Genomic DNA, 89,795 nt, shown 5'->3' with positions numbered 1-89,795 from the left:
TATTATTTCTGGAAGTATATATATCCCTATCGTTGTACTTGCTCCAATAACAATTTTACCTTTTTTATTATCTGTAAATTCTCTTAAGCTTTTTATTCCTTCATCATATAAATTAAGCATTCTCCTTGTGTAATTTAAAAAAACTTCTCCTTCATGAGTTAAAAATAGTTTTTTACCTATTCTATCAAATAACTTTACACCAAGTTCAGCTTCCAATTCATTTATACTTTGACTAATTGAAGGCTGGCTGATATACATTTCCTTTGCCACTTTTGTCATATTTAAATGTCTAGCAGTTTCATAAAATATCTTAAGCTTTCTAAAATTCACAGTCTGTCCCCACCCTTACTTATAAATATAAGAACTCAGCAATCGCTGAGTTCCATAATTAATTATTTATTTAAATCTTCATATTCTACATCAATTACTTCTCCAACAGAATCATCAATACTATTTGAATAATCATTATTAAAGTTCGATTTAGTTTCGTAGCTATAACTATCACTAGTTGTGCTCTTACCTCTTTTACTATCAAAGTATCCTTTTACCTTAAATACAATATATAAAATTACTATAAAAGGTAATATCCATACTAAAAGTTGAATAGCTAAAGCTGCAACTAATCCAATTATTAACACTCCACCCACTAAGTATAATCCTGTTTTTAATCCACTGCTCATAATAAACCTACCTTTTTATTTTATATTGTTAGTTTCTGCTACAATAAAGGTATTATACCATAAGAAAAAAAATTTTTCAATAAAAGATATTTTTTATTTCTTTAAAAGGTTTATAATAACTCTTATTATTATTTTGATGTAGATTTATCTTTCTTTGCAATTTTTGGTAAAATAACTCCTAGCCCTAATAATACAACTATTGTAATTATAGTAAGAGATATTTGGAACCACCATTCACCTGAATATGTTTCAACACCTTTTGGGAACATACCCATTAAACAAGCAAAAGCAGTGAATATAAAGCACCAAATCCCAAAGCCTAAAGCTACTTTATTATTCTTTACAAATTTATAATCTGAATTAAACTTATCTGATAGTTTCTTAAGCATTATAAATGCTAAGAATACCCATAAATATCTTAATGGCATTACTACTGAATTTAGTTTTAATAACCAATCAAATAATGCGTTCATATCCCCAATTCCTAAAGCTGGAACCATAATTAATATACCAACTAATATTGCAGTCATAGCATATCCATTTATAGGAGCACCGTATTTATTAGTTTTAGTTAATTTTCTTGGTATATAATTTTCATCAGCATCACCAATTAAAACCTTAAGTGGTGCATCTATTGAAAATACTAATGCTGATATTTGTGCAAGCATATTTGCTATTGCATAAATTATTAAGAATAAATTACCTAATCCATAATATTCACCTAACATCTTAAATGCATAGTATTGACCATTCATCATAAGATCTTTAGGAATATTATTAGCATCAAACATCATACCCATAGCCATTGATCCAAGTAAAGCTGAAATAGCAACCATAGCAGCTAGTGCTATCATTCCTCTTGGAAATTCCTTACTAGGCTTACTCATATTATTTACATATGGAGATATTTTTTCTGCACCTCCAACTGCAAACACTAGCATTGATAATGTTGTAAAATATGTAAAATCAAAATTAGGTATAATTGACTTTAATGTTATATTTGTAGTAGCAATTTCTACTCCTCTTATAGCTGGTGCTGCTACCATTAATAATATGTATAGCATAGACATAACAAACACTGAAGTACCTGCAATAGTACCAATTTTCTTTAGAGATGTAATTCCTCTAGATGCTACCCATAAGAATACTAAAAATACAACTAATGTTAGACTTTGTGCTAAAAGCGTGTTCATATTGCTTATAAAAGTCCCATCTTGTTTTACAGCCCATCCAAGTGCTATTAAAACAGCCTGAGGCTTTTGAGCTAAGTAAGGTACATGTACTACCCAATAAGTCCATCCTGCAAAATATGCTAAGGTTGGTCCCATAGTTTTTCTAATCCATGTACTTACTCCTCCTTTCCCATCTTTAAAAGTTGATCCTAATTCACCAACCATTAAGGCATAAGGAACAAAATATAAACCTATTATTAAAATCCATGATACAACTACAGTTAATCCTTGATTTGCAAAGTTATTTACTACATTTCCAAATCCCCAAACTGATACAAATGCCATTAATGCCAGGTTGTACCACCTAATTTTTTTAGCGTCTTCTCCCATAACGCGCCTCCTTAAACTCTTAAGTATTAAATAATTAATTCATATTTATTTTATCAACACCAATATATTCCGACAATAATAAATATTTTATTAATTTACATATTTTTATTATATTAGTATTTTTTTAATATTTTATTGATAATATTAAATATTTTGTTAATCATTCATAATATACTCTTATATTTCCCTAAAAATTCTTATTATATTAAAAAATACATAAATAGAAGTTTAATATTAATATTAAACTTCTATTTATTATGTTACTAATTAATATTTCTTTATACCTATAATAAAATTAATAAAAACTATGATTCTCACTCATAGGTCTTTCTATATGCTTCAAAGCCATTAGTTTGCTCTTGTGTATTTACTTCTTTTTAAGGATAAGGATTCCATGGCTCAACTGATGCTTTATTAGTTTTCAGAAACCCTAGTTCACCAAAGAAAATTGGTTTATTCCACTTATCATAAAAGTTTTTAACTTACTCCTTAATTTCTTGCTTTCTATTATATCTTTGAGAGGAAACTAAAGCTTTCGTAATATTATCAACAGTATTTATATCATTATCGGTTAATTCAAAATATGAAGCAAGATTTGCTGATTTTATTTTTTCACTAAATTTACTATTTAATATCTTTCTTTCTCTTTCTTTTTTAAAACCTTTCTTTCTCTACATGATTCTCTCCCACAATATATGTGTTTAATTTAATTATTAAATAATACACCATTATTTTATTAACTTACAATTTTTATCAATTTAATTTTAACTAATAAAAAGCTTAGAAATACATTAATTATTCCTAAGCTTCTTCTATATCCTTCTATTAATTATAATATAAATTTATATTATAAATTTTAAAACAAATACAATCCCTACTATTATTGTTGATATAGTAATATCCTTATATTTTCCAGTAAATAATTTAATTATTATGTAAGATAAAACACCAAATACCATTCCATCTGAAATACTATAAGCTAGTGGCATCATTATAATAGTTAAAAATGCAGGTAATGCTTCTGTCCAGTCTTCTAAATCTATTTCTTTTATTGGTTCTAACATAAATAAACCTACTAAAACTAAAGCACAACATGTTACAGCTGGTGTAATAACTCCAAATAACGGTGCAAAGAACAATGCTAATGTAAACATTATCGCCGTTGAAACTGCTGTTAATCCAGTTCTTCCACCTTCAGCAACTCCTGATGCACTTTCAACAAATGTACTTACAGTACTAGTTCCTAAGCAAGCTCCTAATGTAGTTCCAACTGCATCTGCAAAAAGTGCTTTTTTGATATTTGGAACTTTTCCTTCACTATCTAACATTTTTGCTTTTGTAGCAACTCCAACTAATGTACCGATTGTATCGAACATATCCATAAATAATAATGTAAATAATACTATTAACATATCTATAGAAAATACATTGTGCCACTCAAAGTTCATAAACACAGAGCTAATTGAAGGAGGTGCACTTATTATTGCATCTGGTAAATTTGTAATTCCCATTGGAATTCCTATAATTGCTGTTATTATCATACCTATAAATAAAGCACCTTTACCACTTCTAGCCATTAATATACCTGTTATAACTATACCTATAATTGCTAATAAAGCTGGTCCTTTTGTTATATCTCCAAGTGCAACTAATGTACCTTCAGTATTAACAATAACACCTGCTCCTTCTAAACCTATAAGTGCTATAAATAATCCTATTCCTACTGAAATTGCTTTTTTAATATTTGTTGGTATAGAATCAACTATAGCTTCACGAACATTGAATGCAGTAAGTAAAATAAATATTAACCCTTCTAAAAATACAGCTGTTAAAGCAAATTGAAATGAATACCCCATTCCAATAACTACTGTAAATGCAAAGAATGCATTTAGTCCCATACCTGGAGCCTGAGCAAATGGAAGCTTTGCATATATTCCCATTATTAAAGTTGAAACAATAGCTGAAACTGCAGTTGCTGTGAATACAGCTCCACTATCCATTCCCGCTTGTGAAAGTATAGAAGGGTTAACAATTAATATATATGCCATTGTCATAAATGTAGTTATTCCTGCTAACATTTCTCTTTTAATATTAGATCCACTTTCAGTTATACCAAAATAACTATCTATAAATCTATTAGTTCTTGTTTCTTTCTTCATTTTATCCCTCTTTCGTATTATTTTATAAATCCATGAATTATAATACATCATTTTTAGACAAATTCCAAGTATTAAACGAATATTATTTTATTTTTTATAATTATTTTTTGTGATAATATTTACATCTCTATACTTTTATTACTTTTCTAGTGTTATAATTCGTAAATTAATAATACTATTTCATTAACAAGCTTATATAAACAAAAAAGAGCAACTAATAAAATAGTCACTCTCTTATCATTTGTCAACATGATGTCAACGTATATAAAATTCCGTTGACAATTCATTGACAAAATTAAACTTTTAGTTATTTTCAATAAATTTTAATATACGCTTTTATTTATTAAAAAACCATAAAACCCTTTATTTTGCTTTATTTCATTGCTTCTTCTATAGCAACAGCAACTGCAACAGTAGCTCCAACCATTGGGTTGTTACCCATTCCGATAAGTCCCATCATTTCAACGTGTGCTGGAACTGAAGAAGATCCTGCAAATTGAGCATCTGAGTGCATTCTTCCCATTGTATCTGTCATACCATATGAAGCTGGACCTGCTGCCATATTATCTGGGTGAAGAGTTCTTCCTGTACCACCACCTGATGCTACTGAGAAGTATTTCTTTCCTTGATCAACACATTCCTTTTTGTATGTTCCAGCAACTGGATGTTGGAATCTTGTAGGGTTAGTTGAATTACCAGTGATTGATACGTCAACTCCCTCATGATGCATTATAGCAACACCTTCTCTAACATCATTTGCTCCATAACATTTAACTTTAGCTCTTGGTCCATTTGAATATGGAACTTCTCTAACTATTTCTAACTTACCTGTGTAGAAATCAAAGTTTGTTTCAACATAAGTAAATCCATTGATTCTTGATATAATATATGCAGCGTCTTTTCCTAAACCATTTAATATAACTCTTAATGGTTCTTTTCTTACTTTATTAGCTTTTTCAGCTATTTTTATAGCACCTTCTGCTGCTGCAAAGCTTTCGTGTCCTGCTAAGAAAGCAAAGCACTTAGTTTCTTCTCTTAAAAGCATAGCTCCTAAGTTACCATGTCCTAACCCAACTTTTCTATCATCTGCAACTGAACCTGGAATACAAAAAGCTTGTAAGCCTTCTCCGATAGCTTCAGCAGCATCTGCAGCTTTTACACATCCTTTTTTAATAGCTATTGCAGCACCTAGAGTATAAGCCCACATAGCATTCTCAAAAGCGATTGGCTGAGTAGATTTTACGATATCATAAACATCTATACCCTTTTCGTCGCAAACTGTTTTAGCATCTTCTATTTTAGTCATTCCGTATTTTTCTAATACAGGAGTGATTTGATTAATTCTTCTTTCATAACTTTCAAATAATGGCATAATACTTTTCCCCCTTCAAACTATTCGTGTCTTGGATCAATAACTTTTACAGCTTCGTCAAATCTACCATATTGTCCTGTAGCTTTTTCCATAGCTTCATTAGCATCCATTCCCTTAGCAACCATTTCCATCATCTTTCCTAAGTGAACGAATCTATATCCAATAATCTCATTGTTTGCATCTAAAGCAATCTTAGTTACATAACCTTCTGCCATTTCTAGGTATCTTGATCCCTTTGCAACTGTTCCGTACATAGTACCAACTTGTGATCTAAGCCCCTTTCCTAAATCTTCAAGTCCAGCTCCTATAGGTAGTCCACCTTCTGAAAAAGCAGTTTGGCTTCTTCCATAAACTATTTGAAGGAATAATTCTCTCATTGCTGTATTAATAGCATCACAAACTAAATCTGTATTTAATGCCTCTAATATAGTCTTTCCTGGTAATATTTCTGAAGCCATAGCAGCTGAATGAGTCATACCTGAACATCCAATTGTTTCAACTAATGCTTCTTCAATTATTCCATCTTTAACATTTAAAGTTAATTTACAAGCTCCTTGTTGAGGTGCACACCAACCCACTCCGTGAGTTAATCCTGAAATGTCTTTAACCTCTTTAGCTTGTACCCATCTTCCTTCAACAGGAATTGGTGCAGGTCCGTGATTTGGTCCCTTAGCAACAACGCACATTTCTTCCACTTCTCTTGAATACATCATATTATATCTCCTCCCTAATTATAGATTGCTATAGTCCTTTTGGCTTATTAATACCTTTTAAATATGTAGACTACAAGTAATCGGGACAAATCCCATCCCACCATGGGCAAATTTATCCTACATCTATAATAACAGATGTCCAAATCTCAAACAACATAATCTTACAAAAATTTTCCCTTTTGTTCCATAAAATTTTACTACTTGCTATTTTAATCCTATTCTGATATAATAGTTTTTGCAACCAGTCGGCATGGCGGAACTGGCAGACGCACATGACTCAAAATCATGCGGTTTTACCGTGAGGGTTCGATTCCCTCTGCCGGCACCAATAATTATAAGAAATGGCTTTATCACTAGGTTTAAATATCTTTTGATAAAGTCATTTTTATTTTTTGTTACACTATTTGTTACAACTAAAAAGAGAACTCTATTTCTAGAATTCTCTTTAATACTTAATATAACTATTCATATTTATATAATTCCATTACTAAGTATATTTTTGTGAGTTATTTAATATCTTGCAAAGTAATTTACTATCTTCGCTATACCTAGCTTCAATTCTACTTATATTAGCGACTTTTATAAATGCTAAATTATTCACCTTACATTTAATATCTAATGTACTATCATAAATAGTACTCTTATCATATTTATAAACTTCATATTGGTTTATAATTATATATCCATCTTCATATTTTTCTTTTACATCAAAGCCTACAATAGCACCATAATAAACTAATTTATCATCTTTCAAGTATATCTTAACCCATAATCCTTTTTTATCATTGAAATATTCTTCAAAAATATTATTATTGATTGTTCTAGTTATATTTAATTTATTTAATATTTTCCCAGAAAACCAATCTGATAAAATTAATCTACTTCCTACGTATCCCAATATACCACTTAATAATAATATACTTACGATAACTTCTGGTAACTCAATAACTACTTCATTAAAAAATAAGCCAAGTATAAATCTTACTATAGCCATTATTACATAACTACAAATTATGTATTCTACTATATTTTGAGTAAGTTTTTCATTCTTTTTATTTAGTACAAAATTAAAAACCCTAAAAAACAAATATCCTGGAACTATATATAAAAATAGCATTGGGATAATTTCAATGTATCCTTTTATATTATCTGGACTCATTATTATTCTCCGTTATTCTTTTCTTGGTGGTTTTGCGTAAGATGGCTGGCTTACTAATTTAGTTCCCTCATTAATACTTCTTTTTTCAAAATAACCAGTTGACTGTCTGTTGTTATTAGTAGATTGGTTATTAGAGCTTGTACTATTATTTTTAGGCGTAATTGGCATAATATCACCTCCTTATATTTACAATTTTATATTTATTTTTCCTATTAGTAAAGATTGATTATTTTATCCCTTTAAAATTACATTCTATTACTCTATACTAGTTCTTTAATCTTATGAGGAATCCTATCTATAAAGTTGTAAATCATATTTTTCAATAGTATTTCGTATAATCACTATTTAGCGAAATTACTTTAAAGCACCTATTTAAGCTATTCCTTTAAAATCAAACTTTCTAATTTTAGTTTAATATTAGTAAACTTTAATAAATAAAAATACTATTTCGCTATACTAACTACGAAATAGTATAATTTCGATATCTTATTATTAAATTCTAATATTATACTTTTATATAATAGAATTATTAAATATACTTTTTATTCCTTTTATTTAATACATACTATCACTTCTTTATTTACCAATACCTAGCATCTGGATAAAATGCTTCTATTAACTTAATTATAGGACTCCTTTTTAAATACTTTTTTAAATTCTCTATAGCAATTACCCCCATACTTATAAATATAGGGAGTGTCATAAATAATATCCCTATATTTAAATATAAATAGTATGTACAGTATATTAAAATTAACCATCCTCCTACTACTATTCCATAAGATGAATATGAGTATATTAATCTATAGTCTCCTAACACTGGGATTAATCGTATAAATGCAAAACATATTCCACAAATAATCATAGCTATTGCAAAGAATATAACAAAACTACTCCATGATGAAAAATATTCTTTAATTAAGTTATTATAAGTTTCAATCTCTTTTGGTAGATAAATAGTAGCAATATTAAAATCTTTATTTATTTTCGGATTTTCAACTAAAAACTCATAAATTGCATTTGTTCCCAAATAGTACAATTCTATCATCCACATTACTTGCAGTATTGTGTATAAATTTAATTTCTTAGTTCCATTCTTAAAATATTTTTTCATACTATTATTTACTGTTTCTTCTATAGTATCTCTAATATCATTTTCTTCCATTCATTCTCCCCCCTCCATACCATAATTATACAATAATAGACACCTATATTTCTATAAGTGTCTATCAATAAAATGTAACTCTATTATTTTAAATTTCCCATCTATTACTTTCAAACAGCTCCTTAGAATTATTAAAAAGCTTCTATATGATTGTTCTTGATAACCTTTATAAATACTATTTATTCTCATATAAAGCTATCCAACGATACAATGTTGCTCTTCCAACTCCTAATAACTTAGCCATTTCAACCTTAGTTATTTCTTTATTGGTCATTTTATCATAATACTTTTTGAAGTCTTTCGGTAGATCACTAACTTTCTTTTCTTCTCTACCAAACCATTTACCACTCTTAGTCGCAACTTCACCAGTATTGGATTTTATTTCTTTTAATCTTTCTATACTCTGTAATGTTCTTTCTTGGATAGTTTCTCTTTCCATTTCTGCTATTGCTCCAAATATACCTATCAATAACTTATAAGTTGTTGTACTGGTGTCGATACCTTCTTTTACTAAAATAACTCTAACACCTTTATTAATTAATTGTTCTACTATCTCAATTAAGTCTTTTAGATTCCTTCCTAATCTGCTGATACTTTCACAATAAAGAATATCCCCCTCTTTTAATTCATTAATCATTTTAATTAATTGTGGTCTTTCTTTATTCTTTCCAGTGCATTTATCTATATATTCCTTATCAAACTTAATATTTAATTTATCTAATTGATATTCTTGTCTTCCTACTTCTTGATTTAATGTACTTACTCTTAAATAACTTACTATCATTTTTAACCCTCGCTCTAATAATATTATAAGTTAATTATAATATGTATCATCAAACTATACAATCCTAATGATACATATTTATTAACGGTTTTAAGCCATTTATGAGGTGTTTTCTCTTTATTTCTTTAGGTATTGTTAAACGTTCGTTTTTTGATACATTTAATTGTTTATTTTTTACATTTTATTTCCCAAAGCTATAATAAAAGTTTTTGTCTAAATTTTCTCTGTCTAGCCCTGTATTTACTTGTGTTCCCGATTTTAGTTGAGTTAAACCGAAAAAAATTTGTATAAATTTCTTTCTAATTGATAATGCACTAAAATTATTACTTTTTATAAATTAAAATCTTTTTGCCAGCTAGCCTTGCATTTATAAGGGTTTCCTCTTACTTTTTTAATGTAAGTTTTATATAAACTATTGCATTCATTTTTATGCTTATAAATCCTTTATTTATCTTGCCTAATTAATATTTTATTTTCTACTCTGACACTCAATGCAAAATCTTGCATTAAAAAATTACATTCATTTATATTTTTAATCAAATTTTATATTCATTGTGGCTCTATTTATTTCCTCATCTGTAACACCAATATATTTCAATGTAGTTAATTGATTATCGTGGTTTAATGCTCCTTGTACTATACTTAAATCGTTATTTTCATATAAAGCATAAGCATATGTTTTTCTTAGTGAATGTGTTCCATAATTACCTTTTATCCTAGCTTTCTTTATAGCTGATTTTATTATTCTATATGCCTGTGTATAGCTTAAAGGTTTATTACTTCCATTTCTGCTTTTTATAATATATTCTTCTTCATTCTTGCCTTTTATATAAGCTTTTAGGCTTTTTCTAAGGTCATCATTTAACTGTATCCTCTTATATTTCTTAGTCTTTCCTTGCTGAATCTCTAAGGTATTACCATTTATATTTTTTACTTTTAATCTTAAAATATCTTCTATTCTTAATCCTGTATATATTCCTATTTTAAATAATATTACATTCCTTTCCTCTCCTTTTTTAAGTTCATTTATAACTTTTATTACATTATTTCTATTCTTAATTGGATCTACTCTCACCATAACCCCCTACCTTATATTATTGATAATGGAGTAACCAAATAAGTTACTCCATTATCGTTATAAATTATTAAATACTTTCTTATTTATTATTTACTTCAATTAAATTGATTAAATTTTCTCTTAACTGCTCTTTATCTTCTGATTCAGATTTCTCTATTATAAACTTTTCATATAAATATCCTAATTCGTAAGCCTCTACTCTCATTTTTCCTCTAGTGCTTGTTATATACTTAATTCTTTCTTCAATATATTGTTTTAGTTCATCCATAAATTTTCCCCTTTAAATAAAATCTTTTAAACTTACTTTTGTTATCTCATGCATATTTCTCTTTTCTACGTTAGCAAAAACAGTATTCCAAGGAATAAGTTTTGGCACCGGTGTTCCTGTTGAATCTATTTCCCCTACAAAGCTACACATATTGCTTGCGACTTGTCTTAATCCTACTACTTTCTTTATTTGAGTATCTAAGTTAATTGTTATATCATCTTTAACATCATAGTCTGGTAAATCTATTATTATCCTATTCCCATTTATAAGTCCCTTTCTACCCCTATATTCAATCTTTACAAGTCTAGTAATATTTTTATCTAAATAATTTTCCTTATAATAATCTAAAAGTTCTGAATCACTCATTACTTTTAATTCTTTCTCTATAAAATTCAATTCTAAAGGATCTGTTGTTGCTATTTGTGGAGCTATTTCATTAATATAATTTTCTTTTATCTCTTTCAAGTCTGATATTACCTTGTCCAATGTTGATACATTAAGGTTTTTTATTTCTACTTTAAGTGCTTCCTTCTGTTCTGAAGCAAATTGTAGTGAATATTTATTTTGAGTTTGATTGTAATGTATAACTCCATATCTAAATAACATTTTATCTGTTTCGGTAATCATATCATTGTAATTATTCAATGTAGAAATTACCTTGTTTTCAAAATAATTTTTTCTTTCTTCTGTTACTTCTCTTAATTTCATATTAAACTCCCTTATTATTTAATTTTGTATATAATTCTTTTAAATTATAAAAATCCATTTTCTCTAATTTATTAATATCTATTTTTTTCTTATTGGATATTTCTCTTATATAAAATCCTTTTATCTCTTCTAGCGCTCCCTTTGAATCAGAAGAATCCATTTCCTCCCACAGTAAATTTTCTAAAGTGGAGATATTAACTTTTTCATGATACTTTATTAATATTTTAATTTCTTCTTCATCATAGCTTTCTTGCTTTAAATATTTAATTCCAAACTCTTTACTTTTATCTATTTTTCTATTTTTATCTAAGAATCTAAGTAATATTAACTCTATTAACTCCTCTGGGGAATCTGCCCCATATTCTTCTGCCATTTCTTCAAGTTCTTTGTACATTTCTTTACCTATTGATATATTTTCATCATTCATCAAACTATCCGGATATGGATTAATGTATCTTTCATAATATCTATTTTCTGATAAATATTGAATTTCTTCCTCAATATCACAGTTTTTAAATATATATATGGATTCTTTATGTGACTCTTTGTGATACCACTTCTTTAGTTGCTTATCATACTTGTAACCATGTCGATATAATACTTCTCTTATTGTTTTCTCGTTTGAAAGGTATTCTTTTGATATGCTTGATATTTTACTTCCTTGTAACGCCTTTGAAATTATTTCAATTTCTTCTATCTCTTCAAATTTCTTAGCTCTTTTATTCATTATTTTTCTCACCTTCCATTATTAAATTTTTAGATTTATTTCCCCAATATCTTCGCCTATACTCTTTAATTTTTTCTTTATTTCTCTTCCGCCATTCCCTTTGATAAGCGTTTAATTTTTCTCTATTTTTCTCTCTATAATTTTTATAATACTCTTTCTCTGTCATCTTTTCCTCACATATAATTCATTTGGATATATCCTATATACCATTATAATATTTATTTTCTTTATTTTCTTTTTTTACCGTTCTGTACCCAACGGATATTTATATTTAATAAAAAACCACAAGATAATATTCAGCTTTTAGGCTTATATATTTTCTTGTGGTATTATATCCTTATATTTTTAAATGTTTTTCCTATATATTTTTTCTATCATTTTATTATCTTTATCAACTATACAATATACATTATTTTCAAGCCTTTTAACTCTATATGTTTTATTATCAAATATATTGTCTTTTTTTAATTCACTTATAAATTTACCTTGATAATCTATCACTAATTCTTTTATGCTTAATTCTTGTATTACCTTCTCTGTCGCAATAATATTCCCATTTGAATCAATAGTTACATTCACCATAGAATCTTGGAACATTTCTTCAAACTTATTGTCCATTTCTGCTCTTGTTTTAGGATTGTCATTAATAGCTTTCCACATATAGTCACTCATACAATTAAATAAAGGCATTTCCCAATTAGGACAATCTATAAAGTCTTTACTTCTTCCCTTTCTCCATCTATATTCCCCATGATGAATAATATAAGAATCTGTAATTGACCTTGTTCCTGTTTCTCTTTTTTTATACCACTCATCAATCTTTTTTATTTGCTCATATGATCCACCTATAAGTTGAACTATCTCTTTTTTATTAAAATATTTATCTAACATAGGTACATATAAATTAACTAATACATATCCTAATGAATTTAATTGATTATTATAATTTTCTATAAGATTATCTAGCTTGTTAATATATTCTTTGTATTGTCTTTCAGTATTTTTATCTATAAATTCTAATTCTAATACTTTACTTGCCTTTTTCTTTTCCTTGCGATAATTATCTAAATCCTTATATATATTCACAAGTTTAAATTTTAACTTTAAGAAATTATTACTAATAGCAATTCTATCATTTCCTTCTGCTACATTCTTATTTATTCTAACCCAACGATTAAAATCTTTTTTTGAAAAAAACTCTCTTAAACTCTCCATCTTTTCATCTATTATTTGCTCTTTACTTTTATATTTAACTATCATAATATTTCTCCTTCCACTTACAAAACTATACTAATCTTTTTATCTATTACTCTATTTCTACATAAACCCTATAATATCTACCAATTTTAATAGTCTCACTTATCTTCTTTATTTTAATTCCCTTAGATAAAACCTCTAATATCTTAAGCTTTTCTATTTCATTCTCATATCTAATTTGTATCTTTGCCATAGTCTACCCCCTAGTTAAATGCTTGTCTTTAATTAAATTATGTAGTGTTCTTCTCTTTTTCATTGGACTTAAATTAGAATTTATAAGACAATACTTAATACCTTCTCTCTTCTGATAGCAACCAGTAAAGCCTTTAATATCTTCTTTTATTTCTGAAACTATATGAACTACACCTTTATATTTAAATATTTTTTTATTATTTATTGAAACCTTCACTTGCCTAATTCCTCCTATTTACATTTAGGAGCTTATAGGATACACTTAAATTGCTGAATGAAAGGTATCCTATTGGATAGCTCCTTGCTTATAGATATTGGTAGTATCTATAAGCATTTTTTCTTTTTATACCTCTTTTTTTAACTCTTCTATTACTGGTCATAAGCTTACCAACTTCAATTTTAGTAGGCTTATCAGCTTGTACATACTTCTCGCCTATTATTAAGGCTTTATATATTAATTCTTCTGTCTTACCTATATTTATCACCTCTTAATTATCATCTTTCTTTATTCTAATAGCTTTTTCTTCATCTAATATTTGAGTGCCTTTATAATACCTAAACATTATTCCTATATTATTCTCTCCACTTCTATTTTTTCTTATAGTTGCTCTTATATAATCTTCTCTAGGCTCTCCTTCTTTTAAAGGTCTTATATCATCTTTTTGTTCTAAGAACATTACAACATTAGCGTCCTGCTCTAAATTAGCAGTTTCTTTCAAATCATTTAATTGTAAATCTCTCTTTTCATCTGCCTTTCTATTGCATTGAGCCAATAAAATTATATTTATTTTTAATTTCTTAGATAACATTCTTAGTTCTTCACTAATATAGTTATATAAAAGCCTATTATCCCTAAATGATTTATAGCTTTTTAATAAAGTAAAATAATCTACTATTATTCCATCTAGCCCATTTTTTCGTTTATATGATGTGCATATACTTACTAGATCTTCTATCTTTAAATTTTCTTTCTCTATTACATAACATTTGTTATTTGATAACTTACTAGGTCCATATAAAAGTCTATTAAAGGTTTCTCCTGTAACTCTTCCATTTTTTATATTTTTAAGTGGAACACTTGTTGTATTTGCTAATAATCTTTGCCCTAATTGCTCAAATGGCATTTCTAAAGAGAAATACAATATATTATTTCTTTCCGATAATCTCTTTGCTAATTCTAAAGAAAATGCAGTTTTCCCTACTCCCGGTCTAGCTCCTATAACTATATAACTCGGCTTTTCAAATCCATTTAATACGGCATCTAAATGCTTATATCCACTTTCCATACCTGTTATTTTTCCATTAGAGTTATAAGCCTCCTCTGTTATCTCTATGGCTTTCTCAACACATTCTGTAATAGATATAATAGGTATATCATCACTTGATTTAGTTTCTATATTTTTTATTAAGTCAGCCTTTACAATATCAAAGTTCTCTTCCTCTTCTAATCTAATTAAAGACTTTTGTATTAGCTCTTTAAAATTTCTTTTTTCATATAGTGAAATTATTTCTCTTTCAATACTTTCTATGGCTGACCTATACATACTATGTTCTAATAAATCACTAATATCAGAAGGTAACCATTTACTATTCTTGTTTTTAGATAACTCTTTAGTTACAGTTATGATATTTATATCTTTATTTTGACTTTTCAATCTCATCATAGTTTCAAACATTATTCCATTTTGGGTATTATGAAAATAATCTGTCTTTAATCTACTTTCATATAGCAAATTAGGGTTACTTATATAAATTCCTAAAGATTTTTCCTCTAAATCCTTGTCATAATAAGATTTCATTCTACACTCTTCCTCCTAAAAACTCCTCTATTTCTATACTTTTACTATCATTACTTTGTTCCACTTTCTTTGTCTTCATTTCATTGACTTTTAAGTAATTTAAATACTTGCTACCATCATTTAAAAACAATCCTATTTGTCTTATACCATCTTTATCCTTTCTTACTAGAAATTCATTTAATCCCCATTGATAGTTACACCATTGATAATTAAGGTCATTATACATATCGCCATAGTTATTAATAGCCTCCAATATTTCATCTTTAGAGTATTCCTTTAATGCTTTATCTATAGCTTTTTTCATTTCATTAGTTAATGCTCTATGCTTTCTAACATTTTTACTTATCCAAAAATCAAAAATAGTATTATATATATTTTCTTTTCTTTTATTTTTATTTTTAGATGTGTTATCTACTGTGTTATTATATGTGTTTTTACTGTGTTCTTTATTATCTTCAAGTCCTTTTGTTCTCTCACTTTTACTGTGTTCTAACTGTGTTACTACTATGTTTTCTACTGTGTTGTTTTCAACCTGTACTAAATACTCATAAATCGACCCTTGTTTTGGATTTTTTGAACTCGCTACAAGTCTTATAATATCTAACTTTGTAAACTGTTTTATTAACCTTCTAGCAATCATTTCAGTAATTTCTATATCCTTAGCAACAACTCTAACACTCATAAAAAATTGTCCTTTAGGTAATGGATTATTATTATTTAACCTTTGCCCAAATTCTTTTTTTGTAATCCACATACCAAACTTAAACTCTATACTATCTATTTCATATTCAAGTATTCTTGAATCTATTTTATGATAAGGAATATTCAAGTTCTCACCTACTTAAATGCCATTTTAAAATTATGAAGTCCACTCCATGTAATAGGCTTGTCCCATTCCTTACATAACTTCACATATGCTCTAAATATTTTTATATCCATGCCTACACCTCCTATAATACTTCTCCGATATGTTCTGATAACCATTCATCTAATTTGCTTAAAATAATCCTTATATCTCTCCCCATACGTATACAAGGAAATCCTTCTATATGTGTTAATCTTCTTGCTTTATCTACAGATATATCTAACATTTCTGCAAGTTCTGGAATTTTACAAGTTAATTTATCTACTTTCTTTCTATACTCTTGTATTGTTATTGGTTGTTGTTCTAATTCTTCCATTCTTTATCCCTCCATAATTTTATTAAACAAATTTAAGTATTAATGCTTTTAGGCTCCTATTTCAGCTTTTGAATATTTAAATATAGTTTTATACCTAAATACGCTCTAAAATTTAAATTTAACTCTTTATTCGCTTATTCTCTCCCTAAATTTTTCAAGAGATTTTCTAGCTTGTTCTTTTCTCTCTTCTGAAATTTCTTTTATTAGTCCTTTTTCAAGATAATACTGTTTATTTTCATTGAACCATTCAAATAATTTTAAATTCCTCTTGCTAGCTGATTTTATATTTGCCCCTAATGTTCTTGCTCCAAAAATATCAGCTATTTTATGTATATCTTTTTCATAGAACTTAAACATTAAGTCTTCATCTGTTGAATTATTATTTATTATTTCAATTCCTTGCGACTTTAAGCTATTTACTGTTAAATTTGCTTTATTTCTACCTTCTTTATAGTAAACTAAGGTTTCATCATCAAAACGGTAAATTTGACCTCCATTCTTGCAATAGATATAATTATCCTCTTTACAAGGTTTTAACGTTTCTCTACAAAATTCACATACCACCCGATATCGACCTACATACATATTCATTCCATTTTTTGTATATGCCATAATATCAATCCTTTCATTTCTCTATTTAATATCTATAAAGCATTGCACTTTATTTTTGTCTTACTCTGTAGTGTCATTTAGATATGATTTATTTTCGCCACTTGTTGCGAAAGATTTTTGATATGTTTATTGCCATAAGTAGCAACAATTATTCTTCTTCACTGAAAAAAAGTTCAGTAACTGATGTGTCAAGTACTTTTGCTATTTTTTTCATAACTTCTAATTTAGGACTTTTTATCTTATCTCTTTCCAGTGCTGATAATGAATATCTAGAAATTCCTACTCTTTCTGCTAACTCGCATTGTTTAATACCTTTTTCTATTCTTTTAATCTTTAATTTTAATCCCATTTACTCACCACCTTTACACACTTTTGTGCTTGTTAATTTTATATTATCACGCACAAAAGTGTATGTCAAGCACAAAAGTGTGTACTTTCTATATTTTTGTTGCTATAATTGAAGTAAGGAGGTTTTAACCATGGATAATACTATCGGTAATAATATAAGAAAGTTACGTACTGAAAGAAACTTAACGCAACGAGAATTGTCTGATAAAAGTAAAATTTCCCTATCTGCTATAAATAAGTATGAAAGAGGAGATAGAATTCCCAAATTTGAAACTATTGAAAAATTATCTGACGCCCTAAATGTTCAAACAGATTATATTTTAGGTAGAAGTGATTATCGAAAATTCAATAGTGTTATATTACACAATGATTTTCAAGCACTTTCAAAAATAATTGAGTTATCTGATAACCCTAAAGTTTCTAAATTAATTACAAATATTGTCGATACAATGTTTTTAACAATTTTCTCTGATTCAAAAGAAGGTAATTTAGATAAACTCAACCTAATACATGATTTATATCGCAATATTTATAATTTGGGAATTTCAATAAAATTTGAAGGTAGAGAGGATTCTCCTGTCCCTTCTGCTAATGAATTGATTAAAAACCAAACTAATCTTATTAATGATTTAGCTGAATTAACTAAAAGATAACCCCCAAACTAATATGTAGATACTATAAAAAAAATCAAAGGTAACTACATTTTATACTTAGTCCGAAATTAAGACGAAGATATTAAATATAAGAAAGGAGATTTTATTATGTTAGCAAAGGAAAATAAAACTTATACTTATAAAGATTACCTTACTTATGATGAAAATGAGCGTATAGAGATTATTGAAGGAAAAATATATAATATGAGCCCTGCTCCTTCAAGAATACATCAAAAAATAATTATGAAGGTATCTAACCAACTAGAAAACTATACTAAAGCCAATAATGGCTCCTGTGAAGTCTATCCTGCTCCATTTGATGTAATTCTTATTGATGATAATGAGGGTATTAATAGTAGCAAGAATATAGTTCAACCCGATATATCTGTTATATGTGATAAGTCTAAATTAACTGATAAAGGTTGCACAGGCTCACCAAATATGATTGTAGAAGTTGTATCGCCTTTTAATCCTAGCAATGACTATATAAGAAAAGCTGGTTTATATGAAAAGTATAAAGTACAAGAATACTGGATTATTAACCCTATGAAAAAGAATATATTAGTTTATAACCTAACTGATACTGGCTATGATACACCTAATATCTATTCATTTGATGATGTGGTACCAGTATCTATATTTAAAGACCTTAATATTGATTTTTCATCTTTAGACTTAACTTAATTTATTAAGGTTGCCTAATTATATTCGGTAACCTTTTTCCGAATCTTTCCCCACTTGTGTGGAATTATCGCCAACATAATGGGGAAATGTAGTGTCAATACCACTACATCATAAAATATAAGAAAGGAGATGTATATAATGGCTAAAAGGTCTAATGGTGAAGGCTCTGCCGGGTGGGTAACTAGAAATGGTATAAAATACTGGCGTATTGCTATATTTAAAGGATATGACCCTCTAACTGGAAAACCTAAAAGAAAAGTCATATATGGTAAAACTCAAAAGGAAGCTAAAGCCAAATTAAAAGAATACCAAGAAACACATACGATAAATAGCGATAATTCCACTTTAGGAAACTTCTTTTATGATTGGATATGGAATATTAAAAAACAAGAATTAAAGCCGTCTACCTTTGAAAGAATTGAAGGTATATATAGATTATATATAAAACCTACTAAAGGATTAAATGATGTTAAATTAATTGATGTAGATACTTTATATCTTCAAAAAATAACTAATAAATTATTAGAAAAACATACTTTATCACAAATTAAAAATCTTAATCGTGCTATTGGTAAATGCTTTGATTACGCTATTACTATAAATAAAGTTAAGAATAATCCTACTAGAGGTATAGTTTATCCTAAAAATCATGATGTTATAGAAGAAAAAGAAAACTATATTTCAGAAGATGAGCAAAAAGCCTTAATAAAAGCTCTACAAGGAGATAAACTCGAGGGAATAATATTATTAGGCTTAATGTGTGGACTTCGTCTAGGTGAGGCTATGGCTCTACAAGAAAAGGATATAGACTTTGATAATAGAGTTATAAGAATAAATAAATCTGTTAAATATGTATGGACTGGAGAACGTACTAAGGAAGGTAAGAAGATCTATGAAAATAGAGTTACTATTCCTAAGACTAAAAAGAGTATAAGAGAAGTTCCTTTTCCATCTTTACTTACTCCTATACTCAAATCTCTTATCAAAAATAATAAAGAAAATAAACTTAGGCTTGGAGAGTTATATTTTGATAATAAATTAATCTTCTGTAAGGAAAATGGTGATTATTTAGATAATAAACAACCTAATAGGCGTTTAAAAGCAGCTCTTAAGAAGGCTGAAATAAAAACTGATATACATTTCCATAGTTTAAGACATATATTTATTACTAACTGTATAAGTAACGATATTAATTTAAAAACTATAATGAACTGGGTAGGCCATACTGATATATCTGTTACTATGGGAGTTTATGCAGAAGTCAATAAACATAAAGATATTAAAGAATATGATAAGATAAATAATATGTTTGCATAGGTTGGTATATTTATATCAGCCTATTTTTTTGTTACACTTTTTGTTACAACTAGTGTAACAATTAATAAAAATATTATAATTTGCGAAATGGTATAAACCCTTTAAATATCAAAATTACAGAGTTATTTAATACTTGTACCAAAATTGATATTTTGATTCCCTCTGCCGGCACCAAAAACACTTAAACTCTTGTAACTTCAAGATTTAAGTGTTTTTTCTTTATTTAATCATAAAATAAATTTAGAAATTATCTATATCCAAGTATATACATGTGGTTACTACATAAATATATTTAGTAACTACTATATCCCCCATTCTACTTTTAATTTATTAACTATTTTCATCATTTCCCCATCATCTTTCGCTATATCTGGGTGATATGTTTTTGCTAAGGTTTTATATATTTTCTTATACTTGTCCTTATCTTCTTTATTGTAGTTACTATGTTTATTTTTCTGGTAACTACTATCTGAATTATAGCTTTTGTAGTTACTTTTAAAATCTTCATAGTAACTACGCTGCTGTTCTTTAGCTGATTCATACTGTCTTTTTATTTGTTCTAGCATTTCCTTATTTCTAAGTATTCCAAAAACATCATAACATTTATCATAAGAGCCTCTTCCATATATTTCTTCAAAGTTTATTTTATCTTTTATATACTTATTTATTATTTTTTCATGTTTCTTATGAGTTTCGTATTCTTTCGTTTTTCTATATTCCTTCCCTATTTTTTCAACTAATGGATTAAGTTTTTTATATATCATTTTACAAAGTTGTTCTTCTCTTATCCCGATTAATTCACATTTATTATTTAAATTGCAATAATCACCTATCCATGTATCAGAATTAGTAGCAATTTCATAATATTCAATTGTACCTATACTCCATTGTTTCTTTTTAACTTTACCATTTTCCCTATAACTCTTATGAATACTTATTTTATAAGCCTTCTTTATAGATCTTTTAAATCTACCTCCTGTATATTCATACCCATAATATCCACAATTAACACCATATTTAACTGATGATGTATAATATGCCTCAAGTTCTTTGTATTCTCCATAAGTATTTTCTTTTTTAAGTTTTATTTCTTGTATTACACAATACACTTTATATCCCCTTCCTCGTAGTTACTTCAATATAATTTTTAGTAACTACTTTATACTATATAAATATGCAATAAAACTTCTTATTTAATTTAATTATCTTATTTTTCCTAAATAATTTTTAACTAATATATAAGCTTTCTTCATAAACAAACATTTTCAAATTGTCTATTTCTATATTATTATGCATAAAAAAGGACTCTTTCTAGAATCCCTTTTATCAATCTATTATCAAAAGTTATTATTCTTGTTCTCTATTATACTTATCCTTAATAAGCTTAATAATTAAAGGAGCTAACTTAATCATAGAGTCTCTGTAACCTAATTCAATGTTGTCATTTAACTTACTTTTATTTATCATTACACTTCCAGCTCCATTAACTAATTCTATCTTTTTAGATGGATATATCTCTATAATTTTATTTTTATCGAATCCATCTTTATTTAACCTATCCTTATTAGATAAACCTACAACAATTATTAAATCACAATCATATTTCTTTAATGGTGCTATTGGAATATTGTCTATATTATTTTTAGAGTACTCTGGTGACTTAATTCCTCCATCTGCATATCTATTATTTCCTATTTTTATAGGACTAAAGATTATTGGTATAGCACAAGATGCTAAAACTATATTCAATATTTCTTCATTGCTATATTCATTTAACTTAAAGTACTCTGGACTTTTTTTATCTACATTATATGCACATGCATATATATCTCTATTATGCATATTTATAGTTTCTATATTTACATACTCCTTTATAAAATTTTCTATACCTATTTGTGATAAAAGCCCTATATCATTATTTTTTATTTGCTCTATTATGCTATTCTCATAATTACCATGAGCAATAGTCTTTATAAATTCAGGTATTTTTATATTTCTAGTTCTTTCTTGTAATCTTATGAATCTAGAATATGTTATACTACTCCAACTATCTTTTATAATTTTTCTATCATTCATAGCAAATAGCAAAGCATTCACAGATCCTACAGAAGTTCCTGATATAACTTTTACATTATCTATTAAATCTAATTCCCATAATGTTTTAAAAACTCCAGCCTCATATGCTCCCTTAGCTCCACCTCCGGAAAGTACAAGGCCAATTTTAAAATCTTCTAACATCCTACTCATCTTAACCTCTCTTAGTAAAATCATCACTATATATTGTAAATATGTAAAGTATCTTTAATTAATTGAATTATATAATACTGATATTACCTCAGTAAATATATATTATTTATATTTTTATTTAGTATTATAAATTTATTTTATAATACTAAAGGGGCTGTATAAAAACGCCCCTTATTTTAAAATGTATAATATATTGTTCAAAATTCTCTTATTCTTCCTAACTTAACTAGGAATTAATCTTATAATTTTATCATCTCCGACATTAATATTACCTCTTCCATCCCTATTACTTGTTGTAATATAAATAGATCCATCTTTACTATGAACAACTTCACGTAATCGTCCATACTTATTTTTAAACAATGAGTCTATGTTATTTACAGATGTTCCATTTGATTCTAATGATACTACAAGTAACTGTTCTCCACGTAAAGTAGCTACTAGTAATTTACCTGCCCATGGACCTTTATTTATAAAAGTCATTCCTGATGGTGCCCATGTAATATTTCCACTTTGAATCAATGGTAATTGTGATTTTATTACATTAGAATTTTCATCTCCCTGAACTAAAGGCCACCCATAATTGGCTCCTGGCCTTATAATATTTATCTCGTCATGCGCTGTTTGTCCATGCTCTGATCCATACAGAACATTATTTGAACTCCATGCTAATCCTTGTGGATTTCTATGACCTAAACTATAAACTGGTGAATTTTTAATTGGATTATCTTTGGGAATACTTCCATCTAACTCTATTCTTAATATCTTTCCTGCTAAACTTCTAACATCTTGTGATAAATTAGGATTTCCTGCATCCCCCGTTGTTATATATATCTTCTTATCTTCTCCTATCTTTATACGTCCTCCATTATGAATTTCTCCACCTGGAATTTTATCTAGAATAATTTTATCAATAAATGCCTTGTTATTTCTTTCAATTAATCTAATTACTCGATTATAGATTTTATTTTCTTCTAAATATGAATGCATTACATAAATATAATTATTCTCTAAATGACTTGGGTCTAGTGCAATTCCCATCAAGCCACCTTCCCCTCTACTTATGAAAGGTGAAGTAAACCTAATTAATGGCTCTTCCTTAAGTTTACCATTTTCAATTATCCTAACTATACCTGATCTTTCTGTAAAATATATTTTACCATCACTGCTTATGTCTATAGCCCAAGGAACAAATAAATTTTCTGCTATAATTTCTATTTTATATGGAAATTCCTTTAATGAAGATAATTCAGCTTTTGTATTCTTCATATTTTCACTACGAGATAACATATTAGATAAAGCACTATATATTATTCTTTTCATAGCAATATCCTCCATATCATAATTAACACTTTCTTTATAATATGAATATATAACTATATTGCACCATTTATTTTTATTATAAATATGTATTTTTTATATTTATATTAACCCTATACGCAAACCTAAATGATATAATTTCTTCCAAAATAATAACTTTTTCATCAACTTTCTCATAAATATTATACATAAAATTGAATTTATGGTAAAATATTATATAAACTAGTCATTTTGTGGAGGTTGTGTTAATGGAAATTGTCAACAAAGAAATAATAACTAATTCTAATAATTTTTATATAGATATAATAAAGAATTTACTTTTCACCCCAAATATATTTATAAATAGAACTTATCTTAATGATTTAACTGAAGATATGGAAAATAGATTAATTAATGATAGTATTGATAAAAATGAACAGTTTATAATAAAACTTATAATTGGAATTTGTAATGAAAAATTAGAAGAATACTTTTATGCTATAAGCATATTTAATGAATTGATTCAAAGTAAAGACCTTATAAAAGATTCATTCTTTATAGGAGTCTTATATATTTATTTGTCTATTATTAATTTAAAAATTAATAATATTGATTCACACAAGAAATATTTTAATTTAGGTAAATTATTTTTAGAAGATAATAATCAATTTGAACTTCTTCTTTTTCTTCATATAAATACTTCTGCCATAAACTTAAAAATCTATAAATTTGATATTTCCTTATATAATAATATTGATAGTTCATTTAAAATTTTAGCAGAACATGAATATCAATATGCGCCTCAAGCATATTTAATACTTGGAATTATATATTATAAATATCTAAATTTAAATAGTATATCAATAAAGCTTTTAAATAAAGCTATATCTATTTCAAAATTTAATGTTCAAAATGAAATAGAAATTTTAGCAAACTATCATATAGCTTCAGTTTATATGCAATTATATAAATTTAAAGATAGTACAAAGTTATATAAAAGTATTTTAAAAAATTATGAGTATTCATTACCTATTAATATTAAAATTGATATCTATATTAAGTTATTAAAAATATATATGAAATCTAATACAAAGTTAACTGAGATAGATGAATTATTAAATATTATTGAAAAAAGTATTTATAAGTTAGATCTTTATTATATTGATTTTTATCTTATAAAGTATAATCTACTACTAGTCCAATGTAAAATATCTCAAAACTATGATTTCATAATTGATTCATCATTAAATGACTTATTTTATTACTTAGACAATGCATACTATATATATAAAAGTAATATTTCAAAGTTTAAATTTATGGAATTTGATTATTGGATAGAAATAGAATATGGAAATTTATTTTTTAAATTAAATGATTATGATAACGCTTTATTCCATCATAAAAAGTCATTACTTTATTCTGAAAAATACAAAAATAAAAACACAATATATTCATATGAATTGATCTATAAAGATTTTGAAGCTATTGAAAATTATAAGGAAGCTCTTAATTATCTTAAGGCTTCAAAAGAAACTCTTGAAAATTATAATAGAAGTAAAAAATCTGATATTTATATTCAATTATTTGATGATTATGAAAATCTAAAATGTTACCATTCAATTAAGGACGACTTCTTTTCTAATCTCAGTCACGAACTTAGAACTCCTGTTAATATAATTTATTCTTCTGTGCAGCTTATGAGTTCTTTAAAGGATAGAGATCCTGATTCACTAAAAGAATGTTTTTTAAAATATGAAAAGAGCGTAAGACAAAATTGCTTAAGAATGTTGAAACTAATAAATAATTTAATAGATATAACTAAAATTGATTCTGGTTCGGCTAAATTAAATCTTGTACATTTCGATATAGTATCTTTTCTTGAAGACTTAACCTTATCTATAATTCCCTATACAAGATATAAGAAGCTTAATGTCGTTTTTGATACGAATGTTGAAAAATTATATATGAATTTAGATACTTATGCATTAGAAAAAATATTGCTAAATCTTCTATCTAATGCAATAAAATTTACTAATCCTAATGGAAATATTTTAGTTAAAGTTAACACTGATAAAGATTTCGCTAAAATAATTGTAAGAGATGATGGTATAGGAATACCAAGCAACTTAAGAAATCTTATCTTTGATAAATTTTTTAAAGTAGATGATACTCTCTCTAGAAAAACTGAAGGCAGTGGTATTGGTTTATCAATAACAAAAGCGCTAGTTGAGATGCATGGAGGATCTATTATTGTTAATGATGAATATACTGATGGCACTGAATTTATAGTTAATTTACCAATCCTATCTGAAAAGGAGCCTTTAGAAAATACTGATTTTAAATACTTCATAGATGATGAAAAAATTATAAGAGAATTATCTGATATTTATGAGTTATTTTAAATATATAGAAAGTTATACTAAGTTTTATTTTTTAATACTTAGTATAACTTTTTCATTTATTAATTATAATCTCCATTATTATTAAAATAAGCTTTCCCCACCTCTTCCTCCCCCAAGAATTTAGTATACATATATTCTTAAATATTATAATTTACTTTAATTCAATATTAGCATCTACTATGATTTAATATTAAAATATTTCTTTTTATTAATTATGTATTTTTTACGATATTTAGTAAATACTAGTATTATATTTTAGATTATTATCTAAATTTATTTTAAGGAGGATTCAAAATGAAAAAGTTTGTTTGTACTGTTTGTGGCTATATCCATGAAGGAAATACACCACCAGAATTTTGTCCTGTCTGTAAGGTAGGTCCTGAAAAATTCCAGGAGATCACTGATGAAATGAATTGGGCAGATCAACATAAAATTGGTACTGGAAGTAATCTTGACCCTGAAATTTTAGAAGCACTTAGAGCTAACTTTACAGGTGAGTGTACTGAAGTTGGAATGTACTTAGCTATGTCACGCCAAGCAGATCGTGAAGGATATCCAGAAGTTGCCGAGGCATATAAAAGAATTGCTTATGAAGAAGCTGAGCACGCTTCCAAATTTGCAGAAATTTTAGGTGAAGTTGTTGTTGCTGATACAAAAGCAAATTTACAAGCTAGAGTCGAAGCTGAATATGGTGCTTGTGATGGTAAAAAGAAGCTCGCTGATTTAGCTAAGCAACAAAACCTTGATGCTATTCATGATACAGTTCATGAAATGTGTAAGGATGAAGCTAGACATGGCTGTGCATTCAAAGGCTTATTAGATAGATATTTTAATTAATTATTGGTTAAGAAGGAGAGATTTCAATGCAAAAAATTTATTGTAGCGCAAATAATTGTTCCCATAACAAAGAAAATATTTGTTTTGCTAACCGTATCAACGTTGTTGGAAAAAATTCAGATGTTGAATCTGATACATGTTGTGGATCATTCTTAGATAGATATACCTATGGGAATTTAACTAATAATGTTTATGATGAAGGAGATCCTTGTAGTTGTTTAGTATGTAAGGTTAATAGTTGTAAATATAACGAAAATCAATTATGTTCATTAAATTCTATAAATGTTTCAGGAAATGACGCTAAATTATATAGCCAAACTAATTGTGAAAGCTTTTGTAGGGAATGATATAATAAAAAAATGATATCCATGGTGGGATATCATTTTTTTATTAAGGGGATAAATTATTAATTGCTAAGCTGCGCTAACAACTATATACATATAATACTATGTTTTTATGTCAGTACTGTTACAAAAACTATAAGAAAATATTTCTTTTCCCTTAAGAATATTAATTTTTAATAAATTTATCTAACTTTTTTTGAAGACTATATATCCTTACATTAGACTTTAACTTTGCTATGAATAACTCCTCATCTATTGGCTTAGTTATAAAGTCATCCGCACCACAATCTAAAATCTTAGACAATGCTTTATTATTATCTAAGGCAGTTACAGCTATTATTGATGAGTCAATATTACTTCTTCTTATTTTTCTAATTATATCTTTACCAAATTCATTTTTTAAAATAATATCTATTAAATATATATCATACTTTTTCCCACTATCTATTAATGACTTCCCATCTTTATAGTAATCTACATTATATATTTTTCTACTTCTTAATATTTCTTTTTCTAACTCTAAAAAAAATTCATTATCTTCAACTATTGCTATATTAGCTTCTTGAAGATCTCTCATATACTCATCAGTTCTAAATATAATATCTAAATAATTTCTAACTTCTTCTTCTAAATCTTTCTTTAGTATATACTCACTTATTCCCAGATTAACTAAATCTTTTCTTTTATCATCCATATCTTCACTAGTTACTACAAAGATGGGAATATCAAATCTTTTGTTTATCACTTCTACAAATTCCTCAATCTCTCCACCATTAGCATATAAGGATGATATTATAAGACTAATCTTTTGTGAACTTAAAACGTCTCTTGCCTCATTAAAATCCCTTACATTAATATACTTATGTCCCTTTTCTTTAACAATTTTTTCTAATAACTTAGAGAAAAACCCACTTTGCTCTATATGTAATATATTGTACATTACCTTCCCACCTTTAGTATCATTTTAAATTACTTGTTTCAATCAATTATACATTAAAATTAAGTCTTCTTATTCATATTTATCGTACGATTTTTAAGCTTATGAATCTTTTATAATAAAAAAATGAAAATATATAATTTCATCTATTCCACACTTTGTTATAAGTCAAAGCAAATTAATATATGTCTATTTCGAAACTGAAGGTAATAAACACAAAAAAATCTTTGAATATTACTTCAAAGATTTTAAACTTAAATTTATATTTCAATTAATAAATTACATAATTAAAACTAGTTGTATATTAAATATAAATATTATCCTTTAAAATACATCTTACCAAACACGTTTATATACATATAAAAATAATAAAATTATCGCAACTCCTAAAAGTACCCACAATACTGAATAAATTATATTTTCTATCTTCTTACTCATTTCTATCACCTATACTATAATATTCTATTGCATTTTTTAAGAACTTAACAGTTTGTATTGGTGCTTTTCCTATAGATGTTTCGCCAGCTAATAAAAATCCATTAATTCCATATTTAATAAATTTATGAATGCTTTCTATTTCTGGTAAAGTTGCAGGATGTCCATTCTTCATGCTATTTAATACATGTGTAGCTATAATAACCTTTTTATCATTTCTCTTTATAATATCAATAGCTTGTTCTTGAAGATTCACAGCATTTAATATCCCTGACTCTGGTACTAAATCTCCCCTCCCTATAACAATAGATTCAACTACTTCCAAAATTTCTTTAATATTATTTATTCCATTAGGTGTTTCTATTTTAGCCCATAGCTTGCAATTATTATCTGGATATTTTTCTTTTATTAATTTCTTTATTATATTTATATCTTCTTTTCTTTCAACGAAAGATTGGCAAATTATATCTACGTCATTATCTAATGCCCATAATATATTTTCTTTATCTTTTTCACTTAAAAAAGCTTTATCATCATATATATTAGATAAATTACATCCCTTTCCCCCTCTTACAATTCCACCTCTAAGAACTTTAGCCTTTATTACTCCCTTATCTATTTCTATAATTTCAAAATTCATAGTATTATCCTTCATAGATATAGATTTTATATCACTCTTTATTATTTCTTCAGTTCCTATCGTTAGCGGAATAAGCTTCATTTCATTAAGTTTTGAAGTATCTATATTCCTATAAAAATCTTCTCCACAAAAATACACTTCTTGTCCATTATAAATCTTATATATATATTCTAAATCTTTAGATACCCTTATTTTTTTTCCACATAAATCAACTAGTATATGTACATTTCTTTTTATCTCTCTAGAAAATTTTATCACATATTCAAATTCTTCTTTATTAAAATGAGAACAATTTAACCTTAATATGTCTACCCCATTTTCTATAAGTTCTTTAATAATCCATTTATCTGTAGATTTTGGTCCTATAGTAGCTATTATCTGCATAATACTCTCCCCATTATTACTGATACTTATTTCTACTACAAAAACTATATTTTTATTACTAAAATCTTTTTATATAATTTCATAAAAATATGGTATGAAATTATAGTTTTCAAAAAATTTCACACCATATTAAGACTATTATTTTTATTATCACGCATTATAAATTAAAATTAGCTAATATATTAACTATTCCTTCTATATTTAATTTTTCTATTATCTCTTCATCTTCTAGTGGTACCTTTATATATAATCCAGGTGCATTTATATTTTTAAGTAAATAAAGATGCTCACCTTTTTCACAAATCGTCTTTTTAAGGTTATCTTTAAAAAGATTTTCTACCATTTCACAACAAACTTTTGAATTTTTATCATAGAATATTTTGCACATAGAAATATCATTTTTAAATTCTATTCCAATATAAAAATCTATATTAGTTATATTGGCAATCAAGACTTTTTCTAATAAGTTTTTCCCCATATTCTTATTCTGATTTTCAGATAAATCTACAATAAAATTGCCTCTTTCTTTTAATCCTTGTGAAATGGCATTTAAAATTCTAATATTATTTATATCTATTCCGTACTTCACCCTGCCTCCAAGGAAAATTATTATTAGTTCATTCTATTCTCTTTTATGTGAAAATGTTCTAAAGTCTTTTTTATAGGAATAAGTTTATATATAGCTTATTATTTGAGGAGGTATATCGTGAAGAAATATTTTTTTGCTTTTAGTTCTGTATTAATTATATTTTTATTTACTGGTTGTAATTTTAATAAGTCACAATACATAAGACCAAAGTCTAAACCTAGTAATAATTACTATACGAATGAAATTCAAGAAAAACTAAATAATAAAGAATCCTATACAATTAAGATTTTTGATTTAAATGTATATAAGTATTATAATGTTAATGAGGACGAACACAGCATTCTACCTGAATTTGTTGAATCATTAAGTGATGAAAACTATGGAGCTGAAATAGAAAAAGACCTTAATCCTGAATATAAGTTAATTATAGAGTTTTCAGATTCAAAATATATAATAAATGCATATAATGACAAATTAATATCAGTTCATCCTTGGGATGGTGTCTATGAAGAAGATCTGATTTCTATGGAAGGTGTTTCTGATTATTATAATTTATATAAATTTTGTGAGTATATAAAGAAAGTTTCAAGTGGATTTGAGGGATAGTCTTATAATATTTTAAAAGACAGTAGATAAATCCTTGTTTTTATTCAAGCCTATCTACTGTCCAATTTTAATCAACTTATGTTCTTTCATAAAACTATTTTGATTATTATTTTGTTTACTATTTTATTTTTTTATTTCTTCTAACATTCTAAATACTCTTTTTTTATTTAAAGGGTGTATCATATTAGGAGCTATTTCATTTAATGGAGCTAATACGAATTCTCTTTCTTCCATCCTAGGATGTGGTATTGTTACAAAATCATCACTGGTTACTAAATCATCGTAAAAAATTATATCTAAATCTATTACCCTTGGTCCCCACCTAATTATTCTTTCTCTTTTCATATCTTTTTCAATATCTAGAAGTAAAGTCATTAGTTCTCTTGGATTTAATATAGTACCTACTTCTATTACAGCATTTTTGAAACTATCTTGATTTTCATATCCCCAAGGTTCTGTTTCTATTATAGTAGACTCTTTTATCACCTTTATTTCTTTATTGCTTTTAATTTTTTCTATAGCAATATTTATATTTTCTTCCTTTTCTCCAATATTGCTACCTAATGCAATATAGGCTTTATGCCAACCTCTATTTATTTCTACTGCTGCTGTATCTAAATGTCTTCCTATTGGAGCCCATGGTTTTTTTAATAATACTTTTATATTTTTAACTAAATCATAATTATATAATACATATTCTGCTGTCTTTTCTGCCGCAGTTTCTATTAAATCATAACTTTCTTTTTGAAACTCTTTTTCTATGTTATGACAAAGCTCCCCATAATGAACAGACTTTGTTAAGTCTCCTGTCTTAGATGCTAAGCTTAAATCTACATCCAATTCTAAAGATAATATAAACTTTTGCCCAAGAGATTTTTCTTCATCAAACACGCCATGGTTTGCAAATATTTCAACATCTTTTAAATATAACTTATCCATAGTCTTCCCTCTATTTCATTTTTAATATTTTATCAGTCATTATGCAAGCTCTTTTATTTTCTAGCACATCATGTACTCTAACAATTTTACAGCCTTTCATTATCCCCATAACAGTAGTTGCTATTGTTCCTTCTACTCTCTCATCTACTGGTAAGTCTAAAGCTAATCCAATCATTGATTTTCTAGAAGTTGCAAGTAAAACAGGAAATCCTATATTTACAATCTGCTCTAAGTTGTTCATTACAATTAAATTTTCTTCGTAATTTTTAGCAAATCCTATACCTGGATCCAATATAATATTTTCTCTTTTTACTCCAGCGTTTAAAGCTATATTTATACTTTCTATTAAATCTTCCAATACATTCTTCATTAAATTTGTATAAGGTTTATTTTCTCTATTATGCATTAATATGCATGGAACATTATATTCTGCTGCTACTTTAGCTATATTTTCATCTTTTTTAAATCCCCATACATCATTTATAATATCAGCTCCTGCTTTTATAGCTTCTTCTGCAGTTTTACTTTTATAAGTATCTATTGATATTAAAACATCTAATTCACTTCTTATAGCTTTAATTATTGGAACTACTCTTTTTATTTCTTCTTCTTCAGATACATATTCTGCTCCTGGTCTTGTTGATTCTCCACCTATATCTATTATATCGGCTCCATCTTCTAACATTTGTTTTGCTCTTTTTAAAGCTTCGTGAACTTCATTATATTTACCACCATCAGAAAAAGAATCTGGCGTTACATTTAGTATTCCCATAACATAAGTTCTTTCATCTAAATTTATTATTTTTCTTCCTATCTTCATATTTCCCTGCCCCTATATTATATTTTTATAATATTATAATTTTATTTTTCTTATTTTCATCCCAATAGCAATCATTATAAGCCTTACAATTAAAACAATTTCTTGAAAGCTTATCACTTTTATATATTATTTTTGAAAGCTCATCATCACTTTCTTTTCTATGCTCTTTTATGCATTTAATAATTAATGCTTTATCTTCATCAGAAAAATTTGTATCTTTTAATATTTCTCCTGCTATTATAGCACTACCTTTATGATGATCTATGCCTTCATTATATTGCAAAACTCTTCCTATATCATGTAATAATGCTATTGAGTATATTACTTCTTTATTATATCTTAATCCTTTTTCTAATACAGTTATATAAGCAATTCTTGCAACATCTAAAAAATGTTCAAGGGTATGATTACAAAATTCTCTATTTATTTCTAATTCATTTAATTCATTTAATAAGCTTTTATATTTAGGATTATTTAGAATTTTATTAACATTTTCCAAAAATCTACCTCCTATTTTAATAAACTCATTACTTCTTTTCTTAATTCGTAATCTTCTTTGAAACATCCTCTATATGTTGTAGTAATAGTTTTTGTTCCTGGCTTTTTCACACCTCTCATAGTCATGCACATATGTTCACCTTCAATTACTACCATAACACCTTCTGCATTTAAATATTTCATTATTGCATCAGCAACTTCTGTTGTTAATCTTTCTTGTAATTGTGGTTTTTTCGCATAAACTTCTACGCATCTTGCAAGTTTTGAAAGTCCTGCAACCCTTCCTTTTGGTATATATGCAATATGAGCTTTGCCATAAAAAGGTACAAGATGATGCTCACACATTGAATAAAATGTTATATCTTTTTCAAGTACTAAATCATTACCTTCAACAGTAAAAGTTTTTGACAATTCATCTTTTGCTTCTTTTCCTATGCCTGAAAATATTTCTTCATACATTCTCGCTATTCTATCTGGAGTATCTAAAAGCCCTTCTCTATTTGGATCTTCTCCAATACCCTCCAGTATTAGTTTTACTCCTTCTAATACCTTTTCTCTATCTATCATTAAGAGCACCTCCTATTTTCAATTTTTGATTCATACTCTTCTCTAATCTTAATTGTGATTTTATTTTCTGTCAAAATTCTATTTTCAAATTTACTTACACCCATTATACCTAATAAACTATTTGTTATAAATATTTCATCAGCATTCATCACTTCATCTAAGTTTATTTCTTTTTCTACTACTTGAAAATTTTTAATTACATAATCTCTAACTACTCCTGGAAGTAATCCACTTTTAACTTCTGGAGTCACTATTATGCCATCTTTCACAATAAATATGTTAGATAAACTACCCTCACATACATATCCTTTTTCATTTAAGAATATAACCTCATTATATCCTTCTTTTAAAGCCTCTTCTCGTTCTAAAAGATTTTCTAAATAATTCATAGATTTTATATATGTTAATTTCGATGTAGAATTTTTTATTGTATCTGCTAACTTTAATGAAAATCCCCTTAAATAATCTCCACTTTTATATAGTAGCTCTCTAGTTTCTAATACTATATTTTTTTCAGTGACAACTATCTTTAAAGCACAATGTCTTATATCATAGTCTTTTATTATATTATTAATATCTTCTACTTCAACTAATTCTCCAATTTGTAGCGTATTAATACCATTATTAAGTCTATTTATATGTTCCTCTAAAAATATTGGCTTATCTTTTACTAATATTGTTTCAAATACACCTCTAGCAAAAAAATATCCACTATCTATAGTTATCTTATCTTTTCCTACTATTATATTTCTCATTATAATACCCTCATTAAAGCTTTAGCTTTATCTAGTGTTTCATTATACTCATCTTCTTCTATAGAGTCATAAGTTATCCCACCACCAACTCCAAAGTAAGCTTTATTTTCTTTTTTAATAATTGTTCTTATAGCTATATTAAAATCTGCATTTCCTCTAAAATCAAAATAGCCTATAGAACCTGTATAAAGGTTTCTTTTTAATCCTTCTAATTCCTCTATTATTTCCATAGCTCTAATTTTAGGTGTTCCTGTTATAGATCCTCCAGGGAAGCATTCTCTTATGCACTTTACTGCTGATACATCATCCTTTAATACTCCCTCTACAGTTGAAACTAAATGAAATACAGTTGCATATTTTTCAAGTTTAAACAGTTCAGTTACTTTTACAGTGTGAGGTTTGCACACCTTACTTAAATCATTTCTTTCAAGGTCTACCACCATTAATAGCTCAGCTCTATCTTTCTCACTATTTATAAGCTCTAAACTATTTTTTATATCTTCCTCTTCATTTTCTCCTCTAGGTCTTGTCCCTTTTATTGGCCTTGTAACTACTTTCCCTTTATTTATTTCTATAAATCTTTCAGGTGAAGAACTTATCACTTGAAAATCTTCAAAATTCATATAAGCAGAAAAAGGCGCCTTATTTATAGTTCTTAGCTTTTTATATATTTCAAAAGACTCTTCTTCATTTTCTGTATAAAATCTTTGAGTCATATTTGCAATATAAACATCACCATTTACAATATAGTTTTTTAATTTAGTAATTGCATTTTTGTAATCTTCTTTTTCAAAGTTAGATTTAAAATTACTATTTAATGATTCAAAATTTTTCTCTTTTATTATAGTTGCTAAACCTATCTTTTCTTCTAAGTAATCTAACTCTTCATTATAACCATAATCATTTATTGATGTTATGTATTGTTTATTATTTTCTAAATCAAAAACTATTATATTCCTATAAAAAATAAACTTCATATCACTTATATTAAAATCTTCATCACTTGTATCTGGAAGACTCTCCAATATTCTTCCTGTATCATATGATATATATCCTATTGTTCCTGAAATAAGAGGAATATTGTTATAATCATGATTATAACATCTGTATTTTTCTATAAGTCTTTCTAAAACTATAAAAGGTTCACCTTGAACTTTTACTTTGTTAATAAATGCCTCTTGTCCCTTTGATTCAAAAATCATAAAAGGATTTATTCCTATAAATGAAAATTTAGATAGAACTTTATCTTCTTTAGATGAATCTAATAGTATTGTATTTATTTCATCCTTGAAAACATTATACACCTCAAGAGGATTAGAATTTATTTTAACTTCTCTTACTTTAACCATTCATATCCTCCTTAAAGTTCTTTGATATTTCAATAAAATTCTTTATTATTTTATGTCCATCTTCTGTCATTTCAGCTTCAGGATGAAATTGAACTCCAAAGATAGGATATTTTTTATGTTTTACTCCCATAACTACATTATCTTCAGTATAGCTAGTTACTTCTAAATCATTGCTAAGATTTTTATCATCTATTATAAGTGAATGATATCTTGTTACCCTTAATGGATTTTTTACATCTTTAAATATGTCTTTATTTGAATGATTAATATAACTTATTTTTCCGTGCACAGGCTCTTTTCCTTTAATTATATTACTAGAAAAATAATGACCTATACACTGATGACCTAAACATATTCCAAGTATAGGCTTAATTCCTTTGAAATTATGTAAAATCTCTAATGATATCCCTGCTTCAATTGGTGTCTTTGGTCCTGGAGAAATTATTATTCCATCTATATCTAATTTTTCTATTTCTTCAATTGTTATCTTATCATTTCTATATATTAAAACTTCTTCTCCTAGCTCTTCTATATACCTAACTAAATTAAATACAAAAGAATCATAATTATCTATCATTAAAAGCATAAATATCCTCCATGTTTTGTATTAAAAGTAAATCTATTGTGTTAAAATATTTTTAATGAATAGATTATATCATAATAATATATAACTTTAAAATTTTAAGTTATATATTATTAATTTGAAAGGAGAAGATATATGTTTAAATGCGATTTGCATATTCATTCTATTTGCTCTGATGGTAGATTTACTCCTAGCGATATAGTAAAAATGGCAAAAGAAAGAAACTTAGACTATGTTTCATTAACAGATCACGATACATTAACTGGTATAAAAGAAGCTTTAAAAGAAGCAGAAGCTATTAATGTTAAATTAATTCCTGGAATAGAACTATCTACAGAATATAATGGAGAATCAATTCACATTTTAGGCTTTTTTAATAAAGATAATTATGATAATCCAAAACTTAATAATATATTAAATGAATTTAAAGAAAGAAGAATTTCCAGAGCATATAAGATAGTTGATAACTTAAAAAAATATCATAATATTGAAATTGATATAAATAAGGTTTTATCAAATGGAAAAGATACTATTGCTAGACCTCATATAGCAAAAGCTATAATAGATGCTGGTTATTCTTATGACCATGATTATATATTTGATAATTTCATAGGCAATAATTGTCCTGCTTATATTCCATCAACTAAACTTTCTACTAAGGAAGGTATTGAATTATTAAAGAAATATAATGCTTTAGTTTTTTTAGCACATCCTGTATTAGTTAAGAAGACTCCAGTTGAAGATATATTAAATCTAGGATTCGATGGACTTGAAGCAATCTATTATAAAAATACCGAAAAAGATACAGAGAAATTTTTAAAACTAGCTAAAGATAAGAATTTATTTATTTCAAGCGGATCTGATTGTCATGGAATTCCTAATGATAAAGGCCATGGAAATGTAGGAGATGTTAATATTCCTCAAGATGGTTCTATAATTTCAATGCTAAATTGGGTGCTATCTTACAACTAAGGAGCTGTCTATAACAGCCCCTTGATACTATATATTCAAATATTTTAGTGTAAAATACTATTATAATTTTACAGTCTAAATGAAGAGGTGTATAAGACATCTCTTTATTTATTTGTTATATATTTATAAAATATTGTACTTACTATCAATACTGAAATTCCCCCAAATAAAACTACTACATAAGCTTCTATACTTTGAAGTAAAACTCCTGATATTAAATATGATATAGGCACAACTACTTTTACTATACTTATTGTTAAGCTTAAAGACCTCGCTCTAAATTCTTCTTCTATATTAGTTTGCATAGTATATGAAAATGGAATATCAACTAAAGATATACATATACCCATAAAAATCATTATAACCAAATAGTAAATAACATATATATGTTTATTATTTATACTATTAATAAGAAGTGGAATAGAAAGTAATATTATATTAACAGACATAATTATTCCTATTACTGAAAATATACTATTTAATTTATATTTAGCTATAATCTTTTTTACCATAAAAGCACCTATTATCATCCCTACTGGAATTGCTCCTTGAATTAATCCAAAGCTTTTAGCTGGAATTTCTAATATATTATTTAATATAATGGGTATTGGAATTGTAACTGAGAAAGATATAAAGAAGTTAAATATTATAAATATAGCTAAAATATCAACAATATATCTTTTATTTACTAAATATCTAAAACCTTCTGCTATTTCTTTAAAATAATTTAATTTTCCTATAGTAATATTTTCTTCGTTTTTTTCTTCTAATTCACTATCAATATTATATTTAAAATCAATTAAAATATCTAAAATAGCTGAAACTAAAAATGAAATAGAATTTATTAATATAAAATACTCTATACTAAATACGGCAAAAGCAATTCCCCCAAGCACAGGACCAAGTACAGAGGATATTGAATCTATTATTCTATTTCCTGCATTGATATTAACTATTTTTTCTTTTGAAACAATATTAGGTATTGCTGAATCTATGCTAACATCAAATATAATATTTATACTAGTAATAACAAAAGTACTTAAATAAATAATTCCGATGCTTAATCCTTTCCAATCACTTATTAAATATATTACAAATAGAAATATACTATTTAATAGATTCGCTGTAACTACTAATTTCTTCTTATTAAATTTGTCAGCTATAACTCCTACAATTGGATTTAATATAATTATAGGTAGTATACTCAAAATCAAAGTCGTAGAAAAACTAATACTTGACCCAGTTATTTTTAAAGTATATAAACTTATTGCAAAAGTATATATAGCTGTCCCAAATATTGATATTAAGCTTCCTAGATAAAATAAGATAATATTTTTATCCTCTTTATTTTTTATAAATTTCATTCTTATCACCTCTAGAAAATTCTATAATATCTTCTTAACACCATATCAAGTACTTATTATATATATTTTTATTGGATTTATAAAAAAAGATAGGGTTAACCCTACCTTTTTCCAAAATATAAATATGAGTAAACTTCTTCACTACTTGAAAAGTAATCTTCATATATACTAGGCTTATTTAAATAATCTGATTTTTGATCGGATATCATAGTAAAATTATATTTCCTTAGTTCTTCTTTAATATAATTAATATTAAAATTCTTTCTATTTTCTTCTTTTATAGAGTTATTTAATGCAAATTTTTTAAATAAAATATATGATAATCCAACATATGAATCTTCCTTTAAATACTTTAATATATCTTTAATAGAAAAATCATTTTCTTCAAACCAATAATTACTACTACCTCCATAGTCTAGAAATATATCAATAGATTTTTTCTTTATCGGTATATATTTAAAATCTGTGCAAATAAACATTATATTCTTTTTTAAATTACTTCTTTCAATTAATGATTTTAAGTAATTATGCTTTTCAATATTATTATCTATAGCAATATATAAACTGCTATCATTTAAATTATCATATAAATTTCTTAGTAAAAATCCTAATCCAGTTCCTATTTCTAAGATTACTTTATCATTAAAATCAATTTTACAAAGGTTATTACATGCCCAATCTAATCCTTTTCTTACGCTTAAAATATAATTTTTATCCGTTTCTTTTATATATTCTTTAATTACATTGTTATATACTTTACTTCCATCCTTCTCAGAATATTCATCAACAATTAATATTCCAGACTTTATACTATATCCCATACCACAAGCACATTTTAATTTTCCATCTAATATTTGATTGTTTTTTATATTTCCCTCTTCTAAGTATAAATCTTGTCCACAAATAACACATGATAGTAAATTTAAATTTTTAATATCTATTCCTAATTTAAAATTTCTTTTTACCTTTACTGTATTTATACTTTCTATTTTCTTTATCAATTTACCTTCTATTTCTACCAATTTATTTATTTTTTTATTTATTTCCCTTTGCTTTAAAGTAAATATATCATGTAAGATATTATTTTTTTCAGCAGCGCTAAGTTTTCCTAATGTTTCATAAATAAAAATAGATTTTATTTCATTTAATGTGAAACCTAAAGATTTTAGTTCTAAAATATTTTCAATCTCATTTTGACATTTTTCATTAAATTCATATTGAGCACCATTTTTATATGGTATTATAATCCCTAAATCTATATAATGCCTTACAGTTTCTATGCTTATTTTGTTTACCTTACTAAATTCCCCAATTTTCATATATACTCTCACTTTTCAATATTATAATAATTTAATTTTATATTAATTTATTAAGGCTTTCAAATATCTTTAATAATAAAAAAGAGATACTACCAAAAAATAATATCTCTTTAAATAATTACATTTAAATCTATTTATTTACCTATTCTTTTATCATCATTAAACCACTTAGTTTGAGTTGTTGGATTACTAACTATTCCTAATGCTACTAATATAGATAGTATCGTGTTAGTTATAGCTTGATACTCTTCTGGTACTACATCTATACCAAAAGCACTTAAAATCATTGGTATTAATGCAAGAATAGAAACCCATAAACCATAGTTCTTAAATCTTGACCAATCAAAGTTCATAATAAATCCCCTCCTTGCCTATGATATATTTTATTCACATAATTAAAATATGTGAATAAAATAGTGTAGAATTAAAATTCTAAATTCCTTATGTAATAATATCTTAAAATTTTAAATACTTATACCTATTTATAGTAAAAATAAAACTGTATCAATACAAGTTAAATAAGACTCATATTGATACAGCTTTATTTTTTAAATTAATTTAATTCCTCTTCTAAGAAAGCTTTATATCCTCTCATAGTTTCATAGATATCTAGCTTACTTGAAACTTCCCAAGGAGCATGCATATTTTGAAGTGCTACTCCACAATCAATAACTTCCATATTATATTCTGCTAAGATATATGCGATTGTTCCACCGCCGCCTTGATCTACTTTACCAAGTTCAGCTGTTTGGAATAAAACATCATTTTTATCCATAACATTTCTAAGCCATGCCATAAACTCTGGATTTGCATCATTACATCCTGATTTTCCTCTAGCTCCTGTATATTTACTAAATACAAGACCCTTACCAAAATATGCAGAGTTTTTCTTCTCCATTACAGAAGGATAATTAGGATCATAAGCCGCTGTAACATCTGCTGATAACATCTTTGAATTTGCTAATGCTCTTCTTAACTTTAAACTTGAATATTCTCCTAGTCTATCCATTACTTCAGCAACAACATTTTCAAAGAATTTTGAGTGCATACCAGTTGCTCCGTTACTTCCTACTTCTTCTTTATCTACTAATAATACTACTGAAGTGTATTTACTCTTATCTAAATCTAAAAGAGCCATTAATGAAGTATAAGCACAAACTCTATCATCTTGACCATATGCCATTATCATACTTCTATCTAATCCATATTCTCTAGCTCTTCCTGCTGGAACTACTTCTATTTCTGCTGATAAAAAATCTTCTTCTTCAAAATTATACTTTTCTTTTAAAATATTAAGAATATTTGCTTTAACAGCATCCTTTTCACACCCTTCTAAAGGCATGTTTCCAACTAATAAATTTAAATCTTCACCTTCAATAACTACATTAGCCTTCTTTTGAAGTTGATCTGCAGATAAATGTATTAAAAGGTCAGATATTCCTACAACAGGATCATTATTATCTTCACCAATTACTACATCAATTTTTGTACCATCTTTCTTAACAACAACTCCATGTAATGCTAAAGGTAATGTAACCCATTGATATTTTTTTACTCCACCATAATAATGTGTTTCCATCATAGCAAGGTTAGAATCTTCATATAGAGGATTTTGCTTTAAATCTAATCTTGGAGAATCTACATGAGATCCTATTATTCTCATACCTTTTTCAATTGGCTCTTCACCAATAAGAAATAGTGCTAATGCTTTATCTTTATTATTGATAAATATCTTATCACCTGATTTTAAAGTTTCTCCATTTTCTATAACTTCTTCTAAATCTCTATATCCTAGAGCAATAGCCATATCTACACTTGTTAATACACATTCTCTTTCTGTCTTGCATAAAGACATATAATCTATATATCCTTTACAAAAATCAAATAATTCCTCTTTCTTATCTCCTGTATATTTTAACCAAGGATTTTTTTTATCTTCCTTTTTGTCCATATTAGCCCTCCTAATTTTATTTATTGTAATTATTATTTAAATCTATACTATATTAATATAAGTATTATTCTATTATCTTATCCATTCTACTTTCAATTATATCTACTGGAGTAACATCAGACATAAGTGAATGTCTATAATTTACAGCAGCAGCTTCTATTATCACAGCAATATTTCTTCCTGGCCTTACAGGAACTCTAAGCTTTCTAACTTTAACCCCCAATATATCTTGACGATCATCATTTAATCCTAGTCTATCGTAATCCCCATCATCTTTCCAATGTTCAAAATGCATAAGCAATTGTATATCCTTTTCAGGTAATATTGAACTTAATCCATATAATGATGCTACATCTATTATTCCAATTCCTCTTACTTCAAGCATACCTATAGTAATTCTTGGAGATCTACCAATTAACTCACCATCAATTTCTTTTATATCTACTGCATCATCAGTTACTAATCTATGACCTCTTTTTATAAGTTCTAAAGCAGTTTCACTTTTGCCAATTCCACTTTCACCTGTTATTAATATTCCTATTCCATATACATCAACTAATACTCCATGTAGTCTAGTTTCTGGTGCTAATTGTCCTGTAAGATAAATTGTTAACTTACTAATCAGTTTTGTAGTAACTAATCTCGTTCTTATAAGCCAAATTTTATTTTTCTTAGCTGCTTTTAATAATTCCTCGTGAGGCTCTAAGTCCCTTGTAATTACTAAACATTTTAAATTAAAGCTGAAGTATTTATCTATTCTTTTCTTACGAAGTTCTAACCCCATAGCATCTAAAAAACTCCATTCAGCTTTTCCTATTACCTGTATTCTTTCAGGAGCAAAGTAATTATAAAACCCTGATAATTGTAATCCTGGTCTATTTATATCATTAACAAATACTTCTACATTTTTCTCTCCTTCAACTAATACTTCCATGTCAAAATCTTTTATTATCTTTTCAACTGTAACTGACAAATTTATCACCCTTTAATTTCTTTTTTTTGGTTCTACTGTTTCTAGTTGAGCTCTAAAATTACTTTTTACACTATCTATATATCTTCTTCTTAAAATTTGTTGCTCTTCTTTTTCTGAATCGTTTAATCCCTCTTCTTTACTTTTCTTGTAAAGTTCATTAATTCTTTTTATTACATCATCCATCTTCATGTTTTGGTAATCCATCTTTAGTTCTCCTTCTTAACTTAATTTAAATTTAACCCTTTCTTATATTTTACCCTCTATTTTAATCAATATCAACTTATATAATTTCGACAAACTCTTTTCCCTTTATTTTTTATATTAAATAAATATCATTACATAATTTTCATTATATTCTTTAATATTACAAATTATGATAAAATTTACAGAAAAAATTTAGACAAATTTGTTGTTATTTGTTTTATGATTTCATTTTACATTTTTACACTTTTTGGTATAATATTGTTATAACAAGATGTATTTTGTAAATAGATGGAGGTGCTACTAAAAATGATAAAGAAATGTAGAAGACAAATAATACTAAAGAAAGCTATACTAAACTTCTTATTAGGATACCTTTCTCCAAGCAACAAATTAATAATTTATCTTTCACAAGATTTGGACAAGCTAATAAGTAAATCACAAAAGAATATCTATAAAAGATATATTAGAAAACACTTTGGTAGCAACCCTTTGAAAAAGGTTGCTTAAATAGTCTACTCAATATTTATTATGTGTGAATTTGATGATTACTTTATTTATAAATTAGTTAAATATAATTCCTTATAAAAAAATATAGAAACTTTTTTAGCTATTAACTTAAAAAGTTTCTATATTCTTTAAATAAAAAACACCTTATTATATAAGGTGTTATTAGCAAATATACTCCCAACATGCCGGTCACTTAAATATTCATACCTGCGGCTCGCAGGTGGGTTAAGCTCACTAATCCGCTGCCTTCTCCTGCCACTTAAAGTGAATTACTGAAGCCTGACATTGTTTTAGCTATTGCAAATCCCGTATCAATAATGTAGGTTGAATATTATAAGCTTAGCGCACATCTCAGGATTTATTTTATGATTTTATTATATCATAGATTATTTCATATGCAATAGAATTTTTTTCATGTGTACCTATCAATTAGCAAATAAACTCTTTTGCAACATCCTCAATAGATAAATCACTATCTTCTTCTGTAAATAAGGCCATGAATTGAATGCTTTCACAGTTTACTGAATCAATTTGAAAAGCCATAACCTCTCCTGAAATTTCTAACTCTTCAACTATTTCTTCAATTATATCAACAACTTCATCATTTCCATATTCATAAAGATACGGAATGAAGTATTCTTTATACCATTGACTACTTTCTTCTTCATAATCGCTTTCTTCATTTGAATAACTTCTTGCTGCTTTTAAAACATCTTCATCAAAGTCTAAAAAGAATTTTACTAAGAATAGACCATCTCCTTTTTTTAATTCTTCAATTTCAGTTAAACAATTTTCATCTAATATTTCTATAATCTTACTACAATTCATAATTTCCTCCAATTAATATAACAATTTTTTATATTCCTTTTTAACAGCTAAAAACTCCTTATCATCTTCTACTAAGTTTAACTCCTCTTTTCCATCTACGTTATCTACTCTAAAGACATATACATCTTCACTCTTTTCATCGATTGGAGCTAATAATAAATATTCTATTTCTTCTAAATAAATTCTTGCTATAGCCTCAAAATCTACTTTATTACCATCTTCATCTAAAAAGCTCATTATCTTCTTTTCATTATCATCTAAGTTTAATTCTTTATTATTCATTTTGTTCTCCTTTAATTTAATTATCAAATAATATTTTATATTTAAAAAAGATTTTTTACCACTATTTTTTTACTTCACTATATTTATGTGTAATCAAATTTTGTAACTATATGCATATTTTTTTCATATTATGAAGTAATAATAATTTCAGAGGACAAATTTATGCTAGAGACAATATTATTAGTTTTATCAGTATCAATAGATTCATTCCTAGCAAGTATTGCATATGGCACTAGTAAAATTAAAATCCCACTTACCTCTGCGTTGATAGTGGATATAATTTCAGCTAGTATGCTCGGATTTTCACTTCTAGTTGGTGGATTCCTTCAAAATTATATATCTGCTAATGTTGCAAGAATTATAAGTTTTCTTGTACTTTTTCTTTTAGGAGTATATAGACTTTTTGAAAGTTTATTGAAATCTTATATAAAAAATAAATCAAATGATTTATCACCATTGACTTTTAAATTATTCGATTTTAATATCGTTTTACAAGTATATGCTGATGAAATAAAGGCTGATTTTGATAAATCTAAAATACTTACATCAAAAGAGGCCTTCTATCTTGCTATGGCTCTATCATTAGATAGTTTAGCAGTTGGATTTGGTAGCAGCCTTATATCTATTAACTATATTCAAGTTCTTATAGTTGCCTTATTAATTGGCATAATAGCAATTTTATTCGGAGCATTTATAGGGAGAAAATTAGTCGAAAATACAAATATAAATCTCTCTTGGTTATCAGGCGCAATGCTAATCATTTTAGCTTTTTTAAGAGCATTTTAAAGGCTGCTAAAAATAACTTAGCAGCCTCATTTTTTAATATCCCTTATTCATTTGCTTCTTTTTTCTTTTTATTGAATAACATAAATGCACCGAATCCAACTATAATTAACCCTATAATTATTAAATAAATAGGATTATTTCCACCAGTAGCTGGTAAAGTCACTCCATTTTCATTATTAGTTTTTTCTGCAATTATAAATTTACTAAAATGTGATGTTTTAAATGTTACTTCATTTCCGTTTATAGTTGTTTCTAATTGTTCAAAAGTCTTGGTTTCTTCATTATAGTAGAATACAGCTAAGTTTTGTTTATTTAATCCCCTAAAATCCTCATCTGTCAAATTTAATGTAATAGTTGCAAATCCATCTTTAAAGTTATGAATATAAACTATTTCATCGACGGTCTTAACATATAGATTAAATTCAAATACTTTCTTAACTCCTTTAATTCCAGCTGTAACGCTTGCATCTTCATTAACCTTCATTTCAAAAATTATACTTGAACCTTCTTTTAATAAAGCTTTATCAATTAAACTAAATGGTAGTATTATTGTATGATATCCATTTTTAATTTCAAAAGATCCATTTCCAGTCTTTATAGCTTCCATATCTTTTATTTCAAGTCTAATTTCATTTGATGGATTTTTTATAATTACTTCGTTCTTTCCATTAGGATTTTCTACTTTTTCTACTATATTTTCTATAGGATTAGTTGTTCCATTATCATCTTTTACAATAACTTCACATGTAGCTTTAAAGCCTCCATCCTTTGTTGTTACCGTTATTGTTACTTTTCCTGCTCCTACTGCTATTACTTTTCCATTTGCATCAACCTTTGCAATCTTTTCATCACTTGATGTCCATGTTACATCTTTATTTGTTGCATCTGCTGGTGAAATGCTAGCTTTTAATCCTAAGCTTTCATTTATCTTTAATTCTAATGATGTCTTATCTAAGCTTACTCCTGTTACTTTTATTACTGGTACTTCTTCATTTTTCACAGTGATATCACATGTAGCTTTAAAGTTTCCATCCTTTGTTGTTACTGTTATTGTTGCTTTTCCTGCTCCTACTGCTGTTACTTTTCCATTTTCATCTACCTTTGCAATATCTTCATTACTTGAAGTCCAAGTAACTTCTTTATTTGTTGCATCTGATGGTGAAATGCTTGCTTTTAATTCTAAGCTTTCATTTATCTTTAATTCTGATGATGTCTTGTCTAAGCTTACTCCTGTTACTTTTACTACTGGTGTTACTTTTCCAACTACTATTCTACCTTCAACAGCATAATTTACATCTCCAAGTTCTTTAATATATGCTTCTAAAGCTTCGTCTAATGCTTGGAATTCATTTTCTGTTTTAGCATCCTTAAAGTGTGGATACGAATCTCCACCCGCCGCCATAAAATCATTTGTAGCAACAAGATATTTTGCATTCATATCTAATTCTTTTCCATCCATAGTTATACTAATTATCCTATTACCTGCTTCATTATCTTTATCAAATATATACTTTATTCCTGCTACATGAGTGAATTGTCCTGCAGTAGCTGGATATGACTTAACTCCATGCTCAAGAATATCTTTTATTTGTGCTCCTGTTAAATACTTAGTAACTATATAATTTCCAAATGGGAGAACCTTAATAATTTCTCCTTTTGTTATTTCTCCTTCATTTATACTATCACGTATTCCACCACCATTAGTTATGGCAATTTCAGCACCTGTTACATGAATCATTGAATCTGTTATTAAATTTCCAAGATTAGTTTCTTTTGTTCTAGCATTTTCTCTCGCTCCATCTAAAATAACCTTAGAATTTCCTACTACTTTTGATAAAATTACCTCTTGTACTTCATCAATATCTTTAATTTTTGCAGTTACAGTTTCATCAGGCTCTATGGTAGATGCTGTGCTCTTTGGAATTAAAGTTGCTACTTTATTTAACACTTTTTTTGTTTCTTTATCTATAGTAATTTTTACTTGTCCAAGATTCGCTTCATATTCCCCTGTACTTACTATTATAGTTCCATTGTCAGCTTCCAAGCCTGTTGGATATTTGCTATGACTATGTCCATCTACTATTATGTCTATTCCGCTAACCGCTTTTGCTATCATTGGAGATGTTATTTCACTAGAAGCATCTGTTCCAATATGGGCTATGGCAATTATTACATTAGCACCCTTAGCCTTTAACTCTTCAACTTGCTTTTTAGCACTTTCTATAGGATCGTTAAATTTTATCCCTATAACATTATTAGGGTTAGTCTTATATGCAGTTTCTGGAGTTGATAATCCAAATAATCCAACTTTAATTCCATCTATTTCTTTTATTAAATTTGAATTTAATAATGTATTATCTCCCTTCATAACATTTGAAGAAATTATAGGGAAACTATTATCTCCTTCTGATGACATATTAGCAAGTTCTAAAAGTCTTTGATACCCATAATTAAAATCATGATTACCTGGTGTCATCGCATCATACCCTGCAAGTTTCATTAATGTTACAATATCTTCGCCTTTTTTCATTGTGGCAAATGGTAATCCATGAAGTGTATCACCTGCATCAACTAATAGAGAATTTTGAATGCTCTTCTTTATTGCTGATATAGTATCTATACCAATAACACTTGAATCCCCTTTAACTCTTCCATGTGTATCATTAGTATGAAGTATTGTTATCTCTACATCATTACTAGATAATTTTTCAATTTCTCCTGAGTCTCTGACTCTTAATCTATGCCCCTCTGGATCTTCAGATGCAAGTCCAATTGCAGAAATTTTGTCTCCTACATTAATTCTTTCCTTCCATTCATCATCTACTCCTGGATTTTTACTGCTTCTTACATACCCTTCAACATATACTCTTGATTCTCCTGAACCATCATCTACAAATATACTTTGTCCTTCAATCCTAGTTACTTTTCCTTCAACCTTAACTAAAAGACCTTCTTTTTCTTCTAGCATACTATCTTTTGTTGAAAGTTTCATCGGCTGTACTAAATTAATATTTTCATCAATTATTTGTAATCCTAAACTTTCATTTTTAAGAGCTACTTGAGCATCATTTAGATATGATGAAACTTTTCCTTTAATTCTTACTTTTTGACCTAATTTTACTGATGTTGTTGAAACACCGAATATAGTTAACCCTGCTGTTTCATCTTGAACATAAATAACATCAAAGAATGAATTTCCAGGCGCAGCTAAATTTGATGCTGCTGTTACATATCCCTCAACTACTACAGATTCACCAAATCTATCTGGAAGATTATCATTGTTAGAATCTACTCTTACATCAGCAATTTTGCTTACTGGAAGTTCAGGTGCCGCAGCAAGTTCTTTTATAACTTTTTCTGTTATTTGATAATTAGAATAATCTAATCCATCCATCTCAAAGTTTGAGAAGAATGTAGCACCTGATGCTATAACTTTTGCACCGTTACTTAACGTTTCAACTGCTAAACCGACAACATCACCTTTTCCTACTGTGACATTGTCCTTTTGGTTATCAGCATCACTTCCATAAGTAGTTGCATGACCTTTTACTAAAATATCGATATTGGATGTATCCGATGGCATTATAAGAGTTGATCCACTATAAAAACTATATTTTTTAGTTGTATCTATTCCATTCATCCAGCTACTTTCTGTATTATAATCATCAAAATATAATCTAAACGCTTGACCACCATTTTCGTTATCATCTGTAACTTGGTCATCATTAAATCTTATTTTTGCTCCTATTGCTTCAAGTACTGAATTTCCTTGAACTGCATTACCATACTCCCCAGTAGCATCTTTATAATCTGCCTTTGATGTTATTGCAATATTACCTCCATTTTTAACAAACCTAGCTATTGCATCTAATTCATCTTGAGTATACTTTTGTGGAACTAACCCATAAGTTGCATTAGTTGTGCTTTGTGGGTCTGATAAAATTAATAATGATATTCCTTTTAATACTTCATCTGTTATAGCCTTAGTATTTATAATTGATTTAACCTTATTTTGTCCCATTAAAGCAGTTAATGTTGTAACTTTACCTGAATAATCTCCTGATACATATTGATTTTGATGCGCACCATCTATAATAACTTTAGAAACTTCATTTGATCCTAAAACTTCAACTTCAATTGCTCCTTTAAATTCTTTAACTTCTCCATTAATAGTAGCTGTTACTTTTACTTGGAACGAATAATCTCCAGCTTTTTCAAATTTATGTGGTAACTTTGCAACTATTGATGAACCTGCATCTACTTTCTCAATAATTTGAGTATCTATAGCTTCACTTCCATTATTTAAATAGTAATCTACTTTAACATTATTTATAGATACTGCTTCATTGTTATATATAGTAGTTCCTATATTAAATTCTTCACCAGCAATAATTACTTCTGTATCAGAATCCACTGTAGAAATCCCAAAATTTTCTCTTTCTCCAACCCAAACTGCAGATGTAACCGCTATATCACTATCTGCTTGATCTACTCTTACATAGTAATATGAACTTGTTGATTTATCTAATGTAAATGACCAGTTCTTAGTTGTAGAATTTATATTATCAATTGATTTAACAACTTTGCCACCATCACCTATTATTGAAATCTTTTTAATATTATCTCCAGAATTTATATCCTCAACATTAACATTAAACTCTAATAAATCGGTTTGTGGTATTATTGATCCCATGGTATTTCCATTAACTTCATAAGAAATTTCTAAATTTTCATCTTCTGTTGCATAAACTCTTCTTTCTTTTATTGCATCATAAACAGACTCTCTTGAGAGATCAGAGGCTTCTACAACAGTTCTCGCTGTATTTGCATTTCCCCATTTACCTTTATGGTTATCTTGGTTATTAGTAGGAGCAACATGCCATCCTTTATCAAGTGCTCTTGTATAATATTCATATGAAGGGAAATATCCTGATCCTCTAATAGCTCCTTCACCATTTCCTACTTCAATTAATGTAACTTGCTTATCTATTTCAGCATCATAATAGGCAAAGTCACTAAAATCTCCAAAAGTTTTTCCTGGGTGGTTTAATTGTGAAATAGATTGTTTTTGGGTCTTTAAAGCATTATAGTAATTTTTTAAATCCATCTTGTTATTTGTTCTTGTCTCAAATCCTGGTGTATTAAAAGTATTTATATGCCCATATCCACCAGTTGATCCTGACCATGTCATTTCATATCCATAAATAGCTACAAAATTTCCATCTTTATTATATTTATCTGCAGCAGTTAATCCTTTATTCCATGCCTCACTCATTGATCCATCAGCTAGACTTGCTTTTGTATCATTATCAAACCAGTTAGAATGGTCTGTTACAGCTAAAAAATCTACCTTTGCATTATTTTGTGCATATTGGTAGGCATCATCTACTGTACCGGTACCATCTGATATATTAGTATGAGAATGTAATTGCCCAAAATATAAATTTTTCTGAACCTCTCCAATTGTAAACTTCCATTCTTGAGATGTTAAATTTCCTAAAGAATCTTTGACTTCAACTAAAACAGTATGAGTACCATCTGCTAAATCTTCTTCTACAGAGTATTTTACGATTTGACTATCTTTATTTATGTTACCGCTTACATCTTTTCCATCAAGTGATAACTTAATTGAATCCATATTTATTCCTGATTCATCATTAAAAGTTGCACTAATTTCAGGGCGTCTTAAATCTCCTATATTTTGTCCATTAGCTGGCTTTAACTCACTAACTGTTGGTCCAACTTTATCTGTAACTTTATTTACAGTCACCTTACATTCTGCTTTTATATCTGCTTTTATTGTTGATCTAACTTCTATAGTTGTTTCCCCTTCTTTAACGGCAACAACTTTTCCCTCATTAGCTACTGTTGCTATTTCAGGATTTAAACTTATATATTCAACACCTTTTTCTGTTGTATTTTCAGGGACATAAGAAAGTGTTAAGCTTTTATTTTCTCCAACTTCTAAAGATATATTTTCATCAATATTTAATCCAGTTAATGAAATATCTATGGCTGAGTAACTTGTATTTCTAGGCGTTGGCTCTTTTGCGTAAAAATCATTTTCATTGTTATTTGTATCCCAACCGTTAGTTACTCCATTATTTGAACCATCATTATCTTTACGCTGAACACTTAGAGTATTTCCCATTCCCTTTGCAGTAGCATTTCCTTCTGCTTCATTAGCTGCTCCTATCCCAACTAAATCAATTACTTGTGCATTACTATCTACAAGTCTAACTTTACAGTCAGACCCTCCCATAGCTATTTTACCATCTTTTATATCTGGGTCTGGTAATTCATCTGTTCCAGCAGCTCCTTTTGCTTCCTGTATTAAGTAATATCCATTCCCTTTAATAACTCCTGATAAAATAGTGAAATTTGATGTTCCTGCAAAATTACCTGCTTTAGCTGCATACTCTATTTTCCAACCATCAATATTTACATCAGCATCTGTTGGATTATACAGTTCTATGAAATCGTTTTTATATTTAGATCCACCATTTCCTCCACCGCCATATACTTCACTTATCACTATATTACTTGATTTTTCTGCTTTCACTTCTTTTACTGGTACAGTTATTAGTCCTACTATCATTGTAAGTGCCATAAATGAGCTTAATATCCTGCTTTTTAAAAGCTTTTTCATATTCATCCCCCTTAAAATATTTTAATAAGCTCTTGGTATAAGTAATTATTCTTATACCTTTAATTAATTATGCCAAACTTAAAAGCAAATTTAAAATAGAATACCTTTGTACCTCCCCCAAAAATTCCCCCCTCCATCTTTTACTAATTTAATTTTATCATTTAGTTCCTGTACTTCAAGTCGAATATAATTATATAAAATGATTATTTTTTTCTATATTTCGACATACTATTTAGTGTATTTTTTAATATACTTTACATATTATATTATTTTTTATTATTTGTTTATTATTTAAATACTTTTATTAAATTTCTTATATTATGTTAAGTAAATATAATTTATTATGTTAAGTAAAACTTTAGTTAAACATATTAAAGAAAATTAACAATAGGTGTAGTCTCATAAATCTATTTAATATAAAATTTATTCAATTTCAAGTAAGCTTTATTGTCTTAAAAAAGTTAATATCTTATTTTTATAAAGGGGCTAACGAAACGCGAGCTCTTTTTAAACCATTGATTTTACTTACTTAAATACGTTTTTTTGACTTAACTAGAAATTTATATATATATTGTTTATATATATGCAAAATGGAAGCTCAAGTTTGAACTTCCATTTTTATCGGCTAATATCAAAATTTATCTTGATACAGCCCCTTTAATTTAGTTTTTCTTTACATTATTAATTTAAAAATTCTTTCTTTTTATTAAATATAAAAAATCCTCCTGTTAATACTAATAAAAATCCGAATACTATTCCATTTACAGGACTATTTCCACCAGTAGCTGGTAAAGTTACTCCATTTTCATTACTAGCCTTTTCTGCAATTATAAACTTACTAAAATGTGATGTTTTAAATGTTACTTCATTTCCATTTATAGTTGTTTCTAATTGCTCGAATGTTCTAGTTTCTTCATTATAGTAGAATACAGCTAAGTTTTCTTTATTTAATCCTTTTAGATCCTCATCTGTTAACTTTAATGTTATAGTTGCAACTCCATCTTTAAAGTTATGAATTGTAACTAGTTCATCACCAGTCTTAACATATAGATTAAATTCAAATACTTTCTTAACTCCTTTAATTCCAGATGTAATAGTTGCATCTTCATTAACCTTCATTTCAAAAATTATACTTGAACCTTCTTTCAATAATTCTTTATCAATTAAACTAAATGGTAGTATTATTGTATGATCTCCATTTTTAATTTCAAAAGATCCATTTCCATTCTTTATAGCTTCAATATCTTTTATTTCAAGTCTAATTTCATTTGATGGATTTTTTATAATTACTTCATTCTTTCCGTTAGGATTTTCTACTTTATCTATTATATTTTCTATAGGATTAGTTGTTCCATTATCATTCTTATCAGCTTTTACAGTAACTTCACATGTAGCCTTAAAGTCTCCATCCTTTGTTATAACTGTTATTGTCGCTTTTCCTACTCCTACTGCTGTTACTATTCCATTTTCATCTACCTTCGCAATCTTTTCATCGCTTGTTGTCCAAGTAACTTCTTTATTTGTTGCATCTGATGGTGAAATTGTTGCCTTTAATTCTAAACTCTCACTTATCTTTAATTCTGCTGATGTCTTATCTAAACTTACTCCTGTTACTTTTATTACCGGTACTTCTTCATTTTTCACGGTAATTTCACATGTAGCTTTAAAGTTTCCATCCTTCGTTGTTACTGTTATTGTTGCTTTTCCTACTCCTACTGCTGTTACTTTTCCATTTTCATCTACCTTTGCAATCTTTTCATCGCTTGTTGTCCAAGTAACTTCTTTATTTATTGCATCTGATGGTGAAATATTTGCTTTTAATTCTAAGATCTCATTTATCTTTAATTCTGCTGATGTCTTATCTAAGCTTACTCCTGTTACCTTCACATCCTCTGGCTTTTCTTCTTCCGGCTCTGCTGTACAATTAATTTTCATCATTATTGTCTTTGTTGCTTGTCCAGCTCTACCGTCATCGGTATACCAAGGTAAATCAATAGTTTCTTGTGTAGGCTCAATATGAAGCTTTAATTCATTCATACCTGGTTTCAACTCTATTTTTTCTACATATACATTACCATATTCGTCCATAGCACCAGGATATAATTTATTAATATCTTCATCATTTATTGTAAACTCTACTCCATATGGCACTGTAGCTTTTAATGTAAAGTCCTTTTTATCAGTTTCATATTCTATACTATCTCCATAAGATATTCTTGGCATAGAAACCATCATAGGCATATCTACCCAACGAAGTACATAATCATCTACAATCATTGAATTTCCACCTTGATTCTTAACTGTTAATTTCATATTAGTATCAGTTGAACTATATGCCCAATTACCATAATCTTCAGTGTCATTTTGAACACGGTTATGACTTGTAAATGCTTCTGTAGTCCATGATCCTCTTGTATATTTATATTGAATGCTTTTTCCTGCCATCATTTTAAATTTATATTCTACTATATCTCTAGATGTTGCTCCACTTGGTACTGTAAGTCTTCCACCTGATGCATTCCACCCATTTAAATCTCCTGCAATATAAATATCATCTGTAGCTGGTGTATAGTTTGGAATATGAAGTCTTAATGTTACATCTACCATAACTAGTGTTGGAGTAACAGATTTTTCTTCTGAATAAGCTCTATTGTAGAATTTATCATATGCTGTAACTTTATAAGTATAGTTTTTATCATTACTTACTGTAAAATCTACAAATTCTCTAGAAACTTTATCTTCTACAGAAACTTTTACAAATTCACTATTACCTTCTTTACGATATACTTCAAATCCTTCGACATCAACTCCATCTGATTCCCAATTAAGTTTTGCCCTATTAGATTCTACAAGAATATCATTAAGTATAGGTGATTTTGGTGCAGTATTATCTTCACTATTCATTATTGCATTCATTGATGCTTCAGCTGACTCTGTATAATTATCTCCAGCATTTGTTGTTGCTTTAGCATAATATTTATATATTCCTGCTTCTGTTGGTTCAAATGTTGCATAATAAGCTTTTGATCCATCATCTAAATCTGCTTTGTATCTTAACTTAGTACTATTGGCATTATCTTTTGATGTTCCCTCCTTATAATACATAAGTCTAGCTTCAAAGTTTGGAACTTCCTTTCCCTTATATTCACTATTGTCAGTTAATCCTGGAATATTAATATTTACAACTATTTCATCAGTTTTATTGCCTACACCAATAGTTAAATCTTTTACAGCATTAGGTTTACTAATTGATTTAATATTAAATGAAGGTAATGCAGTTACTGAATCACTAAATTCACTTTCTCCACCTTCATTTATAGCTGTAACATAATAATAATATCTTGTTCCATCTACAACATTTTCATCAATAAAACTTGTATTAGTTTCTTCTCCAACCTTTTCAGATTTTTGACCTTCAAGATTAGTTCTATAGATATTATATTTTGTAGCACCAGAAACTTCATTCCAAGTAAGAGTAACCTTTCCTTGTTCAGCTTTCGCCTTAAGTCCTTGTACTTTATCAACTGTTACTATCTTATTGCTAGATACCATCATTAATCCTGTTTGAGCTGGAATTGTTACTTTTACTTTTCCATCTTTTACAGTTGCAGATATATTTCCATATAACTCATCCTTTAAAATTAAGCCTTCTGGTAAGAACCCTGTTACATCTGCTTCAATAGTTTTCTCTGTATTTGATTGATTTAAAACTAATAATGCTCCCTTTTCAGAATTCTTTCTTGCATAAGCAATAACATTATCATTTGCATAAGCAGTTTGAAGTTCACCAGTTGCAAACAAATCAAGATTTTCATTTCTGACTCTTGCAGCATTTTTATACACATCGAATAATTCTGAATATCTACCTACAGCAGAATACTCTCCATTAGATTCTGAAACTCTTTCCCATGGGAATGATCTTCTTGAATCCGGATCCTTTGTTCCAGTTACACCAACCTCATCACCATAGTAAATTGTAGGTGCTCCTGCATATCCCATTTGGAATATAGCTGTTAATGCTTGTAGTTTTAATGCATTGTCTGATGCTTCTGGAGCAATCTTAGTGTTTTCTTCTTCCCATGTAGGATTATCTATCTTAGTTATATTACGTATAGTATCATGAGAATCTACTAAATTTAACATTGCTTGCCATGCTTCTTTAGGATAGTTTTCTCTTATTACTTCTAATGCATTGTTAAAATTCACTGCATTACCACTTATTATATAATTTTGAAGGGCAGCTCTAAATTGATAGTTCATAACTGAATCAAATTGATCTCCTAATAAATAATGAGTTGCAACTCCCCATTCTTCTCCTAATATAACTGGATCATCTATTACATTTCCATTAACATCTAGTCTTCCAGCAGTTGATTTTACAGCTTCTCTAAATTTTTGCCATGTACTTGTTGATACATCTGGTGCAACGTCTAATCTCCAACCCCTTGCACCCATCCACATCCATCTTTGAGATGCTGCATATTCCATATTTTTTTCTGCTTCTCTATCACTCATACCTGTTAAATCGTATCCGATAACATTCTCTCTATAATCAACATTATTCCATTCATGATTTCCGGAAATCGCTAACTCATCACCTTCTTGAGGCGCTTTTGCCTCCATTACTGGTAATGAATCATATCCCCACCAGCCTTCATATTTATAATGCTGATCTTTTGCATCTAAAGCATTTCCATCCTTATCTCTTATAACCCATTCATTTTCTACTTTAAACCAAGTTGTAAACTTAAAGTCTTCTGGATAAGAGTAATTTTTACCAGTTAAAGGATTCTTTGTATTTTCAAATTCCTTAATAACCTCTTTTTCTGCTTTCTCCTGAGATTTTCCTGTATTAACTTTATCCCATACCTTTCTCCAATATTCATAAGCCCCAATTTCTGGATACTTCTCATATCTATCAAAATATATAGAATCATCACCAACATGATTAAATACACCATCTGCTATTAACTTAATTCCATTCTCTTCAGCAGCTTTTGCAAAAGCTTGATATACTCTATCTGAATATGCTCTAGTTGCTTCATAATTTAATCCTGAAGTAGGATCACCTTCTTTATTATAAACAGGTTGTCCAAACATTGGATCTAATGATTTATAATCAGTTGCATCATATTTATGATTAGATGCAGCCCAAGCCACTGGATTTAAATATATAGCTGATATTCCTATTGATTTTAAATACTGAAGTTTTTCTTCTATTCCTTGAATATCTCCTCCATAAAATTCATTAGTCCATATACTATCTGTTTTTGAATTAGGATAATATGGTTTATTTTCAGGAGTTGCATGTCTTGGATTTTCAGGATAATCACTCCACTCACCCCATACCTTTGATAATGCTGGATCATTTTTTACTCCTCCATCATAATATTGAATATCATATGACTTAAGATTCCCATCAGCATCAATATAACCTCTATATCCATCTAATAGTTTAGCTCTATTATTTTCTTCATTTCCATCAAAAAATCTATCAGGGAATATTTGATATACAACTGCTTTCTTCATCCAATCTGGAGTTTTATAATCTTTATCATATACTGTTAGATTATATGGCAGTACACCTTCTTCTGCTGTTGAACCACTTCCACCACTTAAACCATCATCACCATATTCAAGCTTTGTTTTTCCATCAACCAATATAAATTTATAACCCCAAATACCAATTCCCTTAAAGTCTGTTTTGGGTACTATTACTTCATAGTAATCTGTTTCATTAATTGTAGTTGCTTTTCTCATATCATAGCTTTTTGCTACTCCGTTACCATCTATAAGTTCAACCTTTGCAACTTGAACATCATCTTTTGCTACTCCAATTCTTAGAGTTAAATCCTCACTTTCCTCTTTTATTGCTCCAAATGGCTTTTTATAAGTGATACTTCTTGAATCAAATGTTATTGCTGATTTATTTATGAGCCCATCAAAATTTCCTTCTGCTACCTTATAATTATGAGTTAACTTTTTATCACCTTTATAATTTATAGTAAATATAACATCTGCTGGGTCTAGAGTATTTACTATTAAATTACTTCCACCTTCATCTGCTCCATAACTCTCATCCCAATTTGCCCCAAAAGCTACTTTTGTTTCAAATTTTCCTGCTGGCAGATTTCTTTGTAGCTTATATACACTTCCATCAAAATTATAATCTACAAACATTTGCTTAGCCTTCTCTGGAGACCATTTCACCTCACCAAATATTTCTTGAATATCTCCAACTAATCTTGGCCACTTGTCATTACTTAATTCAGGAATATATTGAGACATTCCATTAACTCCAGGCACATTTATCTTAACTTGATTTAATTCTTCATTAACATAAAAATTAACTTTGGTCTTTTCTGTTAAATTCAGAATAAAGTTATCTCCATTATTGCTAAATCCATCCCAGGTTCCATTCTTAACAATTTTAAACTCATGCTTACCTGCTTCTAAAACTGTTGAATATTCAAAAAATCCATCTACTAAATGTTTTAATTGAGTTTCAGGATTACTATTATTCCAATTTTGAAATGATCCTGCTATAAACCACTTATTTTTTCCTCCTGGCTGATTAACTAATTCATCAGCTATTATATCCCCACTTTCTGGTAGCTCAACACTTATAGTAGGCTTTACATAATATGTTGTATCATCATTTTGCTTATAATAAACTTCTAAATTTCCATTACAATCAAGGTATGCTAAATCTATTAGCTTATCGCCTCCATCTTTACTCCAACTAGCCTGCCTAACTATGATACCAACCTTTTTATTTTCTTTAGTTATTTTAGCAAATGATAAATTTGATATTTTTCCATAATCATTGGATTCTGTAAATAAAGCAACAGTATCTTCTGACCCATTTTGTCCACCCTCTATCCAATTCCACAATTGCCAGCCTTCATAATCTTTGCTAGGTCTATTATAGTTTACTTTAATATTTATTTTTGAAAAATCCTTATATAAATCTTCATATATTATACTTTTAGGCTCTGGTTTATCTTGATCTAGAGCTCCAGCAGTTATTATTATCTCTTTTTCACCATTTGATAAATCATATTGAATATTTCCTGTAGCCTTATTTTCCCATTCTCCCTTTCTAACAATTACTCCAAGTTCACCTGATTTAGGTACATCAAGTACTGCATATACCCCTTTTTCATCCTTATGTGTGAATTCAACTGAATGCCCATCCCTACTTGGCCACCAAGTCCAAATATTCCATCCAGAATAATCACCATCTTCTTTAAAGAATCTAACCTTAACTTTTTGATTTCCAATAGTTTCTGCTTTAACTACATTGTTTGGAATAGGTATTAATGTTAGACAAAATAGTATAACTGTAAAGATGCTTAACTTAGCCTTGTGTTTTAAAACACTATTTACCCTCATAATAATCCTCCTTTTTATTTAATTATCAAAGATCTTTTCGGAAACGTTTCCAACAAATCTTATGTTTCTTGTTTTTATATAAAATTAATTATAGAAACCTTTCTTAAAGCAATTGTAAATGATTACTGTATTTTTTTCCATATATTTTATTTTTTTTGTATACTAGTACAAATCTAAATAAATTTTAATCTGACAACTTATTTTTTATAATAGCTTGTCAAATTCCCTTATATATATCATAATATTATTATGGTATTTAAAAGGAATTTTTTAGGAGGTATTTTATGAAAAAAACTTATAGCTTAACAAAAAGAATATTTATATCAATGTTATTAGGTGCACTATTTGGAATTATAGTACAAAATTTAAAATCTGAATTCATTCGGGACACTATTATTTTAAATGGATTTGTAAAGGTTTTATCTAGCGTATTTTTATCTTCAATAAAAATGATGGTAGTTCCCCTTGTATTCATTTCGCTAACATGTGGAGCTGCTTCAATTGAAAACATAAAAAAACTTGGACGAGTTGGTGGAAAAACATTTTTCTTTTATGTCACTACAACATGTATTGCAATAACTATAGGAATAATTCTTTCTATATTAATAAAACCTGGTAATGGACTTGATATGTCGCATCTATTAATAAATGAACCAGTAATTTCACAAAACAAATCATTTATAGATATTATAATTGAAATAGTCCCTACTAATCCATTTGAAGCATTTGTTAAAGGAGACATGCTTCAAATAATTTTCTTTTCAATTTTATTTGGTTTATCTATAAGCATGGTAGGAAAGAAATCTGCTCTAGTAAAAAACTTCTTTGACTCATTAAATGAAGTAATAATGAAATTAGTTCAAATAATTATGAATTTTGCCCCTTTTGGTGTCTTTGCACTAATGACAAATACTTTTGCAACCATTGGATTTAATGCAATGATCCCACTTATTAAGTATATGTTTGTTATACTTCTATCTTTACTTATACACTCCTTTTTTATATATGGAGGATTGTTTAAGGCATTTACTAAACTAAGTATTAAACCTTTCTTTAAAAAATTTATAAAACCTGCTTCCATAGTATTTTCAACTGCTTCAAGCAATTCTGCTTTACCTGTTACATTGGAAGCAATGGATGAAATGGGAGTTGATAAGTCTATTTCTTCCTTTACCATTCCTCTAGGATCAACTATTAATATGGATGGTACTGCTATAATGCAAGGTGTAGCTGCTATATTTATTTCCCAAGTTTATAATATGAATTTAAGTATCACAAATATTTTAACTATTATATTAACAGCGACATTAGCATCAATTGGAACTGCAGGGGTACCTGGTGTTGGTATGGTAATGCTTTCAATGGTCCTTCAGTCAGTTGGATTACCTATTGAGGGCATAGGATTAATTCTTGGTATTGACCGAATATTAGATATGTGTAGAAGTACAGTCAATACAATGGGAGATTGCATATGTACTATTATAATTAGTAAATCTGAAAATTCTTTTGATGAGAATAAATATTATTCAACCTCAGATAATTTAGAAGGCTTAGTAGACTTAGAAGATTTAAATAATTTATATGAAAATGCTGATAATTCTATTTAGCCTAAATAATAAATAACTAATTAAAATCTTATATAATGTCACAACTCCTTCAATTTTTAACGCAAATTCGTACTTTATTTACACCAAAATATTAATTGACAACATTTCCCCATATTGCTAAAATGATATAGTTAGTATAGTTTAACTTTAAGTTTACTATTACTAAACTTTTATGTGATTTTAGGAGGTTTCATGAGTGAAGCATTTTTGCTAATTAAATATTTATCTATTGGATGGAACTAAAATTTATAATTTATGGAGGGATTTTTATGAAAATTGAACAACTAGGAAGACATATTTTGGTGGAATACTATAACTGTGACAAGGATATTTTGAAGGATCATGCTATCATTGAAGAGCATATGAAAGAAGCTGCTATTGTATCTAATGCAACTATAGTTACAAGTTGTTTCCACAAATTTAATCCCTGGGGAGTAAGCGGTGCTGTTATAATCCAGGAATCTCATCTTACAATTCATACATGGCCTGAATATGGTTATGCGTCAGTAGATCTATTTACTTGTGGTGATACTGTTAATCCTTGGCTTGCATTTAAATATCTTGAAGATGCTTTAAAAGCCGAAAGAAGTGAATCTACTGAAGTTGCAAGAGGCTTAGTTGATAAAGTTAAAACTTTTTCTAATGGAGCATACGATAATATTCAAGTAAAGCATAAAATGGAGGGTTAAGATATGGATATGGAATTATGGTACACTGAAAATCAAACTCAAAACATAAATTTTTCTATGAAGGTTAAAAATCACTTGTATTCTGAGCAAAGCCCATTTCAAAAAATTGATGTATTGGATACTTATGAATTTGGAAGAGTACTTGTAATTGATAACTGGACAATGGTTACTGAAAAAGATGAATTTATTTATCATGAAATGATAACTCATGTGGCTATGGCTACTAATAAAAATATTAAAAATATTTTAGTAATAGGCGCTGGAGATGGCGGTACTGTTAGAGAATTAACTAGATATACGACTGTTGAAAATATAGATATGGTTGAAATAGATGAAGCTGTTGTTAGAGCTTCAAAAGAATTTTTACCCTTTACATCAAATAAGCTAAATGATAAAAGAGTAAATCTATTTTTTGAAGATGGAATTAAATTCGTTAAAAACAAGAAAAATGTATATGATTTAATTATAGTAGATTCTACTGATCCAATAGGACCAGGAGAAGGATTATTTACTACTGAATTTTATAAAGATTGTTTCTCTGCTTTAACTGAAAAAGGAATTCTCATAAACCAATGTGAAAGTCCTTATTACCCTCATAATGCAAGAGAAATGAAAAGATCATTTAGTAAACTAAGGGGAATCTTCAATATATGTGAAGCATATCAATATCATATGCCTACATATGCGTCTGGACATTGGATGTTCTGCTTTGCTTCTAAAGAACTGCATCCATTAAAGGATTTTGATGCTAATCACTGGAACTCATTAGGCTTAACTACAAAATACTATAACACAGACCTACATAAAGGAGCTTTTATGATTCCAAATTACGTTAAAGAAATCCTAAATGATTAGTTAATAAAGTGCCGATAAGACTTTAAATCTTATCGGTTATTTTATTTCTATATAAAAATAAATATTTAAATTAACCTAACGAAAAATAACAAAATAAATAAACTTATATAATATATTTTTTATCTTTAATATAAAATATCTATTCACTTATTATATAAATTTTTATATCATAATACTATAACAATTATTCTAAGGGGTTTGAATGTACGGAAAATCCACAAGTGCACAAACTACAAGTCTTTCGCTAACAGTATATAATAATATAGCTTTAATAAATGAAACTAGAGATCTTCCAAGAAATAAATCTGATGCTAATCCTTATATTTCTATTGAATACTTTGATATAAGCAAGTATATAGATGAAACATCTGTTATAATCACAGGCATGGATGACTTTATAATGATATTTAACTATCTTTGCTGTAATGATAAAAATTCTAATCTATCTCCATGTAATACATGTGAAAACTTAATACCTAATTCAATATTGATTAAGGGAAATAGTATTGATTCAAAAGAAATTAATGCATATTATTTAACTGATAATATTAGATGGTCTAGTAGTTATACAATAATTTTAGATGAAAAAACATTAGAAATTCACTCTTGGTTCAACCTTATAAATAAATCTGGTATAGATTATAATAATGCTACTTTGAAGGTTGTTGCTGGAGATGTGAATTTAGCTTACAAAAATTTATATATTTCTAATGCTCCTATTCAATCTACTAAATTAGAAAGTAGTACTCCTATTGCTGATATAGAGATTGCTGATTACTATATTTATACAGTACCAGATAAATATAATTTTCTTAACAACACAATAAAGAGAATAAAAAACTTCTATAAAGATGGAATTGTATATAATAAACTCTATGACTTTGGATATGATTCTATAAATGCTAATATAATAATTAAATTTCAAAATACAACTGAAAACAATTTAGGTTTCCCACTCCCATCTGGTAATATAAATTCTTATACTCGTTTTGATGGTAATTTAGAGTTTGTAGGTGGAAGTTCTATAAAAGACATTGCTAAAGATAGAGAAGTTTCCTATGTAATGGGAAAAGCATTTGATGTTACTTCTCAAAGAAAAATAATTACTTATCAAAAATATAAAGATTATATCCTTAAGGAAGTTCAATATATAATTACTAATACAAAAAATGAAGCCATTAATATAAAGATATGTGAACCTATATTTGCACCTTGGGAAATGAATTTTGCTACCGATAGATATGAAACTGATAAAAATGGAAATCCTTGTTTTAAAACTATAATTGGACCTAATTCCAAAAAAGAAATAATGTTGAGTTACAAATATGATGTTAAATCTAATTAGTATTTAAGGGATTATATAAAATAAATTTTGATATTAGCCGATAAAACTGGAAGTTCTAATTCGAGCTTTCCTTTTTACGCATATATAAATAATAGACAATATTTTTATTTAAGTTTAAAAACATCTTTAAGTAAGTAATCTCATATTTTTATAAAAGGGCTCGCGTTTCGCGAGCTCCTTTATAAAAATATGAGATTACATTTTTTAAGACAATAAGGCTTACTTGAAATTGAATAAATTTTATATTAAATAGCTTTCTGAGACAGCCCCTTATTTAACTTACTCTCTTATTTTAAAAACATCTATAGATTCAATTAATTTTTTTGAACTCTCCATGGCATTATTTGAGTTAATTGTAGTTTTATCTGATTTACTACTTGCATCTACAATTTTATTTGCAATATTATTTATTCCACTACTGCCTTCTATTGTTGCTTTAGATACACCATTCATAATGTCTGAGATCTCCTTAATAGATATTAACAAATCATTAGATATTTTATCAAGCTCATTTACTATATTATCTACTAATACCCCATCATCTTTATATGTTTCTGTTACTCGTATCATATTAGAAAATTCATTTTGTAAATCATTATCCATAAAACTAATTAAGCCATTTGAACTATCTATAAGACTTCTAACTGCTGCAGATATATCATTTCCTGCTTCCTTTATCTTTATAACAGACTCTTTTGAAGCTTCTGCAAGTATTCTTATTTCCTCAGCTACCACTGCAAATCCTCTTCCTGACTCTCCTGCTCTTGCAGCTTCTATTGATGCATTTAAAGCTAGAAGATTAGTTTGCTCTGTAATCTCTATAATTATTTCTGATAATTTATATATCTTGTTAATTACTTTAGTTTGTTCTATAGCATCTCTTAATGTTATTTTTGTGCTTTCTAGAACTTCATTTGTATTCTTAAGCCCTAAATTAACAGAATTTTTATTATCTAATGCTCTATTGCTTATTTCACCTGCAATTTTTGATCCATCTTTTGCTTTATTTGCAATTGATTCGGCAGATATTTCTATAGCTTGAATTGAATGTTCTATTTCTTGAGTTGATGCAGATGTTTCTTCCATAATTGCTGTTACTTCTTCCGAAGTTGCTTCCATATTTTCTAAGCTAATATTTAAATCATATATATTTGAATTAATATTCATAATAGAAGACTCTGTATTTTTTGATTCTACTTTAACATTTTTTAATAAACTACTAAGTGAATTTTGAATTATAGTTATATACTTTAGTATAATACCAAGTTCATCTTTTCTATTTAAAGCTTTCTTATCTATTTCTCTTGAGAAATCTCCCTTTGAAATTATCTCCATTTCATTTACCGCTATCCTCAAAGGTATAACTATATTCCTTGTTATAACTATAGATGCAATAATTCCAGTAATTAATACTAATATTATGCTTATAAACAGTAATGTAATTAATTTTTTTATAGCTAGCTCATTTTCAATCTTTATACTTTCTGCTATAGTATTACTGTAATTAGCAAGCTTGTTTAATTCGTATCTAAACCCTTCACCAAAATCAAGTTCAACTAATTCAAGTTGCTTTTTAGCCTCAGCTCCATTTCCTAAAATAGCTAAATTAATGATTTCATTTTGCTTTTCTCTATAAGATTTCAATTTAGTTTCAATTCCTATTATTGATTTACTTGTATGATCATCAATATATATATTTTTATAATTGCTAAAATTTTTATCAAAGTTTTCTTTACTCTTAACTACTTTCTCTTTTTCCTCTTCTTGAAAATTCTTATCACCAACATTTAAAATAATTTTATAAATACTTGTTTCAATACTACGTTCTTCATTTATGCTATTATTCAAGCTCAATACAGATGAAAAATTTTCATTATACATCTTTTGCATTCTATCATCAGCTTTATTAAGTTGGAATATTCCTATCCCCCCTATAATAAGCATCATTAAAGTTAAAGTCGTTGTTAGGATAAATATTTTTACTCTAACTTTTAAATTTTTAATCATATATCCACCCCGCTTATAATTAAAATTATATACAATTTAATTATCCATTATAATCTCATTACAGTCAAAATATTCCTTTAATATTGTCAAAACTTTATAATAATTGTCAAAATACTTTATAGAAAATAAGAAAAGCACTTAGTAAGTAATTTACTTACTAAGCGCTTCTTTAATATTAATACTTATAATTTCATCTCTACTATTTCATTTTTTTCAAGGCTTTTTGAAACATCTATTACCCTTTGATTAGCTGATCCTCTATATTTTAAAGATATATTTCTTTTATCCATTTCAAATCTACCATCAATAAGCACATCTACTAAAGACAATATAGATGCTCTATCTTCATTTTTTATTATATTTTCATATAAATATCCTGACCACAACCAAATATTTTTTTTAGTTTCTTTTTTTATTCTTCTTAATAAATTAAACAAGTCCTTGTCATGTATTTGATCCATAGGTTCTCCACCTAAAATATTAACTCCCTTTACATTAGGATTTTTAACATACCTTATAAATTCTTCTTCTGTTTCCTTTGTCCATTTATCACCATAATTGAAATCTTGTAAATCTTTATTAAAACACCCCTCACAATTATTAGTACATCCACTCACAAATAATGTAGTTCTTATACCTGGTCCATTACTAACATCAAATTCTCTTATTTTAGAATAATTCATTTAAAAAACCTTCCTTATAAATGTAATACTCTATCCCCAATTTCAGCAGTTCTACCTTTATTCCAATAATTAGTTCCTATATAACCGCATGTTCTTCTCATTACTTGCATTTCCGTTTCTTCTTTATTTCCGCAGGATGGACAGAACCATTCTAAATTATCATCTAATTTAATCTCACCAGTATATCCACACTTATAACAGATATCTGGTTTAGTATTTATTTCTGCATACTGTATATTATGATATATAAAGTTTATAATTTGCTCAATTGCATCTAAGTTTTTGCTCATATCAGGAACTTCTATATAAGAAATACATCCCCCTAAGCTTATGTTATGAAATTGAGATTCAAATTTTAATTTACTAAACGCATCTATTTCTTCGCAAACATGAACATGATAGGAATTAGTATAATATAACTTATCTGTTACATTAGGAATAACTCCAAATCTGTTTCTATCCAGCTTACAAAATCTGTATATTAAATTTTCTGCTGGAGTACCATATAAACTAAATCCTAACCCAGTTTCTTCTTTCCACTTTTGGCATGCTTCATTCATATGATTCATTACAGCTAAAGCAAATTTTTCTCCCTCTTCACTTGTATGACTTGCTCCAAGCATTGATTGAACCATTTCATGTATTCCTACATAACCTAATGACAATGTTGAATATCCATCTTTTAATAGCTTATCTATTTTTTCTTCTTTTTCTAACCTTGCTATTGCACCATGCTGCCAATGTATAGGAGAAACATCTGAAAGTGTTCCAAGAAGCATATTATGCCTTGTTAAAAGAGATTCTTTACAAAGCTCTAATCTTTGATTTAACATATCCCAGAATAATTCCATATCTCCATCAGCAATTATACCTATTTGAGGTAAGTTTAAACTAACTACCCCTTGATTGAATCTTCCATACCATTTATAATTACCGTCTGCATCCTTCCATGGTGAAAGATGTGATCTACATCCCATTGGTGGAAAAGTATTTCCTTCATAATTCATTCTCATCATCTTTGCTGATTGATAGTCTGGAACTAATCTTCTTGCTGTACATTTTGCAGCTAATTTAGTTATATAATCATATTTGCCACCTTCAAGGCAATTGTGATCATCTAATAGATAAACAAGTTTTGGGAAAGCTTCTCCTATTTCTTGCCCCTTATAATTTTTCATACCTTCTAATCTTTGTTTTATCATTTCTTCACAAATTAAGGCCATTTCTTCTTCATACTCGTTACCTTCCTCAATCTCTAGGTAAATTGTACTAAATGGAGCTTGACCATTTGTAGTTTGTAATGTTGATAATTGATATCTTATAGTTTGAACTCCGTCTCTTAGCTCCTTAAGCTTCATATCTTTAGCTAATTCTCTTGCAAGTTCTTCATTATTATATTTTTCTAAATAAATCTTATAAGTTTTTTCTTCAGTTACTCGTAAAAATTTAGCAAGATGTCTTATTGTTATACTTTGTCCACCATACTGATTACTTGCAACTTGAGCCATTATTTGAGTAGTAACAGTACATGCTGTACTAAAAGATTTAGGCGTTTCTACAAGCTTATCATTTATAACTGTTCCATTATTTAGCATATCTTCCAAATTAATTAAACAACAATTAAATATATTCGAAAGAGTATAATCCATATCATGCCAATGTATTACTCCTTCATCGTGTGCTTGAACTATATGGGTTGGAATAAGTCTTCTTCTAGATATATCTTTAGAAACTTCTCCAGCAATTAAATCTCTTTGTGTTGCTGCTATAACTGAATTTTTATTTGAATTCTCCTTTATAACATCTTCATTAGTTTTATTTAAAAGACTTAGAATACTTTCATCTGTTGTATTTGTGTTTCTCTTAAATTCTTGTACTGCTCTATATCCTTCATAGGACTTAGCTGTTACGATTTGTCCATAGTGAACAAGTCTATCGTAAACATAAGATTCGATTTTATGTATAGTTGGAGTATCCCCTTGTTTTGAAAAATATTTCTCAGCATCATTTGCTATAAGCTTTGCTATATCTGCTAAATAAATGCCACTTCCATTTTTCATTGCTTTAGAAATCGCATCTCTTATTTTCACCTTATCAAATTCAACTATACTTCCATCTCTTTTAATAACTTTCATTTAGCCCATCTACTCCCCTTTAAAAGTTTTAAAACTTTTATATTTATCTTCTTTTAGAAACTCATTTTTTAATTATACAATAAAACATTTTTCATTGCATTTTTACAACTTCTCGTTTTCTTAAACAATTCCTATAAATTTTCACTTATCTCAAACTTACCTTTGTTTTATGGATATAATTGATATTTTTTTAATTAACATATAATTTTACACTTTATATATTCAATAATTTTAAAATATTCCCCTCTAGATACCATTAATACTATGATTAACATTTTATATGAAAACAAAAATTTAAAAACTATGCTATTTAAACATTAATGTTTATATAGCATAGCTTCAAATTCATAATTTCTCATCAATGAAATTTATTTTATTTTGTGTTTCATCATTTATAGGTACACCTTCATACCATTTATCGTTATTTTTCTTTATTGATTCACCAAAATATTTACTTTTTAATATTATTTCTGGTCTGTACTCAAAATGTAAAATATCAAAATGCTCCCATTTTCCTCCCCATACAAAGCCATTTTCTTCAAATACTCTAACTAATTCCTTAGGATAGCCTTCTATTCTCTTGCTTCCTTTAGTTTTATCAACCCATTTCCAATAATCTGCATCATTTCTACTTAAATCTATAGCTATTCCATAAGCATGTGGACTAAGCCTTCCAGTATCTTGTATAACCCTATAATTATACCCTCCGCTTATAGGGAAAATGTAACTATTGATTTTATTATCTGTTTTAGCTATTTCTCTTGCCTCATTTAAAGCTTTCTTTAAAGATTCACCTGCTTTAGCATTTTTATTGAACATTACATTACCACAAGATGTTGAAAAAGAAGATAAATTCTTTTCTATTTGATTTTGATTACTTCCATAAATACTGTTAAGAAAAGAATATGCTCTACCTCTACCAGGATCAATTCCATCTACAACCATACTTATACTCTCTAATGGATATATATCCTCTAGCGTATCTTGCAAATCAGCATTTGCTGTTTTCATATCTTTACTTTTTTCTTTTTTATCATCATACAAAATCTTTTTATTGTTACTTAATACCAAATATATTTGTTCATCTTCAGATACTTCTATATCTTTTATTTCTTCTGGATAAGCTAGCATTAAAACTAATAAATCTCGTTTAGCATTATTTATGTATGTACTGTCTTCCATAACCATTGCTTGTGGTTTATATTCTATTAAGGCAAATAAAAGTACTATACAATATATAATTATAAATTTCTTTTTCATATTTTCACCTACTTATATTTTATAATTTTATTATTCCTAAAAAAAATAAACATACTCTGATAATTTAATAATTTTTAATTTGAGATTTTTTTAAATTACTGTTAATATATAGTAAATACTTTTTATAAGGGGGCAAAATATGAGTATTATAGTTTCTAAGTTTGGGGGAAGTTCTCTGGCTGATGGTAATCAATTTAAAAAGGTAAAGGATATTCTTTTATCTGATAATAGAAGAAAGTTTGTTATACCTTCTGCACCAGGAAAGAGGAACTCCAAAGATTTTAAAATTACAGACCTTTTATATCTTTGTCAAGCACACATTGAATCTAGTATTCCACTAGATGATGTATTTAATCTAATATCTAATAGATATAAAGCTATAGTCTATGAGCTTGACCTTTCATTAGATATAGACAATTATTTAAATGAAATAAAAAAGGATATAGAAAATGGAGCATCTAAAGAATATGCTGCAAGTAGGGGCGAATATCTAAATGGTATTATTCTTGCAAATTATTTAGATTTTAAGTTTATAGATGCTAAAGATGTCATTATATTTAATAAGTATGGAAGCTTAGATACCGAAGCTACATATAAAGCATTAAAAAATACACTTTCTAATTATGAAAAAGCTGTAATTCCAGGGTTTTATGGATGTGATCCTCTTGGGAATATAGTTACGTTTTCTAGAGGAGGCTCTGATATTACAGGTTCCTTAGTTGCTGCAAGCATAAATGCTGATTTGTATGAAAATTGGACAGACGTATCTGGCTTCTTAATGGCTGATCCTAAAATAGTCAAAAATCCCATGCAAATCAGTAAAATTACTTATAGGGAATTAAGAGAACTTTCTTATATGGGAGCATCTGTCTTGCATGAAGAATCTGTTTTTCCTGTAAAAAACGCTGGGATACCCATTAATATAAAAAATACTAATATTCCATCAGATCCAGGAACACTGATTGTCAAGGATATGGAACCTGATTATAATAATCCTATAAAGGGAATTGCTGGTAAAAAAGATTTTACAGTAATTTCTATTGAAAAAGCAATGATGAATTCGGAGCTTGGATTTTGCAGAAAGGTTCTATCAATCCTAGAACAAAACTGTATTTCCTTTGAAAACATGCCTTCTGGTATAGATACTGTTTGTGTTGTTATATCAGATTCACAGCTTAATAATAAAATAGATATTTTAGTTGATGAAATTAAAAGAGTATGCAATCCAGATTCAATTGTAGTACATCCTAATATGGCTCTTATTGCGACAGTTGGCAATGGAATGTCTTCAAACAAAGGAATTGCAGCTAAAATCTTTTCATCTTTATGTGATTCTAATATTAATATAAGAATGATTGATCAAGGTTCTAGTGAAATTAATATCCTTATAGGAATAGAAAATGACGATTTTGAAAAGGGAATTAACTCAATTTATAAAGCATTTATTTAAATTATAAAGCTGAAGGCAAAATGCTAGTTTAACCTAACATTTTGCCTTTTAAATTATTTATTATAATTATTTTACTTACCTATTTATAGGCACTATATCTACTCTATTTTCATCTTCCCTTATACTTATATCCATTTCTAAATTCCCAGTTGTTTCACTTCCAACTATTTTTATTCTACTAGTCCCTTTCTTTATAGTATATTTACCTTCTCCTAATTGAGTCTGCTCTAAAATATTTATAATATTGTTATTTGGATCTATCAAAACTACTTTAAACTTTCCTGATTCAATATTAGAACTGTATTTTATAGTAATTTCTGTGTCATTGCCTGACATAACCTGCCAAATAGTATCCATTCCTGTAAACTTGAAAGTTATATCTGTACTGGAATTTTCATTTATACCCTTTTTTTCTAAATAAGAGTGATTATCATTTATTGATACTATCTTTGAATTATCATTATATATACAGTTTTCATTATTTTCAAAATAAAACTTGTCTAGAAATCTATTTATCGTTATTACTATTCCAGATACTATAATTATAGGTCCAATAAAATAAACGAGTTTTTTATTACTCATACTTCTCACTTCTCCAAATTTCGTAAACCCCGGAAAATATTATATCACATGATTACATTTTATTCATATATATAGATGCTAAATTATTTAAACTAATTATTCTTCTCTCTAGTAAGTTTTATTATCACATCCTTATGCTCTGGATATAGTTTTAAAAGATATTCCCTTTCAAATAATTCAAACTCTTCATATTCAAATGCTGGAGCAACCATACATCCAACTAAAGAAAAGCCCTCATTATTCATGGCTGAACCAAATATATATCCTTTTGGTACTAAGACTTGTGGAATTTCTCCACTTTCTATATTTATACCAAGTTGCTTACTTATAAGTTCCCCCTGTGGACTTATCATATAAATTGTAAGTGCTTCTCCATCATGGTAATACCATAATTCATCAGATTTTAATCTATGAAAATTTGATACTTCGCCTGTTCTTAAAAGAAAATATATACTACTCCACAAATTTTTCTTTTCTCTTACCTTCTCTTCAGATAAAAATGATTCTTTGAAGTATCCACCTTCTACATGTGGTAGCATTTCTAGATTTTTTATGTAATATTCTGCATTTTTCATTTTAAATCCCTCCCTTTATTTATTAATATTATATACTAATTTTCTAAATATTGCATTTATTCACTTTATTTACAGGTCTAATAATAAAGTATTTAATGAAACCTATTTATTTCTAATTATTTCTAAATATAAATAGGGTTCTACTAAATCTATATAAATTTAATAGAATCCTATTTATATTAATTAATCCTCTCTAACTAGATAATGATTTCCATCCTCATCAAAGGAAGTAAACATAAAACTGTATGGAATTTTAATCACTTCTCCAACACTCCTTTGCTTTCCCTTGATCACCAGCATATATAGTTATCTTTCTTATTTTTTAATTATCAGTATTCCTCTAAAATTTATAGAATAATTATAATTTTTATTAAAAACAAGCGACATAAATACTATTTAGCTTTTTATCATATGCTCCAATAATTTTTTATATAAAATTTCAACTTTCCTCTCATCATATAAATATTTAAAGTTAGGTCCATCTATATATACATAAAAGATTAAAATAATATATATGTCATTATTTTTTTATATAATGATTTTGAACTATTCCATCGAAAATAGAGCTTTCCATTAGCTTCAATTTTATTTCTGGGGTGTTTTTTTTAAATAAAGGAATTCCATTTCCTAAGATAGTAGGTATAGTAGCAATAATATATTCATCTATTAAATCAACTTTTAAAAATAAGTCTACTATTTCAGCTCCACCTACAACCCATATATCTTTACCTTCTCTTTCCTTTAGCCTCTTAATAAGTTTTTTAGGATCTTCATTTATGAATTCCACATATTGATTTTTTTCTATATTCTTTCTAGTATAAACATAACCTTTAGCATCTTTATATGGATATTCTCCCCATCCTATAACTTGATCATAAGTTGACTTTCCCATAATTACTGTATCAATATTACTATAAAATTTTTCATATCCATTATTAACATTTGGATTACTTCCATCACCAACTAACCAATCTACATCTCCATTTTCTCGTGCTATATATCCATCTAAACTTACAGCAATATATAATACAACTTTTCTACTCATAACATCATCCTCCTAGATTTATATTACTTAAATAAAGAACATTAATATTTAAAAGAAAATTTGCAAACTAAAGTCTATATATTAATTTATATATATCATATAGAATTTGAAATATACTCTACAAATTACTATAGTATAAGTTATATCGTATTATATCATATAAGGTTATTTATTTAGTTATTTTATATAACTTTGTGAAAATAATAAAATATTATAATTATTAATATAATACTAAATGTTGTTATATTTATACTGCTAATTCCTTTGAATATTCAATAGCATTTTAAATTTAAAACACTTCTTTATTACTCATTTTTATCCCCTACTTTATTCCTAATTTTCTTCTTTCCCCTAGATATTCTTGTATAAATGCTATCTTTCTAGTATCTAATTTCTTTAACAATTTCTTAATTTACTTTTTTATTAACAACAATTAATATACCTAACGGGATATAAAATAATTAAAATAAATTAAAGCATATTTATGGAGGTTAGTTTATATGTATGAGTACAAATTTATAAGACTAGAATTAAAAGGTTTTATAGAATCAAAACCCAGCCAAGACTATCACGAAATAATAACTGTGCATGCAAAATAAAGATGGCGGCTAGTACAAATCCTTACCCACCCAACTTGTGTTTATGAATCTGCTACTCATTTTGAATTAATATTTGAAAAACAAATTTAATAAAAATATTATTTAATGATAAAGTAAAATAAGAAAGATTAGCACCTATCTTTCTTATTTTGCTTTATTGCTTTAAATGTAATTTTCATTTTACACCTTAATATATTAATTATATAAAATTAGCTATAAAAGCAATCAAATATGACGCTGGTATAAATAGTATCAATGCCATAAAAGTACCTACCACTTTACTTCCTACCATAGCTATAACACAAGCCCTAAAATCTTCTTCACTACATTTACCATCTACTACATCATCAGTCATAATAGATAAATAAGGATCAATAAAAATTGATGTCAGTATTGTTGCTGTTCCATTAATTACTGGTGATAAAGATAAACAAGTCATTCTAAGGTCTGGAGCTATGCTTGCTGCATATATTGGTGCAAAGGCTCCTGCCGTAATAATAGCTACAGAAATAAAATTATAAAATAATATTTTTTTAGGAAGTCTTCTATAATTTATACTTGTTAAACTTTCTTTTACGGGAATTGCTATACTATCTCTCATATATTTCACACCACTTTTTGAAAAACTATGTATAATAAGTCTAGGAATTGACCTTTCTATTGAAAAGTGATTTACAGCCTTACTAAACATTTGCTGAAATGTTGGTATTAAAAAGGCTCCCACTATAGATGCTATACCTGAAATTATAATTATTAAATTAAATATATTAAGTAAAGCTCCACTACTTGGATCGCTTTCTACAAATTTTGTTAATAAAGGAGTTTGGAATGTTAGTGCAGTTCTTGAAACAAGCATTAATACATTAAATACTGCAAATGTAACAGCTATTTTTCCTGTTCTAACCCCTACTAATCTAACTGAATATGCTAATGTTCCAATTAATGAAATTATAAAGTTTAATACTAAAACAATTATAATTTGTGTATCCAACTTATATCACATCCTTTAATTTTATTTTTAAATGTATATTTTAAAATAATTTATCATCAACTCTAACTTTATTATTGAATATTTTATTAATTTATAAATTTTGATGATACTACTAAGATTGTCTAAATACCTATAGTCCTTTTAATTATAACTAAATGTGTTTATAACTAAAACATACTTTGGCAATTATAATATATTCGTAATAATTAAAAAGTGAATAATATAATATACTATCCACTTCCTAAGATTAATTATTTAGTTCAAAAATATCTTTAAATTTAATATATATCCTAATTTTATTCTATAACTCCAAATTTACTAAATGGTGATAACCTAAACACTGCTTTTCCTTCAACTTGATTAATGTTAATAAGTCCAAAATCCCTACTATCTCTGCTTTTTTCTCTATTATCTCCAAGCACAAATAAAGTATCTTCTTCTACCTTAATTGGAAAATCCATATCTCTTATATATGTATTACCCTTAACATAGGTTTCCTCTAGCATATTACCATTTAAATATACATACCCATCCTTTATATCTATTTCATCTCCTGGAACACCTATTACTCTTTTAACTAGTCTAGTTCTAGTGTCAGTATTATATGATATTGAAGCTATTTCTTTTAAATATTTATAAATTTCTTCAAACACAGTACCTTTCTCTTCATTATCAAAAAATATTATAATATCTCCTCTTTTAGCTGTAGTAAAATTGTAGCTAATTTTATCAACTATAAGTTTTTCATCATTATATAATGTGTTCTCCATTGATTCTTGCTGGACTTTAGCACTAGCTAATACTTCTGTATTTACTAATGCTACTAATATTATACTTCCTAATATAGTTAAAATTCCGCCTCTAATTTCCTTTATGATATTTTTATTATTCAAGTTAATATCCTCCTCAATACAACCTACTCTCAGAGTATTTATAAATACTTTTTAAGTATATCTTTAACAAAACTCGGAAAATACCTTGTTAAATCTGCATGATTTTCATAGTCATGTACATCATAATATTTATTAAAATTATATTTATTTATTTCCTCAATTAAAGGCTTTATATCTGACTCATAAGTTTCTTCATTATTTGAATAGTGAAGATATATAGAACTATTATTTTCCTTATTAGATTCTATAACATTTTGCATTAAGCTATCTAAAATTTCTATAGATTCTATGCTAGTATCTCCCATTATATATTCAAGAATTTTCTTATGTCCTGGTAAATTTAAATAACTACCTAACCTATACTGCGGTGCTCCCGCAATAATTATACTATCTTTTCTATGCAATCCGAAATATAAAGCCGAATATCCACCTTTACTAGATCCCATAAAAATAACTTTTTTTGCTTCTACTTCCTTTGTTATCTCATTTATTAAAGAATTCACATCCTTTTCTATTGCAAAATCTTTATTTTTTCCTAAATAGTATGCGCCTCTAGAGTCAAAGCCAAAATCATCTAAAATGAAAAGCTTATTACACTTAAAATCTTCCACAGTTTTAACATAATTATATCTTGCTTTTTGCCCAACTTTTGTACATGCTGTAAATATTATTAATAGATCCTTTGAATTTTTATTTTCTTCAAAAACATAATTAATATTATATTGTTTACCTTTATAAGTTTTCTGTTTAAAAATAACCATATTCTTAGCTTTAATTAAATCAATAAATTTACTTAATTTTGTTAGAAACACTTCAATCTTTTTCAATTTACACACCTCTATAAGTTCAATAATTTATAATAAAAAAAATATTAATTATAAATATCTCTAAATTCTTTTTCTAATATACTCATAATATACACATCATGAAATTCATTATTTATATAAATAGCATCTCTTTTTGTTCCTTCTAAATTAAATCCTACCTTTTCATACATAGCCTTTGCACGTGGGTTATAATCATAAACTTCTAATTCAACTCTATGTAAATTTAATTCTGTAAATGCAATCTGTAAAGCTTTATTAGTAGCTTTTAGTCCAATCCCCTTATTAAAGTTATTTTTATTAAATATTGCTATTCTAAAACTACATGATTTATAATCATCATCTATATCCATAAGTACAACTTCCCCAATAATTGTATCATTATTACATATTAAGAAATGCCTTCTTTCTTTGCTACTTATTGATTTTTGAATAAATACATCTATTTCTTCTTTTGTAGGATATTTTGTAGTTCCAGTATAATAAAACATTTCTTTATCTGGATTTTCAAATCCTAGCTTCCAATACTCCTCTTTATCTGATATATCTAACAATCGTAAGTCTATCTTCATACCCTACCTACCTCCTATAATTTGATTCAATTTATTATAAATACTACTTAAATTTCTTCTAGCACACTAGTAACATCATATATAAGATTACTGAAAAACTCTTGCATTATATAAATGGCAGAAGCAATTACTATTATTAAGCCTAAGTAAGTAATTAACTTCTTCATACTTTTTCTTCCACATTTAATTAATATAAATCCCAAAATTAATGCTACTAATACTAAAATATTTATCATAATCCTCTCCTAAAATATAGCATTTTCTTCTACTTATATTCAATATATATTTTTTTGCCACAGTTTTATAAACTTCTTAAGAGATTTTTTTATCAAATATTTTAGAAAACTCCTTACTAAATAATCCTGTAATTTTTATTGCTTTTTTATCCATTCATTTTCATTAATTCCCGCTTTAACTGATTTTTTTATAGAATTATTAAACTCCTCAAAGCTATCTTTTATAGCATGCCTCACTACTAACCGTATAGTAAAATATAATATTATAAAAAATAATATTATAGGAATTAAAGCTATAATTCCTACCATTGTACCCCTCCTTAGTGTAAAATACTTTTAATAATATACAGATGATATCACTCCTAAAATTACACCTATATATATTAATATTATGAAAGAAAAAATAGTTATAGTTAATATAACTATATCAATTTTTTTATTTATCTTATATTTTCTTGATATGATAAATGCTATTAAACCCAATAAAATTGAAGACACCCATATTAAATATACATTTAATTTATCTAATAAATAAGACTTATTCAATAGCAATAGTAAAATCCATATATTTATTGAAATAATAATAGCTAAAATAATATAAAGTATCTCCTTTTTCATAATAATTTCTCCCTAAAACTACTACTAATAGTTCTTTATTTTTTAAGTTAAATTTTAACTACATACTATTTTGCAAAATCATTAATTTTTATAGAGTTATGTATTTATTGTTATTAATTTACTCTCTATTTTTATAAAAATAATTACTATAATAGAAAGTACTATCCCCCACCATATTAATATTAAATATGCATATGTAGTATCAAATAATCCTCCTCTTTTATCTTCATATATAATATCATCTTTAGAATATTTATAAAAATTCAAGTTTTCTTTTTTATCATAACAATAAAAGTTATTTATAAAATTTATCTTCTTAGTTTTAATAATTTCTACACTTGACTTTTCCTTATAATATAAATGTACAGTATAAAATTTAAGATAAGATAATGGAACAAATAAAACTATTAACAATATTAACAAACTTTTTTTTAATTTCTGTTCCAACTTTTTAATTCCTCCTTAATTATATTATTAATGTAGTTTAATCAATAATTTATATAAAAACTTAAATTGTTAATAAATTTAGTCTTATTAAAATATATGGTCTTTATTTTAATTCGTATATTTCATACAATTAATTTTAATTCGATTTTATATTTTTCAACATTTTGTACCTATTATACCATAAAATGTATTATCAATATAAATGTTTTAACCTTATTTTTCTAAATATTTCATATTTTTTAAATTTTTATGATAAAATATAAATGTAGATATATTTTGAATTTATAAAGGGGGAAATAATAATGGATATTTTTCTTGAAAAACTATTAAATGCTCTTCCAATAATAATTATTGTGATTATTGTTTTAATAGTATTTCTATCTTTTTGGAGAAGAGTACCTGCTGATAAAGCAATGGTAATTACAGGTCTTCGAAAAAGAGTTTTACTTGGAAGAGGGGGATTAATGATTCCCGTACTAGAAACATCTTCAACTATTTCACTAGAAAACATATCAATGACAACAGATGTAAGTGAAGCACCTGCTAAACAAGGTATATTTGTTAATATAGTTGGTACCGCAGTTGTAAAAGTTAAAAATGATAGCGAAAACGTATTAAAAGCAGTAGAACAATTTTGTAGTGGTGGAGAAAAAAATACAGTAAATGTAATAAAAACTATAGTTGAACAAATATTAGAAGGTAAGTTAAGAGGTATTATTTCTACATTAACTGTTGAACAAATAAATGAAGATAGAGCTTCATTTGAACAACGAATTGAAGATGATATAAGAAATGAATTGGGATCAATGGGTCTAGTCTTAATATCCTATACAATTTTAAAAATAAGTACTCAAGGTGGTTATTTAGAAAATAGAGCTAAACCACAAATAGCAGCTGCTAAATCAGAAGCTGATATAGCTGAAGCTGAAAGAAAGAGAGATACAGAAATTAAAACTGCTAGTGCAACAAGAGAAGGCCAAAAAGCAAAACTAGAAGCTGAAGCTGAAATTGCTCAAAGTGAAAGAGATAAAAAAATTAAACTAGAAGCATTTAGAGCTGAACAAGATAAAGCAAAAGCAAATGCTGACGTAGCCTATAGATTACAAGAAGTTGAAAACAACTCAATCTTAGCTGAACAGCAAGCTGAACTTGCTGAAAAAGAAGCTCTAGTTGTTGAAAAGAAATTAATAGCCGAAGTAAAGAAATCTGCTGATGCTAAAAAGTATGAAGTTGAAGTTGCTGCAGAAGCTAATAAAATCCAAGCAATTAGACAAGCCGAAGCTGAAGCTGAGGCTATAAGAGTTAGAGCAATAGCTGAAGCTGATGCTAAAAAAATACAAGCTCAAGCAGATGCAGAAGCCATAAGAGCAAAGGGGTTAGCTGAAGCTGATGCCATTAAGGCCAAAGGTATTGCAGAAGCTGAAGCAAAAGATAGATTGGCTGAGGCTATGGCTAAATATGGAGAAGCTGCAATAGTTGAAATGGTAGTGAATAGATTACCAGATGTAATGAAAGAAGTTGCAAGTCCATTAGAACAAATAGATAAATTAACCGTTATAGATAATGGTGGATCTCAAGGAGCATCAAAAGTTGCTAAAATTGTTACTGATGTTACTGCTAATGGCTTTGAAGTATTAAAAGATATAACAGGGGTAGACTTAGCAAACGTGATAAATAGCTTTGTTAATAAACAATCTAATCCAATATCTAACTCTACAAACATTAATCCGAAAGATACAGAAGAAAATATAACTAATATAATAGAGTAACTTATAAAAAATTACTACAAGAATTAAAAACTTGTAGTAATTTTTGTTTTTATTTATTTTTATTATTCAGTAACTATACTTTTAATTTACTATTAAAAACTTAATTATTATATTTTTATCTTTAATAATACTTAAAATTTCAGCTTCTAAATCTTAATTATTTGCTATATCTTTTTATTATATTAATTATAACTTCAACAGCTTTTTCCATAGATTCTATTGGCACATACTCATACTTTCCATGGAAGTTTTCACCACCCGCAAATATATTTGGAGTTGGTAATCCCATAAATGAAAGTCTTGCCCCATCAGTTCCTCCTCTTATAGGTCTAACATTTGGAACCACATCAGCTTCTATCATTGCTTCTTTTGCATTTTCTACTATATGCATAACAGGCTCAATTTTTTCTTTCATATTCTTATATTGATCCTTTATATTTACAACTACAGTTCCTTCTCCATATTTGTCATTTAATTCTTTTTCTATAGCTTTAAACTTTTCTTTTCTTGCTTCAAAAGAATCTGCAAAGAAATCTCTTACAATATAATTTAATGATGTATTTTCAACAGTTCCTTCTATGTCTGTAAGATGTGAAAAACCTTCATATTTATCAGTTTTTTCTGGAACTTCATCTAAAGGAAGACTATTTATAAACTCGTTAGCAACCATTATTGAATTTAACATCTTATTTTTAGCATAACCTGGATGAACATTAACTCCTTTTATTTGAACTTTTACTCCTGCAGCATTAAAGTTTTCATATTCAAGTTCTCCAATTCTTCCCCCATCCATTGTATAAGCAAAATCTGCACCAAATTCTTCAACATCAAAATGATCTGCACCTTCTCCGATTTCCTCATCAGGTGTAAAACCTACTTTTATAGTTCCATGTTCAATCTCTGGATGGTTTACTAAGTATTCCATAGCAGTCATAATTTCTGCAAGCCCTGCTTTATCATCAGCACCTAAAAGTGTAGTTCCATCTGTAGTAATTAATGTTTTTCCTACATATTGTTTTAATTCAGGTGAAAATTTTGGAGATAATACTACTGAATCATTTAGCTTAATGTCTTCACCATCATAGTTTTCTATAATTTTAGGATTTACATTTTCTCCACTATAATCTGGAGCTGTATCCATATGAGCTATAAAACCTATAACTGGTAAGTCCTTATTACAATTTTTTTCTAGTGTTGCATAAACATATCCATGCTCACTTATCTTTGCATCTTTTAACCCTATTTCTTTTAGCTCATTACATAACTTTTCTGCTAAATTTAATTGTCCCTTTGTACTTGGAGTTACTCTAGTTGTTTCATCTGATTTTGTATTTATTTTTACATATTCTAAAAATCTTTCTTCTACTCTTTTCATAGCTTCACTCTCCATTCTTATATTGTTTTTTTACTTATTCAAATAAAATATACTACTATAAAAGTAAATTACAACAAATAATTTTTACATATTTTATCTCATACTCTATATTTTAACACATTTAAATAAAAACTTTATATAACTTTTAAATATTATATGTATAAGTTTATATTAAATACACAAAATAACTATGTGATTTATCCCTTTATCTACTAAACCCTACTAATAGATAAAGACTTCAAGATAATTTTCTTGAAGTCTTTTGCGTTATTTAAAATTATATTGTGTAACTATACTTTCTCTTTCAGTTGTTTTATCATTAAAATATTCATAAAATGATAGTCCAAGGAAGCTTCCTGTCACATTATGAACATTTCTATAACCTAAATTTTGTAATGCTAATGCTGCATTATAACTTCTTTGACCTGTCCTACAATGTAAGTAAACTGGTCTATCCTCTGGTACTTCATTTATTCTTTCTCTAAGTTGACTAAGTGGAATATTCTTAGCACCTTTTATATGCCCATTTTCATACTCTCTAATTTCTCTTACATCTATTATATAAGCTCCACTTTCAACTAGCTTTCTTACCTTATCAACATTAACCTGCCTAAAATCTCCATTTAATAAATTTGATGCTATATATCCAGCATAATTAACAACATCTTTTGCTGTACTATACGGTGGTGCATAACATAGTTCTAGGTCTTTTAAGTCCTCAATAGTTCCTCCAAGTTTTATAACAGTCGCTATTATATCAACTCTCTTAGCAACCTCACCTTTTCCTATTGCTTGTGCTCCTAATACCTTTCCTGTAGGAACTTCATATATAAGTTTAAAATGAACTGGTGATGCATCAGGCATTACTCCAACTTTATCATTAGTTATAAGTCTTACAATATCATACTTTATATTCATATTTAAAACCTTAATTAAGGATTCATTTAATCCTGTTGCAGCAGCATTATAATCAAATACCTTTATTGCTGAAGATCCAATATAACCATTATTTATTCCTCTTCTACCATTTATATGATCTGCTACTGATCTAGCTTCTTTTAACGCTGGACCTGCAAGAGATAATTTTGTCATAGAATGTGTTAATGCATTATATACTTCAATTGCATCTCCTACTGCATAAATATCATCATCATTAGTTTTATAATTCTTATCAACTTTAATAGCTCCTGTCTCACCAATTTCTATTCCTGCTTCTTTTGCTAATGATACTTCTGGTGAAACACCTATTGCCATAACCACTGCCTTTGCATTAACCTTTTTACCTGATGATAATACTACTTTATCTTTTTCAAAACTTGAAACCTTATCTCCAACAACTAGATTAATTCCATTATCAAAGATTTCTTTATGTAGTATTTGAACCATATCATAATCAAACGGCTTTAATATTTGATCCATAGCTTCTATTAAAGAAACTTCATATCCAGCTTCTTTTAAATTTTCAGCTGCTTCAACTCCTATATATCCACCACCAATTACTGCTACTTCCTTTATATTTAATTCCTTAACGAATTTATTTAATTTATCTATATCTATAACATTTCTTATAGTAAACATATTAACTTTTTCAATACCAGGAATATTAGGTACTATTGGCTTTGCTCCTGGTGATAAAATTAATTTATCATAATTTTCTCTATAAATTTCGCCTGTTTGAGTATTTTTTATTTCAAGTTCTTTACTTTTTCTATCTATTGATATTACTTCACTGTTTACTTTAGCTTCTATATTATATTGAGCTTTAAATTTTTCTGGACTCATTAAAACAAGTTTATCAGCTTCATCAATAATTCCACTTAAGTGATATGGTAATGCACAATTTGAAAATGATACATGAGGACCTTTTTCAAACATTATTATTTCATCTTCTTCACTTAATCTTCTTAATCTTGCTGCAGCTGAAGCTCCTCCAGCTACTCCACCAACTATTAATATCTTTTTCTTCATATAAACCCCTCCTGCTTGTTACTTTACAGCCAAATTAGTAAAAATAATTTAATTTCAAAAACTCCTATAAGAGTTTCTCCATAATTCTTTCATTTTCTCATTATGCGATAGTATCTACTATTTTCTCTTGCTTCCCGCATAAGATCCAACTCCACCAGCAACATTAACTACATCAAACCCAAGATTTCTTAACTTATTACATGCTGTTGAGCTTCTTCCCCCAGATTGACAAACTATGTGATATTCTTCATCCTTTTTTAAATACTTTTCTGGATTACTTAGAAGATCTCCCATTGGAATATTTTTTGCACTTTTTATACTTCCGCTTTTATATTCATATGGTTCCCTTATATCAATTAACTCTATTTTCCCTATTAAATTATCAATATCATTTACATTTATAACTTTCCCTGAATTTTTATTAAATAAACCAAACATCCTACATTCACTCCTACCACTAAATTTAATTATGTGACTATTCTACAATATAAAAATTATTTTTTATGTGACTATGTCACACAACTTAATTTATAAATAATCACATTATTTATTATTTTCACTTTAAACAATATTTATTAAATTTAAAATCTTTATTGCAATTTATATACATAAAATTTTATAATATTGAATAAAGCCTACCAAAAATAGAAATAATTAATAAATATCAAAAATAAAAGGAAAGAATTATGATTAATATGAAATATCCAGTAATAAATGACTTTAAAAAAATAGTATTAGAAGATATACCACTTATAGATGTACGAGCACCTATAGAATATGAAAAAGGAGCATTTTTAAATTCTTTCAACTCACCAATTTTAAATAATGAAGAAAGGCATATTATAGGAATTTGCTATAAAGAAAAAGGAAATGAGGAAGCTACAAAGCTTGGATATAAATTAGTATCAGGAAAAGTAAAAGAGGATAGATTAAACTCTTGGATCAAATTTATAAAGACTAATCCTTCTACTATGTTATACTGCTTTAGAGGTGGATCACGTTCAAGGATTGCTCAAGAATGGATTACAGATGCTTTGGGCAGAGAGATTTATAGACTAGAAGGTGGATATAAAGCCTTTCGTAATTATCTTATTAGTGCATTATCTATAGAAAATCAAAATTATAAGCCTATTGTTTTAACAGGCTTCACAGGATCTGGAAAAACTATAATTTTGAAAACAATAGAAAATTCAATAGACTTAGAAGGAATAGCTAATCATAGAGGATCCTCCTTTGGTTCCCATGCCAATCCTCAGCCTACACAAATTAACTTTGAAAATAATTTAGCTTATTCTTTAATTAAGTGTAAAGAAAAGGGATTTAAGCATATTATTTTTGAAGATGAAGGAAAAAACATCGGAAAGAACTTTATCCCTCAAGACTTTTTTAACTATTTTCATAATGGAAGCGTAGTGTTTTTAGACTCTTCCCTAGAAGAGCGTGTAGAAAATACATTAAAAGAATATGTTATAGATTCTCAAATAGAATATATTAATAAATTTGGTGAAGAGCTTGGATTAAATGAATGGTTTAATTACATATATTCAAGCATGGACAGAGTTAAGAAAAAGCTTGGTGGAGATAGATTCAAAGTAGTTCTAGATGAACTTAATTTAGCATATAAAAATCAGTTATCTACTAATAGTGTTGATTTACATAAAAGCTGGATAGAAGTGTTCCTTAAAGAATACTATGATCCTCTTTATAAATATTCTTTAGAAAAAATAAAAGATAAAATTATTTTTAGAGGAAACTCTAAAGAAGTCACAGAATTTTTTAAAACCTTAAAATAATTTACATAAAAAAGAAGCTGTCGCACAATTAAATAACTTTCTGCGACAGCCTATTTTTAGAATTAATTTATAACTCTTATCTTTTAATTATATAAAAACTCATCTATAAGCTTTTCTGTATCTTGAACATCCCATTTTCTATCTATTAAATTAACTCCACTTTTTAATACTGGATGTACTTCATGATAGGTTTCTTTACTATCATCTTTATATATTATACCTATTGGAATTCCTTCATCACCAAATTCCTCTACTTTTTTAAGTGCTTCCATTTTATTAGTTGGGTCATAGCTATCATCTAATTTATATACCCTATCTTTATACCATTTAAATGTATTTACTTTATTAAATACAACACACGGCTGCATTATATCTACTAATGCATATCCTTTATGATTCATAGCTGCCTTTATCATTGATTTTAAATGTTCCTTATCTGCTGAAAAACTCCTTGCTACAAATGTTGCTCCAGCACTAATAGCTAATGCTAATGGATTTATTGGTTCTAAATATACACCTTCAAATTGCATAGAAGTAATCTGACCTTTTGCAGTTGTTGGTGATCCCTGTCCCTTTGTTAATCCATAAATTTGATTATCGTGAACAAGATGTACCATATCTATATTTCTTCTTATATTATGAATAAAATGATTTCCTCCTTCACCGTATGAGTCTCCATCACCACTATTTATAATAACATTAAGATTCTTATTTACCATTTTTATAGCTTGCGCTGGTGGTAATGCCCTACCATGAAGTCCATTAAATCCATTTGCCTTTAAATAATGAGGAGTTTTAGCTGCTTGCCCAATTCCTGATACTATAACTACATCTTCTGGTTTTAATTCAAGTTCTGCTAAAGTTTCTTTCAAAGCTGCTAATATACCAAAGTTTCCACAACCTGGACACCAAGCAATTTCATCGTTACTCTTATACAAATTTAAATCTAACATTAAAACTCCTCCTTTCTTAACTTAGCTACTATATCATTTCCGCATATTTGTCTTCCATCATACTTTAATATACTATTAGTCATTAATATTCCTGTTTCTTGAGTTATTAGCTTACCTAATTGCCCTGTAAAGTTTTGCTCAACATTTATTATTTTTTTAGCTTGCTTTGCATACTTTCTTAAACTTTCTTGTGGTAATGGATATATATCTCCAAAACTTAAAGCACTAACTTTTTTACCTTGACTATTTAATTCTTCAACTGCATCTTTTAATGCTCCATAAGTTGATCCAAATCCTAATAATAAGATTTCTAAATCCTCTTTACCTATAAATTCTGGCTCTTCCATATCATTTTTAATAAGCTCTAACTTTTTCATTCTTTTTTCCATTTGAGCATTTCTAACATCTGCTTCTTCTGTTATATGTGCTTCTTCAGTATGTTCATCACTATCTACTAAAACTACTTGATTCTTAGAATTACCTGGAATCATTCTAGGAGATATTCCACTTTGAGTTACCTTATATCTCTTATATTCCTCAGCTTCTTTTAGTTCTTCTCCATTTGAAATATATCTTTCTATTTCAATATTATTTAAATTATATTTCGGAATTGTTATATTTGAATCCGCTAAATATTGATCTGTTAATAAGATTACAACAGTTTGATATTTATCTGCTAAATTCAATGCTTTAACAGTTTTATAAAATGCATCTTCCGCATTCCTAACACTTATTAATATTCTTGGAAATTCCCCTTGTGATGCTGTTAATAAAAAGCTTAAATCACTTTGCTCTGTTCTTGTTGGCAATCCTGTAGCTGGACCTGGTCTTTGTGAATCTACTATAACTATTGGCGTTTCTGTTATACCTGCAAGACCAAATGCTTCTACCATTAATGAAACTCCGCCACCAGAACTTCCTGTCATAGCTCTCGCTCCTGCATATGATGCTCCAACAGCAAAATTTATAGCAGCTATCTCATCTTCTGCTTGATCAACAACCATCCCTGTTTCTACTTGCTTTTTAGCTAAATAAGTCATTATACTAGTTGCTGGTGTCATTGGATATGCAGAATAAAAATCTAATCCTCCTGCAATAGCTCCTAATGCAATAGCATTATTACCATTTATTAATATATTATTACTTAAATCATTTCCTTGCATTTTATGCTTTGATTCAATTAAATCATATCCCAATTTAACTGCTTTTATATTTTTATTCCTTATATCTTCTGAAAGCTTACTACTAAAATATTTATCTATATTTTCTAAGCCCATTGAAAAATACTTTAATATTACTCCTGCTGCTACTGATGTAAAGGCCTTTGATAAACTTAATCCTTTAGCAGTTTCTATAAGAGGTAATTTTATAATTTTTTTATCTTCATTCTTTATACTTTTATCTGCTATAATAATCCCGTCATCCTTTAATCTATCTTTGTGATATGAAATTGCATTTTCATCTAGAGCAAGTATTAAATCTAATTCATTTTTATGTGAATATATTTTATTTTCTCCAAATCTTATTTGTATAAAGTTATGGCCTCCCCTAACTCTTGACATATAATCTTTATTTGAAAAAACATAGAATCCAAATTTCTTTATTGACCTTTCTAAAAAATCACTTAATGTATCAAGACCTTGTCCAGCACTTCCACCAATTAAAATATTGTATTCCAATTAATTCCCTCCTTTTTTATTTTCTATATTAAGTTCTTCAATTTAATACTATATTCATTAAGTATAAATATTGTTACAATTTCCTACTATTTTTTGTTAAAAATCTATTTTTATTGAGAACTTTTCCTTACTGCTTTTATATTCATCTTCTATATCCTTATGATTTATATCTATATTTTCATAAACTATATCCTCAAAATCCATATATTTCTTATTGTTATCTATATCTAAAGCTACTTGAGCTTCTAATAGTTCATGTAAAAATAAGTGTACTTCACTATTATTATTAATAATATATATTTCATTTTCTATATGTATTTTTTCTTTATCTACAAACTCTTTATAATGTGCTTTAGTAGGTATTATATTATCAAAAATTTTGTATATTACTGGATTACTAAAGTCTTGTCCATTATTTTTAGAAAAACATCCATATAACTTTTTGTTACTTATCCATAATGCCCATAATACATTATCTAAGGTTAGTATTACACAAGAATCAACTTCTTTATCTTCAAATAATATTAAGTTTTTTTGTAACTCCATTTGTTTATCAGTTAATATATCTTTATATTGATAAATTAATACATTAATATTATTTTCTTCAGTAACAATAAGATAATGACTTCTATCTTCTACTACACAAAAAGAAAAATCTTTGTAAGGCATTCTAGATATATATATAACCATTTCCTTTTCCCAAAGATCTTTAGATATATTAAATACCCTTGAACTCAATTTATATATACCATATGACATAGTATTTATTAAAATTACGCAAGATTTATTACTTTGAGAAATATAATAGGATAAATTTGAATAGCAATCTATATTGATAAGTGCCTCTGATGGTTCCAAATTATTTATCTCTTTATAGGGTTGATGTATTATCATTTCTACATCATTATTTTCATTTATCATATTATATAAGAGATGTATCACTTTTCTAGAAAAAAAAGCTTTTAC

86 protein-coding genes and 1 tRNA gene (1 of these 87 only partly in view) are annotated in these 89,795 nt (G+C 27.3%); 19 read left to right on the top strand and 68 right to left on the bottom strand.

Translation table 11 applies throughout. The features are described from left to right. The 6 genes from J7M87_RS12345 to J7M87_RS12320 form a co-directional block, all read right to left on the bottom strand. On the bottom strand, positions 1 to 330 hold a 330-nt coding region (locus J7M87_RS12345; protein ID WP_291651346.1), incomplete at its 3' end, for a LysR family transcriptional regulator. 62 nt (positions 331 to 392) lie between these two features. Then, positions 393 to 680: a hypothetical protein gene (locus J7M87_RS12340; protein WP_291651345.1), complete on the bottom strand. Its 288-nt coding sequence runs from the start codon at positions 678 to 680 to the stop codon at positions 393 to 395. A 128-nt stretch (positions 681 to 808) separates the two neighbouring features. Then, the gene (locus tag J7M87_RS12335; protein ID WP_291651344.1) at positions 809 to 2,242 is read right to left on the bottom strand and encodes an amino acid permease; all 1,434 of its coding nucleotides are present in this window, start codon (positions 2,240 to 2,242) and stop codon (positions 809 to 811) included. A gap of 842 nt (positions 2,243 to 3,084) precedes the next feature. After that, the gene (locus tag J7M87_RS12330; protein WP_291651343.1) at positions 3,085 to 4,401 is read right to left on the bottom strand and encodes an NCS2 family permease; all 1,317 of its coding nucleotides are present in this window, start codon (positions 4,399 to 4,401) and stop codon (positions 3,085 to 3,087) included. A gap of 373 nt (positions 4,402 to 4,774) precedes the next feature. After that, positions 4,775 to 5,773, bottom strand: a complete 999-nt coding sequence (locus J7M87_RS12325) for a GGGtGRT protein (RefSeq protein WP_291651342.1) — start codon at positions 5,771 to 5,773, stop codon at positions 4,775 to 4,777. Between the two features lie 20 nt (positions 5,774 to 5,793). Next, a complete protein-coding gene (locus J7M87_RS12320) occupies positions 5,794 to 6,486 on the bottom strand; it encodes an iron-sulfur cluster assembly scaffold protein (RefSeq protein ID WP_066894354.1) in 693 nt (230 codons plus the stop codon). Positions 6,487 to 6,730: 244 nt separating this feature from the next. On the opposite strand from J7M87_RS12320, the gene J7M87_RS12315 reads away from it, so the two are divergent. Continuing rightward, a tRNA-Leu gene (locus J7M87_RS12315) sits at positions 6,731 to 6,814 on the top strand. A gap of 159 nt (positions 6,815 to 6,973) precedes the next feature. Here the strand turns inward: J7M87_RS12315 and J7M87_RS12310 are convergent. From J7M87_RS12310 to J7M87_RS12225, 18 genes are all read right to left on the bottom strand, one after another. Next, positions 6,974 to 7,645 carry a hypothetical protein gene (locus J7M87_RS12310; RefSeq protein WP_291651341.1) on the bottom strand — a complete coding sequence of 224 codons (672 nt, stop codon included), beginning with the start codon at positions 7,643 to 7,645 and terminating at the stop codon, positions 6,974 to 6,976. A 12-nt stretch (positions 7,646 to 7,657) separates the two neighbouring features. Further along, positions 7,658 to 7,813, bottom strand: coding sequence for a hypothetical protein (locus J7M87_RS12305; RefSeq protein WP_291651340.1), 156 nt, complete (start codon positions 7,811 to 7,813; stop codon positions 7,658 to 7,660). A 412-nt stretch (positions 7,814 to 8,225) separates the two neighbouring features. Then, positions 8,226 to 8,810 (bottom strand): hypothetical protein, encoded by a 585-nt coding sequence (locus J7M87_RS12300; protein WP_291651339.1) that lies wholly within the window; start codon positions 8,808 to 8,810, stop codon positions 8,226 to 8,228. Positions 8,811 to 8,985: 175 nt separating this feature from the next. After that, the gene (locus tag J7M87_RS12295) at positions 8,986 to 9,594 is read right to left on the bottom strand and encodes a recombinase family protein (RefSeq protein WP_291651338.1); all 609 of its coding nucleotides are present in this window, start codon (positions 9,592 to 9,594) and stop codon (positions 8,986 to 8,988) included. A 532-nt stretch (positions 9,595 to 10,126) separates the two neighbouring features. Continuing rightward, the gene (locus tag J7M87_RS12290) at positions 10,127 to 10,669 is read right to left on the bottom strand and encodes a tyrosine-type recombinase/integrase (protein ID WP_291651337.1); all 543 of its coding nucleotides are present in this window, start codon (positions 10,667 to 10,669) and stop codon (positions 10,127 to 10,129) included. A gap of 82 nt (positions 10,670 to 10,751) precedes the next feature. Continuing rightward, positions 10,752 to 10,940, bottom strand: coding sequence for a hypothetical protein (locus tag J7M87_RS12285; protein ID WP_291651336.1), 189 nt, complete (start codon positions 10,938 to 10,940; stop codon positions 10,752 to 10,754). 12 nt (positions 10,941 to 10,952) lie between these two features. Then, on the bottom strand, positions 10,953 to 11,648 hold the full coding sequence (locus J7M87_RS12280) for a hypothetical protein (RefSeq protein WP_291651335.1): 696 nt from the start codon (positions 11,646 to 11,648) through the stop codon (positions 10,953 to 10,955). Position 11,649: 1 nt separating this feature from the next. After that, positions 11,650 to 12,375 (bottom strand): hypothetical protein, encoded by a 726-nt coding sequence (locus tag J7M87_RS12275; RefSeq protein ID WP_291651334.1) that lies wholly within the window; start codon positions 12,373 to 12,375, stop codon positions 11,650 to 11,652. Next, on the bottom strand, positions 12,368 to 12,541 hold the full coding sequence (locus tag J7M87_RS12270; protein WP_291651333.1) for a hypothetical protein: 174 nt from the start codon (positions 12,539 to 12,541) through the stop codon (positions 12,368 to 12,370). The genes J7M87_RS12275 and J7M87_RS12270 overlap by 8 nt, the downstream gene beginning before the upstream one ends. Before the next feature lie 179 nt (positions 12,542 to 12,720). Then, entirely contained in the window at positions 12,721 to 13,635 is a 915-nt protein-coding gene (locus J7M87_RS12265; protein ID WP_291651332.1) for a hypothetical protein, read from the bottom strand. A gap of 46 nt (positions 13,636 to 13,681) precedes the next feature. Continuing rightward, positions 13,682 to 13,825 (bottom strand): hypothetical protein, encoded by a 144-nt coding sequence (locus tag J7M87_RS12260; RefSeq protein ID WP_291651331.1) that lies wholly within the window; start codon positions 13,823 to 13,825, stop codon positions 13,682 to 13,684. A 3-nt stretch (positions 13,826 to 13,828) separates the two neighbouring features. After that, entirely contained in the window at positions 13,829 to 14,041 is a 213-nt protein-coding gene (locus J7M87_RS12255) for a hypothetical protein (RefSeq protein WP_291651330.1), read from the bottom strand. 88 nt (positions 14,042 to 14,129) lie between these two features. Then, complete coding sequence (locus J7M87_RS12250) at positions 14,130 to 14,309, bottom strand: hypothetical protein (RefSeq protein WP_291651329.1); 180 nt, start codon at positions 14,307 to 14,309, stop codon at positions 14,130 to 14,132. 3 nt (positions 14,310 to 14,312) lie between these two features. Next, the gene (locus J7M87_RS12245) at positions 14,313 to 15,623 is read right to left on the bottom strand and encodes a DnaB-like helicase C-terminal domain-containing protein (protein ID WP_291651328.1); all 1,311 of its coding nucleotides are present in this window, start codon (positions 15,621 to 15,623) and stop codon (positions 14,313 to 14,315) included. Position 15,624: 1 nt separating this feature from the next. After that, on the bottom strand, positions 15,625 to 16,452 hold the full coding sequence (locus J7M87_RS12240) for a hypothetical protein (RefSeq protein WP_291651327.1): 828 nt from the start codon (positions 16,450 to 16,452) through the stop codon (positions 15,625 to 15,627). A gap of 121 nt (positions 16,453 to 16,573) precedes the next feature. After that, the gene (locus tag J7M87_RS12235) at positions 16,574 to 16,804 is read right to left on the bottom strand and encodes a helix-turn-helix domain-containing protein (protein WP_291651326.1); all 231 of its coding nucleotides are present in this window, start codon (positions 16,802 to 16,804) and stop codon (positions 16,574 to 16,576) included. A 126-nt stretch (positions 16,805 to 16,930) separates the two neighbouring features. Beyond that, the gene (locus J7M87_RS12230) at positions 16,931 to 17,416 is read right to left on the bottom strand and encodes a hypothetical protein (RefSeq protein ID WP_291651325.1); all 486 of its coding nucleotides are present in this window, start codon (positions 17,414 to 17,416) and stop codon (positions 16,931 to 16,933) included. A 148-nt stretch (positions 17,417 to 17,564) separates the two neighbouring features. Next, positions 17,565 to 17,765 (bottom strand): helix-turn-helix transcriptional regulator, encoded by a 201-nt coding sequence (locus J7M87_RS12225; RefSeq protein WP_291651324.1) that lies wholly within the window; start codon positions 17,763 to 17,765, stop codon positions 17,565 to 17,567. Between the two features lie 130 nt (positions 17,766 to 17,895). Here J7M87_RS12225 and J7M87_RS12220 point away from each other — a divergent pair, with 130 nt between their 5' ends. From J7M87_RS12220 to J7M87_RS12210, 3 genes are all read left to right on the top strand, one after another. Next, positions 17,896 to 18,417: a helix-turn-helix transcriptional regulator gene (locus tag J7M87_RS12220; RefSeq protein WP_291651323.1), complete on the top strand. Its 522-nt coding sequence runs from the start codon at positions 17,896 to 17,898 to the stop codon at positions 18,415 to 18,417. Between the two features lie 108 nt (positions 18,418 to 18,525). After that, the gene (locus tag J7M87_RS12215) at positions 18,526 to 19,101 is read left to right on the top strand and encodes a Uma2 family endonuclease (RefSeq protein WP_291651322.1); all 576 of its coding nucleotides are present in this window, start codon (positions 18,526 to 18,528) and stop codon (positions 19,099 to 19,101) included. 138 nt (positions 19,102 to 19,239) lie between these two features. Further along, positions 19,240 to 20,418, top strand: coding sequence for a tyrosine-type recombinase/integrase (locus tag J7M87_RS12210; protein WP_291651321.1), 1,179 nt, complete (start codon positions 19,240 to 19,242; stop codon positions 20,416 to 20,418). A gap of 302 nt (positions 20,419 to 20,720) precedes the next feature. Here the strand turns inward: J7M87_RS12210 and J7M87_RS12205 are convergent, their stop codons facing one another. From J7M87_RS12205 to J7M87_RS12195, 3 genes are all read right to left on the bottom strand, one after another. Beyond that, positions 20,721 to 21,527 carry a hypothetical protein gene (locus J7M87_RS12205; RefSeq protein WP_291651320.1) on the bottom strand — a complete coding sequence of 269 codons (807 nt, stop codon included), beginning with the start codon at positions 21,525 to 21,527 and terminating at the stop codon, positions 20,721 to 20,723. A 238-nt stretch (positions 21,528 to 21,765) separates the two neighbouring features. Beyond that, positions 21,766 to 22,665, bottom strand: coding sequence for a patatin-like phospholipase family protein (locus J7M87_RS12200; protein WP_291651319.1), 900 nt, complete (start codon positions 22,663 to 22,665; stop codon positions 21,766 to 21,768). Between the two features lie 222 nt (positions 22,666 to 22,887). Beyond that, the gene (locus tag J7M87_RS12195; protein ID WP_291651318.1) at positions 22,888 to 23,988 is read right to left on the bottom strand and encodes a PQQ-dependent sugar dehydrogenase; all 1,101 of its coding nucleotides are present in this window, start codon (positions 23,986 to 23,988) and stop codon (positions 22,888 to 22,890) included. A 245-nt stretch (positions 23,989 to 24,233) separates the two neighbouring features. Between J7M87_RS12195 and J7M87_RS12190 the strand changes: the two genes are divergently transcribed. The 3 genes from J7M87_RS12190 to J7M87_RS12180 all read left to right on the top strand — a co-directional run bounded on the left by J7M87_RS12190 (position 24,234) and on the right by J7M87_RS12180 (position 27,550). Next, positions 24,234 to 26,366: a HAMP domain-containing sensor histidine kinase gene (locus J7M87_RS12190; protein ID WP_291651317.1), complete on the top strand. Its 2,133-nt coding sequence runs from the start codon at positions 24,234 to 24,236 to the stop codon at positions 26,364 to 26,366. Positions 26,367 to 26,660: 294 nt separating this feature from the next. Continuing rightward, positions 26,661 to 27,203 (top strand): NADH peroxidase, encoded by a 543-nt coding sequence (locus J7M87_RS12185; protein WP_008679657.1) that lies wholly within the window; start codon positions 26,661 to 26,663, stop codon positions 27,201 to 27,203. 26 nt (positions 27,204 to 27,229) lie between these two features. Then, positions 27,230 to 27,550, top strand: a complete 321-nt coding sequence (locus tag J7M87_RS12180; RefSeq protein WP_195264196.1) for a DUF1540 domain-containing protein — start codon at positions 27,230 to 27,232, stop codon at positions 27,548 to 27,550. Positions 27,551 to 27,713: 163 nt separating this feature from the next. Here the strand turns inward: J7M87_RS12180 and J7M87_RS12175 are convergent, their stop codons facing one another. From J7M87_RS12175 to J7M87_RS12165, 3 genes are all read right to left on the bottom strand, one after another. Further along, entirely contained in the window at positions 27,714 to 28,487 is a 774-nt protein-coding gene (locus tag J7M87_RS12175) for a response regulator (protein ID WP_291651316.1), read from the bottom strand. 427 nt (positions 28,488 to 28,914) lie between these two features. After that, positions 28,915 to 29,943 (bottom strand): pyruvate kinase, encoded by a 1,029-nt coding sequence (locus J7M87_RS12170; protein ID WP_291651315.1) that lies wholly within the window; start codon positions 29,941 to 29,943, stop codon positions 28,915 to 28,917. Between the two features lie 157 nt (positions 29,944 to 30,100). After that, complete coding sequence (locus J7M87_RS12165) at positions 30,101 to 30,532, bottom strand: hypothetical protein (RefSeq protein ID WP_291651314.1); 432 nt, start codon at positions 30,530 to 30,532, stop codon at positions 30,101 to 30,103. Between the two features lie 117 nt (positions 30,533 to 30,649). Here J7M87_RS12165 and J7M87_RS12160 point away from each other — a divergent pair, with 117 nt between their 5' ends. After that, positions 30,650 to 31,138 carry a DUF4883 family protein gene (locus J7M87_RS12160; protein ID WP_291651313.1) on the top strand — a complete coding sequence of 163 codons (489 nt, stop codon included), beginning with the start codon at positions 30,650 to 30,652 and terminating at the stop codon, positions 31,136 to 31,138. Positions 31,139 to 31,261: 123 nt separating this feature from the next. On the opposite strand, the gene folK is transcribed toward J7M87_RS12160, so the two are convergent. From folK to J7M87_RS12125, 7 genes are read right to left on the bottom strand one after another with little or no spacing between them, the layout of a single operon-like run. Continuing rightward, positions 31,262 to 32,077, bottom strand: a complete 816-nt coding sequence (gene folK, locus J7M87_RS12155; protein ID WP_291651312.1) for a 2-amino-4-hydroxy-6-hydroxymethyldihydropteridine diphosphokinase — start codon at positions 32,075 to 32,077, stop codon at positions 31,262 to 31,264. A gap of 10 nt (positions 32,078 to 32,087) precedes the next feature. Continuing rightward, positions 32,088 to 32,897, bottom strand: a complete 810-nt coding sequence (folP, locus tag J7M87_RS12150) for a dihydropteroate synthase (RefSeq protein ID WP_291651311.1) — start codon at positions 32,895 to 32,897, stop codon at positions 32,088 to 32,090. A gap of 25 nt (positions 32,898 to 32,922) precedes the next feature. Further along, positions 32,923 to 33,396: an HD domain-containing protein gene (locus J7M87_RS12145; RefSeq protein ID WP_291651310.1), complete on the bottom strand. Its 474-nt coding sequence runs from the start codon at positions 33,394 to 33,396 to the stop codon at positions 32,923 to 32,925. Positions 33,397 to 33,407: 11 nt separating this feature from the next. Beyond that, positions 33,408 to 33,962, bottom strand: a complete 555-nt coding sequence (folE, locus tag J7M87_RS12140; protein WP_291651309.1) for a GTP cyclohydrolase I FolE — start codon at positions 33,960 to 33,962, stop codon at positions 33,408 to 33,410. Continuing rightward, on the bottom strand, positions 33,962 to 34,717 hold the full coding sequence (locus J7M87_RS12135; protein WP_291651308.1) for an aminotransferase class IV: 756 nt from the start codon (positions 34,715 to 34,717) through the stop codon (positions 33,962 to 33,964). Before J7M87_RS12135 ends, folE begins: the two co-directional genes overlap by 1 nt. Next, entirely contained in the window at positions 34,717 to 36,066 is a 1,350-nt protein-coding gene (gene pabB, locus J7M87_RS12130) for an aminodeoxychorismate synthase component I (RefSeq protein ID WP_291651307.1), read from the bottom strand. The genes J7M87_RS12135 and pabB overlap by 1 nt, the downstream gene beginning before the upstream one ends. After that, the gene (locus tag J7M87_RS12125; protein WP_008679676.1) at positions 36,059 to 36,652 is read right to left on the bottom strand and encodes an aminodeoxychorismate/anthranilate synthase component II; all 594 of its coding nucleotides are present in this window, start codon (positions 36,650 to 36,652) and stop codon (positions 36,059 to 36,061) included. Before J7M87_RS12125 ends, pabB begins: the two co-directional genes overlap by 8 nt. Positions 36,653 to 36,784: 132 nt before the next feature. On the opposite strand from J7M87_RS12125, the gene J7M87_RS12120 reads away from it, so the two are divergent. After that, positions 36,785 to 37,621, top strand: coding sequence for a PHP domain-containing protein (locus J7M87_RS12120; RefSeq protein ID WP_291651306.1), 837 nt, complete (start codon positions 36,785 to 36,787; stop codon positions 37,619 to 37,621). Between the two features lie 104 nt (positions 37,622 to 37,725). On the opposite strand, the gene J7M87_RS12115 is transcribed toward J7M87_RS12120, so the two are convergent. The 6 genes from J7M87_RS12115 to J7M87_RS12090 all read right to left on the bottom strand — a co-directional run bounded on the left by J7M87_RS12115 (position 37,726) and on the right by J7M87_RS12090 (position 43,432). Beyond that, complete coding sequence (locus J7M87_RS12115; RefSeq protein WP_291651305.1) at positions 37,726 to 38,985, bottom strand: MFS transporter; 1,260 nt, start codon at positions 38,983 to 38,985, stop codon at positions 37,726 to 37,728. A gap of 101 nt (positions 38,986 to 39,086) precedes the next feature. Further along, a complete protein-coding gene (locus J7M87_RS12110; RefSeq protein ID WP_291651304.1) occupies positions 39,087 to 40,304 on the bottom strand; it encodes a MerR family transcriptional regulator in 1,218 nt (405 codons plus the stop codon). Between the two features lie 134 nt (positions 40,305 to 40,438). Next, positions 40,439 to 40,657 carry a phage holin gene (locus J7M87_RS12105; RefSeq protein ID WP_291651303.1) on the bottom strand — a complete coding sequence of 73 codons (219 nt, stop codon included), beginning with the start codon at positions 40,655 to 40,657 and terminating at the stop codon, positions 40,439 to 40,441. 200 nt (positions 40,658 to 40,857) lie between these two features. Beyond that, positions 40,858 to 42,255, bottom strand: a complete 1,398-nt coding sequence (locus J7M87_RS12100) for an aminopeptidase (RefSeq protein ID WP_291651302.1) — start codon at positions 42,253 to 42,255, stop codon at positions 40,858 to 40,860. Between the two features lie 64 nt (positions 42,256 to 42,319). Beyond that, a complete protein-coding gene (gene hprK, locus J7M87_RS12095) occupies positions 42,320 to 43,228 on the bottom strand; it encodes an HPr(Ser) kinase/phosphatase (protein WP_291651301.1) in 909 nt (302 codons plus the stop codon). A 12-nt stretch (positions 43,229 to 43,240) separates the two neighbouring features. Next, positions 43,241 to 43,432 (bottom strand): DUF896 domain-containing protein, encoded by a 192-nt coding sequence (locus tag J7M87_RS12090; protein ID WP_291651300.1) that lies wholly within the window; start codon positions 43,430 to 43,432, stop codon positions 43,241 to 43,243. Between the two features lie 306 nt (positions 43,433 to 43,738). On the opposite strand from J7M87_RS12090, the gene J7M87_RS12085 reads away from it, so the two are divergent. Continuing rightward, on the top strand, positions 43,739 to 43,939 hold the full coding sequence (locus J7M87_RS12085; RefSeq protein ID WP_291651299.1) for a hypothetical protein: 201 nt from the start codon (positions 43,739 to 43,741) through the stop codon (positions 43,937 to 43,939). Between the two features lie 429 nt (positions 43,940 to 44,368). On the opposite strand, the gene J7M87_RS12080 is transcribed toward J7M87_RS12085, so the two are convergent. Both J7M87_RS12080 and J7M87_RS12075 read right to left on the bottom strand, forming a co-directional pair. Beyond that, the gene (locus J7M87_RS12080) at positions 44,369 to 44,767 is read right to left on the bottom strand and encodes a hypothetical protein (RefSeq protein WP_291651298.1); all 399 of its coding nucleotides are present in this window, start codon (positions 44,765 to 44,767) and stop codon (positions 44,369 to 44,371) included. Positions 44,768 to 44,779: 12 nt separating this feature from the next. Continuing rightward, the gene (locus J7M87_RS12075; RefSeq protein WP_291651297.1) at positions 44,780 to 45,049 is read right to left on the bottom strand and encodes a DUF1292 domain-containing protein; all 270 of its coding nucleotides are present in this window, start codon (positions 45,047 to 45,049) and stop codon (positions 44,780 to 44,782) included. Between the two features lie 162 nt (positions 45,050 to 45,211). On the opposite strand from J7M87_RS12075, the gene ytaF reads away from it, so the two are divergent. Beyond that, positions 45,212 to 45,835 carry a sporulation membrane protein YtaF gene (ytaF, locus tag J7M87_RS12070; protein WP_291651296.1) on the top strand — a complete coding sequence of 208 codons (624 nt, stop codon included), beginning with the start codon at positions 45,212 to 45,214 and terminating at the stop codon, positions 45,833 to 45,835. A gap of 43 nt (positions 45,836 to 45,878) precedes the next feature. Here the strand turns inward: ytaF and J7M87_RS12065 are convergent, their stop codons facing one another. After that, complete coding sequence (locus J7M87_RS12065; protein ID WP_291651295.1) at positions 45,879 to 52,484, bottom strand: Ig-like domain-containing protein; 6,606 nt, start codon at positions 52,482 to 52,484, stop codon at positions 45,879 to 45,881. Positions 52,485 to 53,165: 681 nt separating this feature from the next. Then, complete coding sequence (locus J7M87_RS12060) at positions 53,166 to 59,879, bottom strand: Ig-like domain-containing protein (protein ID WP_291651294.1); 6,714 nt, start codon at positions 59,877 to 59,879, stop codon at positions 53,166 to 53,168. A gap of 284 nt (positions 59,880 to 60,163) precedes the next feature. Between J7M87_RS12060 and J7M87_RS12055 the strand changes: the two genes are divergently transcribed. From J7M87_RS12055 to J7M87_RS12040, 4 genes are all read left to right on the top strand, one after another. After that, positions 60,164 to 61,486 (top strand): dicarboxylate/amino acid:cation symporter, encoded by a 1,323-nt coding sequence (locus J7M87_RS12055; protein WP_291651293.1) that lies wholly within the window; start codon positions 60,164 to 60,166, stop codon positions 61,484 to 61,486. A gap of 269 nt (positions 61,487 to 61,755) precedes the next feature. Continuing rightward, positions 61,756 to 62,175: an adenosylmethionine decarboxylase gene (gene speD / locus J7M87_RS12050; protein ID WP_195960160.1), complete on the top strand. Its 420-nt coding sequence runs from the start codon at positions 61,756 to 61,758 to the stop codon at positions 62,173 to 62,175. Positions 62,176 to 62,184: 9 nt separating this feature from the next. Beyond that, a complete protein-coding gene (gene speE / locus J7M87_RS12045) occupies positions 62,185 to 63,030 on the top strand; it encodes a polyamine aminopropyltransferase (RefSeq protein WP_291651354.1) in 846 nt (281 codons plus the stop codon). Between the two features lie 202 nt (positions 63,031 to 63,232). Then, entirely contained in the window at positions 63,233 to 64,375 is a 1,143-nt protein-coding gene (locus J7M87_RS12040; protein ID WP_291651292.1) for a hypothetical protein, read from the top strand. Positions 64,376 to 64,654: 279 nt separating this feature from the next. Here J7M87_RS12040 and J7M87_RS12035 read toward each other — a convergent pair whose 3' ends face one another. From J7M87_RS12035 to J7M87_RS12020, 4 genes are all read right to left on the bottom strand, one after another. Next, a complete protein-coding gene (locus J7M87_RS12035; RefSeq protein WP_291651291.1) occupies positions 64,655 to 66,382 on the bottom strand; it encodes a methyl-accepting chemotaxis protein in 1,728 nt (575 codons plus the stop codon). A gap of 182 nt (positions 66,383 to 66,564) precedes the next feature. Beyond that, positions 66,565 to 67,065, bottom strand: a complete 501-nt coding sequence (gene nrdG / locus J7M87_RS12030) for an anaerobic ribonucleoside-triphosphate reductase activating protein (RefSeq protein ID WP_291651290.1) — start codon at positions 67,063 to 67,065, stop codon at positions 66,565 to 66,567. 14 nt (positions 67,066 to 67,079) lie between these two features. Beyond that, on the bottom strand, positions 67,080 to 69,200 hold the full coding sequence (nrdD, locus tag J7M87_RS12025; RefSeq protein ID WP_291651289.1) for an anaerobic ribonucleoside-triphosphate reductase: 2,121 nt from the start codon (positions 69,198 to 69,200) through the stop codon (positions 67,080 to 67,082). Between the two features lie 345 nt (positions 69,201 to 69,545). Further along, positions 69,546 to 70,460 carry a M15 family metallopeptidase gene (locus J7M87_RS12020; RefSeq protein ID WP_291651288.1) on the bottom strand — a complete coding sequence of 305 codons (915 nt, stop codon included), beginning with the start codon at positions 70,458 to 70,460 and terminating at the stop codon, positions 69,546 to 69,548. 139 nt (positions 70,461 to 70,599) lie between these two features. Here J7M87_RS12020 and J7M87_RS12015 point away from each other — a divergent pair, with 139 nt between their 5' ends. Next, positions 70,600 to 71,910: an aspartate kinase gene (locus J7M87_RS12015; protein WP_291651287.1), complete on the top strand. Its 1,311-nt coding sequence runs from the start codon at positions 70,600 to 70,602 to the stop codon at positions 71,908 to 71,910. 75 nt (positions 71,911 to 71,985) lie between these two features. Here the strand turns inward: J7M87_RS12015 and J7M87_RS12010 are convergent, their stop codons facing one another. From J7M87_RS12010 to J7M87_RS12000, 3 genes are all read right to left on the bottom strand, one after another. After that, positions 71,986 to 72,492 carry a hypothetical protein gene (locus J7M87_RS12010; RefSeq protein ID WP_291651286.1) on the bottom strand — a complete coding sequence of 169 codons (507 nt, stop codon included), beginning with the start codon at positions 72,490 to 72,492 and terminating at the stop codon, positions 71,986 to 71,988. A gap of 92 nt (positions 72,493 to 72,584) precedes the next feature. After that, positions 72,585 to 73,067, bottom strand: coding sequence for a cupin domain-containing protein (locus tag J7M87_RS12005; RefSeq protein ID WP_291651285.1), 483 nt, complete (start codon positions 73,065 to 73,067; stop codon positions 72,585 to 72,587). Between the two features lie 520 nt (positions 73,068 to 73,587). Then, positions 73,588 to 74,112, bottom strand: a complete 525-nt coding sequence (locus tag J7M87_RS12000) for a dihydrofolate reductase family protein (protein WP_291651284.1) — start codon at positions 74,110 to 74,112, stop codon at positions 73,588 to 73,590. Between the two features lie 500 nt (positions 74,113 to 74,612). Here J7M87_RS12000 and J7M87_RS20440 point away from each other — a divergent pair, with 500 nt between their 5' ends. Continuing rightward, the gene (locus J7M87_RS20440; protein ID WP_365845443.1) at positions 74,613 to 74,711 is read left to right on the top strand and encodes a DUF4177 domain-containing protein; all 99 of its coding nucleotides are present in this window, start codon (positions 74,613 to 74,615) and stop codon (positions 74,709 to 74,711) included. Between the two features lie 199 nt (positions 74,712 to 74,910). Here the strand turns inward: J7M87_RS20440 and J7M87_RS11995 are convergent, their stop codons facing one another. The 8 genes from J7M87_RS11995 to J7M87_RS11960 form a co-directional block, all read right to left on the bottom strand. Beyond that, positions 74,911 to 75,702 (bottom strand): lipid II flippase Amj family protein, encoded by a 792-nt coding sequence (locus J7M87_RS11995; RefSeq protein WP_291651283.1) that lies wholly within the window; start codon positions 75,700 to 75,702, stop codon positions 74,911 to 74,913. A gap of 296 nt (positions 75,703 to 75,998) precedes the next feature. Beyond that, positions 75,999 to 76,595 (bottom strand): signal peptidase I, encoded by a 597-nt coding sequence (gene lepB / locus J7M87_RS11990; RefSeq protein WP_291651282.1) that lies wholly within the window; start codon positions 76,593 to 76,595, stop codon positions 75,999 to 76,001. A 38-nt stretch (positions 76,596 to 76,633) separates the two neighbouring features. Next, positions 76,634 to 77,431 carry a hypothetical protein gene (locus J7M87_RS11985; protein WP_291651281.1) on the bottom strand — a complete coding sequence of 266 codons (798 nt, stop codon included), beginning with the start codon at positions 77,429 to 77,431 and terminating at the stop codon, positions 76,634 to 76,636. Between the two features lie 35 nt (positions 77,432 to 77,466). Beyond that, positions 77,467 to 77,991 carry a GNAT family protein gene (locus J7M87_RS11980; RefSeq protein ID WP_291651280.1) on the bottom strand — a complete coding sequence of 175 codons (525 nt, stop codon included), beginning with the start codon at positions 77,989 to 77,991 and terminating at the stop codon, positions 77,467 to 77,469. Between the two features lie 47 nt (positions 77,992 to 78,038). Beyond that, a complete protein-coding gene (locus J7M87_RS11975; protein WP_291651279.1) occupies positions 78,039 to 78,227 on the bottom strand; it encodes a hypothetical protein in 189 nt (62 codons plus the stop codon). A 135-nt stretch (positions 78,228 to 78,362) separates the two neighbouring features. Then, positions 78,363 to 78,536, bottom strand: a complete 174-nt coding sequence (locus J7M87_RS11970) for a hypothetical protein (RefSeq protein ID WP_291651278.1) — start codon at positions 78,534 to 78,536, stop codon at positions 78,363 to 78,365. Positions 78,537 to 78,563: 27 nt separating this feature from the next. Continuing rightward, positions 78,564 to 78,845, bottom strand: a complete 282-nt coding sequence (locus J7M87_RS11965) for a hypothetical protein (protein ID WP_291651277.1) — start codon at positions 78,843 to 78,845, stop codon at positions 78,564 to 78,566. A gap of 96 nt (positions 78,846 to 78,941) precedes the next feature. Further along, a complete protein-coding gene (locus J7M87_RS11960) occupies positions 78,942 to 79,292 on the bottom strand; it encodes a hypothetical protein (protein ID WP_291651276.1) in 351 nt (116 codons plus the stop codon). A gap of 302 nt (positions 79,293 to 79,594) precedes the next feature. Here J7M87_RS11960 and J7M87_RS11955 point away from each other — a divergent pair, with 302 nt between their 5' ends. Beyond that, a complete protein-coding gene (locus tag J7M87_RS11955; protein ID WP_291651275.1) occupies positions 79,595 to 81,061 on the top strand; it encodes an SPFH domain-containing protein in 1,467 nt (488 codons plus the stop codon). A gap of 157 nt (positions 81,062 to 81,218) precedes the next feature. Here the strand turns inward: J7M87_RS11955 and pepT are convergent, their stop codons facing one another. The 3 genes from pepT to J7M87_RS11940 all read right to left on the bottom strand — a co-directional run bounded on the left by pepT (position 81,219) and on the right by J7M87_RS11940 (position 84,842). Next, complete coding sequence (pepT, locus tag J7M87_RS11950; RefSeq protein WP_291651274.1) at positions 81,219 to 82,451, bottom strand: peptidase T; 1,233 nt, start codon at positions 82,449 to 82,451, stop codon at positions 81,219 to 81,221. Positions 82,452 to 82,703: 252 nt separating this feature from the next. After that, positions 82,704 to 84,404, bottom strand: coding sequence for an FAD-dependent oxidoreductase (locus tag J7M87_RS11945; RefSeq protein WP_291651273.1), 1,701 nt, complete (start codon positions 84,402 to 84,404; stop codon positions 82,704 to 82,706). Between the two features lie 117 nt (positions 84,405 to 84,521). Continuing rightward, on the bottom strand, positions 84,522 to 84,842 hold the full coding sequence (locus J7M87_RS11940; RefSeq protein ID WP_291651272.1) for a rhodanese-like domain-containing protein: 321 nt from the start codon (positions 84,840 to 84,842) through the stop codon (positions 84,522 to 84,524). Between the two features lie 248 nt (positions 84,843 to 85,090). Here J7M87_RS11940 and mnmH point away from each other — a divergent pair, with 248 nt between their 5' ends. After that, the gene (mnmH, locus tag J7M87_RS11935; protein WP_291651271.1) at positions 85,091 to 86,197 is read left to right on the top strand and encodes a tRNA 2-selenouridine(34) synthase MnmH; all 1,107 of its coding nucleotides are present in this window, start codon (positions 85,091 to 85,093) and stop codon (positions 86,195 to 86,197) included. 83 nt (positions 86,198 to 86,280) lie between these two features. Here mnmH and J7M87_RS11930 read toward each other — a convergent pair whose 3' ends face one another. The 3 genes from J7M87_RS11930 to J7M87_RS11920 form a co-directional block, all read right to left on the bottom strand. Continuing rightward, positions 86,281 to 87,150, bottom strand: coding sequence for a 2-oxoacid:ferredoxin oxidoreductase subunit beta (locus J7M87_RS11930; RefSeq protein WP_291651270.1), 870 nt, complete (start codon positions 87,148 to 87,150; stop codon positions 86,281 to 86,283). Further along, positions 87,150 to 88,829, bottom strand: a complete 1,680-nt coding sequence (locus J7M87_RS11925; protein ID WP_291651269.1) for a 2-oxoacid:acceptor oxidoreductase subunit alpha — start codon at positions 88,827 to 88,829, stop codon at positions 87,150 to 87,152. The genes J7M87_RS11930 and J7M87_RS11925 overlap by 1 nt, the downstream gene beginning before the upstream one ends. Positions 88,830 to 88,925: 96 nt before the next feature. Next, positions 88,926 to 89,795, bottom strand: the 3' portion of a protein-coding gene (locus tag J7M87_RS11920) for a hypothetical protein (RefSeq protein ID WP_291651268.1). It continues 303 nt past the right edge of the window; 870 of the gene's 1,173 nt are visible here — the last part of the coding sequence; its start codon lies off the right edge, out of view; it ends in the stop codon at positions 88,926 to 88,928.

The organism is Clostridium sp., from assembly GCF_017888565.1.
In the GTDB taxonomy this organism is placed as follows: domain Bacteria; phylum Bacillota; class Clostridia; order Clostridiales; family Clostridiaceae; genus Clostridium.
This window is presented reverse-complemented; position numbering and strand designations above follow the sequence as displayed.

Coding starts and splice junctions, on each gene's coding strand:
- J7M87_RS12175 (WP_291651316.1), bottom strand. CDS start 28,487: ATGTACAATATATTACATATAGAGCAAAGTGGGTTTTTCTCTAAGTTA.
- J7M87_RS12190 (WP_291651317.1), top strand. CDS start 24,234: ATGGAAATTGTCAACAAAGAAATAATAACTAATTCTAATAATTTTTAT.
- J7M87_RS12300 (WP_291651339.1), bottom strand. CDS start 8,810: ATGGAAGAAAATGATATTAGAGATACTATAGAAGAAACAGTAAATAAT.
- ytaF (WP_291651296.1), top strand. CDS start 45,212: ATGCTAGAGACAATATTATTAGTTTTATCAGTATCAATAGATTCATTC.
- J7M87_RS11940 (WP_291651272.1), bottom strand. CDS start 84,842: ATGTTTGGTTTATTTAATAAAAATTCAGGGAAAGTTATAAATGTAAAT.
- J7M87_RS12005 (WP_291651285.1), bottom strand. CDS start 73,067: ATGAAAAATGCAGAATATTACATAAAAAATCTAGAAATGCTACCACAT.
- J7M87_RS12075 (WP_291651297.1), bottom strand. CDS start 45,049: ATGAATAATAAAGAATTAAACTTAGATGATAATGAAAAGAAGATAATG.
- J7M87_RS12235 (WP_291651326.1), bottom strand. CDS start 16,804: ATGGAAGAATTAGAACAACAACCAATAACAATACAAGAGTATAGAAAG.
- J7M87_RS12100 (WP_291651302.1), bottom strand. CDS start 42,255: ATGGACAAAAAGGAAGATAAAAAAAATCCTTGGTTAAAATATACAGGA.
- J7M87_RS12285 (WP_291651336.1), bottom strand. CDS start 10,940: ATGGATGAACTAAAACAATATATTGAAGAAAGAATTAAGTATATAACA.
- nrdD (WP_291651289.1), bottom strand. CDS start 69,200: ATGAAAGTTATTAAAAGAGATGGAAGTATAGTTGAATTTGATAAGGTG.
- folK (WP_291651312.1), bottom strand. CDS start 32,077: ATGGATAAGTTATATTTAAAAGATGTTGAAATATTTGCAAACCATGGC.
- J7M87_RS12115 (WP_291651305.1), bottom strand. CDS start 38,985: ATGAAATTTATAAAAAATAAAGAGGATAAAAATATTATCTTATTTTAT.
- J7M87_RS20440 (WP_365845443.1), top strand. CDS start 74,613: ATGTATGAGTACAAATTTATAAGACTAGAATTAAAAGGTTTTATAGAA.
- J7M87_RS12265 (WP_291651332.1), bottom strand. CDS start 13,635: ATGATAGTTAAATATAAAAGTAAAGAGCAAATAATAGATGAAAAGATG.
- J7M87_RS11955 (WP_291651275.1), top strand. CDS start 79,595: ATGGATATTTTTCTTGAAAAACTATTAAATGCTCTTCCAATAATAATT.
- J7M87_RS12215 (WP_291651322.1), top strand. CDS start 18,526: ATGTTAGCAAAGGAAAATAAAACTTATACTTATAAAGATTACCTTACT.
- pabB (WP_291651307.1), bottom strand. CDS start 36,066: ATGGTTAAAGTAAGAGAAGTTAAAATAAATTCTAATCCTCTTGAGGTG.
- J7M87_RS12275 (WP_291651334.1), bottom strand. CDS start 12,375: ATGAATAAAAGAGCTAAGAAATTTGAAGAGATAGAAGAAATTGAAATA.
- speE (WP_291651354.1), top strand. CDS start 62,185: ATGGAATTATGGTACACTGAAAATCAAACTCAAAACATAAATTTTTCT.
- J7M87_RS11970 (WP_291651278.1), bottom strand. CDS start 78,536: ATGGTAGGAATTATAGCTTTAATTCCTATAATATTATTTTTTATAATA.
- folP (WP_291651311.1), bottom strand. CDS start 32,897: ATGAAGATAGGAAGAAAAATAATAAATTTAGATGAAAGAACTTATGTT.
- J7M87_RS11965 (WP_291651277.1), bottom strand. CDS start 78,845: ATGAAAAAGGAGATACTTTATATTATTTTAGCTATTATTATTTCAATA.
- J7M87_RS12180 (WP_195264196.1), top strand. CDS start 27,230: ATGCAAAAAATTTATTGTAGCGCAAATAATTGTTCCCATAACAAAGAA.
- J7M87_RS12330 (WP_291651343.1), bottom strand. CDS start 4,401: ATGAAGAAAGAAACAAGAACTAATAGATTTATAGATAGTTATTTTGGT.
- J7M87_RS12200 (WP_291651319.1), bottom strand. CDS start 22,665: ATGAGTAGGATGTTAGAAGATTTTAAAATTGGCCTTGTACTTTCCGGA.
- nrdG (WP_291651290.1), bottom strand. CDS start 67,065: ATGAATTATTCTAAAATAAGAGAATTTGATGTTAGTAATGGACCAGGT.
- J7M87_RS11980 (WP_291651280.1), bottom strand. CDS start 77,991: ATGAAGATAGACTTACGATTGTTAGATATATCAGATAAAGAGGAGTAT.
- J7M87_RS12335 (WP_291651344.1), bottom strand. CDS start 2,242: ATGGGAGAAGACGCTAAAAAAATTAGGTGGTACAACCTGGCATTAATG.
- J7M87_RS12040 (WP_291651292.1), top strand. CDS start 63,233: ATGTACGGAAAATCCACAAGTGCACAAACTACAAGTCTTTCGCTAACA.
- J7M87_RS12305 (WP_291651340.1), bottom strand. CDS start 7,813: ATGCCAATTACGCCTAAAAATAATAGTACAAGCTCTAATAACCAATCT.
- mnmH (WP_291651271.1), top strand. CDS start 85,091: ATGATTAATATGAAATATCCAGTAATAAATGACTTTAAAAAAATAGTA.
- J7M87_RS12125 (WP_008679676.1), bottom strand. CDS start 36,652: ATGCTTTTAATGATAGATAATTATGATTCTTTTGTATTTAATTTAGTT.
- J7M87_RS12260 (WP_291651331.1), bottom strand. CDS start 13,825: ATGGCAAAGATACAAATTAGATATGAGAATGAAATAGAAAAGCTTAAG.
- J7M87_RS12225 (WP_291651324.1), bottom strand. CDS start 17,765: ATGGGATTAAAATTAAAGATTAAAAGAATAGAAAAAGGTATTAAACAA.
- J7M87_RS12230 (WP_291651325.1), bottom strand. CDS start 17,416: ATGGCATATACAAAAAATGGAATGAATATGTATGTAGGTCGATATCGG.
- J7M87_RS12245 (WP_291651328.1), bottom strand. CDS start 15,623: ATGAAATCTTATTATGACAAGGATTTAGAGGAAAAATCTTTAGGAATT.
- J7M87_RS12085 (WP_291651299.1), top strand. CDS start 43,739: ATGATAAAGAAATGTAGAAGACAAATAATACTAAAGAAAGCTATACTA.
- J7M87_RS12270 (WP_291651333.1), bottom strand. CDS start 12,541: ATGACAGAGAAAGAGTATTATAAAAATTATAGAGAGAAAAATAGAGAA.
- J7M87_RS12220 (WP_291651323.1), top strand. CDS start 17,896: ATGGATAATACTATCGGTAATAATATAAGAAAGTTACGTACTGAAAGA.
- J7M87_RS11975 (WP_291651279.1), bottom strand. CDS start 78,227: ATGATAAATATTTTAGTATTAGTAGCATTAATTTTGGGATTTATATTA.
- folE (WP_291651309.1), bottom strand. CDS start 33,962: ATGATAGATAGAGAAAAGGTATTAGAAGGAGTAAAACTAATACTGGAG.
- J7M87_RS12080 (WP_291651298.1), bottom strand. CDS start 44,767: ATGAATTGTAGTAAGATTATAGAAATATTAGATGAAAATTGTTTAACT.
- J7M87_RS12010 (WP_291651286.1), bottom strand. CDS start 72,492: ATGAGTAATAAAAAACTCGTTTATTTTATTGGACCTATAATTATAGTA.
- J7M87_RS12325 (WP_291651342.1), bottom strand. CDS start 5,773: ATGCCATTATTTGAAAGTTATGAAAGAAGAATTAATCAAATCACTCCT.
- J7M87_RS12295 (WP_291651338.1), bottom strand. CDS start 9,594: ATGATAGTAAGTTATTTAAGAGTAAGTACATTAAATCAAGAAGTAGGA.
- J7M87_RS12105 (WP_291651303.1), bottom strand. CDS start 40,657: ATGAACTTTGATTGGTCAAGATTTAAGAACTATGGTTTATGGGTTTCT.
- J7M87_RS12035 (WP_291651291.1), bottom strand. CDS start 66,382: ATGATTAAAAATTTAAAAGTTAGAGTAAAAATATTTATCCTAACAACG.
- J7M87_RS12065 (WP_291651295.1), bottom strand. CDS start 52,484: ATGAAAAAGCTTTTAAAAAGCAGGATATTAAGCTCATTTATGGCACTT.
- J7M87_RS12195 (WP_291651318.1), bottom strand. CDS start 23,988: ATGAAAAGAATAATATATAGTGCTTTATCTAATATGTTATCTCGTAGT.
- J7M87_RS12185 (WP_008679657.1), top strand. CDS start 26,661: ATGAAAAAGTTTGTTTGTACTGTTTGTGGCTATATCCATGAAGGAAAT.
- J7M87_RS12020 (WP_291651288.1), bottom strand. CDS start 70,460: ATGAAAAAGAAATTTATAATTATATATTGTATAGTACTTTTATTTGCC.
- J7M87_RS12110 (WP_291651304.1), bottom strand. CDS start 40,304: ATGAAAATTGGGGAATTTAGTAAGGTAAACAAAATAAGCATAGAAACT.
- J7M87_RS12055 (WP_291651293.1), top strand. CDS start 60,164: ATGAAAAAAACTTATAGCTTAACAAAAAGAATATTTATATCAATGTTA.
- J7M87_RS12120 (WP_291651306.1), top strand. CDS start 36,785: ATGTTTAAATGCGATTTGCATATTCATTCTATTTGCTCTGATGGTAGA.
- speD (WP_195960160.1), top strand. CDS start 61,756: ATGAAAATTGAACAACTAGGAAGACATATTTTGGTGGAATACTATAAC.
- J7M87_RS11930 (WP_291651270.1), bottom strand. CDS start 87,150: ATGTTAGATTTAAATTTGTATAAGAGTAACGATGAAATTGCTTGGTGT.
- J7M87_RS12340 (WP_291651345.1), bottom strand. CDS start 680: ATGAGCAGTGGATTAAAAACAGGATTATACTTAGTGGGTGGAGTGTTA.
- J7M87_RS12000 (WP_291651284.1), bottom strand. CDS start 74,112: ATGAGTAGAAAAGTTGTATTATATATTGCTGTAAGTTTAGATGGATAT.
- J7M87_RS12320 (WP_066894354.1), bottom strand. CDS start 6,486: ATGATGTATTCAAGAGAAGTGGAAGAAATGTGCGTTGTTGCTAAGGGA.
- J7M87_RS12090 (WP_291651300.1), bottom strand. CDS start 43,432: ATGGATTACCAAAACATGAAGATGGATGATGTAATAAAAAGAATTAAT.
- J7M87_RS12170 (WP_291651315.1), bottom strand. CDS start 29,943: ATGCAGATAATAGCTACTATAGGACCAAAATCTACAGATAAATGGATT.
- pepT (WP_291651274.1), bottom strand. CDS start 82,451: ATGGAGAGTGAAGCTATGAAAAGAGTAGAAGAAAGATTTTTAGAATAT.
- J7M87_RS12310 (WP_291651341.1), bottom strand. CDS start 7,645: ATGAGTCCAGATAATATAAAAGGATACATTGAAATTATCCCAATGCTA.
- J7M87_RS12015 (WP_291651287.1), top strand. CDS start 70,600: ATGAGTATTATAGTTTCTAAGTTTGGGGGAAGTTCTCTGGCTGATGGT.
- J7M87_RS12135 (WP_291651308.1), bottom strand. CDS start 34,717: ATGAGAAATATAATAGTAGGAAAAGATAAGATAACTATAGATAGTGGA.
- J7M87_RS12280 (WP_291651335.1), bottom strand. CDS start 11,648: ATGAAATTAAGAGAAGTAACAGAAGAAAGAAAAAATTATTTTGAAAAC.
- J7M87_RS12210 (WP_291651321.1), top strand. CDS start 19,240: ATGGCTAAAAGGTCTAATGGTGAAGGCTCTGCCGGGTGGGTAACTAGA.
- J7M87_RS11945 (WP_291651273.1), bottom strand. CDS start 84,404: ATGAAGAAAAAGATATTAATAGTTGGTGGAGTAGCTGGAGGAGCTTCA.
- J7M87_RS12060 (WP_291651294.1), bottom strand. CDS start 59,879: ATGAGGGTAAATAGTGTTTTAAAACACAAGGCTAAGTTAAGCATCTTT.